The organism is Pseudomonas sp. SBT1-2, from assembly GCF_028640875.1.
In the GTDB taxonomy this organism is placed as follows: Bacteria; Pseudomonadota; Gammaproteobacteria; order Pseudomonadales; family Pseudomonadaceae; genus Aquipseudomonas; species Aquipseudomonas chlororaphis_I.
This window is the reverse complement of record NZ_JAQZAA010000070.1, coordinates 1-113309: the sequence shown is the minus strand read 5'-3', so window position 1 is coordinate 113309 and position 113309 is coordinate 1. Positions and strand designations below refer to the sequence as shown.

102 protein-coding genes and 1 pseudogene (1 of these 103 running past the window's edge) are annotated in these 113309 nt (G+C 63.5%); 53 read left to right on the top strand and 50 right to left on the bottom strand.

All coding sequences use genetic code 11. The features are described 5' to 3' along the window. Positions 1 to 49: the final stretch of a LysR family transcriptional regulator gene (locus PVZ78_RS11975; protein WP_009048959.1), read on the top strand. The gene continues 815 nt to the left of window position 1, outside the view; the window shows 49 of its 864 coding nt (coding positions 816–864); its start codon lies beyond the left edge, outside the window; it ends in the stop codon at positions 47 to 49. A 184-nt stretch (positions 50 to 233) separates the two neighbouring features. On the opposite strand, the gene PVZ78_RS11970 is transcribed toward PVZ78_RS11975, so the two are convergent. The 9 genes from PVZ78_RS11970 to argH all read right to left on the bottom strand — a co-directional run bounded on the left by PVZ78_RS11970 (position 234) and on the right by argH (position 9598). Further along, positions 234 to 941, bottom strand: coding sequence for an HPP family protein (locus tag PVZ78_RS11970; RefSeq protein WP_016702913.1), 708 nt, complete (start codon positions 939 to 941; stop codon positions 234 to 236). A 156-nt stretch (positions 942 to 1097) separates the two neighbouring features. Further along, a complete protein-coding gene (locus tag PVZ78_RS11965) occupies positions 1098 to 2282 on the bottom strand; it encodes an MFS transporter (protein ID WP_273828730.1) in 1185 nt (394 codons plus the stop codon). Between the two features lie 43 nt (positions 2283 to 2325). Next, positions 2326 to 3678, bottom strand: coding sequence for an MmgE/PrpD family protein (locus tag PVZ78_RS11960; protein WP_009048962.1), 1353 nt, complete (start codon positions 3676 to 3678; stop codon positions 2326 to 2328). Beyond that, on the bottom strand, positions 3675 to 4562 hold the full coding sequence (locus tag PVZ78_RS11955) for a polysaccharide deacetylase family protein (RefSeq protein ID WP_028683928.1): 888 nt from the start codon (positions 4560 to 4562) through the stop codon (positions 3675 to 3677). The genes PVZ78_RS11960 and PVZ78_RS11955 overlap by 4 nt, the downstream gene beginning before the upstream one ends. Beyond that, entirely contained in the window at positions 4555 to 5403 is an 849-nt protein-coding gene (locus PVZ78_RS11950; protein ID WP_009048964.1) for a polysaccharide deacetylase family protein, read from the bottom strand. Before PVZ78_RS11950 ends, PVZ78_RS11955 begins: the two co-directional genes overlap by 8 nt. Before the next feature lie 111 nt (positions 5404 to 5514). Beyond that, positions 5515 to 6339, bottom strand: coding sequence for an ABC transporter substrate-binding protein (locus PVZ78_RS11945; protein WP_016702916.1), 825 nt, complete (start codon positions 6337 to 6339; stop codon positions 5515 to 5517). A gap of 53 nt (positions 6340 to 6392) precedes the next feature. Then, positions 6393 to 7157 carry an amino acid ABC transporter ATP-binding protein gene (locus PVZ78_RS11940; RefSeq protein WP_009043823.1) on the bottom strand — a complete coding sequence of 255 codons (765 nt, stop codon included), beginning with the start codon at positions 7155 to 7157 and terminating at the stop codon, positions 6393 to 6395. A gap of 21 nt (positions 7158 to 7178) precedes the next feature. After that, positions 7179 to 8057: an amino acid ABC transporter permease gene (locus PVZ78_RS11935; RefSeq protein ID WP_009048966.1), complete on the bottom strand. Its 879-nt coding sequence runs from the start codon at positions 8055 to 8057 to the stop codon at positions 7179 to 7181. A gap of 113 nt (positions 8058 to 8170) precedes the next feature. After that, on the bottom strand, positions 8171 to 9598 hold the full coding sequence (gene argH, locus PVZ78_RS11930) for an argininosuccinate lyase (protein ID WP_110177187.1): 1428 nt from the start codon (positions 9596 to 9598) through the stop codon (positions 8171 to 8173). A gap of 304 nt (positions 9599 to 9902) precedes the next feature. On the opposite strand from argH, the gene PVZ78_RS11925 reads away from it, so the two are divergent. Continuing rightward, the gene (locus PVZ78_RS11925; RefSeq protein ID WP_016702918.1) at positions 9903 to 10868 is read left to right on the top strand and encodes a LysR family transcriptional regulator; all 966 of its coding nucleotides are present in this window, start codon (positions 9903 to 9905) and stop codon (positions 10866 to 10868) included. Positions 10869 to 11244: 376 nt separating this feature from the next. Here PVZ78_RS11925 and PVZ78_RS11920 read toward each other — a convergent pair whose 3' ends face one another. From PVZ78_RS11920 to arnB, 10 genes are read right to left on the bottom strand one after another with little or no spacing between them, the layout of a single operon-like run. After that, positions 11245 to 11778: a GNAT family N-acetyltransferase gene (locus PVZ78_RS11920; protein ID WP_028683929.1), complete on the bottom strand. Its 534-nt coding sequence runs from the start codon at positions 11776 to 11778 to the stop codon at positions 11245 to 11247. Between the two features lie 42 nt (positions 11779 to 11820). After that, positions 11821 to 13440, bottom strand: coding sequence for an ArnT family glycosyltransferase (locus PVZ78_RS11915; RefSeq protein WP_273828729.1), 1620 nt, complete (start codon positions 13438 to 13440; stop codon positions 11821 to 11823). Further along, complete coding sequence (locus tag PVZ78_RS11910) at positions 13441 to 14814, bottom strand: UDP-glucose dehydrogenase family protein (RefSeq protein WP_028683931.1); 1374 nt, start codon at positions 14812 to 14814, stop codon at positions 13441 to 13443. It lies immediately after the preceding gene. Next, positions 14811 to 15224 (bottom strand): 4-amino-4-deoxy-L-arabinose-phosphoundecaprenol flippase subunit ArnF, encoded by a 414-nt coding sequence (arnF, locus tag PVZ78_RS11905; RefSeq protein ID WP_041983903.1) that lies wholly within the window; start codon positions 15222 to 15224, stop codon positions 14811 to 14813. Before arnF ends, PVZ78_RS11910 begins: the two co-directional genes overlap by 4 nt. Next, the gene (arnE, locus tag PVZ78_RS11900; RefSeq protein ID WP_016702924.1) at positions 15221 to 15565 is read right to left on the bottom strand and encodes a 4-amino-4-deoxy-L-arabinose-phosphoundecaprenol flippase subunit ArnE; all 345 of its coding nucleotides are present in this window, start codon (positions 15563 to 15565) and stop codon (positions 15221 to 15223) included. Before arnE ends, arnF begins: the two co-directional genes overlap by 4 nt. Then, complete coding sequence (gene arnT, locus PVZ78_RS11895; protein ID WP_273828728.1) at positions 15562 to 17208, bottom strand: lipid IV(A) 4-amino-4-deoxy-L-arabinosyltransferase; 1647 nt, start codon at positions 17206 to 17208, stop codon at positions 15562 to 15564. Before arnT ends, arnE begins: the two co-directional genes overlap by 4 nt. Continuing rightward, positions 17205 to 18089, bottom strand: coding sequence for a 4-deoxy-4-formamido-L-arabinose-phosphoundecaprenol deformylase (arnD, locus tag PVZ78_RS11890; protein ID WP_009048975.1), 885 nt, complete (start codon positions 18087 to 18089; stop codon positions 17205 to 17207). Before arnD ends, arnT begins: the two co-directional genes overlap by 4 nt. Further along, positions 18089 to 20095, bottom strand: a complete 2007-nt coding sequence (gene arnA / locus PVZ78_RS11885) for a bifunctional UDP-4-amino-4-deoxy-L-arabinose formyltransferase/UDP-glucuronic acid oxidase ArnA (RefSeq protein ID WP_273828727.1) — start codon at positions 20093 to 20095, stop codon at positions 18089 to 18091. The genes arnD and arnA overlap by 1 nt, the downstream gene beginning before the upstream one ends. Then, a complete protein-coding gene (gene arnC / locus PVZ78_RS11880; protein ID WP_009048977.1) occupies positions 20092 to 21111 on the bottom strand; it encodes an undecaprenyl-phosphate 4-deoxy-4-formamido-L-arabinose transferase in 1020 nt (339 codons plus the stop codon). The genes arnA and arnC overlap by 4 nt, the downstream gene beginning before the upstream one ends. After that, entirely contained in the window at positions 21108 to 22256 is a 1149-nt protein-coding gene (gene arnB, locus PVZ78_RS11875) for a UDP-4-amino-4-deoxy-L-arabinose aminotransferase (protein ID WP_009048978.1), read from the bottom strand. Before arnB ends, arnC begins: the two co-directional genes overlap by 4 nt. 778 nt (positions 22257 to 23034) lie before the next feature. On the opposite strand from arnB, the gene PVZ78_RS11870 reads away from it, so the two are divergent. Continuing rightward, positions 23035 to 23826 carry a substrate-binding periplasmic protein gene (locus PVZ78_RS11870; RefSeq protein ID WP_009048979.1) on the top strand — a complete coding sequence of 264 codons (792 nt, stop codon included), beginning with the start codon at positions 23035 to 23037 and terminating at the stop codon, positions 23824 to 23826. 56 nt (positions 23827 to 23882) lie between these two features. Here PVZ78_RS11870 and PVZ78_RS11865 read toward each other — a convergent pair whose 3' ends face one another. Further along, positions 23883 to 24929, bottom strand: coding sequence for a hypothetical protein (locus tag PVZ78_RS11865; RefSeq protein WP_009048980.1), 1047 nt, complete (start codon positions 24927 to 24929; stop codon positions 23883 to 23885). 334 nt (positions 24930 to 25263) lie between these two features. Between PVZ78_RS11865 and PVZ78_RS11860 the strand changes: the two genes are divergently transcribed. The 5 genes from PVZ78_RS11860 to PVZ78_RS11840 all read left to right on the top strand — a co-directional run bounded on the left by PVZ78_RS11860 (position 25264) and on the right by PVZ78_RS11840 (position 30029). Next, positions 25264 to 26187, top strand: coding sequence for an ABC transporter ATP-binding protein (locus PVZ78_RS11860; RefSeq protein ID WP_009048981.1), 924 nt, complete (start codon positions 25264 to 25266; stop codon positions 26185 to 26187). Beyond that, entirely contained in the window at positions 26184 to 26918 is a 735-nt protein-coding gene (locus tag PVZ78_RS11855) for an ABC transporter permease subunit (RefSeq protein WP_009048982.1), read from the top strand. The genes PVZ78_RS11860 and PVZ78_RS11855 overlap by 4 nt, the downstream gene beginning before the upstream one ends. A 10-nt stretch (positions 26919 to 26928) precedes the next feature. Further along, positions 26929 to 28815 carry a GldG family protein gene (locus PVZ78_RS11850; RefSeq protein WP_124303924.1) on the top strand — a complete coding sequence of 629 codons (1887 nt, stop codon included), beginning with the start codon at positions 26929 to 26931 and terminating at the stop codon, positions 28813 to 28815. Between the two features lie 106 nt (positions 28816 to 28921). After that, positions 28922 to 29446 (top strand): cupin domain-containing protein, encoded by a 525-nt coding sequence (locus PVZ78_RS11845; RefSeq protein WP_038632339.1) that lies wholly within the window; start codon positions 28922 to 28924, stop codon positions 29444 to 29446. 148 nt (positions 29447 to 29594) lie between these two features. Continuing rightward, positions 29595 to 30029 (top strand): nuclear transport factor 2 family protein, encoded by a 435-nt coding sequence (locus PVZ78_RS11840; RefSeq protein ID WP_009043842.1) that lies wholly within the window; start codon positions 29595 to 29597, stop codon positions 30027 to 30029. A 157-nt stretch (positions 30030 to 30186) separates the two neighbouring features. On the opposite strand, the gene ispG is transcribed toward PVZ78_RS11840, so the two are convergent. The 7 genes from ispG to idi all read right to left on the bottom strand — a co-directional run bounded on the left by ispG (position 30187) and on the right by idi (position 39291). Further along, on the bottom strand, positions 30187 to 31479 hold the full coding sequence (ispG, locus tag PVZ78_RS11835; RefSeq protein WP_041983889.1) for a flavodoxin-dependent (E)-4-hydroxy-3-methylbut-2-enyl-diphosphate synthase: 1293 nt from the start codon (positions 31477 to 31479) through the stop codon (positions 30187 to 30189). A gap of 25 nt (positions 31480 to 31504) precedes the next feature. Continuing rightward, positions 31505 to 32434, bottom strand: coding sequence for a 4-hydroxy-3-methylbut-2-enyl diphosphate reductase (gene ispH, locus PVZ78_RS11830; RefSeq protein WP_041983887.1), 930 nt, complete (start codon positions 32432 to 32434; stop codon positions 31505 to 31507). 99 nt (positions 32435 to 32533) lie between these two features. Further along, entirely contained in the window at positions 32534 to 33568 is a 1035-nt protein-coding gene (locus PVZ78_RS11825; protein WP_273828726.1) for a Rieske 2Fe-2S domain-containing protein, read from the bottom strand. Positions 33569 to 33689: 121 nt separating this feature from the next. Then, positions 33690 to 34865: a terpene synthase family protein gene (locus tag PVZ78_RS11820; RefSeq protein WP_273828725.1), complete on the bottom strand. Its 1176-nt coding sequence runs from the start codon at positions 34863 to 34865 to the stop codon at positions 33690 to 33692. A gap of 45 nt (positions 34866 to 34910) precedes the next feature. Continuing rightward, a complete protein-coding gene (locus tag PVZ78_RS11815; protein WP_273828724.1) occupies positions 34911 to 35867 on the bottom strand; it encodes an SAM-dependent methyltransferase in 957 nt (318 codons plus the stop codon). 25 nt (positions 35868 to 35892) lie between these two features. Beyond that, positions 35893 to 37818, bottom strand: coding sequence for a 1-deoxy-D-xylulose-5-phosphate synthase (gene dxs, locus PVZ78_RS11810; RefSeq protein WP_273828723.1), 1926 nt, complete (start codon positions 37816 to 37818; stop codon positions 35893 to 35895). Positions 37819 to 37875: 57 nt separating this feature from the next. Further along, entirely contained in the window at positions 37876 to 39291 is a 1416-nt protein-coding gene (gene idi, locus PVZ78_RS11805; RefSeq protein ID WP_016702938.1) for an isopentenyl-diphosphate Delta-isomerase, read from the bottom strand. Positions 39292 to 39786: 495 nt separating this feature from the next. On the opposite strand from idi, the gene ispC reads away from it, so the two are divergent. From ispC to PVZ78_RS11765, 8 genes are all read left to right on the top strand, one after another. Beyond that, positions 39787 to 41034 carry a 1-deoxy-D-xylulose-5-phosphate reductoisomerase gene (gene ispC / locus PVZ78_RS11800; protein ID WP_009048993.1) on the top strand — a complete coding sequence of 416 codons (1248 nt, stop codon included), beginning with the start codon at positions 39787 to 39789 and terminating at the stop codon, positions 41032 to 41034. A 238-nt stretch (positions 41035 to 41272) separates the two neighbouring features. Next, a complete protein-coding gene (locus tag PVZ78_RS11795; protein ID WP_009048994.1) occupies positions 41273 to 41941 on the top strand; it encodes a GntR family transcriptional regulator in 669 nt (222 codons plus the stop codon). A gap of 80 nt (positions 41942 to 42021) precedes the next feature. Beyond that, positions 42022 to 42846, top strand: coding sequence for an ABC transporter substrate-binding protein (locus PVZ78_RS11790; RefSeq protein ID WP_273828722.1), 825 nt, complete (start codon positions 42022 to 42024; stop codon positions 42844 to 42846). A gap of 11 nt (positions 42847 to 42857) precedes the next feature. Further along, positions 42858 to 43625 (top strand): amino acid ABC transporter permease, encoded by a 768-nt coding sequence (locus PVZ78_RS11785; RefSeq protein ID WP_028683948.1) that lies wholly within the window; start codon positions 42858 to 42860, stop codon positions 43623 to 43625. 2 nt (positions 43626 to 43627) lie between these two features. Further along, the gene (locus PVZ78_RS11780) at positions 43628 to 44407 is read left to right on the top strand and encodes an amino acid ABC transporter ATP-binding protein (protein ID WP_009048997.1); all 780 of its coding nucleotides are present in this window, start codon (positions 43628 to 43630) and stop codon (positions 44405 to 44407) included. Positions 44408 to 44439: 32 nt separating this feature from the next. Beyond that, positions 44440 to 46050 (top strand): gamma-glutamyltransferase family protein, encoded by a 1611-nt coding sequence (locus PVZ78_RS11775; RefSeq protein ID WP_009048998.1) that lies wholly within the window; start codon positions 44440 to 44442, stop codon positions 46048 to 46050. Between the two features lie 124 nt (positions 46051 to 46174). Next, positions 46175 to 46996 (top strand): polyphosphate kinase 2, encoded by an 822-nt coding sequence (gene ppk2, locus PVZ78_RS11770; protein ID WP_009048999.1) that lies wholly within the window; start codon positions 46175 to 46177, stop codon positions 46994 to 46996. A gap of 48 nt (positions 46997 to 47044) precedes the next feature. After that, complete coding sequence (locus PVZ78_RS11765; RefSeq protein WP_273828721.1) at positions 47045 to 48829, top strand: SulP family inorganic anion transporter; 1785 nt, start codon at positions 47045 to 47047, stop codon at positions 48827 to 48829. 86 nt (positions 48830 to 48915) lie between these two features. Here the strand turns inward: PVZ78_RS11765 and PVZ78_RS11760 are convergent, their stop codons facing one another. Then, positions 48916 to 49575 (bottom strand): O-methyltransferase, encoded by a 660-nt coding sequence (locus tag PVZ78_RS11760; protein WP_273828720.1) that lies wholly within the window; start codon positions 49573 to 49575, stop codon positions 48916 to 48918. Between the two features lie 129 nt (positions 49576 to 49704). Between PVZ78_RS11760 and PVZ78_RS11755 the strand changes: the two genes are divergently transcribed. Next, on the top strand, positions 49705 to 50343 hold the full coding sequence (locus PVZ78_RS11755) for a TetR family transcriptional regulator (protein ID WP_150085918.1): 639 nt from the start codon (positions 49705 to 49707) through the stop codon (positions 50341 to 50343). A gap of 86 nt (positions 50344 to 50429) precedes the next feature. On the opposite strand, the gene PVZ78_RS11750 is transcribed toward PVZ78_RS11755, so the two are convergent. Further along, the gene (locus PVZ78_RS11750) at positions 50430 to 51362 is read right to left on the bottom strand and encodes a universal stress protein (protein WP_009049003.1); all 933 of its coding nucleotides are present in this window, start codon (positions 51360 to 51362) and stop codon (positions 50430 to 50432) included. Positions 51363 to 51626: 264 nt separating this feature from the next. Between PVZ78_RS11750 and PVZ78_RS11745 the strand changes: the two genes are divergently transcribed. The 4 genes from PVZ78_RS11745 (at position 51627) to PVZ78_RS11730 (ending at position 55289) form a co-directional block, all read left to right on the top strand. After that, positions 51627 to 52700, top strand: coding sequence for an NAD(P)-dependent alcohol dehydrogenase (locus PVZ78_RS11745; protein ID WP_273828719.1), 1074 nt, complete (start codon positions 51627 to 51629; stop codon positions 52698 to 52700). 41 nt (positions 52701 to 52741) lie between these two features. After that, the gene (locus PVZ78_RS11740) at positions 52742 to 52984 is read left to right on the top strand and encodes a hypothetical protein (RefSeq protein ID WP_016702961.1); all 243 of its coding nucleotides are present in this window, start codon (positions 52742 to 52744) and stop codon (positions 52982 to 52984) included. Positions 52985 to 53026: 42 nt separating this feature from the next. Beyond that, positions 53027 to 54265: an MgtC/SapB family protein gene (locus tag PVZ78_RS11735; RefSeq protein ID WP_016702962.1), complete on the top strand. Its 1239-nt coding sequence runs from the start codon at positions 53027 to 53029 to the stop codon at positions 54263 to 54265. 106 nt (positions 54266 to 54371) lie between these two features. Further along, a complete protein-coding gene (locus PVZ78_RS11730; RefSeq protein ID WP_103331816.1) occupies positions 54372 to 55289 on the top strand; it encodes a universal stress protein in 918 nt (305 codons plus the stop codon). A 55-nt stretch (positions 55290 to 55344) separates the two neighbouring features. On the opposite strand, the gene PVZ78_RS11725 is transcribed toward PVZ78_RS11730, so the two are convergent. Next, a complete protein-coding gene (locus PVZ78_RS11725) occupies positions 55345 to 55908 on the bottom strand; it encodes a GNAT family N-acetyltransferase (RefSeq protein WP_009049007.1) in 564 nt (187 codons plus the stop codon). Positions 55909 to 56136: 228 nt separating this feature from the next. Between PVZ78_RS11725 and PVZ78_RS11720 the strand changes: the two genes are divergently transcribed. After that, positions 56137 to 57033, top strand: coding sequence for a universal stress protein (locus PVZ78_RS11720; RefSeq protein WP_273828718.1), 897 nt, complete (start codon positions 56137 to 56139; stop codon positions 57031 to 57033). A 12-nt stretch (positions 57034 to 57045) separates the two neighbouring features. On the opposite strand, the gene PVZ78_RS11715 is transcribed toward PVZ78_RS11720, so the two are convergent. Together PVZ78_RS11715 and fnr are read right to left on the bottom strand one after the other, a co-directional pair. Continuing rightward, positions 57046 to 58029, bottom strand: a complete 984-nt coding sequence (locus PVZ78_RS11715) for a zinc-dependent alcohol dehydrogenase family protein (protein ID WP_028683962.1) — start codon at positions 58027 to 58029, stop codon at positions 57046 to 57048. Positions 58030 to 58053: 24 nt separating this feature from the next. Next, entirely contained in the window at positions 58054 to 58800 is a 747-nt protein-coding gene (gene fnr, locus PVZ78_RS11710; protein ID WP_009049010.1) for a fumarate/nitrate reduction transcriptional regulator Fnr, read from the bottom strand. Positions 58801 to 59133: 333 nt separating this feature from the next. Between fnr and PVZ78_RS11705 the strand changes: the two genes are divergently transcribed. From PVZ78_RS11705 to PVZ78_RS31805, 10 genes are all read left to right on the top strand, one after another. Continuing rightward, a complete protein-coding gene (locus PVZ78_RS11705) occupies positions 59134 to 60024 on the top strand; it encodes a universal stress protein (protein WP_257373785.1) in 891 nt (296 codons plus the stop codon). 153 nt (positions 60025 to 60177) lie between these two features. Next, complete coding sequence (locus PVZ78_RS11700; protein WP_009049012.1) at positions 60178 to 61098, top strand: universal stress protein; 921 nt, start codon at positions 60178 to 60180, stop codon at positions 61096 to 61098. Positions 61099 to 61208: 110 nt separating this feature from the next. After that, the gene (locus tag PVZ78_RS11695) at positions 61209 to 61889 is read left to right on the top strand and encodes a thermostable hemolysin (protein WP_009049013.1); all 681 of its coding nucleotides are present in this window, start codon (positions 61209 to 61211) and stop codon (positions 61887 to 61889) included. Then, the gene (locus tag PVZ78_RS11690) at positions 61879 to 63360 is read left to right on the top strand and encodes an AMP-binding protein (RefSeq protein WP_273828717.1); all 1482 of its coding nucleotides are present in this window, start codon (positions 61879 to 61881) and stop codon (positions 63358 to 63360) included. The genes PVZ78_RS11695 and PVZ78_RS11690 overlap by 11 nt, the downstream gene beginning before the upstream one ends. Beyond that, on the top strand, positions 63357 to 64031 hold the full coding sequence (locus PVZ78_RS11685) for a TenA family transcriptional regulator (RefSeq protein ID WP_273828716.1): 675 nt from the start codon (positions 63357 to 63359) through the stop codon (positions 64029 to 64031). Before PVZ78_RS11690 ends, PVZ78_RS11685 begins: the two co-directional genes overlap by 4 nt. Next, positions 64018 to 64827: an SDR family oxidoreductase gene (locus tag PVZ78_RS11680; RefSeq protein ID WP_273828715.1), complete on the top strand. Its 810-nt coding sequence runs from the start codon at positions 64018 to 64020 to the stop codon at positions 64825 to 64827. The genes PVZ78_RS11685 and PVZ78_RS11680 overlap by 14 nt, the downstream gene beginning before the upstream one ends. Further along, positions 64824 to 65468, top strand: a complete 645-nt coding sequence (locus PVZ78_RS11675; RefSeq protein ID WP_038632401.1) for a tetratricopeptide repeat protein — start codon at positions 64824 to 64826, stop codon at positions 65466 to 65468. The genes PVZ78_RS11680 and PVZ78_RS11675 overlap by 4 nt, the downstream gene beginning before the upstream one ends. Before the next feature lie 11 nt (positions 65469 to 65479). Then, positions 65480 to 66142: a response regulator gene (locus tag PVZ78_RS11670; RefSeq protein WP_009049018.1), complete on the top strand. Its 663-nt coding sequence runs from the start codon at positions 65480 to 65482 to the stop codon at positions 66140 to 66142. After that, the gene (locus PVZ78_RS11665) at positions 66139 to 67506 is read left to right on the top strand and encodes a sensor histidine kinase (RefSeq protein ID WP_038632403.1); all 1368 of its coding nucleotides are present in this window, start codon (positions 66139 to 66141) and stop codon (positions 67504 to 67506) included. Before PVZ78_RS11670 ends, PVZ78_RS11665 begins: the two co-directional genes overlap by 4 nt. 119 nt (positions 67507 to 67625) lie before the next feature. Next, entirely contained in the window at positions 67626 to 67835 is a 210-nt protein-coding gene (locus tag PVZ78_RS31805) for a hypothetical protein (protein WP_443218356.1), read from the top strand. Here the strand turns inward: PVZ78_RS31805 and PVZ78_RS31800 are convergent. From PVZ78_RS31800 to PVZ78_RS11630, 7 genes and pseudogenes are all read right to left on the bottom strand, one after another. Next, positions 67746 to 67988: pseudogene (locus PVZ78_RS31800) on the bottom strand (DUF2933 domain-containing protein); the annotation flags it as partial. The gene PVZ78_RS31805 and the pseudogene PVZ78_RS31800 sit on opposite strands and share 90 nt — an antisense overlap. Next, a complete protein-coding gene (locus PVZ78_RS11655; RefSeq protein WP_273828713.1) occupies positions 67985 to 70168 on the bottom strand; it encodes a heavy metal translocating P-type ATPase in 2184 nt (727 codons plus the stop codon). The gene PVZ78_RS11655 and the pseudogene PVZ78_RS31800, both read right to left, overlap by 4 nt. A gap of 25 nt (positions 70169 to 70193) precedes the next feature. Further along, positions 70194 to 70463, bottom strand: a complete 270-nt coding sequence (locus PVZ78_RS11650; RefSeq protein ID WP_009049021.1) for a DUF5676 family membrane protein — start codon at positions 70461 to 70463, stop codon at positions 70194 to 70196. Continuing rightward, on the bottom strand, positions 70460 to 71140 hold the full coding sequence (locus PVZ78_RS11645) for a methyltransferase family protein (RefSeq protein WP_009049022.1): 681 nt from the start codon (positions 71138 to 71140) through the stop codon (positions 70460 to 70462). Before PVZ78_RS11645 ends, PVZ78_RS11650 begins: the two co-directional genes overlap by 4 nt. Positions 71141 to 71294: 154 nt before the next feature. Beyond that, complete coding sequence (locus tag PVZ78_RS11640) at positions 71295 to 71702, bottom strand: hypothetical protein (RefSeq protein ID WP_028683977.1); 408 nt, start codon at positions 71700 to 71702, stop codon at positions 71295 to 71297. A gap of 106 nt (positions 71703 to 71808) precedes the next feature. Further along, positions 71809 to 72204: a hypothetical protein gene (locus PVZ78_RS11635; RefSeq protein WP_028683978.1), complete on the bottom strand. Its 396-nt coding sequence runs from the start codon at positions 72202 to 72204 to the stop codon at positions 71809 to 71811. 176 nt (positions 72205 to 72380) lie between these two features. Beyond that, positions 72381 to 73304, bottom strand: coding sequence for a LysR family transcriptional regulator (locus tag PVZ78_RS11630; protein WP_009049025.1), 924 nt, complete (start codon positions 73302 to 73304; stop codon positions 72381 to 72383). A gap of 110 nt (positions 73305 to 73414) precedes the next feature. Here PVZ78_RS11630 and PVZ78_RS11625 point away from each other — a divergent pair, with 110 nt between their 5' ends. Beyond that, entirely contained in the window at positions 73415 to 74167 is a 753-nt protein-coding gene (locus tag PVZ78_RS11625) for a 3-oxoacyl-ACP reductase family protein (protein WP_009049026.1), read from the top strand. A 10-nt stretch (positions 74168 to 74177) separates the two neighbouring features. Further along, positions 74178 to 74771: an NADPH-dependent F420 reductase gene (locus PVZ78_RS11620; RefSeq protein WP_016702995.1), complete on the top strand. Its 594-nt coding sequence runs from the start codon at positions 74178 to 74180 to the stop codon at positions 74769 to 74771. Between the two features lie 26 nt (positions 74772 to 74797). On the opposite strand, the gene PVZ78_RS11615 is transcribed toward PVZ78_RS11620, so the two are convergent. The 8 genes from PVZ78_RS11615 to qhpR form a co-directional block, all read right to left on the bottom strand. Next, positions 74798 to 75820 carry an XdhC family protein gene (locus tag PVZ78_RS11615; protein ID WP_273828712.1) on the bottom strand — a complete coding sequence of 341 codons (1023 nt, stop codon included), beginning with the start codon at positions 75818 to 75820 and terminating at the stop codon, positions 74798 to 74800. Between the two features lie 79 nt (positions 75821 to 75899). Next, entirely contained in the window at positions 75900 to 77252 is a 1353-nt protein-coding gene (locus tag PVZ78_RS11610) for a c-type cytochrome (protein WP_273828711.1), read from the bottom strand. Positions 77253 to 77267: 15 nt separating this feature from the next. Next, positions 77268 to 79517 (bottom strand): xanthine dehydrogenase family protein molybdopterin-binding subunit, encoded by a 2250-nt coding sequence (locus tag PVZ78_RS11605; protein ID WP_273828710.1) that lies wholly within the window; start codon positions 79515 to 79517, stop codon positions 77268 to 77270. Beyond that, entirely contained in the window at positions 79517 to 79984 is a 468-nt protein-coding gene (locus PVZ78_RS11600) for a (2Fe-2S)-binding protein (RefSeq protein WP_009049030.1), read from the bottom strand. Before PVZ78_RS11600 ends, PVZ78_RS11605 begins: the two co-directional genes overlap by 1 nt. Before the next feature lie 494 nt (positions 79985 to 80478). Further along, positions 80479 to 80748 (bottom strand): hypothetical protein, encoded by a 270-nt coding sequence (locus tag PVZ78_RS11595; RefSeq protein ID WP_009049031.1) that lies wholly within the window; start codon positions 80746 to 80748, stop codon positions 80479 to 80481. 432 nt (positions 80749 to 81180) lie between these two features. Then, positions 81181 to 81903, bottom strand: coding sequence for an SDR family oxidoreductase (locus tag PVZ78_RS11590; RefSeq protein ID WP_016702999.1), 723 nt, complete (start codon positions 81901 to 81903; stop codon positions 81181 to 81183). Between the two features lie 227 nt (positions 81904 to 82130). Continuing rightward, a complete protein-coding gene (locus PVZ78_RS11585; RefSeq protein WP_016703000.1) occupies positions 82131 to 83192 on the bottom strand; it encodes an AraC family transcriptional regulator in 1062 nt (353 codons plus the stop codon). Positions 83193 to 83204: 12 nt separating this feature from the next. Next, positions 83205 to 84209, bottom strand: coding sequence for an AraC-like transcriptional regulator QhpR (gene qhpR / locus PVZ78_RS11580; RefSeq protein ID WP_009049034.1), 1005 nt, complete (start codon positions 84207 to 84209; stop codon positions 83205 to 83207). Between the two features lie 217 nt (positions 84210 to 84426). On the opposite strand from qhpR, the gene PVZ78_RS11575 reads away from it, so the two are divergent. Then, a complete protein-coding gene (locus PVZ78_RS11575; protein ID WP_016703002.1) occupies positions 84427 to 84573 on the top strand; it encodes a hypothetical protein in 147 nt (48 codons plus the stop codon). Between the two features lie 10 nt (positions 84574 to 84583). Here PVZ78_RS11575 and PVZ78_RS11570 read toward each other — a convergent pair whose 3' ends face one another. Beyond that, positions 84584 to 85186: a TetR/AcrR family transcriptional regulator gene (locus PVZ78_RS11570; RefSeq protein ID WP_009049035.1), complete on the bottom strand. Its 603-nt coding sequence runs from the start codon at positions 85184 to 85186 to the stop codon at positions 84584 to 84586. 156 nt (positions 85187 to 85342) lie between these two features. On the opposite strand from PVZ78_RS11570, the gene PVZ78_RS11565 reads away from it, so the two are divergent. From PVZ78_RS11565 to PVZ78_RS11555, 3 genes are read left to right on the top strand one after another with little or no spacing between them, the layout of a single operon-like run. Continuing rightward, positions 85343 to 86500, top strand: a complete 1158-nt coding sequence (locus PVZ78_RS11565) for a MexC family multidrug efflux RND transporter periplasmic adaptor subunit (RefSeq protein WP_273828709.1) — start codon at positions 85343 to 85345, stop codon at positions 86498 to 86500. A 27-nt stretch (positions 86501 to 86527) separates the two neighbouring features. After that, positions 86528 to 89659, top strand: coding sequence for an efflux RND transporter permease subunit (locus PVZ78_RS11560; protein WP_273828708.1), 3132 nt, complete (start codon positions 86528 to 86530; stop codon positions 89657 to 89659). A gap of 4 nt (positions 89660 to 89663) precedes the next feature. After that, on the top strand, positions 89664 to 91088 hold the full coding sequence (locus PVZ78_RS11555) for an efflux transporter outer membrane subunit (RefSeq protein ID WP_009049038.1): 1425 nt from the start codon (positions 89664 to 89666) through the stop codon (positions 91086 to 91088). A 151-nt stretch (positions 91089 to 91239) separates the two neighbouring features. Here PVZ78_RS11555 and PVZ78_RS11550 read toward each other — a convergent pair whose 3' ends face one another. Beyond that, a complete protein-coding gene (locus tag PVZ78_RS11550; protein ID WP_009049039.1) occupies positions 91240 to 91812 on the bottom strand; it encodes a TetR/AcrR family transcriptional regulator in 573 nt (190 codons plus the stop codon). A gap of 339 nt (positions 91813 to 92151) precedes the next feature. Between PVZ78_RS11550 and PVZ78_RS11545 the strand changes: the two genes are divergently transcribed. The 3 genes from PVZ78_RS11545 (at position 92152) to PVZ78_RS11535 (ending at position 95480) form a co-directional block, all read left to right on the top strand. Then, positions 92152 to 92325, top strand: a complete 174-nt coding sequence (locus tag PVZ78_RS11545) for a hypothetical protein (RefSeq protein WP_016703004.1) — start codon at positions 92152 to 92154, stop codon at positions 92323 to 92325. 102 nt (positions 92326 to 92427) lie between these two features. Beyond that, positions 92428 to 94539 carry a 3-hydroxyacyl-CoA dehydrogenase NAD-binding domain-containing protein gene (locus PVZ78_RS11540; RefSeq protein WP_273828707.1) on the top strand — a complete coding sequence of 704 codons (2112 nt, stop codon included), beginning with the start codon at positions 92428 to 92430 and terminating at the stop codon, positions 94537 to 94539. A 158-nt stretch (positions 94540 to 94697) separates the two neighbouring features. Next, the gene (locus PVZ78_RS11535) at positions 94698 to 95480 is read left to right on the top strand and encodes an SDR family NAD(P)-dependent oxidoreductase (RefSeq protein WP_009049041.1); all 783 of its coding nucleotides are present in this window, start codon (positions 94698 to 94700) and stop codon (positions 95478 to 95480) included. Positions 95481 to 95506: 26 nt separating this feature from the next. Here the strand turns inward: PVZ78_RS11535 and PVZ78_RS11530 are convergent, their stop codons facing one another. Further along, positions 95507 to 96088 carry a TetR/AcrR family transcriptional regulator gene (locus tag PVZ78_RS11530; protein WP_028683984.1) on the bottom strand — a complete coding sequence of 194 codons (582 nt, stop codon included), beginning with the start codon at positions 96086 to 96088 and terminating at the stop codon, positions 95507 to 95509. A 419-nt stretch (positions 96089 to 96507) separates the two neighbouring features. Here PVZ78_RS11530 and PVZ78_RS11525 point away from each other — a divergent pair, with 419 nt between their 5' ends. The 12 genes from PVZ78_RS11525 to PVZ78_RS11470 all read left to right on the top strand — a co-directional run. Next, the gene (locus PVZ78_RS11525; protein WP_273828706.1) at positions 96508 to 97932 is read left to right on the top strand and encodes a DUF1329 domain-containing protein; all 1425 of its coding nucleotides are present in this window, start codon (positions 96508 to 96510) and stop codon (positions 97930 to 97932) included. Positions 97933 to 97954: 22 nt separating this feature from the next. Further along, positions 97955 to 99601: a DUF1302 domain-containing protein gene (locus PVZ78_RS11520; RefSeq protein ID WP_330981753.1), complete on the top strand. Its 1647-nt coding sequence runs from the start codon at positions 97955 to 97957 to the stop codon at positions 99599 to 99601. 8 nt (positions 99602 to 99609) lie between these two features. Continuing rightward, entirely contained in the window at positions 99610 to 102024 is a 2415-nt protein-coding gene (locus tag PVZ78_RS11515; protein WP_009049045.1) for an efflux RND transporter permease subunit, read from the top strand. Positions 102025 to 102034: 10 nt separating this feature from the next. Beyond that, positions 102035 to 103027 carry a WD40/YVTN/BNR-like repeat-containing protein gene (locus tag PVZ78_RS11510; protein WP_016703010.1) on the top strand — a complete coding sequence of 331 codons (993 nt, stop codon included), beginning with the start codon at positions 102035 to 102037 and terminating at the stop codon, positions 103025 to 103027. A 432-nt stretch (positions 103028 to 103459) separates the two neighbouring features. Beyond that, the gene (locus PVZ78_RS11505; RefSeq protein ID WP_009049047.1) at positions 103460 to 104743 is read left to right on the top strand and encodes an acyl-CoA dehydrogenase family protein; all 1284 of its coding nucleotides are present in this window, start codon (positions 103460 to 103462) and stop codon (positions 104741 to 104743) included. Positions 104744 to 104798: 55 nt separating this feature from the next. Next, the gene (locus PVZ78_RS11500) at positions 104799 to 105932 is read left to right on the top strand and encodes a saccharopine dehydrogenase family protein (protein ID WP_009049048.1); all 1134 of its coding nucleotides are present in this window, start codon (positions 104799 to 104801) and stop codon (positions 105930 to 105932) included. A 10-nt stretch (positions 105933 to 105942) separates the two neighbouring features. After that, positions 105943 to 107502 (top strand): AMP-binding protein, encoded by a 1560-nt coding sequence (locus PVZ78_RS11495; RefSeq protein WP_009049049.1) that lies wholly within the window; start codon positions 105943 to 105945, stop codon positions 107500 to 107502. Positions 107503 to 107519: 17 nt separating this feature from the next. Beyond that, complete coding sequence (locus tag PVZ78_RS11490; RefSeq protein ID WP_273828705.1) at positions 107520 to 108758, top strand: thiolase family protein; 1239 nt, start codon at positions 107520 to 107522, stop codon at positions 108756 to 108758. A gap of 11 nt (positions 108759 to 108769) precedes the next feature. Continuing rightward, entirely contained in the window at positions 108770 to 110140 is a 1371-nt protein-coding gene (locus PVZ78_RS11485; protein ID WP_009049051.1) for an NAD(P)/FAD-dependent oxidoreductase, read from the top strand. Between the two features lie 226 nt (positions 110141 to 110366). Beyond that, positions 110367 to 111863: a flavin monoamine oxidase family protein gene (locus PVZ78_RS11480; protein ID WP_009049052.1), complete on the top strand. Its 1497-nt coding sequence runs from the start codon at positions 110367 to 110369 to the stop codon at positions 111861 to 111863. A gap of 9 nt (positions 111864 to 111872) precedes the next feature. After that, positions 111873 to 112523, top strand: coding sequence for a c-type cytochrome (locus PVZ78_RS11475; RefSeq protein WP_016703011.1), 651 nt, complete (start codon positions 111873 to 111875; stop codon positions 112521 to 112523). A gap of 43 nt (positions 112524 to 112566) precedes the next feature. Then, positions 112567 to 113309, top strand: a 743-nt coding sequence (locus tag PVZ78_RS11470; protein ID WP_273828731.1) for a hypothetical protein, incomplete at its 3' end; no start/stop codon positions are given.

Genomic DNA, 113309 nt, shown 5'->3' with positions numbered 1-113309 from the left:
CATCGCCAGCGACACCGACTGGTCGCAGCGTTGGGATCCGATGATCTGACTTAAAAAACGCGGCGTCTGGTTTTACGACTGCTTCGCCCGAACGCGGACCGGGCCGATCGCAGCCTTCGGCAGCGGCTACAGGGACCGCGGTGTTTGTGTAGCCGCTGCCGAGCCTGCGAGGCTGCGATCGGCAACGCAGTTGCCGTAAAACCTGAGTCCGCGATCTGTCCGGATAACCCCGATCACACCCGCGACGCCAACACCTCGCCAATACTGCGCCGGCGCGCATGGGCTTCGCTGGCATGGATCAGCTGTTCCAGGTCTTGCGGGGTGACGTCGAAGAACTCCTGCATCTCATCCAGCGCCAGCTTGAGGTCGGCGGCGGTGATGGCCAGGGCATCGGTGGATGGCTGCTCGGCGGGCAGCCTGGTGGCGGATTCACTCTGGCCCTTGGGGTAGCGGATGCGGGTCAGGTTGTTGTAGGCCAGGGCGCTGAGCAACAGGCACAGGGCCGCCAGCATTACCGGGCCGAGGGCCAGCCAGTCGAGGGCGATGGTCGCCGGGTCGGCCAGCACCATCGTCAGGGCCACCGCGCCGGCCGGCGGGTGCAGGCAACGCAGCCAGCACATCAGCACCAGGGACATGCCGGCGGCCAGGCAGGCGCTGCCCAGGGTACGCCCGAGCACATGGGATACCAGCAACGCCAGGACCGCGGCGCACAGGTAGCCGCCGAGGATCGACCAGGGTTGCGCCAGCGCCCCGGACGACACCGCGAACAGCAGCACCGCCGAAGCCCCCAGCGGGCCGATCAGGTGCAGCGCCACCTCCATGCCGAACACCCGGCTGCATAGCCAGACACTGAACAGCGTGCCCAAGGCCATGCCGAGCGCGGCGCGGCTCCATTCCGAGGGGCGGGTATTGATGGCGGCGGGTTTCCAGCGAGCAAGCATGACGAAGCGATCCAATTCCGGTTCAGCGGGCAAAAAGAAGGGCTTGTCTGGATTACCAGAAAGCCCTGAAGCGTTCCAACAGTTGGGGGAGGAACCGGCACAGTGTGCCGATCAATCGAAGCGCCTACAAATTCATAATAATGCTGTTTAAGTGCACTATTTTTGCACTGTCGCGGCCTGCGCCACCCGCCGTCCGCTGATGAAACACAGCAGCCCGCCGAGGGCGGCCAAGGCGCTCAGGGCATAGAACATGGTCGGTGCCGGGGTGTGCACCAGCAGGTAGCCGCAGATCACCGGGCTCAAGGCGCCGCCCAGCGCCGCGAGGTTCTGCGCGCCGTAATAGCTGCCGCGCAATGCCTCGGGGGCCAGGGTGTCGATGAACAGGAATTCCGCCGGGTAGATGATCATCTCGCCGAGGGTGAAGACGAACATCGCCAGGCACCAGCCCAGCAGGCTGTCGGCCAGGCTGAAGCCGATCAGGCCGAGGATGAACAGGCTGGTGCCGACGGCGATCCAGTGGCGCAATTGTTCGCGCTTGAGGAAGCGGCCGATCTGGTACTGCAGCAGGATCACGCTGATGGCGTTGCAGGCCAGCAGGGCGGCCATGGTGTCGAGGGCGCTTTTCGCGTCTTCGGTGACCAGCAGGTACTGCGACAGGTACAGGGTGAAACGCCCGTGGACGATGGTGCTGAGCAGGCAGCCGCAGGTGAACATGATCAGCGTGCGGTCGTTTTTCAGGGTCACCAGGGTATTGAGGAAACTCTGCGGCTTGCTCAGCGAGGGCAGGCCCGGCGTCGGTGGAATGCCGCGCATCAGCAGGGTGCTGAGAAAGGCGATGGCGCCAGCGATCAGGAACGGCGCCAGCGGCAGTTGCCCGGCGATCACCACGCCGAGCATGGGGCCGGTGGCGTAGCCGATATTGGTCAGGGTGTAGCGCAGGGAGAACACCTTGGCCCGCTGACTCACCGGCAGGTTTTCGCTGATGATCGCCTTGGAACCGATCAGGAACAGCGCCGAGGCGGTTTCGGTGATCACCAGGATCGCGGTGGTCAGGTAGAGGTTGTGGGCGAAGGTCAGCAGCACAAAACCGATGCCGCTGGAGAGCATGGTCAGGATCAGCAGCCGGCGCTTGTCCAGGCGATCGAGGATGTAGCCGCCATAGAGCGCAAGCAAGGTGGCGATGAACACTGCGATCCCCAGCAGCAGGCCGACGTCCTGCTGGTCGAGGCTGAGTTTTTCGCTGAGGAACAGGGTGAGCAAGGGGCTGGTGATGGCGCGACTGACGACAATGGTCAGCGAGCAGATCATCAGGCGGCGGATAACCAGCGAATAAGTGGCCACGGTGGTGCACGAGTCCTTGTTGTCTGAGTGGGCTATGGGAGGCCTATGGTTGGAGCCAGCGGTCCAGCACGGCGACGGATTCCATATCCGCCAGCCGCCACAACTGTTGCAGCAATTCGCCGGCCCGTTCGGCGGGCAGCACCCGGGTCGCCAGGCTGAGAAACTTTTCTTGCAGCGCCAGATCGCCGAGCGGGTTGCCCGGCGCGCCCAACGGCACCTCGACGCACAGGCTGGCCTGGCGCCCGTCACGGGTACGCAGGGTGACCACGGGCTCACCATCCTCTGACAGTTGTGGATCCACTTCAAGGCGGATCCGTGCCATGGCGCTGGCGATCCGCGGTGTTTCGCGGCACGGGCGATCATAGGCATCCAGCCCGGCATGGCCATGCACCAGGCGCGCCGCGAGGGCGTAGGGCAGGCTCATCTGCGCGGCGGCCAGGGAGTCGATGGCGCGGCTGCCGCACATGCCGTCGAGGAAGGCGCAGAGGGACACCTGAATGTCTTCCACCTGATCTGCCGTCACCTGCAGTTGTTCGAGCAACAGGCCCAGGGCATCGATGGCCGAGTGGGTGCCCCGGCAGGAGGCATAAGGCTTGATCGAGCAGCGTGCGAGCTTCCACACCTGGCCCAGGTTTTCGTCCAGGGCCTGGGGGATCGCATCGCTGCCGGCCAGGGTCTTGAGGAAGCCGCCCCAGACCTCCTCGAACAGCTGGCCCGGCCCGGTCACGCCTTGCCGGGCCAGCCGCGCGGCCAGCAGACCGCCTTCGGCCGCCCGGCCGCTGTGCAGTTTCTTGCTGTGCGAACCGTCGTGAATAAAGGCCCAGAGCCCGCCGCTGAAGCTGCCGGCCAGGCCCAGGGCCGAGCCCATCTGCCGGGCATCGAGGCCGAGCACCCGGCCGCAGGCGACGGCCGCGCCGAACACCCCGCAGGTGGCAGTGGAATGCCAGCCGGCACCGTTGTGGGCGGAATAACCGCCGCAGGCTTCCAGCACCCGGCGCCCGACTTCGTAACCCATGACCACCGCGGTGAGCAGTTCGCGGCCGCTGAGTGTGGTGCCCCGCAGGCCGACGGCGGCCATCACCGCCGGCAGCACCACCGCCCCGGAATGGTCGCAGCCGCCGGTGTCGTCCAGCTCCAGGGCATGGGCGGCGATGCCGTTGAGCAAGGCCGCCTGGGTGGCGCTGGTGCTCAGGTCGGTGCCCCATACCCGACTGGGGCCAGCTTCGTCGCCGAGGGCCTGTCGCGCCGCCGCGGCGACTTCGCTGTGCGCCCCGGCCAGCGCGGCACCGAAGGTGTCGAGGATATGCCGGGTGGCCTGGGCCACCAGGGCCGGGGGCAGGTCTTCGAAACGGCTGTCGACGCAGAATTGCGCCAGGCGTTGCAAACGATCGGTCATGGCAGGTAGGCCCGATAGTGACGTTCATAAATCGCCGCGGGGTGATCCTCCGCCAGCGGTTGCGCGCGTTCCGCCCACCACTGGGCGATTTCGCCGGCGCGGGCGATCCACGCATCCTCGTGCCGCTGGATGCCCTGCAACAGCTCGCGCAGCAGGCCGATGCGCCCTGGGGTGGCGATGATCTCCGGGTGCAGACGCAGCACGTAGAGCAGGCCGAAGCGGTGGAAGCCGGCGAAGTCCAGCTGCAGGTTGCCCAGGGTGTGGCTGTAGGAGGCGATTCGCGATTGCCCCGGCGGTACCGCCGGGCTGAGGTTGAAGGCGAAGTAGGGTTCGTCTTCCAGCTCGTAGTGCAGGGGCAGCTCTATCACTTGCGGCCGGGTCGGGTGGGGGAAGGGCAGGTCATCGCCGCGCCAGGACGACGACCAGCGAATGCCTTGCCCATGCAGCGCCTCGACGAACCCCGGGGCCCAGTTGCCGGCCGGAATGCGAAAGCCCCTGGGGCGCTGGCCGGTGAGGTCGGCCAGGGCCTGGCAACCGCGTTGCAGTTCCAGCTGCTGTTCGGCCAGGCTCAAGCGGTCGTAGTTGGCGTGGTGATAACCGGCGCAGGCGATTTCATGCCCGGCGGCCTGGATCGCCCGTACATGCCCGGGGTTTTCCTCGGCCACGATCCCCGGAACGAACCAGGTGGCCGGCACCCGCAATTCGTCGAGCAGCGCCAGCAGGCGTTCGACGCCGCGCTGGCTGCCATAGCGCCAGACCGACAGGGTCTTGTCGCGCCCGGCCACTTCCGGGGCCTGGGTGAGGATGCCGTGGATGTCGTTGTAGTCGACGGTCACCGCCACGGCGCAGCGGTAGCCCTGGGGCCAGGCCTGGGGTTCAGCCATGGTGATGCTCCTTGAGCCACCAGCGGGCGACGTCGCGGCAGGTGGCGAACCACACGTCCTGGCGCTGGCGCATATGTTCGAACAGGCGCTCCAGCAGCAGGATGCGCCCGGGCTTGCCGGTGATCTTGGGGTGGAACAGGGTGGTCAGGCACAGCCCTTCGTCCATGGCGCCGTCGTACTCGCGGCGCCAGTTGTCCAGGGTCAGCTCGTAGCTGGCGGTGCGGTCCAGGCCCGCAGGGAAATCGGGGGCGCGGGTGTAGGCGATGGAGGCGTAGTCGTCCATCTCCCAGCGTCCGGGGATCTCCACCAGCGGCGTGGCATGGCCCGGGACCCGGACCAGGTACGGGCGGTCGTCGCCGCGCATGCTGCTGGAGTAAGTGACGCCGGCTTCCACCAGCATGGCCGGGGTTTCGGCCCGCCAGTCGCCGGACGGGGTACGGAAACCTTCGGCGCGGATATTCAGGTGCTTCCAGAACACCTCGCGGGATTTGGCCATGACCGCCTTCTGCTGCTCCAGCGGCAGCGCATAGAAGGACTCATGCCGGTAGCCGTGGTAGGCCACCTCGTGCCCGCGCTCGACGATTGCCTGGCATTGCCTGGGCCAGTTCTCCACCACCCAGGCCGGGACGAAGAAGGTGGTCGGGATCCGGAAGGCATCGAGCAGGTCGAGCAAGCGCGGCAGGGCCCGATAGGGGCCGTAGCCGCCGAAGCCGAAGTATTCCGGCTTGCGCCAGATCGAGCCGTCGAGCATGGCGTCGCCGGTCGGCCCGTCGAGGTCGAAGGCCAGGGCCAGGCACGCCTGGTGCCCGTCCGGCCAGGTGGGTTGGGGTGAGGAGGACATCGATAGCGCTCCAGTCATTGGGGCGGGCAGGTTTGCCCGTCATCCGCTGAGCAACGGCCACCTCCCGCGGACACGAATGGGCTCGCGCCCGCGGGGGGATTGCTCGGGTGGTTATTTACCGGCGTTGAGGGTCACGGTCTTGATCGCGCCCAGCTCCAGGTCCCATTTCTTCAGGATGGCCTGGTAGCTGCCGTCGTCGACCATGCTTTGCAGCGCGGTCTTCAGGGCTTCGGCCAGCTCGGGCTTCTTGTTGCTCACGCCCAGGCCGGTGAACTGCTCGGAGATCGGCAGGCCCAGGGTCTTGTAGGTGTCCTTTTCCTGGGTCTTGAGGTACGGCAGGGTCTCGCTGCCTTGCATGGCCGCGTCGATGCGGCTCTGGCGCAGTTGGGCGCGGGCGTCGGCCGAACCTTCGGCGCCGATCACCACCACCGCCGGCTTGCCGTGGGCTTCGCAGTTGGCCTTGCTCCAGGTGGCGATTTCCGTCGGGAAGGTGGTGCGACGGCTGGTGCCGACTTTCTTCCCGCACAGGTCGGTGGGTTCGTTGATCGCGGTGTTTTTCTGCAGGGTGTAGAACTGCGGCCCGCTGGTGAAGTAGTCGACGAAGGTCACGCTCTTCTGCCGCTCGGCGGTGTCGGTCATGCCCGACAGCACCGCGTCCACGCGGTCGGTGGTCAGGGCGTTGATCATTTGCTCGAAGCCGGTTTCCTGCCAGGCGATCTTCACCCCCAGGCGCTCGGCCAGGGCGTTGCCCAGGTCGTAGTCGAGGCCGGTGAGCTGGTTGGTGGCCGGGTCCTTGAAGTCCATCGGCGGGTAGTTGGGCATGATCGCTACGACGATCTCGCCCTTGGCCTTGAGGCTGGCGGGCAGCTCGGCGGCGAAGGTCAAGCTGCTGGCCATCAGGCTTGCGAGTACTGCTGGAATGACGAAGTTCTTCATGGTCGTTCTCTTATGAGTGTTGTGAGGTCCGCTCCGGGTTTGCGAGCTCGGGCCTAGGTTCGAACGGCAGAAATGAAGCTTTGGGTGCGCGGGTTTTGTGGGCTTATTAGTATTTCTTCGGGGCTTCCAGCCTCCACGATCTGGCCGCCGTCCATGAACACCATGCGGTTGGAAACCTCCCGGGCGAAGCCCAGTTCATGGGTGACGACGATCATGGTCATGCCGGTCTGCGCCAGGTCGCGCATCACCGACAGCACCTCACCGACCAGTTCCGGGTCGAGTGCCGAAGTGGGTTCATCGAACAGCATCAGCTTGGGCCGCATGGCCAGGGCGCGGGCGATCGCCACCCGCTGCTGCTGGCCGCCGGACAGCTCGATCGGGTAGCTGTTGCGCTTGTCGGCCAGGCCTACCCGGGCCAGCAGCTCCAGGGCTTCCTCGTGGGATTCCTTGGGCGAGCGCTTGAGCACCTGGCACGGGCCTTCGACGATGTTTTGCAGCACGGTCATGTGCGGGAACAGGTTGAAGCGCTGGAACACCATGCCGGTGGCCAGGCGCTGGCGGGCGATCTGCGATTCGTTGAGCTCGTGCAGCTTGTTGCCGACGATGCGGTAGCCCACCAGCTCGCCGTCGACCCACAGGCCGCCCTTGTCGATCTTCTCCAGCTGGTTGACGCAGCGCAGCAGGGTGCTCTTGCCCGAGCCGGACGGGCCGATGATGCACAGCACTTCGCCTTGCTCGACCTCGATGTTGACGTCCTTGAGGGCGTGGTAGTTGTCGTAGTACTTGTTCAGGCCCACAGCCTTGACGATGTTTCTCATGATCGGATTCTCCAGGGCTGCTTACGAGCGCTTGCCGGCGCCACGGGCGAAACGGCGTTCCAGGCGGCTTTGACCAAAGGACAGGACAGTGACGGCGGCCAGGTACCAGATGCCGGCGACGATCAGCAGCTCCATCACCCGGGCGTTGGCGTAATAGATGTTCTGGGCGTTGTAGAGCAGTTCCGAGTACTGGATCACGCTGGCCAGGGAGGTCATCTTGACCATGCCGATGAACTCGTTGCCCACCGGCGGGATGATGATGCGCATGGCCTGGGGCAGGATGATCCGGCGCAAGGCCTGCAGGCGCGGCATGCCGATCGACTTGGCGGCCTCGTACTGGCCGGTGTCCACCGACAGCAGGCCGGCGCGCACCACTTCGGCGGTGTAGGCGCCCTGGTTGATGCTCAGGCCGAGCAGGGCGGCCACGAACGGCGTCATCAGGCTCACGGTGTCCAGCTCGAACACCCCGGGAATGCCGATGGTGGGGAAGATCAGCGCCAGGTTGAACCACAGCAGCAGCTGCAGGATCAGCGGCGTACCGCGGAACAGCCAGGTGTAGGTCACGGCCACGTAGCGCAGGATCGGGTTGGCCGACATGCGCATGATCGCGGTGATGACCCCGAACACGATGCCCAGGGCCATGGCCAGGATCGCCATGACCAGGGTGTTGAGCAGGCCGAACAGGATCGCCCGGGACGTGAGGAACTGGCCGATGTACGACCATTCGATCTTGCCTTCGGCGAAGGCCCGGACCAGGCCGACGAGGGCGATGACGATCACCGTGGCGAAGAAGATCCGTCCGTAGTAGCGCCGCGGCACATGTTCGTACTGGGTGATATCGAACTGGTTTTCGGCTTGTTTGCGCTCGGCGAGGAGGCGCTCTGCCTGGGTCTGGCTCATGGTGTTTCTCCCAACGCAGGCGGATGGCGCCTGCGGTCTGTCGGTCATCATCCCGGCGGAGCGAGCGGGCGGCATCGACGCCGGCTCGCTCCCGCGGGACTGCGTTCAAGGTTTCAGAGACGGAAACCGTCGTACTGCGCGGCCCATTGCCGCTGCGCCGCCAGGGCGGTTTTCAGTCGGGCGATCTGCGTGCGTACCTGTTCCGGCGCGGTGCCGCCCCAACCGCTGCGGGCGGCGATGGCGGCTTCCAGGGTCAGGCTGTCGCGCACCTGCGGGGTCAGGCGCGCATCGATCTCGGCCAGCAGGGCCGGGGACGCTTCCCAGAGTTCGAGGTCGTGTTTTTCGCAGGCCTGGACCAGCGCGCCGGTGATTTCGTGGGCTTCCTTGAATGGCACCCCGCGCACCGCCAGCCAGTCGGCGACTTCGGTGGCCAGGGTGAAACCCAGTGGCGCCTGGCGCCGCAGTTCCTCGACGTTGACGGTCATGGTCGCGACCATCCCGGCCATGGCCGGCAGTACCAGCAGCAGGGTGTCGACGCTGTCGAGCACGCCGTTCTTGTCTTCGCTCAGGTCGCGGTTGTAGGACAGCGGCAACGACTTGAGGGTCGACAGCAGCCCGGTGAGGTTGCCGATCAGCCGGCCGGCCTTGCCCCGCGCCAGCTCGGCGATATCGGGGTTTTTCTTCTGCGGCATGATCGAGCTGCCGGTGGCGTAGGCGTCGTCCAGGGCCACCCAGCGGAACTGCCGCGACGACCACAGGCAGAACTCTTCGGCCAGGCGCGAGATGTTGATCCCGAGCATGCTGGCGACGAACAGGAACTCGGCCACGTGGTCACGGCTGGCCACCGCGTCGATGGAGTTCTCACAGACGCCGGCGTAACCCATTTCCCTCGCCGACTGCTGCGGCTGGCGGGCGATGGCCGAGCCGGCCATGGCCGCCGCGCCCAATGGCGACAGGGCGGTGCGGGCATCCCAGTCCACCAGCCGCTGCACGTCGCGCAGCATCGACTGGGCATGGGCCAGCAGGTGATGGGCGAAGACGATCGGTTGGGCCTGCTGCAGGTGGGTGAAGCCCGGGCAGATGCTGTCCACATGCTGTTCGGCCTGTTCCACCAGCGCCTGTTGCAGGTCCAGCACCTGCACCGCCAGGGTGCGGACATGGTCGCGCAGGAACAGGCGCAGGTCGTTGGCGGTCTGGTCGTTGCGCGAGCGGCCGGCGCGCAGCTTGCCGCCGAGGGCGCCGAGACGCTCGGTGAGCAGGCGCTCGATGAAGGTGTGCACGTCTTCGTCGTCCAGGGTCGGGCTCACCCGGCCGGCGCGGAAGTCTTCGCCAATGCGTTCCAGGGCCTCGAGCATGGTGCGGGTTTCCTGCTCGTCCAGCAGGCCGGCGCGTTGCAGTTCCCGGGCATGGGCCTTGGAGCCGGCGAGGTCGTAAGGGGTCAGGCGGAAGTAGCGCTCGGGGCAACGCGACAGGGCGGCCAGGGCCTCGGACGGGCCGCTTTTGAAACGGGCGCCCCAGAGGCGATCGGTAGGCTGGTTCATTGTTTTTTCCTCGTCGATAACGCGAATTGAATTCGGTACAGCCGACCGGAAGGACACTCCGACAACCCGCGAAAGGGCATCGGAAAGTCTTCGGGTCAGGCAGGTTTCAAGAGGGCAGTAGCAAGTGGCGAGAACTGATCGAAGTGTCAGTTTTTAATTGCATTGAATCAGCGAGTTGCAGCGGGTCCAGGGAATACTTTGATGGTTGCCAAGCCTTGTTTTCTGTGTTCATTATTATTTGTCGGCTGTGTTTTTGTTGTGCAGCAAAGCCTGTTGAATATGCCGCCCGAGGTCAATAAGCATTATGGAAACCCCACTTTCCAATTCTGGAAACCCACCGATTAAAACCGCCCACAGAGCACCGCTGGCACTCAGCGGACTGGACTTCAAACTGCTCAAGGTGTTCAAGGCGGTGGTCGAGGCGGGCGGCTTCAGCGCTGCGCAAAACGAGCTGAACGTGGGCCTTGCGGCCATCAGCAAGCAGATCTCCGACCTCGAGATCCGCATCGGCATGCGCCTGTGCACCCGGGGCCGGGAGGGCTTTTGCCTGACCGAGGAAGGCAGCCTGGTGTACCAGGCCTCGATTGATCTGTTTGCCTCGGTGGACAACTTTCGTGATCGGCTTAGTTGCGCGCAGAATGAAATAATCGGCGATCTTGGAGTGGGGGTGATTGATAACACGATTACCGATGTTAATTCTCCGTTAGTTGCTGCCTTGCGGCGCATCAATATTGAATCTCCGAAAGTAAGGTTCAGGCTGTATGCTTCACAGCTGGATGAAGTTGAACGGGGGGTGGTGGAAGGACGCTTAGTTGCCGGAATAGTGCCGGTTTATCAAAAGCGTGAAGAGTTCGACTACTTCAAGTTATATGACGAAGAGTCCGCGGCTTATTGCGCCGAAGGGCATCCGTTGTTCAGCGTGGCCGATAGCGCAATCGACGCCGAGACGCTCAAGCAGCATGAATTCATCAACCACCGCTACGCGATCCATCAGGAGAAGAGCCACTTCGCCGCGTACGACAGCTTTTCGGCGGCGGCCTCCCAGGTGGAGGCCGTGGCCATACTGATCAAGACCGGGCGTTTCCTCGGGTTTCTGCCCCGGCACTATGCCGCGGCGCTGGTGGAGCGCGGCGAAATGCGCGCGCTGCTTCCAGACCGGGTCCACTACAGCACGCCTTTCAGCCTGATCCTGCGGCACAACACGGTACGCAGCCCTTTGGTGAAGGCTTTCGCCCAGGCGCTGGGAGTGGATCTCAAGAGTAATGGCTGACACTACCCAAGTTCTCGGAGCGGGCTTGTCGGGGATTAAGGGGCTGTTGCTGAAGTCGCTGTGGAAAGTACAGCGGTCGATCAGGCGAGGCGCCTGAAACGGGTGGCCGATATATCCTGCGTAATGGCATTTTCAACCCAGGACTACTGTCTTTTAGATTCCCGCGCGGTTATCCGCATGAAGTAACCGGTGAGTACAAGACATGCCATTGGCGGTCCCGCCCGCAAGCCACTTTAAATAACGCGGAGTGGCAGCCTTAGATGCCTGGAAACACCCCCGAACACCCCTCTATAGGAACGAAGCGTGCCCGCGATAAAGCCGGCACATTCAACATCGATATGGCCTGCCAGACCGCCACCGCGAGCAAGCTTCGCTCCTACGATGGGCTTGGTTTCGCAGGCAATGTCAGGCGCATGGCGCAGCGCCGGGCCGCTGGCAGGCCGTGGCGAACTTCCTCGGCCAGCACCTGTTGCAGGCGCGGCCCCAGTTGGTCGGCGTCCAGGGTGACGAAACCACAGCGCTGGTAGAAGGGTTCATTCCACGGCAATTGGCGAAAGGTGCTCAGGGTCAGGGCGGCGAAACCCTGCTGGCGCGCCTGTTCGCGCACCGTCTCCAGCAGGTGGCGGCCAATGCCGCGTCCCTGGGCGCTACTGGCGACCGAGATTTCCCAGATATGCAGCGCATCGGCGCAGGCTTCGGCGTCGAGGAAGGCGCACACCTCTCGATCGAGCACGGCGACCCACACCCGCTGCTGGCGGATATGAGCCAGGTGATGCATAGCATCGGGCACCTCGGCGTCGGCCAGCCAGGCCAGTTCGGGGGCGCGGCGAAACAGCGCGGCGGCGCTGCGTTCGATGGCGGGGAGCAGAAGGGCATCGGCCTCGGTGGCCAGGCGGATTTGCAGGGTCATGGGGCGCGAGTGTAAGGAGCCAGGGCGCGGTGGGGCAACCGTTCAGGGTTGGGGGGTGGCCGGCAGGTGCAGCATGACGAAGTCGTTCTTGTCGAAGCGCCCGCTGAGCACCGGTACCAGTCGCGCCAGGGGCGTGGCCTTGAGCGTCGCCAGGTCACTTTGATCCATGATCACCCAGGCTGGGCCGGGGATGGCGGCAAGGGCCTCGGGGCGTTCGGTGAACAGTGGCTGCAGGTCCTGGTCGAGGTGGACCATGAACTTGATGGCCTTGGCGTCCTTGCCCATATGGTGCAGCACCACCGGGGCCGGGTCCTGCTCGATCAGCGTCCAGGCGGCCAGGGTGAAGGTGCGGGTGTCGTAGAGCTGGCGGGCCAGCGGCTCGAACCCAAGGATATAGGCACTCCAGACGGCCAGCACGGCGCCCAGGGCCAGGCCGCCAATCCGCCAGCGCGGCATGCGCAACAGGCCCAGCGCCGCCAGTTGAAAAACGCCGAGCAACACCAGCAGAGGGGTCAAGCCGGCCAAGGGTTCGGCAAAGCGCCGCTGCGCCACCAGCAACGCCGCTATCAGCAATCCGGGTGTCAACAGCCACAGGCCCTGGATACCCCGACGCAGCCAGGCCAGGCCGCGACCCTGGATATCGTGGAAGGGATAAGCCGCGACGATCGCCAGCATGGGCAACATCGGTAGCAGGTAGCGGGCTTTTTTCGCCTGGGGAATCGACAGGCCGATCAACACCAGCAGGGCCGCGGCGCTGCACAGCACCAGCAGCCTGCGCGCGCGGTCCTGCTGTTCGCGGGGGCCGAGCCACACTGCCAGCCAGGTCAGGATCGCCAGCGGGTAGGCCAGGGCATAGTTGCCCAGGGAGCTGCTGAAGTAATAGAACGGGCCGCTGCTGCCTTCGCTGCCATCCATGCGCCCGGTGAACTGCATGCGGATCACCTCCTGCATGAAGGCCGGGCCGCCGCTCAGTCGGGCCAGCCCCAGCAACAGCGCCACGCACGCCAGCAGCAGGAGCAGGGCGCAGCCACCGAAGATGAACATCCGCCGCCACTGGCCTTCGAGCAGGTAATAGCTGCACAGCATGCCGCAGGGAATCACCAGGCCGATCGGCCCACGAATGGCGAACCCCGCGACCAGCAACGCGAGGATCAGCCACAGGCGGCGCGGCGCGGCGAAATGATCGTGGGCATACCCCAGGTAGAACACCGCCAGGGCGATGGCCGCGAGCATCAGGTCGAGGGAGACGGCGCGGGTTTCGCTGATGAAGGTGCTGCTGAGCAACAGCAGGGCGATGCTGGTCAAGGCCCAGGTTTTTGAACTGGGCGCCAGCAGGCGGTACATGAGGTTGACGATCAGCGCCCCGGCGATGGCCGTGGGTAGCCAGGCCGCGAGGGTCGTGACCCGGCCCGAGGCCAGGGCGAACAGGTCGATCAGCAGGGTCGAGGCGCTGGAGTAGTCAGCGTAGGGTTGGCCGTAGGTGGTGGGAAAGAAGCCCGGTCCATGGCGCAGCATTTCCTTGGCGAACAGCACGAAGCGCGAATCGAAGCCGATCACCGTCACTTGCCCGGCGCCGGCGCAGAACAGCAGCAGGGCCAGCAGCCCCAGCCCCCAGGCTTGCCAATGCAGGGTGCTGGAAGGCGTGCTGCCGACCCTGGGCATTCAGGCCTTGGCCCTGGCGTCGGCCCATTGCCGGTGAGGAATCGGCAGCTGGCGCGACTCGCCGCGACCGATCGGGAAGTAGGTGAAGCCGCCACGGGCCAGGCGCTCGGCGTCGTACAGGTTGCGCCCGTCGAAGATCACCGGGGCCTTGAGGCGCTGTTGCAGCAGCTGGAAGTCCGGCGCCTTGAACTGCTGCCACTCGGTGCAGATGATCAGCGCGTCGGCGTCGTTGAGCACCGATTCCGGGGTGCCCATCAGCATCAGCTTCGGCTCGTCGGGGTACAGGCGCTGGGTTTCCTGCATGGCTTCCGGGTCGAAGGCGCGCACATTGGCGCCGGCGGCCCACAGCGACTCCAGCAGCACCCGGCTGGGGGCATCGCGCATGTCGTCGGTGTTGGGCTTGAAGGCCAGGCCCCAGAGGGCGAAGGTCTTGCCTTTCAGGTCGCCCTGGTAGAAGGCGTTAATGCGCTCGAACAGCTTGTGTTTCTGCCGTTCATTGATGGCTTCCACCGCTTGCAAAAGGTCGCTGGAGCAATGGGCCTGCTCGGCGCTGTGGATCAGCGCGCGCATGTCCTTGGGGAAACACGAGCCGCCATAACCGCAGCCCGGGTAGATGAAGTGGTAGCCGATGCGCGAGTCGGCGCCGATCCCCAGGCGCACCGATTCGATGTCGGCCCCCAGGTGTTCGGCCAGCTCGGCGATCTGGTTGATGAAGCTGATCTTGGTCGCCAGCATGCAGTTGGCGGCGTACTTGGTCAGCTCGGCGCTGCGCAGGTCCATGAACATGATGCGGTCATGGTTGCGGTTGAACGGTGAGTACAGGTCGCGCATCACGTCGCGGACTTCTTCGCGCTCGCAACCGACGATGATCCGGTCCGGGCGGCGGCAATCGGAAACCGCCGAGCCTTCCTTGAGGAATTCCGGGTTGGAGACGATATCGAACTGCAGGGCGCGCCCGTCCAGGGCCTTTTCGATATGGGCTTTCAAGGTGTCGCCGGTACCCACCGGCACCGTGGATTTCTCCACCAGGATTACCGGCTGCTCACGGTGCCGGGCCACGGCGTCACCCACCGACAGCACATAACGCAGGTCGGCCGAGCCATCCTCGCTGGACGGCGTGCCGACCGCGATAAACAGCACCTGGCCATGTTGCACCGCGAGCTTTTCGTCGCTGGTGAAGCTCAGGCGTTTGCTTTCCAGGTTGTCGCGCACCAGGCTCGACAGCCCGGGCTCGAAGATACTGACGTGCCCCTGTTGCAGCTGCTGGACCTTGTGCTCGTCAATGTCCATGCAGATGACATCGTGGCCGACTTCGGCCAGCACGGCAGCCTGTACGAGGCCGACGTAACCACTTCCAAATACGCTGATTTTCATGGGGTATTCCTGGGACTTGTCGCGGGAGCAGGTCGTGAGTTGATGGTAATGACGCCGAGGATGACCAGGGCCACCCCCAGGGTTTTCGAGAGACTGAACGGCTCGTTGAACAGCGGCAGCGCGGCGGCCAGCAAGTAGACCAGGGCGTAGCTGATGCTCAGCAGGGAATAGGCCCGGCCCAGCGGCAGGTCGCGCAGCGCCGCCAGCCAGCAGAGCATCGACAGGACATAGGCGAGGATTGCCGCCAGCACCACGCCCAGCGCCAGCAGGTCGACCTGGCCACTGGACAGCGCCGCCAGCCAGTCCGCCGGCGCCGGCAGGCGGGTCATGCTCCAGCGCATGCCCAACTGCGCGGCGCTGACCAGCAGCACGCTGCCCATGGCGAAGGTGAAGCCCAGAGCCCGGCTCATGCGTGGCGACTCAACAGCAGTACGCCAGCGAGCACCAGCGCCACGCCCAGCCAGTGGCGGCGGTCGATGGCTTCATGGAAGACGAAGCGGGCGATCAGGGTGATCAGCACGAAGTTCAGGCTGAGCATCGGGTAGGCAATGCCGACCTCGACCCGTTGCAGCACCAGCAGCCACACCAGCAAGCCCAGGCCAAGGCTGGCCAGGGCCAGCCACAGCCAGGGCGAGCGCAGTTTGTCGAGCGCGCCCGAAGGCTGGCCGCGCCAGCTTTCCACGGCGAACTTCTGGGCGATCTGGCCCAGGCAGGTCAGCAGGCAGGCGACGAGCAGCAGCAACAGGCTCATGGTTGGCTCTGAGGGAAGATCAGGATCACGAGATTGCCCTGGTCATAACGTTTGAAATCCTGCGGCAACAGATCGATTTCGTAGTGTTCGTCGCCATTGATACGCATCACCACGGCCACCTGGCCCAGCTTGCGGGCCGCAGGCATCCATTCGCCGACCTTGCGCAGGTCGATGTAACGATGCTGGGTGTCAGGATAGGCCAGGCCATATTTCACTTCGCCTGTCGTGTTGTACAAGGCGATATCCGGGCGCTTGAGGCGCCAGGCCAGGGCCGAGGCGGCGCCCAGGTCGTTGCTCACCAGGGTGTGGCTCCGGGCGAGTTCCTCGGCGTGATCGATGATGAATTGATCCGGCATCTTGTTGTAGACCACCGAGTTCGGCAGGCCGGCGGGCAGCAGGGCGATGAACAGCCAGCTGCCAAGGGCCGGCGCGGCCCACAGGTGCAGCGGGCGGAAGGCCGGCAGCAGGTTGCTCATGTTCCAGCCAAGCAGGGCCAGGAACACCAGCACCAGATGCCCGGGCTCGTTGCTGTACAGCGGCTTCTTCAGCTGGAAATACACCAGCGCCAACAGCAGCAACAGGCCCAGCACCAGGTTGAGCACCGCGTTGAGGCGGATGATCCGGGTCTGCCCGGCGTGCAGCCGGTCGCTCAGGCTATTGCCCATCAGCAGCGCCAGCGGCAGCAGGCACGGCAGGATATAGGCCGGCAGCTTGCCCTTGCTCAGGCTGAAGAACGCCAGCGGCAGGATCAGCCACAGCAGCAGGAAACCGATGCTCGCCTGGCGCCGGGCCTGCCAGGCCTGCTTCAAGGCGCCCGGCAGCACCAGGACCCAGGGCATGCTGAACGCCACCAGCAGCGGCAGGTAGTACCACCATGGCGAAGCGTGTTGGGCGTCTTCCCCGGCAAAACGACGGATGTGTTCATGCCAGAAAAAGAAGCGCCAGTAGTCCGCTTCCTGGGCATGCACCGCCAGGGCCCACGGCAGGCTGACGACAATCGCCACCAGCACCGCTACGCCGCCGTAGATGAACAGCTCGCGCAGGCGTTTCTGCCAGGCCATGTAGGGCAGGGCGATCAGCACCGGCAGCAGCCAGGCGAGGAAACCCTTGGTCATGAAGCCCATGCCACAGGCGAAGCCCAGGCCGGCCCAGGCCAGCAGGCGGCCGCGCAGCGTCTGGTTGTCCAGGGCGAACCACAGGGCCACCAGGCTCAGGTTGACCCAGAAGGTGAACTGCGGGTCGAGGTTGGCATAACCACCGGCGCCGACCACCACGCAGAAGCTCATGTACAGCAGGGCGCAGACCAGGCTCTTGCGCGGGTCGTTCCACAGCCGCCTGGCCAGCAGGTAGGTGAGCAGCACGCTGAGGCCCATGCTCAGGGCCGAAGCCACGCGCACGCCGAACAGGTTCTGGCCGAACACCGCCTGGCCGAGGGCGATCATCCAGTAGCCGGCGGCCGGCTTCTCGAAATAACGGATGCCCATGAAATGCGGCGATGCCCAGTGGCCGGTCAGGAGCATTTCCTGGCTGATCTGCGCATAGCGGGTTTCATCGGGAATCCACAAACCGTGGGTGGCCATTGGCAGCAGGTAGAACAGGCCGAAGGCAAGCAGTAGAAGAGGCAGGGCCCAGCGTCTGGTCATGCGCCTTGTACCCCCAGCCAGCCTTCGCGGCCTTCGAGGGCGCCACGAATGACCTGCCCCTGGGGCAGGCTCTGCAAGGACGTGGGCAATAGGTTGCCCAGGGTATTGAAATGAATGTCGCGCTGGCGGGCTTGCGCCAGTAGCTGACGAAAATCGTTGGCCATCAGAATCCCTTCGACTTCGGCGTGAATGGTGTAGACGTTGAGCCTCTCAGGGCTGAACCGGTCCAGGATGAATGTGTTGAAGTCGTGGGCCACGACGGTCGGCCCGACCACTTCGTCGAAGGTCGGCAGGTCGACCGGAATCTGCGGGGCGCCCAGGCCGCCATCCGCCAGCCGTGGCTGGAAGATCGAGGTGCCGCGGCAGTCGCTGTTGTAGCGAAAGCCGAAGCCCTGCTTGGCTGCGATCACCGCCTCGTCGGCGCGCCAGCCGGCGGCCGCCGAACAGTCGATGCGCTGGCCGAGAATGTCATTGAGGGTGTCGACGCCCTGGCGGATCTGCTCGATCAGCTGCGCCTGGTTCCAGCGCCCGGCATTGGCCTGCCAGCCGTGGTGATCCCAGGCGTGCAGGCCGACTTCATGACCGGCGTCCCGGGCCTGACGCATCAGGTGTCCGAGGTCGCGGCCAATCGGTTTGCCCGGCCAGGCGGTGCCCGCCAGCAGGATGTCCCAGCCATACAGGCCGGCGGCGTTGGAGCGCAGCATCTTCCACAGAAATTGCGGACGGATCAGGCGCCACAGGTGGCGCCCCATGTTGTCCGGGCCGACGCTGAAGAAGAAGGTGGCCTTGATCCCGGCCTCGTCGAGCAGTTCCAGCAACCGCGGCACCCCCTCACGGGTGCCGCGATAGGTGTCGACATCGATTCGCAGACCTGCCTGCATCAGCATGCTTCTTCTTTAGAGGACTCCGCGATTTCGAGCATGGCTTCGCGCAGGAAGAAGTCCAGCGTGTTGCCGATGGTTTGCTTCATCTCGACGGTCGGTTCCCAGTTCAACAGGCGCTTGGCGTTGGCGATGCTTGGTTTGCGGTGTTCCACGTCCTGGTAGCCGGCGCCGTAGAACGACTTGCTCTCGACGTCGCGGAAACCGGCGAACGGCGGGAAGTTGCCACGCAGCGGGTGGGCTTCGAACTGACGCAGCAGCTCCTCGCCCAACTGGCGGATGCTGGCTTCGTTGTCCGGGTTGCCGATGTTGATGATCTGGCCGTTGCACCCATCGTTTTCGTTGTCGACGATGCGCGCCAGGGCCTCGATGCCGTCGGCGATGTCGGTGAAGCAGCGTTTCTGCTCTCCACCGTCGAACAGGCGGATCGGCGTGCCTTCCACCAGGTTGAGGATCAGCTGGGTGATGGCCCGGGAGCTGCCGATGCGCGCCGAGTCCAGGCGGTCCAGGCGCGGGCCCATCCAGTTGAACGGACGGAACAGGGTGAAGTTCAGGCCCTTGCTGCCGTAGGCCCAGATCACCCGGTCCAGCAACTGCTTGGACACCGAGTAGATCCAGCGCTGCTTGTTGATCGGGCCGACGATCAGGTTGGAGGTGTCTTCGTCGAAGTTCTGGTCCTGGCACATGCCGTAGACCTCGGAGGTCGACGGGAAGATCACGCGCTTGTTGTATTTGACGCAGTAGCGGACCAGCTTGAGGTTCTCTTCGAAGTCCAGCTCGAACACGCGCAGCGGGTTGCGGGTGTATTCGATCGGGGTGGCGATGGCCACCAGCGGCAGGACCACGTCGCACTTCTTGATGTGGTACTCGATCCACTCGGAGTGAATGCTGATGTCGCCTTCGACGAAGTGGAAGTGCGGATGGCTGCGCAGGCGCTCGATGGCGTCGGAGCCGATATCCAGGCCGTAGACTTCGTACTTGTCGTCACGCAGCAGGCGCTCGGACAGGTGGTTGCCGATAAAACCGTTGACGCCGAGGATCAGCACCCGGGTGCGTCGCGGCGCACGGCCGGATTCGGCGCCGCGCAGCAGCGAGCCATCCACCAGGCCCAGTTCGTTGGCCAGTTGCGGACCGCTCAGATACAGACCGTTGTCGTTACGCTGGCCGGCGTTGATCAGCAGCGAATCCTGGCCACAGGCGATGCGCAGCGGGTCGACGCTGATCACCCGGCCCGGGGCCTGGCCTTCGTTGCCCTTGACCACTTCGGCGCTCCAGACGATCAGCTTGTGCTCGCCCACGGCGCAGAACGCGCCCGGGTAAGGCTTGGTCACGGCGCGCACCAGGTTGAACAGTTGCTCGGCCGGTTTGCTCCACAGCAACTTGCCGTCGGCCGCGGTGCGGCGACCGAAGTAGCTGGCCCTGGATTCGTCCTGGGCGGTTTCGCTGACCTTGCCTTGCGCCAGGGCGGGCAGGGTGTCGCGCAGCAGGCTGGTGGCGGCGTCGCGCAGCTTGCCGTGCAGGCTTAGCGCGGTATCGCTGCGCTCGATGGCCACCCGCTGCCGGGCAATGATCGCCCCGGCGTCGGCGCGCTTGACCATGCGGTGCAGGGTCACGCCGGTTTCGCTTTCGCCGTTGACCAGCACCCAGTTGGCCGGCGCGCGGCCACGGTAGCTCGGCAGCAGCGAACCGTGCAGGTTGAACGCGCCTTTGCTGGCGGTGGCCAGCAGCGCTTCGCTGAGCAGGTTGCGATAGTAGAAGGAGAAGATGTAGTCAGGCTTCAGCTTGGCGATGCGCTCGATCCACAGCGGGTGGTTGGCGTCTTCCGGGGCATGCACCGGGATGCCCTTGAGCGAGCACAACTGGGCCACGGAGCCGTAGAAGGTGTTTTCCTGCGGATCGTCGGCATGGGTGAAGACCGCGCCGATTTCATAGCCTGCATTGAGCAGGGCTTCGATGCCTGCGCAGCCGATATCGTGATAGGCGAAGACAACAGCTTTATGACTCATGGCGAAACCTGATCGGAGAGAGTGGAAGTTAGACCGTCGACCGTGACAGCGGGAGCAGGGGCGGCAGGCTGGCTGCGCAGAACTTTTTCAATGAAGAAGCGCGGGCGGGCGCGCACATCGCTGTACATGCGGCCCAGGTATTCGCCCAGCAGGCCCATGCCGATGAACTGGCCACCGGTGAACACGAACAGGATGGCGAACAGCACGAACATACCGTCGCCGGCCCATTCGGCGCCGAACACCAGGCGCAGGAAAATCAGCAGCAGGGCGAACAGCACGCCGAGGCCGGCCATGCTGAAACCGATAATGCTCAGCAAGCGCAGCGGCGTGGTGGTCATGCAGGTGATCAGGTCGAACATCAGGTTGATCAGGCGCATCGGGCTGTACTTGGAATCGCCGTGTTCACGCTCGGCGTGGTTCACCAGCACCTCGGTGGTGTGGCGGGCGAAGCTGTTGGCCAGGATCGGGATGAAGGTGCTGCGTTCGCGGCAGGCGAGCATGGCGTCGACCACGCTGCGGCGGTAGGCGCGCAGCATGCAGCCGTAGTCGTTCATGGCCACGCCGGTGGAGCGTTGCACGGCCAGGTTGATCAGCTTCGACGGCCAGCGGCGCCAGGCGGAATCCTGGCGGTTGTTGCGCACCGTGCCGACCACGTCGTAGCCCAGCTCGGCCTGGGCCACCAGGCGCGGGATTTCTTCCGGCGGGTTCTGCAGGTCGGCGTCCAGGGTGATGACCACGTCGCCGCGGCACTGCTCGAAGCCGGCCATGATCGCCGCATGCTGGCCGTAGTTGCGGTTGAGGATCACCGCCACCACCGGGCTGCCTTCGCGGCTGGCGGCGTCCTCGAGGATCTGCGCTGATTCGTCGCGGCTGCCGTCATCGACCAGGACGATCTCGAAATCGTGCTTGAGCTGGCGGCAGGCCGCTTCAGTGCGGCGCAGCAGTTCGGGCAGGCTCTGTTCTTCGTTGTAGACCGGAATGACGATCGACACGAACTGGATTGGATAAGGTTTCAAAGGTTTCGGTCCAGACAGGTTTTGATGGCGCCGACGACCCGCTCGACATCGTCGAGGGTCATGTCGGGGAACAGCGGAATCGAGCACAGGCGTGCCGAGTTCCATTCGGTGTTGGGTAGCCGCACATCCGGGAAGCGCTGGCGGTAATAGCTGTGCAGGTGAGTGGCGACGAAGTGGATGCCGCTGCCGATGTTCTGCTCCTGCAAGGCCTTCATGAAGCCGTCGCGATCGATGCCGCAACGCTCGGCGTCGATGCGCAGGATGAACAGGTGCCAGGCATGTTGCTGCGGATACGTCGGCAGGTGCAGCGGTTGCACCGGCAGGTCGCGCAGTTGCTCAAGGTAGGCGTTGGCCAGGACTTCGCGCCGGCGATTGATCGCGTCCAGGCGCTGCAACTGCACCAGGGCGATGGCGGCATTGATATCCGCCAGGTTGTATTTGAAGCCGGGTTCGATCACCTCGGCCTGGGGCTTGCGCCCGTGGGTCAGGCGGTCATAGGCGTCGACCCCCAGGCCATGGAACTTGAGCATGCGCACCCGGTTGGCCAGGGCCTCGTCATCGCTGACGAACATCGCGCCTTCGGCGCAGGTCATGTTCTTGATCGCATGGAAGGAAAAGATCGCCGTGCCCCGGGCGCCGATGGGCCGGCCACGGTAGGTGGTGCCGGCGGCGTGGGCGGCGTCCTCGATCACCGCGATCCCGTGTTTTTCGGCCAGGGCGTACAGCGGGTCGAGGTCGAAGGCGGCACCGGCGTAATGCACCGGGATGATCGCCTTGGTCCGTGGGGTGATCGCGGCTTCAACCGTGGCGGCGTCGGTCATCAGGGTGTGCGGGTCGACATCGACGAAGACCGGCGTCGCCCCCAGCAGGCAGATCATGTTGGCGGTGGAAACCCAGGTCTGCGAGGGGGTGATCACCTCGTCGCCGGGGCCGATGCCCAGGGCCAGCAAGGTGATGTGCATGCCGCCGGTGGCCGACGACAGCGCCACCGCGTGCTTGCAGCCGACCCGCGCGGCGAATTGCTGCTCGAGCTCCTGGTTTTTCGGTCCGGTGGTGATCCAGCCGGAACGTAGAACCTGCTCGACCGCGGCGACCTCTTCATCGCCAATACTCGGGCGCGAGAAAGGAAGGAAAACCTGGCTCATTGAGACCTCGGGGAAAAAGGATTTCAGCAATCGAAAGAAGAAAAAGCGCCTGTGCTACAGCGGGGGGCATTCAAAAAAGGCGTTTTTGGTTCGGTCATTGAAGCGCGTCCATAAGTGAGGTCGGTGTGGTCATCCATGCCTGATTGCAGTAAAGACCATGCAAGGTAAAAGTAAAGCCATATCAATGTGTTAGCTTTTGTTTCGATTAGATGACCGGGCTGACTCCCAGCGCCCCTGAATGGATTCAGGTTAAGCGGAAAAATGTGAAACGAACATGAAAAAAAGGCCAACGGCGCGTTTATCTTTCACCTAGACAGCCGGTGTTCAGACTTCGCCACTCGTTGACCGGGAAAACCCCGGTTACAGCAATCCCAACGGTGTTTTTTACGCTGATGACGCAGGTGAAAGTCGCTTGGCCGAGAGACGTTTTTTGCCTTTGCAGGCGCCACTGTTTTCAAACACCACCTGAACTAAGGAGCATCCGTTTGCCCACCAGCGATCCGTGGACGCTCTATCTGGCTGCCTTGACACCTTCGGGGCGCTCGACCATGGCGACCGATACGACCTGTGATAAAGCCATAGCGTTCCCGTCATATACTCCGTCGGGCTTGTAGCGGCGCTCGATCGTTTGCCTGAAGTCAAAAAACAGGGGGAAAAACCGACGCTATCGCTGTCCGAATCGGCAGAAGCAGGGCACGGACAACGACACTGCTCTACCATTCACCCCCTGACCACCAACCACTCGATATCGGATAAAAGCCAACAAGAGGCTCGTTGTGTGATTGACAGAACATCAGCCAAAGGCATCTCTCTTTTCAGCTTATTGCTACTGCCGCTATTCCTGGGAACGGTTCCTGTGCTTGAGGCACACGAATCTCTCGAGTTCCTTATTCCGGACGCGCCGCCCCTGACCATGGCCAATCAGGGTGATCGTCACGGCATAGTCGGCGACATTGTCTTGCAGGCGCTGAAAAACAGTGGGTATGCCAGTGAACCCAGAACCCTGCCGTGGGCGCGGGCGCAGAAATACGCCATCGAAAAGGACAACATCCTGATCGCGCCGCTCAGCCGCACACCCGAGCGGGAACATCGCTACACCTGGATCGCCCCGATCATGCAGATGGACCGGGCATTTTTCAGCCTCGAGCATAAAGTGGCGAACTTCGAAGAAGCCCGGCGACGTTTCAAGGCCATCGCCGTGGGGCTGGGCAGCGCCCAGGAAGAAATCCTGCGTAGCAAAGGCTTCGCCCCGGAACAGATCTATGCCATCAAGATCGGCGAGAACCCCGCGCAATTGCTGTTGAAGGGCAGGGTGGACGCCTGGTTCAACGGGGTCCAGGAAAGCCGCTATATCTGGAGGCGCGTCTCCAGCCGGCCGCTGTTGATGAGCCCGCCCATGGTCGGCCATGAGCTTTACCTCGCCTGTTCCAAAGTGTGCGACGTCGAGGTCGTGACCCATGTCGCGAAAGCCATAGAAACGATGCGTCGTGACGGTTATATCGAGAAAGTCAAAGGCCGTTATCTAAATAACGATCCGATGGAAAAGTCGACAAAGTCAGGCAGCTTGTAATTGAGTGGTCCACCAATTCTGGCAATAACGAAGTTTGCCTGGCAGCCAGGGTAGATTTATTCGGACAGCACATCCTCATTGACTCGAATGATCTCATTGAGGTTTTTCAGGGTGTTGTTGAAGTGGTCCTTGGCATGGTTGAGCTTCTTGAATTGCTGCGCCAGTTCCCTGGTCTTTTGCTGCAGTGCTTCTTCACGTTTATCCAGTTCGCACTGACGCTCTTCTTGTTGAGCGCGTAGTGCGCTGTCGGCTTGCCGATCCTGATCAAGTTGCCGTTGCCATTGTTGTAACTGTTCTTCCTTCTGTTCGAACAGGCGCTCTTTCTCCTGCAGTTGGGACTCCCTGGAGTTCAAGGTCTGTTGTTGTGTCTGGCTGTGCTGTTTCTGCTGCTTGAGGCGGTCGGCGATGCTGGAGAATTCCATCAGGCTGGCCTCGACATCCTGCAGGAACTGCTCGGGGTCGGTGCCCGGGAAAGGCCAATCGTCATCCTGGAGGCCGCCCGGGTTCTGCTGCTCGGCCGGCATCGGCAGGGGGCCGGCGTCGGAGTAGCGAATTTCGGCCGCAGGCGCCTCTGGCCGGGGGCTTTCCGCGTCGCAGCCATCGGCCGTCTCGGTGGATTCGTGGTGTTTCTGTTCTTCAGCGCTGTCGTCCAGCTGTTCGTCGAGCTGTGCCAGGGCGGCGTCGAGTTGCTGGTCGTCGATGACGGTGGGTGAATGTTCGACCGCCGGGCCAAATTGAGCCGAAGCCTGGAAGCTCAGCAGCCTGGCGACCCATTCCTTCTTGGTGCTCAAGAGTCGATGGTGCGCCGCGGCGGCGGCAGGCAACTGTTGTTTGTTCAGGTCCAGCAGATGGTAGGGCACATCGCTTTCACGGCGTTCGCCAGTGGCGGCTTCGCGCAGGATCTGGCCGAACACGCGCATCGCCAGTTGTCCGTCTTCTTCCGAGTCCAGGGCGCCCAGGCAGTAATTGCCCCCTTCGTTGAATAACAAGGCGATATAGACGCGCAGATTATCCTCATCAATGCTTTCGTTCAGGCTATAGGCGAGAAAGTTTCGACCTGCTTCTGGAACAGAAAAACTGCAGAGCAAAGCCGCTGTCAGCATTTGCTGCTCTTTGTTTTCGATGAAGATAGTGCGTAAGAGCATATGTCACCCAGTAAACTCAAGTAAAAATATGAGCGGTAGGATACTAGGAAATAATGTCGGTTGGCGTTAAGAGCAATACTTCGAATGCGTAAGATAAATCTTATATTTCTATTGAATGGTCTTATTCATATGGCCTTATCCCCTCATTAAAAATATCAACGTGTATTGTATTGCGCCCATTCCGGCACAACACAGCTATTGATCCTGTTGCAACTACTCAATCTCAACCCCCGCTGAATATGAATGGCCTTTAGCTGTTCACCTCAGACTTCTCTTGCTGAACCTGGAAGCCATGATTGAAATATCCAAACTAACCAAGTCTTTTTCCGGACAGGTCGCGGTCGACGACCTGTCCTGTCATATCGGCCCGGGAGAAGTTCTGGGGATTCTTGGGCCAAACGGTGCAGGTAAATCCACCACGATGAAAATGCTCACCGGCTTTCTGGCGCCGACCTCCGGCACCGCGAGCATCATGGGCTTCGACATCCGCACCCAGACCCGTCACGCCCAGCAGCAGATGGGTTACCTGCCGGAAGGCGCGCCCAGCTACAGCGACATGGCGGTACAGGGGTTTCTCGAGTTCATTGCCAGTGTTCGCGGCTATCGCGGCGCGCAGAAGCGCGAACGGGTGGACCGGGTGATCGACCTGCTGGAACTGGGCGACGTCCGCCGCCAGACCATCGAGACCCTGTCCAAGGGCTTCACCCGCCGGGTCGGCCTGGGCCAGGCGATCCTCCACGATCCGCGGGTGCTGATTCTCGACGAACCCACCGACGGGCTCGACCCGAACCAGAAGCAACTGGTTCGCCAACTGATCCAGGATCTGGGCCAGGACAAGATCGTGATCATCTCGACCCACATTCTCGAGGAAGTATCGGCCGTCTGTAACCGCGCCCTGATCATCAGCAATGGCCGCTTGCTGGCCGACAGCACGCCGTACGAGCTGGAACGCAGTTCGCGCTATCGCCAGGCGGTGACCTTGCAGGCCGACGAGCCGCTGGACCTGCTGGCCCTGGTGGTATTGCCGGGCGTGGCGGGCGTTGAGGAGAACGCGGCCGAGGGCAGCCTGACGCTGCTGGCGCGGCCTGGCGAAGTGATTTTCCCGCAGGTCAACGCGCTGGTGACGGCGCGTGGCTGGAAGATGAAGCGCCTGGAACTGGAGCAGGGCCGTCTCGATGAGGTGTTCCAGACCCTGACCCGGGGAGAATCGGCATGAGACAGTTACCAGTGATTTTCAAGCGCGAGCTGGGCAGTTATTTCGCCACGCCGCTGGCCTTCGTGTTCATCGAGATCTTCCTGGTGCTCTCGGGCGTCTTCACCTTCTACCTGGGCAGTTTCTACGAGCGCAACCAGGCGGACCTGGCGCCGTTCTTCGACGTCCATCCCTGGCTTTATCTGTTCCTGCTGCCGGCCCTGGCCATGCGCCTGTGGTCGGAGGAGCGCAAGTCCGGCAGCATCGAATTGCTGATGACCCTGCCGGTGAGCTGTTTCGAAGCGGTGGTCGGCAAGTTCCTCGCCGCCTGGGTCGTCGCCGGCCTCACCCTGCTGCTGACCCTGCCCATGGTGCTGACCGTGAATTACCTGGGCAACCCGGACAACGGCGTGATCCTGACCGGCTATCTGGGCAGTTGGTTGCTCGCCGGCACCTACCTGGCGATCGGCTCCTGCATGTCGGCCATGGCCAAGAGCCAGGTGATCGCCCTGATCCTCGCCTTCACGGTGTGTTTCCTGTTCGTTGCCTGCGGTTTCTCCCTGGTGCTGGATGCCATCAATCCGTGGGCGCCGCAATGGCTGTTGGACTTGCTGGCCTCGCTGAGCCTGCTGACGCATTTCGGCGCGATCAGCAAAGGGCTGATCGACCTGCGCGATCCGCTGTATTTCCTCAGCGTGATCGTCGCCTGGCTGATGGCCACGGTGGTGACGGTCAACCTGAAGAAAGCCGAGTGAGGACGATTCGATGAAACGCATGCTGTATTCCACTTCCGGCCTGTTGCTGATTGCCTTGCTGTTCCTGGCCTTCAATCTGGCGACCGGGTTGCTGCTCACCGGTGTCCGGCTCGACCTGACCCAGAACAAGCTCTACTCCATCAGCGCCGGCACCCGGCAGATTCTCGCGGAGCTGAAACAACCGCTCGACCTGTATTTCTACTTTTCCGACAGCGGCTCGAAGGAGCTGGTGCCGATGCGTGGCTATGCCCAGCGCGTCCAGGAACTGCTCAAGGTTTATGAGCGCGAGGCCGACGGCAAGATCCGCCTGCATGTCATCGACCCGCTGCCGTTTTCCGCGGACGAGGACAAGGCCAGCGAGTTCGGCCTGCAGGCCGTGCCGCTGGGGCAGGGCGGGGCGCCGGTGTATTTCGGCCTGGCCGGCACCGATGAGCAGAACAACGCCCAGACGATCGAGTTCTTTGCGCCGGACCAGGAGGAGTTTCTCGAGTACGACATCAGCCGCTTGCTGCAGGCCCTGGCCAACCCCAAGCGCCCGACCCTGGGCCTGCTGAGCAGCCTGCCGGCCAACGGTGGCTTCGATATCCGCACGCAGAGCAAGACCGAGCCGTGGATGCTGATCCAGGAGCTGCGCCGGGAGTTCGATCTGCAACAGCTCAAGCCCGATACCCAGGACATTCCGAAAGACCTCGACATCCTGATGCTGCTGCACCCGAAAAAACTCTCGCAGCCGACCCTGTACGCCATCGACCAGTTCGTGCTGCGCGGCGGCAAGCTGCTGGCCTTCGTCGATCCCTACAGCGAACAGGACTCCGGCGAGGAGTACTTCGGCATCCAGAGCAAGGACAAGTCGTCCAATCTCGAGCCATTGTTCAAGGCCTGGGGCATTCATATGCAGCCGGGCAAGGTCCTGGGGGACAACCTCTATGCCTTGATGGAGACTTCCGAGGAGGACGGGCGTCCGCTGCCGCGGCCGTTCACCCTGGGTGTGCCGCAAGCCGCGTTGAGCCAGCAGGACCCGAGTACCGCCGGGCTGAAGTTCATCGCCCTGAGCACCGTCGGCATCCTCGAACCGGTAGCCGGCGCCAGTACGCGCTTTACCCCGCTGATGTACAGCTCCGACTCGGCCAAGGCCTTCGAGGCGGACCGTTTCGACAAGCCCGCCGACCGCAAACAAATGTTGCGTGACCAGGAGCAGCCCAGCCAGCGCTACATCGTCGCTGCCCGAGTGCAGGGGCCGGTAAAGACCGCCTTTGCCGACGGCATCGAGGGGCGCAAGGACGGCCTCAAGGAAGCGCAGCAGGTCAACCTGGTGGTGGTGGCCGATACCGACCTGTTGAGCGACCGGATGTGGCTGGAGATGCAGGACATCAACGGGCGCCCGGCAACGCGGCCATGGGCCGACAACGCCTCCTTCGTGCTCAACACCCTGGACAACCTCGCGGGTTCGGATGCCCTGAACAACCTGCGCTCGCGCGGCCCCTACAGCCGTCCGTTCGTGGTGGTGGAGCAATTGCGCCGCCAGGCTGAAGACAGCTTCCGCGCCAAACGCTTCGCCCTTGAGGAAAGTCTCGAGGAAACCGAAGGCAAGCTGCAGCAGCTGCAGGGCTCGTCGGAAAAGGGCGAGAGCCTCAGCACCGAACAGCAGGCGACGGTGCGCCAGTTCCTGCAGGAGAAAACCCGCATTCGCAAGGAACTGCGCGAGGTGCAATACCAGTTGAACGCCGATATCGATGAGCTGGGCAGGACCTTGAAGATGCTCAACATCGCCGCGGTTCCGCTGCTGTTGAGCCTTGGCATGCTGCTGGTCTGGGCCGTACGTTACCTGCGCCGGACCAGGACCCTGTCGCGCAAGCCTGCACCGGCCGGCAAGGTAGCCGGCACGCGGCGGGCGTAAGTGACCAGGGCCCGACCTGCCATTCGTACGGCAGGTCGGGCCAGCCAAGGGCGCCAGGGCGAAGCGCTGCTACGCTGGGAGCAACTCCCTGACCTGCGATCCCGCCATGACTGACCCGCTCCCGCCCAAGCCTGCTTGCAGCACCCAACAATTGCTCAGCGCCCTCAACCTGGAACCGCACACGGAAGGCGGCTACTACCGCCGGACCTTCCAGACGGACCAGCGGCCGATGCTCGCCAGCGCGGGCGGGCAGCGTTACTTGATGAGCTCCATCTATTACCTGCTGACCGGGGATTCGCCCATCGGTCACTTTCATCTGAACCAGTCCGACATCCTGCATTACTTCCATCTCGGGGATGCCCTCGAATACTGCCTGGTGTTCCCGGACGGCCGCCTGCAAACCCGGGTGATGGGCAGCGATGTCCTGGCCGGCCAATGCTTGCAGTTGCACGTTCCCGGCGGCGTATGGAAGGCCTCGCGGCTGCTGCCCGGCGCGGCGGGTTATGGGCTGATCAGTGAGGCGGTATGTCCCGGGTTCGACTACGCGGACATGCAACTGGGCTGCAAGCATCGGCTCAGCGAACGCTTCCCGCAGCACGCCAGACTGTTCGAGCAACTCTGCCAGGCCTGAAGAGGCCGCCACGGGGATTGCTCATTGCGATCAGTCAAGTGTCACTTGCGATCATTGTTGCGCGCGGCGCCCGGCGCTTATGGTGGCTCGGTCATCGAAGCGAACCACAGCTCCCCAGTCCGACCCTTACCAGTGACAGGAGAACACCATGTCCGATCTGAAACTGCATCCCCAGGCTGCCGCCTCCCTGCAACGCTGGCACGCCATGCTTGCCCAGGGCGACCTGGGCGCCTTGCCTGAACTGCTGGATTCGAAAGTGGTATTCCGCTCGCCCATGGCCCATACGCCTTATCCGGGCGCGCCGGTGGTTTCGACCATCCTCAATACCGTGTTCAAGGTGTTCAGCGACTTCGCTTATCACCGCCAACTGGTCACCGCCGATGGCCTGAGCGTGGTGCTGGAGTTCAGCGCGCGGGTCGGCGAAAGGCAGATCAAGGGCATCGACCTGATCCGCTTCGACGAAGCCGGCAAGATCGTCGAATTCGAGGTGATGGTCCGTCCCATGAGCGGCCTGCAGGCCCTCGGAGAAGAAATGGCGCGCCGCCTGGCGCCCTATCTGGCGGCGAGCAAGGCGTCTGGCTGAGCAGCGAGCGAGAGCAGGGCGGCCATAGGCCAACGATCCGGGCGCCGTGACAGGCGCCCGTTTTTCGTGGGTTTCACAGGCCGTAGCTTTTCGGTTCCAGGCACCAGCAGCCGTTTGCCCTTGGTGTGGCGCTGGGCAGGTGATGTCGGTGGAGCCTTTAGCGCACCAGGATTTGCTGCTCTGCCGGGTCTTTCTGCAACAGGTGCTGCAACTGTTGGCGCGCCTGTTCCTGCCCGCCGTAACGGGCTTCGACATAGGCCTCGAGCAAGCGGGTGAAGTCGCTGGCGATCCCCGGCCCCTTGAGGGTCGTGACCCGTTCGCCATCCATGTACACCGGTGCCGAAGGATGCTCGCCGGCCCCTGGCAGGGAAATCCCGATATCCGCCAGCCGGCTTTCGCCCGGGCCGTTGACCACGCAGCCCATCACGGCCACGTGCATTTGCTCGACCCCGGCGAAACGGGTTTTCCAGACCGGCATCCGCGCTGCGAGGAACTGCTCGATCTGTTGCGCCAGTTCCTGGAAGAAGCTGCTGGTGGTGCGGCCGCAGCCGGGGCAGGCGACCACGGTCGGGGTGAAGGCCCGCAGCCCCATGACCTGGAGGATCTGCTGGGCCACCAGTACTTCGCGGGTACGCTCGCCGTTGGGCTCCGGGGTCAGGGAGATCCGCAGCGTATCGCCGATGCCTTCCTGCAGCAGCACCGCCAGGGCCGCCGTCGAAGCCACGATACCCTTGGAGCCCATGCCAGCCTCGGTCAGCCCCAGGTGCAGCGGAAAGTCGCAACGGGCGGCGAGATTGCGATAGACGGCAATCAGGTCCTGGACATGGCTGACCTTCGCCGACAGCACGATACGCTCCGCCGGCAAACCCACCTCGATGGCTCGCTGGGCGTTGTCCAGGGCCGAGACCACCAGGGCCTCGCGCATTACCGCATCAGCTTGCAGCGGCTCGGGCAACGCCGCATTGGCGTCCATCATGCGCGCCAGCAGGTCCGGGTCGAGGCTGCCCCAGTTGACGCCAATGCGCACCGGTTTGTCGTAACGACAGGCGACCTCGATCATGCTGCAGAACTGCTCGTCGCGCCGCGCGCCCTTGCCGACGTTACCGGGGTTGATCCGGTACTTGCCCAGGGCCTGGGCACACTCGGGGTAGGCCGCCAGCAAACGGTGGCCGTTGAAGTGAAAGTCGCCCACCAGGGGCACCTGGATATCGCGGCGGTCCAGCAATTCGCGAATACGCGCGACCTGGGCCGCCGCCTCATGCCCATTGACCGTGATGCGCACCAGTTCGGCGCCGGCCAGCGCCAGGGCTTCGACCTGCCGGGCCGTTGCCTGGGCATCGGCGGTGTCGGTGTTGGTCATGGCCTGGACCACGATCGGGCCGGCGCTGCCGAGGGTGACCGGGCCGACGGCAACCTGTCGGGTCTGGCGCCGGGCGAGGGGCGTGTTCATCGGTTCGACTCCTGTGGAGGGCGTCTCACTGGCGGGCGATCAGCCCGGCCGGCAGACGAAACTGGACCTGCTCTTCAGGCCCCGGCAGGCTCGTGATATCCAGCGGTGCGATGCGTGCCAGGGCCGCCAGCACATCCTCGATCATGGACTCCGGTGTCGAGGCTCCGGCGGTAATACCGACGGTCGGTCGCCGATCGAACCACTCGCGACGCAAGGCGCGGCCATCGGCAATCAGGTAGCTGGGAATGCCGCTTTCGCCGGCGATATCGCGCAGGGTCACGGAGTTGGCGCTCTTCTGGCTGCCGACCACCAGCACCAGGTCGACACAGGCACTCAAGGCCCGCACGGCGACCTGGCGGTTCTGTACCGCGTAACAGATATCCCGGGTGTCGGGGCCGACAATCTGCGGGTAGCGCCGACGGAGCGCTGCCACGACCTGACGGGTGTCGTCGACGCTCAAGGTGGTCTGGGTGATGTAGGCCAGTGGTGTATCGGCCGCAAACTCGAGCGCCTCGACCTGGGCCACTGTCAGCAAGACCGTCACCTGTGCCGGAATCTGCCCCAGGGTGCCGAGCACTTCCGGGTGCCCGGGCTCGCCGATAAGAATCAACCGATAGCCGCGGGCCGCGTACTGACGGCCCTGGTTGTGCACCTTGCTCACCAGCGGACAAGTGGCGTCCAGCACCCGCAAATGGCGTTGGCGGGCCTGGTCTTCGACGACCCTGGCCACGCCATGGGCGCTGAAAATGACCAGCGCATTCGCCGGTACTTCATCCAGTTCCTCGACGAACAGCGCACCCTTGCGCCGCAGGCTATCGACCACATGCTGGTTGTGCACGATCTCGTGGCGCACATACACCGGGGCACCCTGCAGCTCGAGTGCCTGCTCGACAGTCTCTACCGCCCGCACCACGCCTGCGCAGAAACCGCGGGGCTGGGCAAGGATGATTTTCATGGCGATCCCTCAGTCGGTTGTTGCCGCACAGTGTTGGTCTGGCGTGAAGACTTGCCGGGCGTTCATTCCACCCCATAGCCCTGGAAGCATTGAATGAGGTCACTCGGTCAATTTCGCAGAAATTTTTTGCGCAGTCTGTTCCGCTCCGCGGATATCTAACTGTGGTTCGACTTCGTGGGGATAAAACTGGGACGCCCAACGTCGGTACGCCATCAATGCGCCCTCGCCAGCGATCAGTTTCGGATCCGCCACATAGCGTCGGTTGTTCCAGATAGGAAAGTCGTCACTGACCACTCGCACGAACCAGAGGTGTGCAAGCTTGATCAGAAGGGCATACGCAGGCTTGCGCAGAATGGCCGGGAACCTGTCCAAGTATGCAACGCGAACGATATCGGACCAGCGGAATGTCCACTCCAAAGGGCGCGTCTGAGTGGCAAACCCTCGGGTCTTTACTTGCACCCCGAAGCGCGGCATTTGGCTTTTTACAAGTACGTATCCAAGGCCATGACTTGTAACGTGCATGTGTAACGGCACCCCGCGCCAGCGAGCACTTAGATTGAGCTCCATCTTGGAGCTGTCTGTCTGGTGGGACATGGCGACGTCCGTGAACCCATGGACCCAGGCAAAGTGCAGCATATCCGCGCTATTTTCGATCATGTCCTGGGCATACCCGGCCAGGTCGTAGCGGCTATAGGCGGGAAGGGAGAACCCGGTGGTGTCGAGCTCCGGTATTTCCCAGTCAGGCGGGTATCCGCCGCTACTGTTCCATACCAGTACTACGCCATTGGATTCACGTGCCTGCTTGTGGGGCAATTTTGCACAAGGCGGCTTTTGCCCGATTCCGGTGCGTATGCAATGGCCTTCGGGGTTGAATGCCAAGCCATGAAACGGGCAGACCAGATTCTCGCCTTCGACTTTGCCACCATGCCCAAGATGCGCTCCGAGATGTGGGCAATATGGATCGACGGTGCGCACCTGCCCCGATCGAGTGCGGTACACCACAAGCTCCTGGCCCATGAACGGCAACGCAAGAACGGCTCCCTGCTTGAGTTCATGGCTGAAACATATCGCGAACCAACCATTGGCATAGGGCAATGGCTGACGTGTGTCGACGCTGGATTGGCGCTGATTCATGTGCACTCCCAGGCTTTTCAGGCCGCATATCAACGGCTGCCAATCTGCAGAGGGCATGCATCTTCAGTCCTTGACTTGCCGATGCTCCAAGTTCTGCTCAGCCGTTGTTTGATCGATGTGTTCAGCCCCGCTGTTGCTTGTAGACATAGGGCACTTGACGGGCGTTGAACTCACGCCCAGCTTGTCTGGCCGCTGCAACATGATCATTGGGATGGAACTTTTTGACAGGTGCAGGACGAGCAGGGTCGTAGTCCCACCACCATTGAATCGACGGTATGGGAACCGGATCGAGGCTGTGATCATGTGACTGGTCGGTACTGTGGCCACCTTCGTAACAAGGCGTGGGGTCTCCGGGGCCCAGAATGCGATAGCGCTCATCCATTCGATGCCACTCGAGGACGCCTGTCTGATAATGAATCAGCGCTTCAATATATTGTTCGACCTCGGCAGAGGCGTCCTGAAGCAGTTGTTCGCGCAAGCGGACAAACAAACCGATAATCCGGTCGTGCATCACGTTGAACCATGCCAGTGCTTGCCGCTCGGTGTAGTTGAACTCCCTCCTTACGGCATCGATGAGGTTGTGTCCACGCTCGTCGAGGCTGGCGCGCATACTCTCTTTCGCGTAGGAAAAAAACTCGTTTTCCCATACCACGAGAGTGGCTGCCATTTCCGTCATCGCCACTATCCGGCGGTCAAGAAACTCTTCCTGGCTAATATCGATACCGGCAACAACATGGGTAAGGCTCGGAAAAACCATCCCGCCGCCGCCCGTCAGACGCATGAACGTAGACTCATTCAAGCCGGGCGAAAGGGACGCCGCCTTGATCATTTCGATCATGAAATAGCCTTTTTGGGCTTCAACCACACGATTCACCTGAATGGGAGTGGCGTGTTGCTCGAGGCGGATGCGCAGTTCTTGCATGGACAAGGCATAACGGTCATCCGGGGCGACGGGGAACTCCGGGCATTCCAATGCCCGGTTCATTCTTGCGAATGCGACGATCATGTCCTCCGGCTTCTTTGTAACCGGGCTTTCATCGCACCACTCATCGTCCCAGGCAAAGGCCCACGCCATCCAGTCGGATGCGATCTGAATCAATTCGTCAGTGCCTTTGGGGTAGGCCAGTGATGCCAATACTCCCCAGCCAGGCCGAATCATTCTCTGTCTCTGTTGATCGTCCCAATAGAGCTCCCAGTGTTGCAGCCAGTCTGCCGTGCATTGGTCGAACTGGTCGGCCTTGGGGTGCTGAATGTGAGAAAAAGGACAATAGATATCGGGCAGCGTAATAATTGCCATGGTGCTCTCCTGAAGTGTGAATGGCCCTGGGCCCTGAATAATGGTTCATCCTGGAAATGGCTTTTTCACGATCACGCTATAGGTCGAGACCTTGTTCTTGAGCAGCGCCACCGACCAGTTCTCCGCCAACACCCGCAGTTCCTCCAGCGCGCCCGTGACCCCATGGGGAAATAGCTCTTTGTTTTCGATGTTGGCCTTGGCGTCCATCAGCCAGCGGGCGACATCGATATTGGCCGGCAGGACCCGCATGTCATGGAGGGTGAAACCGCTCTGTTCGAGCACATCGCGAAAGTACCCCGGCGCCTTGCGGTGCTTGCAGGCCAGCCGGTCGACCTCGTCCGGGGTATCGGAGGTATAGGCTTGCGGCGGAGTGTTGTAGAGGTTGTCCGAGATGATCACGCTGCCGCCCTGGCGAACCCGGCCGGCAAGGGCGCGCATGGCGGTTTCGTACAGTTCGTCGGGGAAGTGCGAGATCACTCCGCGAATGATCACCAGGTCATAAGGCTCATCCGCATCGGGCAACAACTCGATGTCCTTGGCATTGCACAGGTAGAGATCGATCCGCTCCGACAGCCCTTGCTCGGCGTGAAACTTCGCGCAGCACTCCAGCTGGCGCCGGCTGACATTCACCCCGTCCAGGCGCTGGCATTCCGGGAAACGTTCGGCCAGGTACTTGAGGATGTAGCCCCAGCCACAGCCGATATCGAGAATGCGCCTGAGCGGCGGCCGATCGGGCTCTTCCAGGCCGGCCAGTTTCAGTTGTCGCTCGAAATAACGAATTCCCGATTCGTCGAGGCTGATTGGCGGCGTCGAGCGAGGATCGTCATAGACTCCGAACTGGAACAGGATGTAGTTGCCAATGGCCTTGCGCCAATCTTCGGGGCTGTCTCCGTAGGTATAAACGACCTTTTCCTGATAGGTATCGACACTGGAACCCTGGATGACGCGATACGGCAGACGGGTTTCATCGGCGATGGCTGGCTCTCTGGCTTGAATGCTCATGGCTGTCTCCTTGTGAAGATTCACTTCAGGCTCTGGCACGCAGCGAAAGCCTGTCCGTTGCGTGGTCACTGACCGGGTCTTGCAGACTGTGCTCGACGAGGAAAGCGTGGATCGATGCGCTGATGCCCTCGGCATCGAGGCCGCAGAGCCCGAGCAGTCTTTCCGGCGCGCCGTGCTCGATGAATTGATCGCCCAGGCCCAGTTGCAGCACGGGCCGCGAGAGCCCGGTGGTGGCCAGATACTCCAGGCAAGCCGAACCGGCACCGCCCATCACGCAACCTTCTTCCAGGGTGACCAACAGGTCGTGGTTGCACGCGAGCCGCTCGATCAGGGCGCCGTCGAGAGGCTTGATAAAGCGCATGTTGGCGACGCTGGCATCGAGGGTTTCGGCCGCACCCAGCGCGGGTAGCAGCATCGAACCGAAGGCCAGGATGGCGATGCGACAGCCCGACGACTGGCTGGAAATCCGCCGCATTTCGCCCTTGCCCAGTGCCAGCGGCGTCAGCTCGGAGCGGGCCGCGATCCCGCTGCCGACACCCCGTGGGTAGCGCACCGCGCAAGGACCGTCCTGGAGCAGGGCGGTATGCAGCATCTGCCGGCATTCGTTTTCGTCCGCCGGGGCCATCACCACCAGGTTCGGCACGCAGCGCAGGAAGGCGATGTCGAAGGCACCCATGTGGGTCGCACCATCGGCGCCGACGATGCCGGCGCGGTCGATGGCGAGCACCACGGGCAGGTTCTGGATCGCGATGTCATGGATCAGTTGGTCATAGGCCCGCTGCAGGAACGTCGAGTAGATCGCCACCACCGGTTTCAGCCCCTCGCTTGCCAGGCCGGCGGCGAAGGTCAGCGCGTGCTGTTCGGCAATCCCGACATCGAAGTAGCGCGCGGGGAATCGTTGCTCGAATTCCACCAGCCCCGAGCCTTCGCGCATCGCCGGGGTCACCGCGACGACCCGCGCATCCCGTTCTGCCTCATCGCAAAGCCAGCGGCCGAACACCTGGGTGTAGGTCGGCTGGCTGGCTGCGCCGGGCAGGATGCCTTGCACCGGGTTGAACCTGCCCGGGCCGTGATAGAGCACCGGGTCGGCGGCGGCCGGCGAGTAGCCGTGGCCCTTTTGCGTGACGATGTGCAGCAACTGGGGCCCGCGCAGGTCCTTGAGCGCTTGCAGCGCCGGTATCAGTTCGTCCAGGTTGTGACCGTCGATGGGGCCGCTGTAGTTGAAGCCCAAAGCTTCGAACAGCGTGGCCGAGGTCATCAGGCCCTTGACCTGGGCTTCGGCGCGATGGGCCAGCTCGCGCAGGACCGGTGCTTCCTGCAGCAAGTGCTTGATGCGTTCCTTGACCGCCACCGCACAGCGCTGGGCGGTGAGCTTGCCGAAATAGTGCCGCAGGGCGCCGACGGGGGGCGAAATCGACATGTCGTTGTCGTTGAGGATCACCAGCAGCGGCAGGTCCTGGTACAGGCCGGCGTTGTTCATCGCTTCGAATGCCATGCCACCGCTCAAGGCACCATCGCCGATCACCGCAATGCTGTGCCGTGGCTCGCGACTGTGGCGTGCCGCCAGCGCCATGCCCAGCGCGGCGGAAATCGAGGTGCTGGAATGGGCCGTGCCAAAGGCGTCGTATTCCGACTCCTGGCGCCTGGGGAAGCCGGAAATCCCGCCCAACTGACGGATGCCGGCCATGGCCTCGCGGCGTCCGGTAAGGATCTTGTGGGCATAGGACTGATGGCCGACATCCCAGACGATCCGGTCCCGTGGCGTGTCGAACACATAGTGCAGGGCGATACTCAACTCGACGGTGCCCAGGTTCGCGGCCAGGTGCCCACCCGTGCTCGAGACGCTATGCAGGATGAACGCCCGCAACTCATCCGCCAGGGGAGCGAGGGCCGCACTATGCAGGGCGCGCAGGTCGGCCGGGGTGTTTACCGTGTTCAGTAGCTCGAACATGCTGGGATTCCTTCCGTTGAGCCATGCCCACGTATTCCCGTGAGCGGGGAGAGCGAGTCAGTGCAAGCGGTTGATCACCAGGTCGGCCAGCTCGTGCAGCTGCTCCGCACGTTCAGCCAGCGGCTCGAGTGCCTGGTGCGCGCGCTCGTCCAGTTGCCTGACGAGTCGTCGCGAAGGCTCCAGGCCAAGGAGCGAAACGTAGTTGGGCTTGTGGTCCTGGGCATCCTTGCCGGCGGTCTTGCCCAGGGTCGCGGTGTCGGCCGTGGCATCGAGGATGTCGTCGACCACCTGGTACGCCAGGCCGATCGCGGCCGCGTAGCGATCCAGGGGCTCGAGGTCGAACGGCGCGCCCTCGGCACACAGGGCGCCCATGCGCAGCGCGGCCCGGATCAAGGCGCCGGTCTTCATCCGGTGCATCTGCTCGAGCCGGGTGAGGTCCAGCGCCTGACCGACACTGCCGATGTCGATCATCTGACCGCCGGCCATGCCCAGCGAACCGACCGCCATGGCCAGCTCACCCATCAGCAAAGCCTGACGCTCGGCCGCCACCGGCACACGGCGCAAGGTGATGAACGCCTGGGACTGCAAGGCATCGCCCACCAGAATCGCCGTGGCCTGATCGAACTGCACATGCACAGTGGCACGGCCATGGCGCAGCTCATCGTCGTCCATCGCGGGCAAGTCGTCATGGACCAGCGAGTAGACGTGCATCATTTCCAGCGCGGCCCCCACCATGTCCAGCGCCGCCGGGTTGGCTCCGGCGGCCAGGCCGGCAGCCTGGCACAACAGTGGGCGCATACGTTTACCACCCCCCAGCACGGCGTAACGCATGGCCTGGTGCAGGGCCGATGGCAAGGTTTCGGAGGAGGGCAATTGCTGCTCGAGCATGCGTTCGGTGCGCTCGACGATGGCGTGCCGCCACGCATCGAACAGGGCGCTTCGCGCCTGCTCTTGCCAGGCGCGCAAACCGATGATTCCGTGGCGTTCGAAGATCCGGCGAAACCAGATGCTGAAGGTCTGTGGCGCCTGGCTGAGGCGCTGGGATACTTGCGCCAGGCTCAGCCATTGCCAGGCGAGCGCTTCCTCGGGATTGGCGACCGGATCCTGCTGGCAGATGCCGGCGAACACATGGTCGTATTCATGCTCGATCAACTGGTTGGAAACCTGCTCATGGTAGAGCAGCTGGGAGACGAGCCGCAGCTCGCATTCAAGCCCCATTTCCTCGAACAGCCGGCGCCTGGCCGCTGCCTCGGTAGTCTCGCCGCGACGTGGATGGCCGCAGCAGGTATTGGTCCACAAACCCTGAGAGTGATACTTGCCCAGCGCCCGTTGCTGTAACAGCAAACGGCCCTGTCGATCGAAGATGAAAATCGAGAAAGCCCGGTGCAAGAGCCCTTGCTGATGGATATGCAGCTTTTCCGCAAACCCGGTCTGACAGTCGTCTTTATTGACCAGAATAAGTGTTTCTTCCATGAAACCTCCGATACAACTCCATAATTGTGCTGGCAATTTTTATTGCGTAAAGCGCATGACAACTATATCGGGACAAGACTTTGTCGAGATGAGACTTTTTATGCGATGTAACGTGAGTGCTCACATTAGGCAGTTTCCAAAGCGCTGCAAGAGTGCGCCCTATAATTTTTAATTTCAGGCTGCGATGGTTTTATTTCGAATGCTCGAGTCTGCTAGATGCCTACATTAATTAAATTTTTTGCTCGATAGAACAATTGGCAGCGCTTTGTAATTCGCTTATTTCGATTTATTCAGCGGCTGCACTGGCTAATGGATTTTGCCTTGCTAGCCTTGGCAAACCGGAAATCCGGGTGCCCTGCGCCGTTGCCAGCGAGGCAACATTCGAGTGCGGTTTTTTTACTGCCATTTTTTAAAGTGATCGTTTCATTGTTCTAAGTAAGTTGCTGTTTGTTCTGTAAGAACATGGATTAACTTTCTACTTCAGGACGATAAATCATGTCGCAGCGGCTGTTTGTTCTCGGCTCCACCGGGTCTATTGGCGACAATGTACTGGATGTCGTCGCGCGCAATCCGCAGACGGCCGTTATTCATGGCCTGACGGCACATCGCAACATAGGGAAACTCTATCGGCAGTGTTTGAAGTTTCGCCCGGCACTGGCGATTGTCAGTGAGCCGCACCACGCCATCGAACTTCAAGCCAACTTGCAGGCAGCCGGGCTGAATACCGAAGTTCAATGCGGGGCACAGGCCCTGTGTGCGGCAGCCTGTGCCGCCGACTGCGACACGGTGGTGGCCGCTATCGTCGGCGCAGCCGGATTGCCGCCCACTTTGAGTGCCGCGCGGGCCGGGAAAAAGATACTCCTGGCCAACAAGGAAGCCCTGGTCATGTCCGGTACGCTGTTCATGGAAGCCGCGGCGAATTCGGGGGCGACCATCCTGCCGCTGGACAGCGAACACAATGCCATTTTCCAGTGCCTGCACGGCGCACAACGGGCTTCCGGAGACGTGCAGCGACTGATCCTTACCGCGTCTGGAGGGCCGTTCAGGAATCGCCCGTTACAGACACTGGACCAGGTCACCCCGGACGAAGCCTGCGCCCATCCGAACTGGCGCATGGGGCGCAAGATTTCCGTCGACTCGGCGACCATGATGAACAAGGGCCTGGAGCTTATCGAGGCGCGCTGGCTGTTCGATATTCCTGCTGAACGCATCGAGACGTTGATACACCCGCAAAGCATCGTTCACTCGATGGTGGTCTATCGCGACCAGTCGGTGCTGGCGCAACTGGGCAGTCCGGACATGCGCATACCGATTGCCCATGCGCTGGCCTACCCCCAGCGCATCGATTCTGGCGCCGAACCGCTCGACCTGGTGAAAGTCGCCACGCTGACCTTCGAAGCACCCGACCTGGCGCGGTTTCCGTGTCTGGCCCTGGCCCTTGAAGTCATCCGTGAAGGCGGGGCGATGAGCACCGTGCTCAATGCCGCGAATGAGGTGGCTGTGGAGGCCTTTCTCACCCACCGTATCCGCTTCACCGATATCGCCCGGGTCGTTGATGAGGTCCTGCAAAAAATACCCGGTGCAGCAGTGACCAGCTTCGACGAGGTAATGGACATCGATCAACACTCCAGGCGTATCGGGAGCGCGGTCGTGCAGCGTGTTTGCCGGATGCCGCACTCAAGTCCCAGCCTCTATGCCGCGTCCAGCGCGGCGGCGGTGAGTTTCCTGCAAGGAGGCCGTTAGAACCTCGGGTGACTCGCCTGCAGCCGGTGTTACCGCCAGCACCTGTTCTGCGCACCATGAGCCCCGTCCTGGGGCGTTTTTACTCGCTGTCGTGATCAGCAATTTTCTTCGCCAGCTTTCCTGAATAACCAAAAACCAACCGAATCAAGCACCTGCACAACGCGGCGGGTCCTTGGCACGCAATGTGCTGTTTTGGCTATATAGATAATTGGATACAAAAATACAAAAGGTGCCGCCGATGAAATTCGCCCCAGCCTATACCGAGCGCCAGCCCGTGACCGCGGAGGAGGAGGCCTACAACTTTCTATTGGAAGCGATCTGCAAAGGGCGCTTCCGCACTGGCGAGCGGTTGATTGCCGAGGACATCGCCAGCGAAATCAACATGAGCCGGATGCCGGTGCGCGAAGCCTTCCGGCGCCTGGATGCCGATGGCCTGGTGACCTTGCGGCCCAATCGCGGGGCCATTGTCCGTGGCTTGAACATCGATGAAATGCGCGAAGTCTTCGAAATGCGCAGCGCCCTCGAAGGCCTGGCGATCCGCGTGGCGGTGGGCAAGATCACCGAGCGCCATTTCAGCCATCTGGAGCGCCTGCTCGATGAGATGGACGACTACCGCGAAGACGGCGCCGAGTGGGTCAGCCGCCATCGCGCCTTTCATGAATACCTGTGCAGCCTGAGCGAACGCCCACGGCTGATGCGGCAGATCTCGGCGCTGTATTCGGTGATCGAGCCGCACATGCGCCTGTGGCTGCAACACGCCGACAAGCCCCGCAGCGCCCGTGACGAACACGCCTCGATCATTGCCGCGCTGCGTTCCGGCGACCCGGACAAGGCGGCGCAGGTGGTGTGCGAGCACATCGAAGGCACCATCCCGCGGCTGATCCAGTTCCTGGAGGCCCATCAGTAGCCACGCACGTTTCGCCGGGCGCTTCACGCTTGTCGTGAGCGTCAGCCCCCCTTGCTACCCGACATGACTGGAGTAATGCCATGCACAAGCCTTGCGCGTCAGCTGCCGTTCTTACCTTGAGTCTATGTTTCCTGAATCTAGGTTGTTCCCAATGGGCGCAAGCCGCCCCCGAGTTGCCGGAGCGCTTGAGCAAGAGCGAGAAGATCGTCTACTGCTCCGGCATGGACTCGCCGCCGCTGGTGTCCTTCGACACGCAACAGAAACCGGTCGGGCTGCAAGTGGACATGGGCGAGGCGATTGCCCAGCGCCTGGGGGGCAAGCAAGTCGAGTGGCGCATCTCGCCTTTTGCCGGGCTGATCCCGGCACTGCTGGCGCAGCAATGCGACATGATCGTCGACCAGTTGTTCGACAAGCCCGAGCGCCGGGAAGTGATCGACATCGTCAATTTCATGTACTCCAGCCAGTCGATCGTGGTGCCCAAGGGCAACCCGAAAGCGGTGAACAGCCTGGAGGACCTGTCCGGGCTCAAGGTGGCGGTGAGCAACGGTTCGACCATCCGCCTCCTGCTCGGCGCCGAGAATGACAAGCTAGTGGCGGCCGGCAAGCCACCGATGAAACTGGTGGTGTACAACGTCGACGCCGATGCCTTCCAGGCGCTGCGCATCAACCAGGTGGACGCTTTCGGCACCACGGTGGAATCCGCCGGGCACTATCAGCAACTGGCCCCGGACCTGTTCCAGTCGGCGGTGCCGGCGTTCAACCGGATCCTCACTGGCTTCGGCGTGCGTAAGCAGGACCCGCAACTGAGCGCGGCGCTGGGCAAGGTCCTGCAGGACATGCGCGCCGACGGCAGCTACGCCGCGTTGCTGGATAAATGGCATGTCGGCAGCGACAAACTGGACTGAGGGCAGGCTCGATGAACTTCAATTGGGACGTGTTCTGGCAGTACCTGTTGCTGCCCAGCGATGTCTACCTGACGGGGCTCGGGCTGACCTGCCTGATCAGCGTGTCGGCCATGCTCCTGGGCTGTGTGCTGGGGTTGCTGGCGGCGCTGATGAAGCTGTCGCGCAACCCGCTGTTGCAGTACCCGGTGCGCTTCTATGTGTGGCTGATGCGCGGCACGCCGCTGCTGGTGCAGATCGTGTTCCTGTACACGGCGCTGGCGGCCGGGGGGATTTTCCGCTTCGAGGACCTGGACCTGGGCTGGTTCGTGGTGCCGGGCAATATCCAGGCGGCGATCATCGCCCTGGGCCTCAACGAAGGCGCGTACATGGCCGAGATCATCCGCGCCGGCATCGGTGCGGTGGATAAAGGGCAGTACGAGGCCGGACGCTCCCTGGGCATGACCTTTCCCAAGCTGATGCGGCGCATCGTGCTGCCCCAGGCGTTCCGGGTGATAGTCCCGCCACTGGGCAACGAGTTCAACGTGATGCTGAAGAACACCACCCTGGTCAGCGTCATCGGCGTGCAAGAGCTGTTGCTCAGTACCCAGATGGTGACCTCGGCGACCTTCCGGGTGTTCGAGCTGTACCTGGTGGTTGCTATCTACTTCCTGGCGTTGACCACGCTCTGGGGCTTTTTCCAGCGTTGGCTGGAGAGCCGTTTCGGCCAGTCCGAGCGGCCGGCGCCGGCGGCCAGCCGCCTGTTCGGGCGTAACACCATGAAGCTGCTGAGGGGGCGTTGAGCATGGCGCACATGAGTGAAGAACTGGTCATCGAAGCCCTGGATATTCATAAGTCCTTCGGCGACCTGGAGATCCTCAAGGGCATCTCCCTGCAAGTCCGGCGCGGCGAAGTGGTGGTGCTGATCGGCGCCTCCGGCTCGGGCAAGACCACCTTTATCCGTTGCATCAATCTGCTGGAAGACATCCAGGCCGGGCAGATCCGCGTCGCCGGCCAGCCCATGGGCTACCGCACGCGGGCCAATGGCAGCCTGGTGCGCGACTCGGAGCGCAACATCGCCCGCCAGCGCCGGGACATCGGCATGGTGTTCCAGCGTTTCAACCTGTTCCCGCACATGACCGCCCTGGAAAACATCATCGAGGCACCGGTCCACGTGCTCGGCGTGCCGCGCGCCGCCGCGGAGCAACAGGCGCGGGCACTGCTCAAGCGTGTGGGGCTGGCGGAGAAGGCCGGCCACTATCCTTCAATGTTGTCTGGCGGCCAGCAACAGCGGGTGGCGATCGCCCGGGCGCTGGCGATGAAACCCCAGGCGATGCTGTTCGACGAGCCGACCAGCGCCCTCGACCCGGAGACGGTGGGCGAAGTGCTGCAAGTGATGAAGGAACTGGCGGAGGAGGGCATGACCATGGTGGTGGTCACCCACGAAATGGGCTTTGCCCGCGAAGTGGCCGACCGGGTGGTGGTGCTCGACCAGGGCGAGCTGATCGAGCAGGGCCCGCCCGAGCAGATCTTCAGCCAGCCCCGCCACGCCCGGACCCGGGCCTTTCTCAGCCGGGTGTTGTGAACCCGAATCCTCAATCTTGTGTGAGTCTTGCCATGTTCAAATTTTCTGCCCACGAGTATCCCTACGCCTCCCAGCGGCAAAGCGTGTTCGCCAAGCGCGGCATGGTCGCGGCGTCCCAGCCATTGGCCGCCGAGGCCGGCATTGAAATCATGCGCCGCGGTGGCAACGCCATCGACGCCGCGATCGCCACGGCGGCGGCCTTGACCGTGGTCGAGCCCACCGGCTGCGGCATCGGTGGCGACGCCTTTGCCCTGGTCTGGACCCAGAACAAACTGCATGGCCTGAATGCCAACGGCGTGGCCCCCCAGGCCCTGAGCATCGAGGCGGTGAAAGCCGCCGGCCATGAACAGATGCCGTTGCACGGCTGGACGCCAGTGACGGTGCCGGGTTGCCCGTCAGCCTGGGCCGAGCTGTCCAAGCGTTTCGGCCGTCTGCCATTCGCCGACTTGCTGCAGCCCGCCATCAGCCTGGCGCACGACGGTTTCCCGGTGTCGCCGGTGGTTGCCCTGCAATGGCAAAGCGCGCTGGAGAACTTCACCCCGAGCCGCAACACCGTGCTCGACAGCTGGTTCGACACCTATCTGATCGACGGCCGGGCACCCCGGGCCGGGGAGATGTTTCGCAACCCCGCGCAAGCCCGGACCCTGGCGGAACTGGCCGCCAGCGGCTGCGAAAGTTTCTACCGGGGTGCCCTGGCGCAACGCCTGGACCAGCACTCGCGGGCCACCGGCGGTTACCTGCGCGCCAGCGACCTGCAGGATTACCGCGCGCAGTGGGTCGAGCCGATCAAGGTCAACTATCGCGGCGTGGACGTCTGGGAGATTCCGCCGAGCGGCCAGGGCCTGGTGGTGCTGATGACCCTGAAGATTCTCGAAGGCTTCGACTTCGATCACCGCGACAGCCAGCAGACCTGGCACCGCCAGCTCGAGGCGATGAAGCTGGCCTACAGCGACGGTCTGCACTACATCACTGACCCCGCGCATATGCGGGTCGCGGTGGAGGATTTGCTCAGCGACCGCTATGCGGCCCGGCGCCGGGCGCAGATCGGCGAACAGGCGCAGGCCCCGCAGCCGGGCGACCCGCACGCCAGCGGCACGGTCTACCTGGCCAGCGCCGATGCCGAGGGCAACATGGTGTCGTTTATCCAGAGCAACTATCACGGCTTCGGTTCGGGCGTGGTGCTGCCCGACAGCGGCATCGCCCTGCAGAACCGCGGCGAAGAGTTCAGTCTCGATCCTGCGCACGCCAACTGCCTGGCGCCCGGCAAGAAGACCTTCCACACCATCATCCCGGGTTTCCTCAGCAAGGGCGGTGTGCCAATGGGGCCGTTTGGCGTGATGGGCGGCTACATGCAGCCCCAGGGGCATGTGCAGATGGTCATGAACCTGGTGGATTTCGGCCTCAACCCGCAGGCGGCCCTGGATGCGCCGCGCTGGCAATGGCTGGGCGGGCTGCAGGTGGGGATCGAACAGAACGCCTCGCGGGACATGAGCGCCGCCCTGGCGCGGCGCGGGCACGAGGTGCAGGTGGCCTGCGACCTGACCAGCTACGGGCGCGGGCAGATCATCCTGCGCGACCCGCAAAGCGGCGTGCTGTGCGGCGGCACCGAACCGCGCACGGATGCCCATATCGCGGTGTTTTGAGCCTGGGACGAGCGGGCGGGGCGCTGGTCCTCGCCGCGCTCCCGGCCGGCCTGGGCAGCCCTGTGGATGGCGGATCATCGACTAGACTCACGCGATCTATAACGTCTGGCACGAGGTTCCGGTCATGGCAAAAAACAACAAGGGCGCCACCAAGGGCACTGCCGTTGAGCACGCGAAGCTGAGCAAAAAAGACTATGAGGACGAGTTGCGGCGGCTGCATGTCGAGCTGGTCAAGCTGCAGGAATGGGTGCGCGAAAAGGGCATCAAGATCTGCATCGTCTTCGAAGGGCGCGACGGCGCCGGCAAGGGCGGCACCATCAAGGCCCTGACCGAACGCCTGAGCCCGCGGGTGTTCCGGGTGGTGGCGCTGCCGGCGCCGACCGACCGCGAGAAAAGCCAGATGTACCTGCAACGCTACCTGCCGCACCTGCCCGCCGCGGGCGAAGTGGTGATCTTCGACCGCAGCTGGTACAACCGCGCGGGCGTCGAGCGGGTGATGGGCTTTTGCAGCGAAGAGCAGGCGGTCGCCTTCCTCAAGGCGGTGCCGCTGGTGGAGCGGGCGATCGTCGATTCGGGCGTGATCCTGCTCAAGTACTGGCTGGAAGTCAGCCCGGAAGAACAGACCCGCCGCCTCGAAGCGCGGATCAAGGATGGCCGCAAGATCTGGAAGCTGACGCCCATGGACGTCAAGTCATACAGCCGCTGGTATGACTACTCCCGCGCCCGCGACGAGATGTTCAAGGCCACCGACACCGAACATGGGCCCTGGCTGGTGGCCGACTCCAACGACAAGCGCCGCGCGCGCCTGAATATCATCTCCGACCTGCTCAGCCGCATTCCCTACAAGGAAGTGCCACGAGAGAAAGTGGTGTTGCCCAAACGCCAGAAGCCGGGCGGCTATCGGGCGTCGGACCATCCGCTGCGGCGGGTTCCACAGAAGTTCTGACTGGCGCCTCCAGGCACATCCGCACCGCACACAAAGGACCAGCGTTCCATGAACCACTCGGGTTCTCCACCGCCCGTCCCGGAGCCCGGCCGGATTGCCCGCCGGGATGCCGGCGCCGGGCACAACCGCTGGAGCCGCTGGCTGCCCGGGCTGCGCATGCTGCAGGACTATCGGATGGCCTGGTTGCGCCACGACTTCGAAGCCGGGCTGGTGCTGACCACGGTGCTGGTGCCTGTCGGCATCGCCTACGCGGTGGCGTCGGGCCTGCCCGGCATCTATGGCCTCTACGCGACCATAGTTTCGTTGCTCGCCTATGCGCTGTTCGGGCCCAGCCGGATCCTGGTGCTGGGGCCGGATTCGTCGCTGGCCGCGGTGATTCTCGCTGTGGTCCTGCCATTGTCCGGCGGCGACCCGCAGCGCGCGGTGGCCCTGGCGGGGATGATGGCCATCGTGGCCGGGGCGGTGTGCGTCCTGGCCGGCATTGCGCGCCTGGGGTTTGTCACTGAATTGCTGTCCAAGCCGATCCGCTACGGCTACATGAACGGCATCGCGCTGACGGTGTTGATCAGCCAGTTGCCGAAGTTCTTCGGCTTTTCGGTCGAGGCCGACGGGCCGCTGAGCAACCTGTGGGCCATCGTCACCGCGATACTGGAGAGCAAGACCAACTGGACCGCCTGCCTGGTCGGCGCCGCGACCCTGGGGGTGATCCTGCTGTTCAAGGACAGCAAGCGCGTGCCGGGGATCCTGATCGCCGTCACCGCGGCGACAGTCGCCGTCGCCGCGCTGGACCTGGCGGCAAACTCCGGCGTGTCGGTCCTCGGCAAGTTGCCACAAGGCCTGCCGGCGTTCGCCATCCCCTGGATCACCCGCGCCGATATCGGCCCGGTGCTGATCGGCGGTTGCGCGGTGGCCCTGGTTTCGTTCGCCGATACCAGCGTGCTTTCGCGGGTCTACGCGGCGCGGACCCACAGCTATGTCGATCCGAACCAGGAGATGGTCGGGCTTGGCGTCGCCAACCTGGCGGCCGGATTGTTCCAGGGTTTTGCCATCAGCAGCAGTTCCTCGCGCACCCCCGTGGCCGAGGCCGCCGGCGCCAGGACCCAGTTGACCGGGGTCGTCGGCGCGCTGGCCGTGGCCTTGCTGCTGGTGCTGGCGCCGGACCTGCTGGAGGACCTGCCCATCAGCGCCCTGGCCGCGGTGGTGATCGCATCGGCCATCGGCCTGATCGAAATCCGCGACCTGCGGCGGATTTACCGCATCCAGCGCTGGGAGTGCTGGCTCTCCATCGTTTGCACCGTCGGCGTGGCCGTGCTGGGCGCGATCGAAGGCATCGGCCTGGCCATCGTGATTGCCGTCATCGAGTTCCTGTGGGATGGGTGGCGCCCTTACTCGGCGGTCCTGGGACGGGCGGAAGGGATCAAGGGCTATCACGACATCACGCGTTATCCCGATGCGCGCCTGATCCCCGGCGTGGTGCTGTTTCGCTGGGATGCACCGTTGTTCTTCGCCAACGCCGAGCTGTTCCACGACCGGGTGCTGGACGCCGTGGCGGCCTCGCCGACACCGGTGCGCTGGCTGGTGGTGGCGGCGGAACCGGTGACCAGCGTCGACGTGACGTCCGCCGACATGCTGGCGGAGCTGGACGACACCCTGCACCAGGCCGGCATCAAGCTGTGCGTGGCGCAGATGAAAGACCCGGTCAAGGACAAGCTCAAGCGGTTCGGCCTGTTCGCACGGTTTGGCGAAGCGGCGTTCTTCCCGACCATAGGCGATGCCGTCGACAGCTACCTCGCGCTGTATCCGTCGGAGGAGGAAGGGCGCGAGGATCGCTGAGCGGCAGGGTCGAGGTTCAAGGGCATGGCAAGGTCGCAGGTGATCAGCCCCCGGCCCTGCTCAGGACCTCGTCTTCCAGGGGCGACTCAGCCGAGCCGCATCGACAGTTCCACGTCGTCGCTGAAGGGCACGGACAGATAGCCGCTGCCGGGCGAACGGACCCGGGCCAGGTAGTCCGGGCAGTAGTCCGTGTTGTCGGCGACGATCAGCGCGCCCGGGCGCAGGCGGCTTTCGACCAGGGCCAGGATATCGGCATACAGCGCCTTGGCGCCGTCGAGCAGGAGCAGGTCGATGGATTCCGGAAGGTCGACCGCCAGGGTCTTCAGCGCGTCGCCCTCGCGGATCTCCACCAGGTCAGCCAGGCCGCCTTCGAGCAGGTGCTGGCGCGCCCGTTGTACCTTGGACGCCTCGAACTCGCTGCCGATCAGGCGGCCGCCGCCGTTGTCGCGGAGGGCCGCGGCCAGGTGCAGGGTCGAAATGCCGAACGAGGTGCCGAATTCGACAATGTGCCGGGCCCGGGTGCTGCGCGCCAGCATGTACAGCAGCCCGCCGGTGTCGCGTGAAACCGGCAGCCAGAGGTCTTTCAGGCGGCCATAGAAATCCAGGTATTCGGTCTTGCTGTGCATCAGGCGCTCGCGTTCTTCGCGGGAGATGTCGGCGACGGCCGGGCTGGTTGCCGTATGGGCCTGGTCGAACAGGCGATTGAGCAAGGGCGCGAGCGGGGAAGTAGTCAGTGTGCTGGTCATGGGGGTATCCCTTCCAAAATTGACGCCTGGCGGCGCGTGGCTAAAATGCGATCAATTCGTCGCATTTAGAGGATATGAGCAAGTGACCCCACCCGCTATTCGCATTGGCTCCGGCCCCGTGGGGCCGTCATGAGCAATCGCCGGACCCCGCAGGTTTCCTCGCGAAAAGCCCCTAAACAGGCGCGCTCGACGGAGCTGGTCGCGGCGATCCTGGAAGCCGCTACTCAGGTTTTGGCCAGGGAAGGCGCGCAGCGTTTCACCACCGCGCGGGTGGCCGAGAAGGCCGGCGTCAGCATCGGTTCGCTGTACCAATACTTCCCGAACAAGGCGGCGATCCTGTTCCGGTTGCAAAGCGATGAGTGGCAACAGACCACGCAGATGCTGCGCAGCATCCTCGAAGACCTTGGCAAAGCCCCGCTGGAACGGTTGCGCGTGCTGGTCCGGGTGTTTATCCAGTCCGAGTGCGAGGAAGCCAGGATGCGCGTGGCGCTCAACGACGCCGCGCCGCTGTATCGCCACGCCCCCGAAGCGCAGGCCGTGAAGGCGCAAGGAGAGAGGATCTTCCAGGCTTTCATGGAAGAGGCGCTGCCCGACGCACCGCAGGCAACCCGCGCCCTGGCTGCCGACTTGATCACCACCACGCTCAGCAGCGTAGGCAAGGAGTTTTCAGAAAGCCCGCGCAGCGCCGCAGAGATCCAGACCTACGCCGACGCCATGGCAGACATGTTCTGCGCCTACCTCACGCAATTGGCGCGCGGTGCTGGCTGACCGGTAAAGGCCGCGAGGTTGCCGGGCGCCCCGGGCGGCGTTCGATGCCGGCCAGGCGCGCGGGGCAGGCCTTCTGAAAAGGCGCTTTATCCAGCCGTCAGCACCTCGGGCGAAACCACCCATACGCTGCAAGGCATCTTGTACAGCAACTGCTCTGTCGTGCTGCCGATCAGGCGCCCCAGGCCGCCACGATGACCGACCCTGCCCATGACAATCACGTCGACGCCATAGGCGTCTGCGTAGCTGGTCAGGACCTTGGCCGGGTTGCCCATGATCATGTGCTGGCGTTCCGCTGGAATGCCGTTGCGTTCGGCCAGTTCGTTGAAGGCGGCGCCCTGTGCGTCGAACAGGGTCTTGACTTTGCTGGACGAGAAAAACGTCGAGCTCTGGTCGAAGTTGAATTCGTCCGCGTCGATGGAAGACAGGTCATGGGCATAGATCACGTCGAGTTCGGCGTTACAGGCGCTGGCCAGTTTCGAGGCTTCATGCAGTATCCGGTCGTTGAAGTCCTGGTACTGACCATCGCGATGGAACGGGTCGACCGCCGCGACGATCTTGCGTGGCAACGCATGCTGTAGATGGCTGACAAAATGCAGGGGCACCGGGCACTCGCGCAGCAGGTGGATATCCAGGGGGGTGAAGAACACCCGCGACAGCCGCGATTGATGCTCCAGGGCCTTGATCAGCAGGGCCATGGGCTGTTCCTTGAGGTGTGTCAGGATTTCCTGCAGCGGGTTTTGCACCCACACCACTTCAGTGGTGACGGTGACACCCAGTTTGCGCATCGGGCGGGCCTGCTCTTCAAGCCATTGACGATGGCGCTCGACGTAGCCCAGGCGCATCTGCTCCAGGGCCTGTTCGTTGACCAGGCTGGCCGTGGCCAGACCCTCCAGGTAGTCGAAGGCGACGATGTGCAGGGCTGCATCTTCGGCCCTGGCCAGCGCGGCGGCCCGATCGAAGGCCGGACTGTTCTCCATCAGTGGCGAGGCGACCAGCATGAAACGTGCTTGCTCGGACATGACAAATCTCCCGTGGGTAGTTGCAGGTATCGGCAACGATGCGTCTTCGGTCGTGAAACCTTGCCCCAATCCTGCCTCTGGCCGGTGGCGCGCGCTTGATCTGTATCAACCCGTCCGGTCGTGGAGCAGGCCGGCAGACGTGTGGTTGGGCGCAAAGGGCTCCATCGATGAATTGTTGATCATGATCAACCCCAGGGCCTTCCTTCCGGCGCAGCCTGAACGTCTTGCTGGACTCTAGAGCGGGCACCGGACCGGAGAATCGTCATGGCCACCATGAAAGCGGCAATTTTCGTTGAAAAGAACCGGATCGTGCTCGATGAAAAGCCGATCCCCGAAGTGGGCCCGCTGGAGGCCCTGGTGCGTATCACCACGACGACGATCTGCGGCACCGACGTGCACATCCTGCGTGGCGAGTACCCGGTGGCCAAGGGCCTGACCATCGGTCATGAACCGGTGGGCATCATCGAGCGGCTGGGCTCGCAGGTGCGCGGTTTTACCGAGGGGCAGCGGGTGATTGCCGGGGCCATCACGCCCAGCGGGCAAAGCTATGCCTGCTTGTGCGGCTGCGCTTCCCAGGACGGCCCGGACACCCGTCATGGCTTTCGCGCCATCGGTGGCTGGAAGTTCGGCAACATCATCGACGGTTGCCAGGCCGAGTACGTATTGGTACCGGATGCCCTGGCCAACTTGTGCCCGATCCCCGACGGCCTCAGCGACGAACAGGTGCTGATGTGCCCGGATATCATGTCCACCGGGTTTTCCGGGGCCGAACGTGGCGAGGTCAATATCGGCGACACCGTCGCGGTATTCGCCCTGGGCCCGATCGGCCTCTGCGCGGTGGCCGGTGCGCGGCTCAAAGGCGCCAGCCAGATCATCGGCGTGGATGCCGTGGCCGAGCGCATGACGGTGGCCAAACGCTTGGGGGCGACCCAGGTGGTCAACTTCAGGGACTGCAACGTGGTCGAGCAGATCATGGCGCTCATCGATGGCCGTGGCGTCGACGTGGCCATCGAAGCCCTGGGCACCCAGGGCACCTTTGAGTCCGCCTTGCGCGTGCTGCGGCCCGGCGGGCGGTTGTCCAGCCTCGGCGTGTATTCCAGCGACCTGCACATCCCGCTCGACGCCTTCGCCGCCGGGCTGGGCGACTACAGCATCGTCAGCACCCTGTGCCCCGGCGGCAAGGAACGCATGCGTCGCTTGATGGCAGTGGTGCAAAGCGGCGGGGTCGACCTGTCGCCGCTGGTGACCCACCGCTTCAGGCTCGACGATATCGAAGCCGCCTATGAGCTGTTCGCTCACCAGCGGGACGGGGTCATGAAGGTCGCGATTACCCCGTGATACCGGGGCGGTTGACGTTCGTGCTTGAGCGGAGGTGATCGATGATCATCGACATTACAGAAAAACCGGCAGGCCACGGCTGGGTGGTGCACATGGATGCCCTGGAAGTGGACTTCGACAGCCTGGAAGCCGCAACGGCCTTCGTCGGTCAACTCAGGGCGCGCATCGATGCGCCGCATGCCTGGCCGGCCAGCCCTGGCCAGACGAGGGATGCCCCTCGGGCCGCCGGCAACCGATCCGCCCCGACGACCAGCAAGGGAGCCTGCCCAGGCCTGGTGAAGTGACCCTCGTGGCCAGGGCTGCAGGTTCATCCGGATGGAGGTTCTATGAGTGCGACCCTTGGCCTGGAGGGCGCGGCGGCTGCGCTGGGCATCGGCCTGCTTATCGGCCTGGAGCGCGAGCGGCACAAGGGGCGAGGAGACAGCCGTGCCTGTGCCGGGTTGCGCACATTCGCCATTACCGCGCTGCTGGGGTACGTGGCCATGCAGGTCGGTGGTGGCCTGCTGCTGGGGATCATGGCGATCTGCCTGGCCATGCTGGTCACCGTGGCATATTGGCGAAGCCTGGGCAGCGACCCGGGCGTGACCAGCGAAGTGGCGTTGCTCACGGTACTGGCGCTGGGGGCGATGTGCGGTACGGCACCGGAACTGGCGATTGCCATTGGCGTGGTGATGGGCGGGCTGCTGGCCTATCGACAAAAGTTGCATCACTTCGCCCGCAGCCAACTGAGCGAAGCGGAAATGCGCGACGGCCTGGTACTGCTGATCGCCGCGCTGGTAGTGTTGCCGCTGGCGCCGGATCGTTACATCGGGCCTTATGCCGCGATCAATTTGCGCACCATCTGCACCCTGACCGTGTTGCTGATGGCCGTGGGCGCGATAGGCCATATCGCCGTCCGTAACCTGGGCACGCGTTACGGTTATGCGATCAGTGCCATCGCCTCGGGGTTCGCTTCCAGCACGGTGACCATCGCCGCCATGGGGCATATCGCTGCCAAGGAACCGGACAGCATCAAGGTCCTGGGCGCGGCGGCGTTGCTCTCCAACCTGGCCACCCTGACCCAGGTGGGCCTGATCCTCGGCGCGGTCGATACCGGTCTGCTGGGGCCTATGTGGGGGCCGCTGTTCGCCGGTGCGGCCGCCACGGCATTGTATGGCCTGTGCCTGATGTTTCCCGCACCCGCCCAGGGCACCCGCCAGCCGATCAAGGTCGGCGGCGCGTTCAACCTCAAGCTGGCGTTGCTCGTCACGCTGGCCATGACCGCTATTACTTTCCTGTCGTCGGTGATGTTGAGCCACTTTGGCGAAGTAGGGGTGATGGTCACGGCGACCCTCAGCGGTTTCGCCGACGCCCATTCCTCGACGGCGTCGATAGCCTCCCTGGCCAAATCCGGCCAGTTGCCGTTCCAGGCCATCGCCACGCCGGTGCTGATCGTGGTCAGCAGCAATTCCCTGAGCAAATGCCTGGTGGCCTGGGTCAGCGGCGGGCACCGCTTCGCCGCTTATGTCATTCCCGGCCAGGTACTGCTGACGTTGGCGATGTGGGCCGGTATCTGGTTGTACTGAAGCCTGTCGCTTCGGGTAGCTGACAAAGATCAAGTCACCCGGTCCTGAAACCTTCAATCTGCAATTCCAGCCAGGGTTTTTAGACGACCGCGTGCCGAGGTGCCTTATGTCACAGACTCAGCGTTTACTGCTCATTGCCCCGCCAGCCATGAACCGGACGCCAGCGTTCGACCGCGCCGCGGCGCTGGCTCGGGCGATGCAATTGCCCTTGCATATCGTGGCCTTCGATTATCTGCAGGCGCTGGCGGTGGCCGGCCTGTTCGCGCCCGAACAGATCGCCCAGGCCCGGGACGGGTACCTGCAAAACCATCGGCAATGGCTTGACGAGCAAGCTCGCTCGATGAGCGAACAGGGCATCGAGGTCACCAGCGAAGTGGTCTGGGTGCACCGTCCGTTCGAAGAAATCCTGCACTTGGTCAATGAGATGCCCCTGGCCCTGATCGTCAAGGATGCCGAAGAAGAGCCGGCCTTGAAGCGCGTGTTCTTCACCCCGCTGGATTGGCAGCTGCTACGGGATTGTCCGGTGCCGGTGCACCTGGTGACCAATGCCTTCAACCCGCGGCCACGCAATGTGCTGGCCATCGTCGATGTGCTGCGCAGCGACGAGCAGGACAAGGTGTTCAACGACCAGATTATCGACGCCGCGGCGAAGCTGGCCGGGCAGTGTGCCGCCGGACTCGAGCTGGTGCATGTGTATGACTGGGCCGCGGTGTATGCCCAGGACATGGGGGTTGGCGTGCTGCCGTTGAGCACCGGGATCTACGAAGTGTTGGGCGAGGCGCAATTCGAGGCATTCGCGGCACTGGCCGAACGCCATGGCGTACCGCCGGAGCGCCGCCACTTCATCGAGGGTACGCCGCTGTCGTGCATCTGCGACTTCGCGATTGCCCACCGCACTGACGTCATTGTCCTGGGAACCGTGCAGCACAAGGGATTGAAAAAACTCTTGGGCAGCACCGCCGAGCAACTTTTGCATCGGACACCTTGCAGTGTGCTGGCAATAAAACCGGACAAGAGGCTGTAATCGAGGGTGAGTCGCCCCTGGCGGACCGCTGGCCGGCACGCCAAGGGCGGCGGTTTTACAGATGGAGGCGATGGATGACCTGGCGGCTGTCGTCGGGATCGTGACTGCGTTCGAAACCCAGGGCCTTGGCCAGGTCGCGCATGGGCGCATTGCTGGCGGCGTCGATCGAATACATCTGGCGAAAGCCGTTCTGGCGGGCCGCCTTGATCAGGTGCTCCATCAACAAGGTGCCCAGGCCCAGCTGCGTCCATTCGTCGGCGACGGTCACCGCGCATTCGCATTCGTGCTCGCCCGTGGCGGCGTAGCGGCTGATGCCGATCTCTATCAGTTGTCCGTTATCGTGAGCCAGCGCGACGTAGGCCATGCGCTGCTTGCCGTCGGTGTTCATCAACTGATCGAGCAAGGCGCCACTGGGGTCGCTGATCTGGGCAAGAAAGCGCATGTGCCTGGATTCGGGAGACAGGCGCTTGATAAAGGCGTACTCCCGCTCGCGGTCCTTTTCCGCCAGAGGCCGGATCAGCACATGACGGCCGTCCCTCAGCGCTTCGATCCAGTGTTCTCCGGGGACCGCGGCGTAGACGCCGGCGGCCCGTTCGTTGTGGTCTTTGACAGTGAGCATGATGGGGTTCTCCATACGGCCGCAGGGGCGTGTGCGGCAGGGCGCACACGCGGTTTGTTCGGTTTTATTTACCCTGCTGACAGCACGCGGATCTGATCTGGATCAGACACAGGCGACAGGCCTCGTTCATTGATCGGCACCTGATGTAAATCAAGCCGCGCATCGGGGGACAAGGCGCACTCTTGGCGCATGCCGGCCTGTTCGACCGGTGCCTGAGCGAGGTGTGTGATGGGGCATTACCAACATTTGCTGCTGATCGCCGATCCAACCCTGCATCAGTCGCCTGCCTCGCTGCGGGCGGTTGCGCTGGCCAAGGCCAGCGGGGCTGCGCTGCATGTACGCGCCTTCGCCGAGCCAGCGCCGGTCGTGCGCTTGTGGGAAGAGAAGATCGACGAGGCGGGTTATCAGCGTTATATGCGGCGCCATCGCCGCTGGGTGGCCGAAGAGACCCAGCGGCTCGGCGACCTGGGGCTGGAGGCGACCGTCGACGTGCTGTTCACCACCCATTCGCTGCTGGACATCCTGAAGACGGTCGAGGAGCTCGGCCCCGACCTGCTGATCAAGGACGCCAGCCTGGAACCGCTGCTCAAGCGGGTGTTCATCACGCCGCTCGATTGTCATTTGCTGCGTAAGTGCCCGGTCCCCGTGCACCTGGTCAATCAGGCCCGCTACGGGTTGCCGCACCGGGTCGTGGCGGCGGTGGATCCATTCGATCCATCGACACAGATCAGCGGCCTGAACGACACCATCATCCAGACGGCCAATGCCCTGGCCCTGCAATGCGATGCGCCACTGCACCTGCTGTATGCCTATGACCTGTCGCCGGCGTTCAATGGCGATGCACCGCTGGTCAGCGGTAGCTGGGGCATGGACGTCGTCGAAGAGCTGCGTGAGTCCCTGCACCAGGCGTTTGTCACCCTGGCGGAGCGCTACGCCATCCCGCCGGAGCGCCGGCACTTCGTCCCGGGCCCGCCGGTGCCGGCGATCGGTGACTTCGTCGAGCAGTACCTGGCCGATGTGGTGGTGATGGGGACTGTGCATCGGCTGGGGATCGACCGCTTGATCGGCAGCAATACCGAGCGGGCGCTGTATTCGGTGCCGGGCAGTATCCTGGCGGTCAGGTGAACGGCTCGGGCGTCACGGGGTGAGCACGATCGCACCGTTGAACTGACCGGCCCGCAGATGCTCCAGTGCCTGGTTGGCATCGTCCAGGGCGAAGCAGGTGACGTCGCAGTGAACCGGGGTGTGCTGCAATTCTGCGAAGAACGCGATGCCGTCTTCGCGGGTCAGGTTGGCCACCGAGCGCACGCTGCGTTCGCCCCAGAGCAGTCGATAAGGGAATGCCGGGATGTCGCTCATGTGGATGCCGGCGCAGACCACGCAGCCGCCCTTGGCCGTGACGGCCAGCGCCAGCGGCACCAGCGGGCCGACGGGGGCGAAGATCAGGCTGGCGTCGAGCGGGTGCGGCGGGGGCTGGTCCGAGGGGCCGGCCCAGCTGGCCCCCAGCGACCGGGCATAGTCCTGGCCCGCGTGGTCATCGGGTCGGGTGAAGGCATACACCTGCTGCCCACGCCCCAGCGCCACCTGGATCGCCAGGTGCGCTGCCGCGCCGAAACCGTAGAGGCCCAGGTGCCGTGCGTTGCCAGCCATGCGCAAGGCGCGAAAACCGATCAGCCCGGCACACAGCAACGGTGCGGCCTGGGTGGCCGAGAGCGCTTCGGGAAGCGGCAGGCAGAAACGGGCGTCGGCGAGGGTGTAGTCGGCGTAGCCGCCGTCCAGGTGACAGCCGGTAAATTGCGCCTGGTCGCACAGGTTTTCCCGGCCCGTGCGGCAGAACTCGCATTCGCCGCAGGTCCAGCCGAGCCAGGGCACGCCCACCCGCTGGCCGATCCAGTCCGGCGCGACGTCGGCACCCACCGCGGTCACCTGGCCAACGATTTCGTGGCCCGGCACCCGTGGCAGCACGGCCTGGGGCAACTCGCCATCGACCAGGTGCAGGTCGGTGCGGCAGACGCCGCAGGCCAGGACTTTGATCAGCAGTTGCTGGGGACCGGGTGTCGGGACCGGGCGTTCTTCCCGGCGCAGCGGCTCGCCGGGGATATGCAGGACCATGGCGCGCATGACGGTTTTCCACGCTTCCAGGGATCAGCGCGGGGCTGAACGGTGGCAACCTGCGACCAATTGCTTGAGCCCCTCCATGTTCAGGACCTTGACTTCCCGGCCGGAAATTTCCACCAGCCCCTGGTCCCGCAGGTGCGCGATGCCCCGGCAGATGGTTTCCAGCCTCAGCCCCAGGTAGGAGCCGATCTCCTCGCGGCGCATCTTCAGGATGAAGTCCCTGGACGAGTAGCCACGCTGGCTCAGGCGTTGCGACAGGTTCAGCAGGAAGGCCGCCAGGCGTTCGTCGGAGTTCATGTTGCCCAGCATCATCAGCATGTCGTGATCGCGCACGATCTCGCGGCTGAGGATCCGGTTCAGGTTGTGCTGCAGCGACGGCAGCTCCAGGGCGAGTTTTTCCAGGTGGGCAAAATGGATAGGGCAGACTTCGCTGTCTTCGAGGGCCAGCGCGTTACAGGTGTGCATGTCGCTGCTGATGGCGTCCAGGCCAAGCATTTCGCCCGGCATCTGGAAGCCGGTGACCTGCTCGCGCCCATCGAGTGAAAGCACGCTGGTCTTGAACGAGCCGATACGCACGGCATACAGCGAGCGCAATGGATCGCCGGCGCGATAGAGGGCGGCGCCTTTCCTGACCTTGAACCGTTGCACGATCAGGGTGTCCAGGCGCTCGATTTCGTGCCCGGTCAGGCCAAGCGGCAGGCACAGCTCCAGGACGCTGCAGTTGGCACAGGCAGTCTTGAGATGATGGTTCGGGTGCGTCCGGGCGTCCGGCATGCCATGAGACCCCTCTATCGGTTGCTAAAGCATAGTCTCTGAGTCTTGCCAGGGCGGGCCGTCCGGCTGATGGCAAAAAGCAGACGACGAGTGGGGGAAAACAAGCGCTCCCTCATCGAGCACTGGCAGGACACGCCAGGGGCAGGTGGCCGAGGTCTATCTGCGCGGGGGCGCTTTTTGACGCCTCGCGCGGGGATCTGACATAGATCAGAACCCTGGAGGCGCGCAAGGAGGAGCCTGGGGTAATACTGATGGCGATTCCGCGAAGGCAGCAACGGCTGCCTTCATCAACGGATACCTGACATCGCAGCCCCACCTGTCTGGAGGTCGATCATGAGCCAGTACCAACGGTTGTTGCTGATCATCAACCCGACGCAACGCCATTCCCATGCCATCGCTCACGCCGCAGCCCTGGCCCGGGCCAGCGGTGCGAGCCTGCATATCGCGGCCTTGATGAGGTCGCTGGACACTCTGTGGTTGCTTGAAGAGGGTGACCGCAAACAGGCCCGGGAAAGTTATTTGCAGGACCATCGCGACTGGCTCAAGGCTCAGGTAGAAGACCTGCATGGCCAGGGGCTGGCCGTGACGATGGAGGTGGCATGGGCCGACGACATGCAGCAAGACATCCTCGACCATGTCGTGGAAATGCAGCCCGACCTGTTGATCAAGCAGATAGAGCATGAGCCGCGGCTCAAGCGCGCGTTCTTCACCCCGCTGGACTGGCACTTGCTGCGCCATTGCCCGATACCGGTGTATCTGATTGGCGGCAATGGCGGCGTCTTGCCGCGCAACGTCGTGGCCGCGGTCGAAGTGTCGGATACCAAGTCGGCGGACAACGAACTCAATGACCGGATCATCCATGAGGCTTCCAGCCTCGCCTTGCAGTGCGATGCCGAGCTGCACCTGCTGTACGCCTGCGATATCTCCGCGGCCTTTCTGGAGAATATCGGCGGCGCCGGACTGACCTTGGCGGACCTTACCCGGGAGCTGCGCAAGGATCTGGAAAAATCCTTCCTTGAATTGGCCGAGCGCTTTGGCGTGCCGGCTGACTGTCGACACTTCATCAGGGGGCAACCCGTCTCGGTGTTGAGCGAGTTTGCCCACGCCCAGGAGGTGGATGTGATCGTGATGGGCAGGAACCAGTCGCGCGGGCTGGCCAAGCTAGTGGGCAGCACGATCGAACATATCCTGTACCAGGCGCCTTGCAGCGTTCTGGCGGTCTAGGGGAGGGCGCCAGGGCAGGCGCTGCAGGGCGCGGTCCTGGCCAAGATCAGATACCCCGCATCGCCGATGCCCCATCGGCGGTTGTACGAAGGCTCCGGCAGGAAACCGGGCTTGCAGCAGCGCAGGTGAAGCATTACCAGGACGAGGTGTGCGATGTTGAATATTCAACGTTTATTGCTCATTGCCCCTACCGAGATGACCCGCACCCCGGCGTTCGAGCGGGCGCAGGCGCTGGCCAGCGCTACCGGCGCGATGTTGCACATTGTCGCGTTCGATTACGTCAACGCACTGGCGGTGGCCGGCCTGTTCGACCACGACGCCATGAGCCAGGCCCGGGAAGGTTACCTGCAGGTGCACCGTCACTGGCTCGAGCAGCAGGCACGCTTTCAACGCTGCGAGGGCTTGCGGGTGAGCACTGAAGTGGTCTGGGCCAGGTTGAGCCCGGCCCACGTGCTTGAGTACGTGAGCGACTTCCACCCGGACCTGGTGATCAAGGATATGCAGCCTGTGCCGGCACTCGACCGGGTGTTCCATCGGCCTCTGGACTGGCTGCTGCTGCGTGACTGTCCCGCTCCCTTGCACCTGGTCACCCACGCGGAAAACCCCAGGCCGTTGAAGATCCTCGCCGCCATCGACCTGTCCCACCTGGAGGCCCTGACCCAGGGGCTCAATGCCCGGATCCTCGACCTGGCCGTGACGCTGGCCACTTCCTGCAGGGCGACCTTGCACCTGCTCAATGTCAGCAACTGGTCGGTGGTAGGCGACGCGTTGACGAGTGTGCCGACCTCGAGCCTGGACGACAGCCTGCGGGATGCGGTCAACGATGCCCAGCAAGAGGCCTTCGATCTGCTCGCCGAGCGTTATGGGGTCGAGCAGAAACACCGACATCAGCTGGCCGGCATTCCCCATCAGGTGATCGGCCATTTCGCCCGCAGGAACGCGTTCGACATGGTCGTGCTGGGCACGGTCTACCGTCACGGCGTCGAGGTTTTCGTCGGCAGTACCGCCGAGAGCCTGCTGCACCATCCTCCCTGCAGCCTGATGCTGGTCAAGCCGCCCGCCGGGGCTGGCTGAAAGCGTCTGTCGTCAGCGATGGCTTCTGCCGGATCGTTTCGCCACCTTCAGATTCCGTTAAGAAACACCACCGATACTCCTCCCGAACTTGACCAGGGAGGCATCCATCCATGCCCGATCACGACTGGCACATCCCTCTGCCTCTGCACTTCGGCCAAGCCGAAGCGCCGCCGATGTGCCTTGCCAGGGCCTTGCCGGGCGAGCCTCAGCGTCCGCTCCTCGAAGCCTTTATCCAGCGCCGTTTCCGCAAGGCCCACGGTGCCGACATCCGTCATTTCATGCCGCAGCTGTTTGGCATGCGCAACAACGCATCGGGTGAACTCTGTGCCGTGGCCGGCGTGCGCCTGGCAAGCCACGAGCAACTGTTCCTGGAGCGCTATCTGGACGATCCGATCGAGCCGCTGATCAGCGCAGCAGCCGATCGCGCCGTGGACCGGGCAGGCATCGTCGAGGTCGGCAACCTGGCCGCCAGCGATACGGGCAGTGCACGGCTGAGCATCATCGCCATGACCTACCTGCTGGCCATGGGGGACCTGGAATGGGTGGCGTTCACCGGCAACATCGGGCTGGTGAACAGCTTTCATCGCCTGGGCCTGAAACCCGTGACCCTCTGTGCCGCCGACCCACAGCGGCTGGGCGATGAGCGACACAGCTGGGGCAGCTATTACGAGAGCAAGCCTTGGGTGCACGTTGGCAACATTCGCGCCGGTTTCATTCATCTACGCAACATCGGGATGTTCGATCGCCTCGGGTTGCCGTCGTCTTTTGCAGAGGTCAGCCATGTCGCCTGAAAGGGAGCGCTTCAAGCAGGTTCTGCGTGACCATGCCGAGCACAGGCCCAATGCCATTGCCTTGTGGGGCGATCACCTGAAGCTGGACTACGCCACGCTGTACGCACAAGTGATGCAGCGCCAGCAGCGTTTGCGCGACGAAGGCGCCAAGGTGGTTGCCCTGGCCCTGGACAATGGCGTCGAAGCCATGCTCTGGGACCTGGCCGTGCTGTTCGAAGGCCTGACGTGCGTGCTATTGCCGCCGTTCTTCAGCCCGGCCCAGCGCGCCCATTGCCTGGAACAGAGCCAGGCAGGCTGGGTGATTGCCGAACCGGAACTGGACGCCGAGCTGGAAACGGCCGGCTACAAGCAGGCCGCAACCTTCTGGCGTCGCACCTTCAGTGGCCCGGGCCGGATGTTCGAAGGCACCGCCAAACTGACCTTCACCTCGGGCACCACCGGCACCCCCAAAGGCGTGTGCCTGAGCGCCGAGAGCATTCTACGGGTGGCTCGCGAGCTGGATCAGGCCAGCAAACCGGCGGATCCGCAGCACCACCTTGCGCTTCTGCCGCTGGCGATCCTGTTGGAAAACCTCGGCTGTTATGCCGCCTTGTATGCCGGCGTGACCCTGAGCCTGCCCAGCCAGAAAACCCTGGGCATCCAGGGCGCCAGTGGCGTTGATGTGCCGCGCCTGCTCGGTTGCCTGGCCAGCCGTGCGCCCCAGAGCCTGATCCTGGTGCCGCAGCTGTTGCAGGTGCTGGTCGGCGCCGCCGAACACAAAGCCTTCAATCCCGGCACGCTGCGTTTTGCCGCGGTGGGCGGGGCACGGGTTTCTGCAGCGCTGCTGCAGCGTGCGCAACGCGTCGGCCTGCCGGTCTATGAAGGTTATGGCCTGTCCGAATGCGCATCGGTGGTCTGCCTTAACCGGCCGGAGGCGAACCGCCCCGGCAGTGTCGGCCAGCCGCTGCCCCATGTGCAGGTCCGCCTGGGCGAAGACGGCGAAGTGCTGATCAAGGGGGCGACCTTGCTCGGCTACCTGGGTGAACCGCCGCACACCGATCAATGGTGGCCCAGCGGCGATCTCGGCGAGTTCGACCCCGATGGCTTTCTTTACCTCAAGGGGCGCAAGAAGCATCAGTTCGTCACCAGTTTCGGCCGCAACGTGAACCCGGAATGGGTCGAGGCCGAATTGACCCAGCGCCGCCATATCGCCCAGGCGTTCGTCTATGGCGAAGCCATGCCGCGCAACCATGCGCTGCTCTGGCCCCATCGCCCGGACTGCACCGACGATGAACTGGCCGCCGCCGTGACCGAGGCCAACGAGGCCTTGCCCGATTACGCCCAGGTCCACCACTGGGCCCGGCTGGATCAACCATTCACCTTTGCCAATGGCCTGCTGACCGCCAATGGCCGGCCGCGTCGCGACGCCATCGTCGAGCGTTACCGGGCGCAACTGACCGAATCCCTACCTTGCGAGGAATCCGCATCATGAGTTTTTTTGACCGCCTGCAAGAAGCTACCCACCAGGAACGTAACGAGCTGTTCAACCTGCCGATCATTCTCGACGCCCTGCAGGGCCAGGTCAGCCTGGAAAGCTACCGGGCCTTCCTGGCGCAGGCCTATTACCACGTGCGTCACACCGTGCCCTTGATGATGGCCTGCGGTGCACGCCTGCCGCTGCGCCTGGAGTGGCTGCGCAAAGCGGTGTGCGAGTACATCGAGGATGAATACGGCCATGAACAATGGGTGCTCGATGACATCGAGGCCTGCGGCGGCGACAGGGACGAGGTGCGCAACGGTCGTCCCTCCTTGCCAATCGAATTGATGGTCAGCTTTCTCTACGACCTGATCGCCCGGGACAATCCGGTGGGGCTGTTCGGCATGGTCAATGTGCTCGAGGGCACTAGCATTGCCCTGGCCACCCATGCCGCTGGCAGCATTCGCCAGCGCCTGGGCTTGCCGGAAACGGCCTTCAGCTACCTCAGCTCCCATGGCTCGCTGGATGTCGAGCACATGCAGACTTACCGCCGGCTGATGAACACCCTCGATGATCCGGCCGACCAGGCTGCGGTCATTCATGCGTCCAAGGTGGTCTACAGGCTTTACACCGACATGTTCCGCGGCTTGCCCCGCGGCGGGGAGGCGCTGCATGCGCCTGTCTGACGCTCGCGTAGTACTCACCGGGGCCAGCGGCGGCATTGGCCTGGCGATTGCCGGCGCCCTGTGCGCCAGTGGCGCCAAGGTCCTGGCGGTGGCGCGCCGGCGCGCGCCCCTGGAGCCTTTGCTCGCCCGTTATCCCGACCAGTTGTGCTGGGTGGCGGCGGACCTGACCTTCCTCGCCGACCGGCGCAAAGTGCTGACTGCCGCGCAGGCCATGGGCGGCATCAACCTGCTGATCAATGCCGCCGGGGTCAATCACTTCGCCATGCTCGAACAGCTCGATGACAGCGACATCAATGCGATGCTGGCGGTGAACATCGGTGCGCCGGTCTGCCTGACCAAGACCTTGCTGCCACTGCTCAAGCAAGCCGAGAGCGCGATGGTGGTGAACGTCGGCTCGACCTACGGTTCCATCGGCTACCCCGGTTATGCCGTTTACTGCGCCACCAAGTTTGCCTTGCGCGGGTTTTCCGAAGCCCTGCGCCGGGAGCTGGCAGACACCCGGGTCGGTGTTCTGTATGTCGCGCCACGTGCTACCCACACCAGCATGAACAGCCCGGCGGCCCAGGCCTTGAATGACGCCCTCAAGTCCAATGTCGACGATCCGCAGACCGTCGCCTCGGCCGTGATCCACGCCATCGCCGGTGACCGCCGTGACCTGTACCTGGGCTGGCCGGAGCGCTTTTTCATGCGCCTCAACAGCCTGCTGCCCAATCTGGTGGACCGCGGCCTGCGCAAGCAGCTGCCGTTGATCCGTCGCCTGAGCCAGAAACCTGATAACGAGCATCTCAAACCATGAAAAAACTCATCATTGGTCTGCTGCTGGGGGCCTTGGGCCAGAGCGTCTGGGCGCTGGAGCCCGCTGACCAGCAACGCCTGAACGGTATCCAGCAACGCTGGGCACAGATTCAATACGAACTCCCGGAAGAGCAGCGCAGCGCCGCGTTCGAACAACTGGCCAGCCAAGCCTCCGCGTTCACCCAGGAGCGTCAATCGCTGGCCGAAGCCTGGATCTGGTCCGGCATCGTCACCAGCAGCTGGGCCGGCGCCCAGGGCGGTCTCGGCGCGCTGAGCAAGGCCAAGGCGGCGAAGGGCTACCTGGAAAAAGCCATGACCCTGGACCCCCAGGCCCTGCAAGGCTCGGCCTACACGAGCCTGGCCGCACTGTACGACCGGGTGCCGGGCTGGCCCATCGGCTTCGGTGACGCGGAAAAAGCCGAACAGTTACTCAAGCAGGCCTTGCAGGTGAACCCGAACGGCATCGACAGTCTGTACTTCTGGGGCGATCATCTCTACCGTCAAAAACGCTACGGCGAAGCCCGGGACGCGCTGCAAAAGGCCTTGCGGGCAGCCCCGAGGCCCGGCCGGGAAACCGCCGACGCCGGGCGCCGCAAGGAAATCGAGGCACTGCTGGTGGACGTGAACAAGAAACTCAACTGACAGGAGTCCGTGTGCGCTTACTACTGATTGAGGATGACGTGGCCCTCGGCGAGGGGATCCAGCATGCCCTGGAACGCGAGGGCTACACCGTCGACTGGCTGCAGGATGGGAGCAGCGCCTTGCATTCGCTGCTCAGCGAAACCTTTGACCTGGCCGTGCTCGACCTCGGCCTGCCGCGCATGGACGGCCTGGATGTGCTGCGGCGCCTGCGTGACAGTGGCTGCAACCTCCCGGTGCTGATCCTCACCGCCCGGGATGCCACGGAAGACCGTATCGCCGGGCTCGACGCCGGGGCCGACGACTACCTGATCAAGCCCTTCGACCTGGCCGAACTCAAGGCGCGCCTGCGCGCCTTGCTGCGGCGCAGCGCCGGCCGTGCCCAGATGCTGATCGAGCATGCAGGCATCAGCCTGAACCCCGGGACCCAGCAAGTCAGCTATCTGGGCGAGCCGGTGGCCCTGACCCCCAAGGAATACCAACTGCTCCACGAACTGTTGTCGCCGCCTGGCCGCGTGATCACCCGCGACCACCTGATGCAGTTGCTCTACGGCTGGAGCGAGGAGGCGGAAAGCAACACCCTGGAAGTGCATATCCACCACCTGCGCAAGAAGTTCTCCAGCCATCTGATCCGGACCGTCCGGGGCGTCGGTTACCTGGTGGAAGGGCGCCCATGACCTCCATCAGGCGTCGTACCCTGAGGTTGATCCTCGGGCTGTTGTTCCTTGGCCTGCTGATCATGACCGTGCTCAATCTGCACGACAGCAATCATGAAATAGACGAGGTCTACGACGCCCAGCTGGCGCAGAACGCTCGCCTGCTGCAAGGGATCATGCGCATGCCGATGGCCAGCAAGGAGCACGCCGAGCTGTATCAGGCGTTCAACCAGGCGCTGGGCCAGGCAGCCCCCAAAGTCGATGGCCACCCCTATGAAAGCAAGATCGCGTTCCAGGTCTGGAACGCCCAGGGCGAGCTGTTGGTCCACACCTTGAGCGCGCCGGCCTTTGCCGCGGCGTCGGCCGCGCCCGGCTTCAGTGACGTGACCGATCCAAGTAGCCATAAATGGCGGGCATTCACCCTGGATGACACGCAATACGGCCTGAAGATATGGGTCGGTGAGCGGGACGATGTGCGTGCCGACCTGGTGGATCGGATTGTTCGTCACACCGTTGTCCCTAATCTGCTTGGCGCCCTGATGCTCGCCGCGGTGATCTGGCTGGCAATCGGCTGGGGCTTGAAACCGCTGGAGGATATGGCGGCGACGCTGCGCGCGAGGCATCCCGGCTCTCTCGAACCGTTGCAGTTGATGCCACTGCCCACCGAGCTTGAGCCCATGCAGGCGGCACTCAACCGGGTGCTGGCACAGATCCAGGAAGTCATGGGCCGTGAACGGCGTTTTATCGCTGACGCCGCCCATGAAATGCGCACGCCATTGGCGGTGCTCAGGGTGCATGCGCAGAACCTGATGGAGGAGGGGAGCGAGGAGGATCGCCGTGAATCGCTCGAGCATTTGATTGCCGGCGTGGACCGCACCACCCGGCTGGTCAATCAGTTGCTGACGATGGCTCGTATCGAGCCGCAAACGGACACTCAGGCGGCCCCCAGCATCGATCTGGCGGCGACGGTTCGCGACAGCCTGGTCCAGCTGACGCCCTGGTTGTTGGACCAGGGGCTCGAACTGGCTTTCGATGTCGACGAAGACATCGGCCGGGTCAGGGTCAACGCGGCCGCCATCGATATCGCCCTGAACAACCTGGTGACCAACGCGGCAAACTTTTCGCCACCCCACGGGCTGATCAGGGTGCGACTGGCGAAGCAACAGGATCACTACGAACTGTCCGTCGAAGACCAGGGGCCGGGAATCGATGAGGCTGAACGCGAGCGGCTCTTCGAACGTTTCTATAGCCGCGGAAACGCTCAGGGAGCAGGGTTGGGGCTGACTATCGTGCAGGCCATCGCAGCGCGCCTGGGCGGGCAGATCAGGCTGGAGAATAGCCACGCTGGCGGGCTGCGGGCGACGTTGGAGATTCGTCGCTTTTAATGCAGCCAGGGCCCACGACGCCAACCGAAGCTCGATGAGCTTCGTTGCATTGCGCAGGTACGACGAATCCGTCATGCAGGGCGGTCGGGATACTTCCTGTTGCCATCGGGTAGGCCCGTATGTTCCTGGTCATTGCCAGCGTCGCCGGGGTGATGGCCACAGCCACTGTCATGTTCAGCCCTGTCAGCGTGTCCATGTCTGCCATGCCCACGATGCATGAAGACATGCATCAGGGGGCAGGCCAGGAGCAGCAGGAATGGCAGATACGGCACGACATGGGCCCTGTGCTCGGTGAACAGGAAATAACCGACGATGGCAAGGAAGCCTAAAAAGTACCCGTTGATACCTCTTGCGCGATGCTGGGGCACGTTATGTTGATTCATGACAGCACTCCTGAGGGAGCTGGAGGGATGGTTCTGACGCAAGACCTCTGGACCCACACCACTCACCAGGAGGCAGATTGCAAGAACTTCGCGCTTCATGATCCGGGCTCCTGGCTCAAGCCAATACGGGCACGTTTGAGCAGCGCGGAGTTGGCAATCACCGACAACGAGCTGAGTGCCATGGCGGCGGCAGCGATGATGGGATTGAGCAGGCCAAAGGCTGCGATGGGAATGCCGACGCTGTTGTAGATGAACGCCCAGAACAGGTTCTGTTTAATCTTGACCATGGTCGCGCGCGACAGCTTGATCGCCGTGACCACGTCACGCACATCGTTCTTGAGCAAGATGATGCCGCCGGTTTCCTTGGCGACATCCGAACCCGAGCCGATGGCGATGCCGATGTCGGCGGTGGCCAGGGCCGGCGCATCGTTGACACCATCGCCAACCATGGCCACGACCTGCCCATCGCTTTGCAATTGACGGATCACGGCGGCCTTGTCATCCGGCAAGACCTCGGCGATCACCCGCCCGATGCCGACCTGGCGCGCGACCGCTTCGGCGGTACGGTGGTTATCGCCACTCAGTAGCACGACCTTGATGCCGCTTGCCTGCAATGCCGCAACGGCTTCAGCCGCTTCGGGCTTGATGGTATCGGCCACGGCAATCACCCCGAGCAGGCGTTCATCGGCACCGACCAGCATGGAGGTCTTGCCATCGGCTTCCAGGCGGATGAGGTGCTCTTCGGCCGCTTCGGTCGAAATGCCTTGGCGGGCGCACAATCGCCGGTTGCCCAGCCAGATGTGTTGATTGTCGACACGGCCTTCGATGCCGTGGCCGGCGATCCCCTGGATGCCGGTGGCTTGCGGCAAGCGGATGCCACGATGCCGGGCGGCGCGCACTATCGCTGCGCCGAGTGGATGTTCCGAACCGGACTCCACGGCGGCGGCGAGCATCAAGACCTCGTTTTCCTGTGCGGTCCCCAGCGTGATGACTTCGGTTACATTCGGTTCGCCTCGGGTAATGGTGCCGGTTTTGTCGAACACCACCGTCCGCAGTTTTTCTGCCCGCTCCAAGACTTCGCCGCCGCGGATAAGGATGCCGTTATCGGCCCCCTTGCCCACACCGACCATTAATGCGGCCGGCGTCGCCACGCCCAGCGCGCAGGGGCAGGAAATGATCAGAACCGCGATAAAGGCCAATAATCCCTGGGCAAAGTTTCCCGCAAGGGACCAGCCGATCAGGGCCAGCATCGCGACTGCCAGCACTGCGGGCACGAAGTAGGCGGTGACCTGATCGGCCAGCCGCTGGATCTGTGCCGTGCTGGCCTGCGCCTCCTCGACCATCTTGATAATCTGCGCCAGCGCGGTGTCGGCACCGATCCTGCTCGCCTTGAAACGCAATACCCCGCTGCCATTGAGCGTGCCTCCGATCAGCGGACTGCCCGGGTGCTTGTCGACGGGCATCGACTCGCCGGTCAGCATGGACTCATCCACCGTGGACTGGCCTTCACTCACGTCGCCATCGGTAGGGATTTTTTCGCCTGGCTTGACTATCAGCAACTCGCCGGCCATGACGCTCTCGGCAGGCAGGTCGACTTCTTGCCCGTCACGCATCACATGGGCGATCGCCGGTTTGAGATCGAGCAAGCGCCGTACCGCGGCAGAGGACTTCTTCTTGATGATCTCCTCCATGTACCTGCCCAGCAGCACGAAGGCGATGATGACCGCCGACACCTCGAAATAGACGTCGCGCTCGGCCACCTTGACTGGCAGCACGTCCGGGAAGAACAACACCACGACGCTGTAGAAATAGGCGACTGAGGTGCCGAGGGCGATCAGAAAATCCATGTTGATGTTACGGGTGCGAACGGCGTTCCACGCCCCCTTGTAGAAACTCCAGCCACCGATGAACTGCACCGGTGTGACCAGCAGGAATAGCCAGATGCCCCATGTGAACCAGGGGAGCGCCGGGATCGGCACCCACGTCAGCAGCGTGGCGCCCGCCGCCAGTGCAATGAAGGCGCCTGCACGCAGCAGCGCCAAGGCCAGAACCCCGGTCAGGGCGATAGTGACCCGGGTTTTCATCGCCTTCAGTTCACGTTCTGGCGACTCGAAGGTGCGCAGGCAGGTATCGCTGCAAAAGTAATAGCGGCGCCCGCCACGTTCTCGTGACAAGGCTGTGGTCTTGTCCACCATCATTCCGCAGATCGGATCCTTCGCCATGGTTTCTGACGCGAGCGCCTGCCGATGGTGGCTGTGCTGCATGTGCGACGGGTTCATCGCGGCCTCCTGCTCGAAGCGGTTATCAGGGCCGGCCATGGAGCTTGTTGGACAGCCACGCGAACACGGTGCCGACGATTGCGCCCCACGCACTCAAGACCAGCAGCGGCCCGACGAACGTCGTCACGCTGTAGTCCCGTGGCGCCTGGAGGCGAGCAAAGTCGAGGCCATGGAACAAGGCACTGAGAAAAGCGACACCCTGCGCCGGCCACAGCGCATAGAGCAGCGCACAAAGGGTGTAGGAAATGGCCATGGTCAGGGCCAGAGAAATGCCGGTTTTCCAGGGAGCGTTCATGACTGTTCTCCTGGGCCCGGAGGGGCACCAGTAGGGGGGCTGTGAGGGGTTGTCCAGGGCAGGAATGCCGGCGTCTGTTGCGAGTAAGTGCGGTAGGTATCGCCGAAATGCGCAAGCATCTCCTGTTCTTCCCGCTTCGCCAGCCTGGCGTAGACCACCAGGAGGATTGGAAACATCACCAGGGTGATCAAGGTAGGCCACTGCAACAGAAAGCCGAACATAATCAGCACGAAGCCGACGTACTGCGGGTGACGGATCCGCGCATAGGGCCCGTCGAGGGCCAGTTGCCCGGTACTTTGGGCCGTGTAGAGCACACGCCAGGCGGCCGCCAATAACCAGAAGCCGCCGGCGATCAGCAAGTTGCTGAGAATGTGGAATGGCCCCCAGTGCGGATTGACCTTCCAGCCCATGACCATTTCCAGCAAATGCCCGGCATCGTGCGAAAGGAAGTCGATGCCAGGGAAGTTGCGCGTGAGCCAGGGCATCAGCAGGTAGATCGTCAGCGGAAACCCGTACATTTCGCTAAACAGCGCCACCAGGAACGCCGAGAACATGCCAAAGGAGCGCCAATCGCGGTTCGTCCTGGGCCGGGTGAAGCTGAAGGCGAACAAGATGAACACTAATGAATTGATAATGACCAGCGACCAGAGGCCGTAGGCCGGTTCAGCATGATTCATGGTTGGCGCTCCTCACTTGCCAGGTGTGTTTGCCGTTCATGCCTTTACTGATGATCGCCGTGGCGTGGGGCATGAACAGCTGCACAAGTGGGCAGTCAGTGTCGGCTCGGCCAGTGACTTCGCCTTGCCGGATTCTTGGCGACACACATCAGGTTCATTTCTTCATTGGCATATCCATCATCGACGACTGTTGCTCCATCATCTGCATCATCATGTCCATCATGCCTTTGCCTGCGCCGTCCTTGGCTCCGGACATCCCCATGCACCCCATGGAGCTCTGCTCCTTGCTCATCATGGCCATGCCGTTCTTCAGCGCTTTCATGCCTTCCTGCAGGGCGGCCTGGCGCTCGGCAGGCGTTTTAGCCGCCGCGGCCTTGTCATGGGCAGCCTGCATTTTCTCCATCTGCTCGGTCATGGCGCCAGTCATGGCCGTTGGCGCCGGTGCCGTGCTCTGGATTGCTCCGCCTGGAGCATCGGCCGGGTGATGCGCGTCCTCGGCAGAGGCCATGAGTGCTCCGCCAGCCAAGACGGCAGCCAGGACGAATGTTGAATGTTTATGCATGATGAACTCCTGAGTTCGTGGGGGAATAAGCAGGAATGACAGAGGCACGAAAAGCGGCGCAGCAGAACGGAGCGACCCGTGCTCTGCCAGTTTGAAAACAGGGGGGCTAATCGTTGAAGCGGACGAAAGCCAGGCGGGCCGGTTCTTTCGGCGGGGCAGGGCGCTTCAGTGCAAGGGCGGCAAAGGAGAAATCCTTCACGGGATCGAGCACCAGTATGACTGCCGCAGTTAACAGCAAGAGGGCGGCCCACTGGAGGGCGTCCAATGCTGGATGCTGCAATGCAGGTTTTATCGCCGTGACAGTGTCCTCACAGCTTTGCAGACAACCACTGGCGTGGAGGGCATGATCATCCGCCACCTGCTGCTCGGCATAATGTGGCGCGGCTATCTCGTGATTCGGTTGCACCAGGCAACCCTGGATGGCCATCACGCCCATGGCTAACACCCACACCACGAGGGTGAGGTGCAACAGGCGTTGGCGATGACGGCGGAACCAGGACATGAAGTACAACCTCGACTGATGGTGTCGTATTGATTTCAGTCTAGCCAGCAAGGCAATGGAGAGTTTGATCAAAATCAAACTTCAGTAACAGGGTGTGCGCGATCGACCGAAGAATACCCGCGGTTTCTGAAGCGCGAGATTGCAGCGATCTGTGTTGAAGGCCAGTGCAGGCATATTCAGTTGGCATCGAAGCGCTTCGCCCATTGCTGCTCGCGGGCATGATTCACCAGCAGGTCTACGAAGACACGCGTCTTGGCCGGCAGCAGCTTCTGGCCAGCGAAGTACAGTGAGATAGGCCCCGCGTCGACATGCCAGCCCGGCAGTATCCGTTCAAGGGCGCCACTTTCCAGCGGGCCAAGCACATCGGGAATCGCCAGCAGCGCGACCCCCAATCCCATGAGAGCGCTCTGGCAAAGTGCTTGAGGGTCGTTGACCAACAACCGTGGGCGCAATTCCAGTGCCGCCCGCTGCTCCTTGGGGCCTTGAAGTGTCCAACTGCGGACCTTGCCGCTTTGTAGCGAGCGCATGGCCAGATGCTCGAGGTCATTCAACTGCTCAGGACGACGTACAAGAGGGTGCCTGGACAGGTAGTCCGGCGCGGCTACGAGAACCAGATGCGCCGGCGCCAGATCCCTGGCGACCACTCCGGGCGAAAGTTCGATCCCACCTCCGATGGCAACGTCAAATCCATCGGCGATAAGTTCCACCTGGCGATTGTCGAAGTGCCACTCAGGAACCACGGCCGGATATCGCTTCATGAACTGCGGCATCAACGGCAGCAGGTAGTCACGGCCAAAAGCGGGTGCCGCGGAAATACGCAGCACTCCAGCCGGTTCTCCGGCGTGACGGGTCACATCGGCAATCGCAGCCTGGACAGTCTCCAGCCCACCCTCGAGATTGCCGAGAAAGCGCTCCCCAGCCTCGGTCAGGGCCAGTCGGCGCGTACTGCGTTGAAACAGCCGTACCCCCAGGTTGGCCTCCAGTTGGGCGACATTCCTGCTCACTGCAGCGGGCGTGATACCCAGGCGCCGTGCGGCGGCAGAGAAACTGCCTGCCTCTGCGCTGCGAACAAAGGATTGCAGATTGGCCAGGGTCTCCATGATCGATACCTTCAAGTAAACGTTGAAAGTGATTCTAGCCACTCCCTACTACTTGATGAAAAAAGAAAAGCGTTTCATAGCCTCACCAACCACCACCTGAGGCTCACGCCATGAACCCTGCAATTCTTCCTCTCTCTGGCAAGATCGCCATCGTCACCGGCGGCTCACGCAGCATTGGGGCGGCCATTGCCAAACGCCTGGCCGCAGACGGCGCCTCTGTCGCCATCACTTACAACGCCTCGCCAGACCGTGCCGCGGCCCTGGTCGAGGAGATCGCCTCCGCCGGCGGTCGAGCTGTCGCGTTGGCTGCCGACGCTGGAAACCCCGAGGCTGTACGCGCAGCCGTGCAGCAAGTCGCCACGTTATTCGGCAAGGTCGATATCCTGGTCAACAACGCCGGTATCAGTGTCCTGGGGGCTCCTGAAGACATTGCTTTCGAAGACTTCCAGCGCATCCTTGCGGTGAATGTCACCGGTGTCTTTGTGGCCACCCAGGAGGCGCTCAAGCATATGGGGCAGGGTGGGCGGATCATTCATATCGGCAGCTCGATGGTGCAGTACGCCGCTTTCGCCACAGCCTGCGCCTACACCCTGACCAAGGGGGCCGTGGCGGGCTTCAGCCGAGGCCTGGTGCGAGACCTGGGACCACGCGGTATTACCGTGAATACCGTTCACCCCGGGCCGACCGATAGCGACATGAACCCCGCCGATGGTCCGGTGGCCGACTTCGTCCGTCCCAATATCGCCGTGGGACGTTACGGAGAAGGCCAGGACATCGCCAGCGCAGTGGCCTATCTGGCCAGCCCCGAGGCCAGTTTCGTCACGGGTGCCGAGTTGCTGATCGATGGCGGCTTTACCGCCTGAGGAGCCCGTCATGAGCATAAGCATCATTGGTGCCGGGGCCATTGGCAGTGCCATCGCCAGGTTACTGACGCAGGCCGGCCTGGAAGTCAGCATCGCCAATAGCCGTGGCCCCGAAAGCCTTGCGTCGTTGATCGCCGATCTGGGGCCCAAGGCTCGAGCCGTTACGACTGCACAAGCTGCCTTGGCAGACCTGGTCTTCCTGGCGGTGAACTGGTCGAAGATCCCATCGGCACTTGTTGGCCTGGGGCCATGGGAAGGACGGGTTGTGGTGGATACCAACAATCCGATTGAGGCGCCGCTGTTCACCCCCTTTGACCTGGGAGGCAAACCTTCGACCCAGGTCGTGGCGCACAGGCTGCCCGGGGCGCGTGTGGTCAAGGCATTCAACCATCTACCGCCGCATCTGCTGGCCACCCCGAACGCCGAAGGGGGCAAGCGCGTGTTGTTCATCTCTGGCGAGCATGCGGACGCCAAGCAACAGGTCATCGAGCTGATCAGGCAATTGGGGTTCCATGGCGTCGACTTGGGTGACTTGCAGCAAGGGCAACTGGCGCAGTTTCCCGGAGGGCCTTTGCCGGCGCTCAACCTGGTCAAACATGGCTAACGAGTAGGTTCAAGGAATCCCTGGGATCAGGCCACGGACGCCTCTTGCTCGCGGGCCTGCTTGGCGCTTGAAATGTCGACGGCGCGGGGCAGGGCGACGCCGTTCTTGGCGGCGAGGATCTCGGCCATGACGCTCACGGCGATCTCGGCGGGTGTCTTGCTGCCGATGTAGATCCCGATCGGGCCGTGCAGGCGCTGGAGCGAGGCTTGGCTCTCGCCGAAGTGTTCGATCAGGCGCTCGCGGCGCAGCTGGCTGTTGCGCCGCGAACCGATCGCGCCGATGTAGAAGGCCGGGCTGTGCAGTGCCTCGAGCAGGGCCAGGTCGTCGAGCTTGGGGTCATGGCTGACGGCGACGATGCAACTGCGCAGGTCCGGGGCGAAGGCCCGCACCACATCGTCCGGCATGCCGAGCAACTGCTCCACGCCCGCCACGTTCCAGCCGTCGATGTATTCGGGGCGGGGGTCGCAGACCGCGACCCGGAAGCCGTTGAACAACGCCATGGTCGCCAGGTATTCGGCCAGCGCGCCGGCCCCGATCAGCAGCAGGCGGTAGCCGGGACCCAGGGTGTTGACCATCTGCTGGCCATCGAAGAAGAACTGTTCCGGCGCCGTGCTGGTGGCCAGGGCCACCTGGCCGGTGCCCAGGTCCAGGCTGCGGCGCACCAGCTTGCCGGCGTTGAGCTGCGCCAGCAATTGTTCGAGGGCCGGCCTCGATGGGGTGAATTCGAGGATCAGTTCCAGGGTGCCGCCACAGGGCAGGCCAAAACGGTGGGCCTCATCGGCGCTGATGCCGTAGCGCACCACCTGCGGCGGACCGTCCGGCAGGGCGTTGCCACTGTAGGCGCTGGTGTAGCGGTGGATCAGGTCGTCCTCGATACAGCCTCCCGAGACGCTGCCGACCACCCGACCATCGCCGCGCAGGGCCATCATCGAACCCACGGGGCGGGGCGAGGAGCCCCAGGTGCGGGCCACGGTGGCGAGCAGGACGCGATGGCCGGCCTGGAGCCAGTCATGGGCGGTACTCAGGACCAGTAGATCGATGCTTTCCATGGGGGCCTCTGTTGTTCATGCAAGGGGCCGCTGGCAAACCCGGTCCTGGTGGAGAGGGATCGCCTGCAAGCCCCCGCTTTCAGCGCATGTGCAGGATGATCGGGCTGCTGCTGGCCGGGTCGGTATGCCCGCGCAGCTTGCCGACCGCTTGCGCATCGACCGCGCCACCCTGGTTGCCCCAGGTGCCGCGCACGAAGGTCAGGACCTCGGCGATTTCCCGGTCCGACAACTGCTCGCGAAAGGCCGGCATGCGGTAGGCATCCGGCACGCCGGCGGCGACCACGCGCTGCGAGCCGTTGAGGGTGATGTTGATCGCCGATGCATTCTCCTTGGCCAGGGCTGAAGTGGCTCCCGCCAAAGGTGGCATCCACTCGGCCTGGCCCTGGCCGTCCAGGCCATGGCAGGAGGCGCAGCGGGTCACGTAGGTGTGGGCTCCGGGGCTGTCCAGGCGGGTGGCGGCGGACACGGCCTGGTACTGCCAGGGGGTACCGTCGCGCTGCGGGTCGCCGGGCAGCGACTTGAGGTAGCGGGCAATCGCGGCCAGGTCTTCGTCGGCCATGAACTGGGTGGAGTTGTTGAACGCCTCGGTCATCGAGCCGTAGACCACCGCATGCTTGTTGCGCCCGGTCTTGAGGAACTGCACGATCTGCGGCTCGCTCCAGCGCCCCAAGCCGCTGTTGGCGTCCTGGCGCAGGCTCGGCGCGTACCAGCCGTCGAGCAGGGCGCCGGCGAGGAACGGCGCGCCGGACTCGTCCAGGGCCTTCTCGTTGAATGCCAGGCCACGCGGGGTGTGGCAGCTGCCGCAGTGGCCCGGCCCCTGGACGATGTAGGCACCGCGGTTCCACAGCGCGTCCTCGGCGGTCTTGGCCGCGTAGGGCGTGGTCGGGGCGAACAGGCCGTTCCACAGCGCGATGGGCCAGCGCATGTTGAGCGGCCAGGGAATATCGCTGGGAACGTTGGGTTGGCTGGCCGGTTGTACGCCTTTCATGAAGAACGCGTACAGCGCGCGCATGTCATCGTCGCTGAGCTTGACGTAGGACGGGTAGGGCATGGCCGGGTAGAGCCGCCGGCCGCCCGGTGCGACGCCCTGGCGCACGGCGCGGTCGAAGTCGGCCAGGCTGTAGGCGCCGATGCCGGCGTCCCGGTCGGGGGTGACGTTGGTGGCGTGGATGGCCCCCAGCGGCGTGGCCATCTCCAGGCCGCCGGCGAAGGGCGCCTTGCCCGGCAGGCTGTGGCAGGCCACGCAGTCGCTGACCCGGGCGACATATTCGCCGCGGCTCACCAGAGCGGGGTCGAAGCTGGCCGCCGCGGCCTGTTCCTGCTCGAAGGGCGAGGCGGGCTGGCGGGTCACATACCAGGCCAGCAGGCCTGCCGCGACCAGGCACGGCAAGGCCAGCCAGCCTGCGGTTCTTGCGAATCGGCGGTTATTCATGGGCAGTCCTTGTCGTTAGCTGAAGGTGTATCGGCTCAATGGCAGGCTACGGATGCGCTGGCCGGTCAGCCGCGCTACCGCGTTGGCCACCGCCGGCGCCACCGCGGGGAGCGGGGGCTCGCCGATGCCGCCCATCTTTTCGCCACTCTCGACAATCCGTACATGCACCCGCGCCATGCGTGAAGGCGGCAGGATCGGGTACAGGTCGTAGTTGCGCGCCCGTGGCTTGCCGTCGACGTAGACCGCTTCTTCCACCAACGCCTGGGACAACCCCAGGGCCACGGCGCCATTGACCTGGGCCTCGATGATCGCCGGGTTGACGATGCTGCCCGGGTCGATGGCCTGCCAGATGTCGTGGACCTTGACCTGGCCGCCTTCGATCGACACCTCGGCGATCACCGCCGTGTACGAGCCGAATGGCGAGGCCATGGCCACGCCGCGGGCGCGTCGAGTGCCGTCCTCGGCGGTGAACGGGCCACGCTTCCAGCCGCCGGACAGTTCGCCCACCGCCTGCAACAGCGTGGTCAGGCGCGGGTTGTCGCGCAGCAGGTGCTGGCGTAGCTCGTAGGGGTCGCGGCCGCCTTTGTCCGCCAGTTCGTCGAGGAAAGCTTCGTAGAAGAAGTCGTTGAGCGAGTTGCCCACCGAACGCCAGTAGCCGAGCATCACCGGTCCCTTGACGTAGATCTGCGCGATGCGCTTGTTGGCAATCGCGTAGGACTTGCCCGACAGACCTTCGAGGGCCGAGGGGTCGAGTTTTTCGCCCTGCTTGCCGGCGATGGCTTCGGTGGGGCCTTCGGTGGCGCTCACCGCTTCGATCGCCACCGGCAAGCCTTCGGCGTCCAGCGCGGCGCGGAACTTGACCACGGCGACCGGGCGCAGCGCATCGCGCACGAACTCTTCCTCGCGACTCCAGATCAGCTTGACCGGACGGCCGACGGCCTTGGCCAGGGCGATGGCCTGCGGGTAGGGATTGGCCGAGTCATAGAGGAAATGCCGGCCGAAAAAACCGCCCAGCAGCGGCGAGTGCAGGGTGATCTGCGAAGCAGAAAGGCCGGTGCGCCTGGCGATGTCGTCACGGAACATGTCCGGTGCCTGGTTGGGCAGCCAGACCTCCAGCGAGCCATCGGGGTTGTAGCGCGCCAGGGCCGAAGGCGGCTCCAGTTGGGCGTGGTTGAGGTACTGGTTGTGGTAGGTGGCCTCGACCCGGGTCTTGGCGCTGGCCAGGGCGGCGGCCACGTCGCCTTCGTTCTCGTCGTCGCGGGCCGGGCCTTGCTGGGCGGCGAGAAAATCGCGGAACGCATCGCTGGAAAAATCGGCGGGCATCGCCCGCACCTTCGAATCGGCCGCCGCTTCCAGCCAGTCGACCTGGATCGCTTCCACTGCGCGCTTGGCGTGCCACCAACGTTCGGCGACCACGGCCACCGCGCCGGGCAACTGGTGAACGGAGTGCACACCCTTCATGGCCTTGACCTGGGCCTCGTTGCGCAGGCTGCCCAAGGTCATGCCCAGGCGCGGCGCGTGCTGCACGGCGGCGTGGAGCATGCCGTCGACCTTCAGGTCGATGCTGTACAGCGCCTTGCCGGTGGATTTCTCGTAGGCATCGACGCGCCGCACCGGCTTGCCGATCCAGCGGAACTGGCTCGGGTCGCGCAGGGTGATGCTGGCCGGGTCGGGCACCGGCATATCCAGGGCACGACCGGCCAACTCGCCGTAGCCCAGGGAGCGACCGGAAGCGGCATGCAACACCCGGCCAGGCGCGGTGGACAGCTCGGCCACCGGGACGCCCAGCTGTTCGGCGCCGGCCTGCAGCAGCATGGCGCGGGCGAGGGCGCCCAGGCGGCGCATGGTCGGGTAGCTCATGCGCACCGACATGCTGCCGCCGGTGATGCGCAGACCGTTCTCCATCACCACGTAGGCTTCACCGGGCGGCGCGGCCTCGACCACAAAGGTGGCGGGATCGGCATCCAGCTCTTCACCGACGATCTGGGCCATGGCGGTGTGGGTGCCTTGTCCGCCTTCCATGAAGGGGCTGAGCAGGCGCACGGTGCCATCCGGGCGAATCTCGAGAAACGCCGGGACCTGGGTCCCGCGTTCCGCGGCGGTGGCCGTGGCGGCCAGGGCCCTGGCCGAGCCAAGTGGCAGGCCGAAACCGAGCACCAGCGCACCCACGGCGGTACCGGTCAGAAAGCGCCGGCGGGACAGGTTGACCGGCTCGTCCAGCGGTAGGTTCAGGAGGTCTTCAGCGGAGTCGATGGGCTTGTTCATCAGGCGCTTTCCTTCTTGGCAGGCTGTGCGGCCAGGTCATGCACGGCGGTACGGATGGCGTTGTAGGTGCCGCAGCGGCACAGGTTGACCATCGCCGCATCGATCTGCGCATCACTGGGCGCGGCGTTGTGCTTGAGCAGCGCGGTGGCCGCCATCACTTGCCCGGACTGGCAGTAGCCGCACTGCGCCACCTGATGTTCGACCCAGGCGGACACCACACGCTTGCCGACCTCGTCCGTTTCGATCGCCTCGATGGTGGTCACCTCGCGGCCGACCACCCCGGCCACCGGGGTGACGCAGGCGCGCACCACGTTGCCGTCCACCAGCACGGAGCAAGCGCCGCACTGGGCCAGGCCGCAGCCGTACTTGGTGCCGGTCAGGCCCAGGTCATCGCGGATCACCCACAGCAACGGCGTGTCGGCGTCGGCATCGACCTGATAGGTCTTCTGGTTGATTCGTAGTTCCATGGCTCACCTGCTGATCATCGGTTGGTGTGTCGTTGTTTTTTCTTCAGGGAGGCGCTACGAGGCGCCTCCTTGGTCAAGAAACGCGGGTAAAGGCGCGGGTACGCCAAGCCGCTGCCCCGTGCGCCGGGCTGGCCACAAGCACGTTGGAGTGGGCCGGCAGGCCCGGTGAGATAACGGGAAAATGCGAGGAGGTATCGAGAGTGTGTGCCAGGGGCAATGCCTGGCCGGCGCTGGCGTGGGTCATGGCGGCTGGCTCCTAGTGACCGGAACTCTAGCCCAGGGGCCAAGGGTTTCCTATCCGATACCCGGCAAGCTCAGAGGATCAGGCAAGTATTCCAGAGGATTGCGCAAAAGCTGGGGGGCTTGGCTGGCTGGAGTAACCGCACAGGGTAGGGGGATGGGGCAGTTGCTCAGGAGGAGGGCGAGGAGGGAGAGCGTCGCGATGAACCATCGGGCCGCGCAACCTGTGCGCGACCCGACGGGTTTGTCCCTGCTTAGATCCGGTGGATCTGGGTGATGTGCGGCTTGCCTTTGATAGGCGCGTAGATTTCCACTACCGCTTGCCAACTTTCCGACGAGCCAGGCAGCGTCGCTTTCGACTGATAGCGATAGTTCGTGCCGTTGACGACCTGGGTCGAAACCAGTTCAGGTGTGTACTGCACACCCACGAACCCGGCCAGGGCTTCTTTGAATACTTCCTGATCCTTTGGGGTCAGTTTGTGATAAGGAGTCCATCCGCCAACAAAGTTCTCTTGAGCCGACATACGATATATCTCCATATATAAGTTCCTACTCGTCTGGCTTTTCGGAGTCCGCCCCGTTTATTGAATGGTTTCCGGAATCCATTGTGCCGGGTGGTTTCCCGAGCGCTGTTCCTCGTGGAACAGGGCGTTTGGGAGAGCACCGGCACGTACTGCACACATCGCGCACTGCAGGCCAGCAAGTGGCGAGCGCGAATGTCGGGTCATGGAGGATGGGGTGGTAGTCGCCGGCTTCAGATCCTTGTCCCTGATAGAAACAGCCTTCGATGAACGATGACTGCCAGACCTCCATGTCTTGTCCGCAGCAGCTCTGCTTATGGGGCATGCCGCTGGATGGCCTTAAGCTATCAGGCATCGGCGGAAAGTCTGTGCGCATTTGGCTGTCCGAGCTGTAAGGCGTTGGCTATTGGCTACCAACGGCCACAGGCATTGTCGTTAGAACGTCGATTTGCCAATGGACGCTCCGCCATCGACAAACAATGTCTGGCCAGTGATAAAGCCGCTCTGTTCCGATAACAGGAAAGCGATGGCCGCCGCGATTTCATCCGGCTGACCGAGCCTGCCCATGGGAACGCTCGCCAGGTAACGTGCTTCACCGTCGCTGCCGAGCGGATTCCCGGCACGGAACAACTCGGTTTCCGTGGGGCCTGGAGCAACGGCGTTGACGGTGATCCCGCTGGTTGCCAGCTCCAATGCCCAGGAGCGCGTGAAGCTGACCAGCGCGGCTTTTGCCGCGGCATAGGCGGTGCGGTGCGGGATCCCCAGGATGGTCAGGCTGGAGATATTGACGATCCTTCCCCAGCCTCGATTGCGCATCCCCGGCAGCAAGGCTTGCGTTGCCTGCAAGGCGCTATGCAGGTTGATCCGCATGACTTCATCAAAATCGTCGAGCTGTACATCGCCCAATGCCTGCGGGCGCACCAGGCCAACGTTATTGATCAAGCCATCGAAGGCATAACGTGAAACCAGGCCCGCCAGCGTTTTTTCGGTCTGCTCCCGGTCGCCCAGATCGAGGGCAACAAGGGTGCCGGGAAAGTCTGGATCGTCGCTGTTGCGAGCGATGCCGACCACATGGTGGCCCGCTTGGGACAATTGGTTCGCAAGCGCACGGCCGATGCCTTTGCTGGCTCCGGTGATAAGGAAAGTACGAGTTTTCATTGCGATGCTCCAAACACCCGGCAACATCCGGGATTGGGGGAGGGGACAGGTTCATAACCAGGATGTGGTATTCGCGATGGCTGCAGTCAATGCAATACGAGGCGATTCAGGTCGGGTCCAGAAATAATCAGGAGAGCCGTTGTCGCCCCTGCCTGGATACTCTAGTGAGGCGCGCCGTGACGATAAACCACCCCTGGTGGAATTCATCTGGACTTAAAAAGCAATATTCACGGTCGGCTTTGCCGATCATTCAACCGGCTCTGAAGCAGAAATGGTTGTCTGCGTAACCCCAACTGCTTCTGGCATTCCAGCGGGGACATGCCGAACCAGCGATTGAATGCTCGGGAAAAGGTGCTGACGTCGGCGTAGCCGAGCAGTTGCGCCACGTGGGTCATGCTGATCGAGGGGATTTTCAGGTAGTTGTGCACCATTCCCTGGCGGGTCTCATCCAGCAGTCGCTGGAAGGAGGTGCCTTCCTGCGCCAGGCGGCGCTGCAGTGTGCGTGGGTTTATCGCCATGCAGTCGGCAACCCGCTCGATCGTGGCCCGACCGCTGGGCAACAGGTTGCGCAGCAATTGCCTGACGTAGCCCGGCATTTCGTCCGCGGCCAGGCGCTCCATGCCGCTCAGATGTTCAGCCATCAGTTGGTGCAGGGTTTCATCGGCAAGACTCAGTGGCAGCGCCAGCACCGAGGCGTCGAACAGCAGCCCGGTGTGGGCCGCGGCGAACGTCGGCGTAATACCCAGCGCCCGCCGATAGGCCGACTCATTGCCAAGGGGAGGGTGGCGAAGCAGCACCGCCTTGGGTTGCCAGTCTCCGCCTGCCAAGGTGCGCATCAGTCGCAGGCCGACACCACAGGCCAGCTCTTCTGCCTGGGGCAGCCCGGGAACGGCCTGTTCACCGGCCCGATAGCTGAGGAGTGCCATGCCGTCGACGACATCCAGGCCGATTTGCGCCGCGCCGTTGTAAAACCCGTAGTGGGTCCGCAGTTCGAACAGCGCATCACCGACGGTCCTGGTGTTGTGGATCAGGTAGAAAATATCGCCAAAGACATCGATCCCCTGGTAGAGCCCATACTCCAGGCCGAACAACGCGTTGCTGGAGCTCTGCTGGCAGAGCTCCAGCAACTCGCAGTAGCGACGGAAGGACAAGATATCTTCCGGACGGCGCAGGGATGCCGGCGGCAGGGAAGCGCAGCGCAACATATGGGTCGGATCCAGACCCTGACGGGCAGCGAATTTGTCGAAACCCGCAAGGCTGAGTGCGCGAATGAAAGGATTGATCGTCATGTTCCGCCACTTCTATTGCCGATGAGGGGGTTGCAAACGCTGCTTCCACTTTTGCGGGCTCATGCCGTTCCAGCGGTGGAAGGCCCGGGAGAAGGCGCTCAGGTCCGCGTAGCCGAGCAGGCTGGCCAGCTGCGTCAGGCTGATCGACGAGTCGCAGATATAGCGCGTGGCCATTGCCTGGCGCGTCTTGTCCAGCAGCTCCTGAAAGCCAGTGCCTTGGGCCTGAAGATAGCGCTGCAGGGTACGCGGGCTGATCATCATGTACTCGGCGACCTGGCGTATCGTCACCTGGCCGCCGGCAAGCCGGCTGCGCAACAGTTTCTGCACGTAGGACGGCAGCTCCTGCAGCGTCACCCGGGCCAGCTCGTCGATATGCTGCTGGACCAGTTGCTGGCATCTGGCATCCGTCGGGCCCAGCGGGGTCGCCAGCAGCGACTCATCGAATACCCAGGCATTGACCGGGCTGTCGAAGCGCGGAAGCACACCCAGCAGGGCCCGGTAGGCTCCGCGGTCCGCGGCGGCAGCATGGCGCAACATCAAGGCCCGCGGTTTCCAGGCGTGCCCCAGCAAGTCATGCAGCAAGTGCGCGGCCACGCCCATGGCCAGCTCCACGGTCTGCCGCACCGAGGTCAGATCGCCGTCGGTGATGTCGTACAACAGCAGGGCACTGCCGGCCTGTCGTTCGAGACGCACTTCCGCACCATCGCTATGGACATGGAAATAACGGGTCAGCAGCGTCAGCGCTTCCCCCAGGTTGCCGGTGCTGCGCATTGCGTACAGCAGCGGCCCTAGCCCTTGCGGCCCTTGGCGCAGGCCGAACTGCAGACCGAACAGGGGATTGTTCGCACGCTGTGCGCACAGCTCGATCAAGGCATTGAACTGCACGCCGGAAAGCTGCCCGGGTAACGGGTCTGCGGGCAGCTTGACCTCAGCCAGGGCCTGGGACGGATCGAGCCCCAGGCTGCTGACAAACTCAGTGAACCCAAGCAGGGCGGTGCCTCGGACAGTAGACGTCATCTCAAGCCCTCGAGTGAGCCATGGGGCGTGGCCAGGCGCGCGGCTGCCGGCCTGACACCCGCCTGTTGCCAGAGCGCCCGAGCCGAGTCGCGTCTGGCAGGATTTGCACAATAACTGGCGCGATCTGCAAAGCTTTTACCCCTGCCGGCGACCAGACTCGAATCACCAATAACAAAAGACCTGCGTTCAGCCCGAGGCTGGATGATGGAGGTATTCGATGCGCCGGTTCCTGTCCGCTTTCCTGGTTGTCGCCCTGATCTCGGGCGCCGTCTATTTTCAGTTTCAGCCTTCGAACAAGACGATTCACCATCAACCCAAGCACCCTCCGGTTGCCAGCATCAGCGAAGCGCTCGGCCATTTCTGAGGGCGCGCACTCACACCCAAAGAGCCGTTTCCGGCGTGGGCGAACGCTCGTTCGACACGCCGGGACACAGGGCTCCATGCAAAAACATCTGCTCCAGTGTGCGGGCTGAATTGGCATTGGCCGCGCGCCCGCGTTGTTCGGCATCGACCATGCCGTAGATCAGGGTGATGAACAGTTCGCTGAAGATCGCCGCGGTAATGTCGATACGAAACACGCCTTTTTGCTGGCCGCGCAGGAAAAACGCGTCCAGCGCTTCGATGTAAGGCCGCCAGCGCGCGTCGCCGCGTTCGAAGTCGAGGAAGTCGGGGCGGTATTGCACCATCAGGAACGCCAGCAGCTCACGATGGGCCAGGTGTTCTCTGATCAAGCGGCGCAGTGCCTCCAGCGGCTCGGCGTGCTGCAACCCGGCGCTCTTGATGATCCGCTCGAGCGTGCCCTCGGCGTACGCCTCCAACTGGTGTTCCAGGTTTTCCCGTGTGCCGCAGTAGCGATGCAGTGTCGCCTTGCTTACCCCTGCCAATTGCGCCAGCTCCTTCATGGTGGCGCGCGGTCGATTGACCACCGCCAAGGTCAGCGTCTTGAGCAGATGTTCATCATGGGAAGTCGGGGTCATCACCAAGCCTCGGATGGATTTTCCGGATGGGCACCTGTGCAGGTCACTATCCAGGTTTCTGAAATATGACAAATATTACCCATATGAGACATTGTTGACTCATTGGGATTTAGAAAGTAGCATTCGAGTCGTTTTCAATCAAGCCTCGGGTGATTTATGGGCAATTTGCGTGCAATAGGGATGGCAGGCTCGTTGGCAGCAGCCATTGCGCTGGCCGGATGCGGTCCGGCGAATGAACAAGAGAGCGTGGCCGAAGTGGCGCGTCCGGTAGACGTGGTAGCGGCGGTGACCGAACCCCTGGCCCTGATCTCGGAGCTGCCGGGCAGGGTCGAGCCCATGCGTGTGGCGGAAGTGCGTGCACGGGTGGCGGGGATCGTCATGAAAAAACGTTTCGAGGAGGGGGCTGATGTAAAGGCCGGCGACCTGCTGTTCCAGATCGATCCGGCGCCGCTCAAGGCGGCGGTATCGCGGGCCGAAGGCGAGCTGGCGCGTGCCCAGTCCGCAGTGCAGGAGGCGCAGGCGCGAGTCAAGCGCTACGAACCGCTGGTGAAGATCGAGGCGGTCAGCCAGCAGGACTTCGACAGTGCCACCGCCGACCTGCGCAGTGCCCAGGCCGCGACCCGTTCGGCCCAGGCCGATCTGGAAAGCGCCCGGCTGAACCTGGGTTATGCCTCGGTCACCGCGCCGATTTCCGGCCGTGTCGGCCGCGCCCTGGTAACCGAAGGCGCTCTGGTCGGCCAGGGTGATGCCACGCTGATGGCGCGGGTTCAGCAGCTCGACCCGGTGTATGTCGATTTCACTCAGTCGGCGGCGGATGCGCTGCGCCTGCGGGAATTGCTCAAGGACGGAAAACTCTCCGGCGACGACAACAAGGTGCTGTCGATCCGCGTTGAAGGCACGCCTTTCGAGCGCCAGGGCTCACTGCTGTTCACCGATGTGGCCGTGGATCGCGGCACCGGGCAGATTGTCCTGCGCGGCAAATTCGACAACGCCGACGGCACTCTGCTGCCGGGCATGTACGTGCGGGTGAGCACACCCCAGGGAACGGATAACCAGGCGATCCTCGTGCCGCAGCGCGCGGTGCAACGCACCAGCGATGGCAGCGCCCAGGTGCTGGTGGTCGGCGCGGACGAGCGGGTCGAGGCGCGCGCGGTGCGCACCGGCACCATGCAGGGTTCTCGCTGGCAGATCAGTGAAGGGTTGAAGGCGGGGGACCAGGTCATTGTCGGTGGTCTGGCCGGCCTGCAACCGGGTGCCAAGGTCACGCCTAGCCAGTCGCAGGCCCAGGCTCAGTTGCCTGAGTCGAAACAGTAAGGCCGAGTTCGCCGCGAGGATTTTCCGATGTCTCAATTCTTCATCAAGCGCCCGAACTTCGCCTGGGTCGTGGCGCTGTTCATTTCACTGGCGGGCCTGCTGGTCATTTCCAAGCTGCCGGTGGCGCAGTACCCCAGCGTCGCGCCGCCGCAGATCACCATCACTGCCACCTATCCCGGCGCCTCGGCGAAGGTGTTGGTGGACTCGGTCACCACCGTGCTCGAGGAGTCGCTCAACGGTGCCAAGGGCCTGCTCTACTTCGAGTCGACCAACAACTCCAACGGCGTGGCCGAGATCGTGGTCACGTTCCAGCCCGGGACCGACCCGGACCTGGCCCAGGTGGACGTGCAAAACCGCCTGAAGAAGGCCGAGGCGCGCATGCCGCAAACCGTGCTGACCCAGGGCTTGCAGGTCGAGCAGTCCAGTGCCGGCTTCCTGCTGATCTACGCCCTCAGCTACAAGGAAGATGTGGAGCGTAGCGATACCACGGCGCTGGGTGACTACGCCGCGCGCAACATCAACAACGAGCTGCGGCGCCTGCCGGGCGTCGGCAAGTTGCAGTTCTTCTCCTCCGAAGCGGCGATGCGCGTCTGGATCGACCCACAGAAACTGGTGGGCTACGGGCTGTCCATCGACGACGTGAGCAATGCCATTCGTGGCCAGAACGTCCAGGTGCCGGCCGGTGCCTTCGGTGCCGCTCCGGGCAGCTCCCAGCAGGAGCTGACCGCGACGCTGGCGGTCAAGGGGACCCTGGACAATCCGGATGAGTTCGGCCAGATCGTGCTGCGCGCCAACGAAGACGGCTCCCTGCTGAAGCTGGCCGATGTCGCGCGCCTGGAAGTCGGCAAGGAGAGCTACAACCTTTCCTCGCGCCTGAACGGCAAGCCGACCGTGGGCGGCGCGATCCAGCTGTCGCCTGGCGCCAACGCCATCGAGACCGCCACCCTGGTGAAGGCGCGCCTCGCCGAGCTGTCGGCATTCTTCCCCGACGACATGGAGTATTCCGTACCCTACGACACCTCGCGCTTCGTCGACGTGGCCATCGAGAAGGTGATCCACACCCTGATCGAGGCGATGGTCCTGGTGTTCCTGGTGATGTTCCTGTTCCTGCAGAACGTGCGCTATACGCTGATTCCATCGATCGTGGTGCCGGTGTGCCTGCTGGGTACGCTGCTGGTGATGTACCTGCTGGGCTTCTCGGTGAACATGATGACCATGTTCGGCATGGTCCTGGCCATCGGTATCCTGGTGGACGACGCCATCGTGGTGGTGGAGAACGTCGAACGGATCATGGCGGAAGAGGGGCTCTCTCCGGCCGAGGCCACGATCAAGGCGATGCAGCAGGTCTCCGGGGCCATCATCGGCATTACCCTGGTGCTGTCGGCGGTGTTCCTGCCGCTGGCGTTCATGGCCGGTTCGGTGGGTGTCATCTACCAGCAGTTTTCGGTATCGCTGTCGGTATCGATCCTGTTCTCCGGTTTCCTTGCCCTGACCTTCACCCCGGCGCTGTGCGCCACGCTGCTCAAGCCGATTCCCGAGGGGCACCACGAGAAGCGCGGCTTCTTCGGCGCCTTCAACCGGGGTTTCGCCCGCGCCACCGAACGCTACTCGTTCCTGAACACGAAGCTGGTGGCGCGCACCTCGCGCTTCATGCTGGTGTACGTCGGCATCATCGCCGTACTCGGCTATTTCTACCTGCGCCTGCCGGAAGCCTTCGTGCCTTCGGAAGACCTGGGCTACATGGTGGTCGACGTGCAACTGCCGCCCGGCGCAGCCCGCTCCCGTACCGACACCACCGGTGAAGAACTCGAGCGTTTCCTCAAGTCCCGCGAGGCGGTGGCCTCGGTGTTCCTGGTCTCGGGCTTCAGCTTCTCCGGCCAGGGTGACAACGCTGCGCTGGCCTTCCCGACCTTCAAGGACTGGTCGCAACGCAGTGCGCAACAGTCGGCCGAGGCGGAAATCGCGGCGGTCAACGAACATTTCGCAATGCCTGGCGATGGCTCCATCATGGCCGTGTCGCCACCGCCCATCGATGGCCTGGGCAACTCCGGCGGTTTCGCGCTGCGCTTGATGGATCGCGGCGGCCTTGGCCGCGAGGCGTTGCTGCAAGCCCGGGATACGCTGCTCAGCCAGGTCTATGGCAACCCCAAGTTCCTCTACGCGATGATGGAAGGCCTGGCCGAGGCGCCACAGCTGCGCCTGGTGATCGACCGCGAGAAGGCACGCACCCTGGGTGTGAACTTCGAGACCATCAGCGGCACGCTGTCCTCGGCTTTCGGCTCGGACGTGATCAATGACTTCACCAACGCCGGGCGTCAGCAGCGCGTGGTGATCCAGGCCGAGCAGGGCGCACGGATGACTCCGGAGAGCGTGCTCAAGCTGTATGTGCCCAACGCCAAGGGCGACCTGGTACCGCTCAGCGCCTTCGTGACCATGAAGTGGGAGGAGGGGCCGGTCCAACTGGTGCGCTACAACGGCTATCCGTCGATCCGCATCGTTGGCGACGCCGGGCCCGGTTTCAGTACCGGCCAGGCCATGGAAGAAATCGAGCGCCTGGCCTCGCAGTTGCCGGCCGGTATCGGCTACGAATGGACCGGCCTGTCCTATCAGGAGAAGGTTTCCAGCGGCCAGGCGACGCAACTGTTCGCCCTCGCCATCCTGGTGGTGTTCCTGTTGCTGGTGGCTCTTTACGAGAGCTGGGCGATCCCCCTGACGGTGATGCTGATCGTACCGATCGGCGCGATCGGCTCGGTGCTCGCGGTCATGGTGGTCGGCCTGCCCAACGATGTGTACTTCAAGGTCGGCCTGATCACCATCATCGGCCTGGCGGCGAAGAACGCGATCCTCATCGTCGAGTTCGCCAAGGAACTGTGGGAGCAGGGCTACAGCCTGCGCGACGCGGCGATCGAGGCGGCCCGCCTGCGTTTCCGGCCGATCATCATGACCTCCATGGCCTTCATTCTCGGCGTGGTGCCCCTGGCGCTGGCCACCGGTGCCGGCGCGGCCAGTCAGCGCGCGATCGGTACCGGGGTGATCGGCGGCATGCTCAGCGCGACCTTGCTGGGTGTGCTCTTCGTACCGATCTGCTTTGTCTGGGTGCTGTCAATGCTGCGCAGCAAACCGGCCCCCATCGAACAACCGGCCCTGGCCCAGGAGTGACTCCATGCGTATCTCAGCCTTTTCTACGCTTCTGATCGCCATGGCGCTGGGCGGGTGCTCGCTGGCGCCCACCTATGAACGTCCTGTCGCGCCGGTGGCCGACAGTTGGAGCGGCCAGGCCCATCAGCGGGGCAGTGCAGTCAACGAGATGGTCTGGCAAACCTTTATCGTCGACCCCGACCTGCGCCGCCTGGTCACGACCGCGCTGGACAACAACCGCTCGCTGCGCCAGACGCTGCTGGACATCGAGCAGGCCCGGGCGCAGTACCGGATCCAGCGTGCCGACCGGGTGCCGGGGCTGAACGCGGGTGCTTCGGGCAATCGCCAGAGAGTACCGGCCGACCTGTCCAACAACGGCAGGTCGGGCGTAGTCAGCAGCTATCAGGTGGGCTTGTCGCTGCCTGAATACGAGCTGGACCTGTTCGGTCGGGTGAAGAGCCTCAGCGATGCCGCGTTGCAGGAATACCTTGCCACCGAAGAAGCCGCGCGTGCTGCGCAGATCGCCCTGATCGCCGAGGTCAGCCAGGCTTACCTGATTCATGATGGCGCCCTGCGCCGCCTGGACCTGACGCAACAGACCCTGGCCAGCCGCGAGTATTCTTTCGCCCTGATCAGCCAGCGTCGCTCGGCCGGTACCGCGACCGCGCTGGACTACCAGGAGGCCTTGGGCCTGGTGGAGCAGTCCCGCGCCGAAGAGGAAAGCAATCAACGGCAGAAGCAGCAGGCGTTCAACGCGCTGGTTCTGCTGCTCGGCACCGCGGACGCCGCAAAGTCGATACCTCAAGGTGTGCGCAAGGAACCGATGCTGGTCCAGGACATCGCGCCGGGCACCCCCTCGGCGCTGATCGAGCGGCGCCCGGACATCCTCGCCGCCGAGCATCGCCTGCAGGCGCGTAACGCCGATATCGGCGCGGCGCGCGCGGCGTTCTTCCCGCGCATCAGCCTGACCGGCAGCTTCGGCACCTCCAGCGCACAGATGTCCGGTCTGTTCGATGGCGGTTCGCGCTCCTGGAGCTTCGTGCCGAACCTGTCCCTGCCGTTGTTCGACGCCGGTCGCAATAGTGCCGGCCTGAGCCTCGCCGAAGCCCGCAAGGACTCCGCCGTGGCGGCGTACGAAGGCACTATCCAGACGGCGTTTCGCGAAGTGGCGGACGCCCTGGCGGCCACCGATACCCTGCGTCGGGAAGAGGCGGCCCGGCGCGCCCTGGCCGACACCAGCAGCGAGTCGCTGAAGCTGGCCAAGGCCCGGTATGAAGGGGGCGTGGACAGTCACCTGCGTTATCTGGACGCCCAGCGCAGCAGCTTCGTCAACGAGACGCTGTTCATCGAAGCCAGCACTCAGCGGCAGATTGCCCTGGTCGACCTGTTCCGCTCCCTGGGCGGGGGCTGGCCGTCTGCACGACACCAGGCCGAGCAGGCCAGCAGATAAGGGTCGGCAATAACTTTCCTGGGTTGGCGCATCCAACCGAGCTTTAGCCCCGTGGACCTACAGGTCGCGGGGCTTTTTTTGGCCTGCGCCATGGCTGGAGAATGCGGCAGTAGAGCGGGGCAGCGATGTCGATTGATAAGCCTGGAGCAGGCTACTTGGGGCTCACAGCCGCGGCTGCGCCATGCAGGAACATCTGTTCCAGTACGTTGGCTGAATTGGCGCTGGCCGCGCGGCCGCGGCGTTCGGCATCGATCATGCCGAAGACCATGGTCAGGAACAGTTCGCTGAAGACCGCAGCGGTGATGTCGATGCGAAAGGCGCCCGCTTGCTGGCCACGCAGGAAGAACGCATCCAGGGCATCGATGTAGGGTTGCAAGCCTGTAGCTTCACCATTTATGCCGAAGGTGTCGGGGCGATACTGGAACAGCAGGAATACCAGCATTTCGCGGTGCGCCGGGGCCAGGTGTTCGTTAATCAGGCCACGCAGTGCTTCCTGAGGTTCATCCTGCTGCAGATTGGTGGCAGCGATGATCCGGTTGAGCACCGTATCGCCGTGGCTTTCCAGGATCTGCACCAGATTGTCGCGAGTGCCGCAGAAGCGGTGCAGGGTGGCCTTGCTCACCCCGGCGGATTCAGCCAGTTCCTTGAGCGTCGCCCGAGGGTGGTCGACAATGGCCAGCGCCAGCGCCTTGATGAGTCGTTCGTCTTGAGGGGTCAGGGACATCAGTCGGTCTCGGATCAAATTTCAATGGCTGGTATTGTGCAGGAAAAGCTCATTGCTTCAACGAAAAGCGATGAAGATACTTCATCTGAGACATTATTTCCTCAGGCAATCCATGAGGAAATCTCTCTTCTCGTTCCCGTACCCGTCACCGCGCACTGACCTCCAGGGCGCGGTTTCGCCGCGGCTGGACAATCGCCATGGTCAGGTTTTTTGAGCGTCATGATCTGCATATTCTGTGGCGTGATCTGCAAAGCTTTTGCCTGTACCAGCCCCCAGAATCGAAACCCTCAATAACAAAAGACACTGCATTTGGCCCCGGCCGAATGACGGAGGTTTTCGATGCGCCCATTCCTTTTTTCCTGCCTGGCCGTGACGCTGGTTTCACTCGCCGTCTACTCCATTCACTCGTTTTACTCGCTGGCTTCCTTTGGCTCTGTGGCTTCGGGGGCCGCCGCCAGCTCCCCGCAGAATTATCCCGTTGCCAGCATCGGCGAAGTCTTCAGGAACTTTTGACGACCAGGGCCCCATGAGCCCACGAGCGCATGCGCGGCGACAGCCCCGATGAAATGCACAACACCCGTTCGCAGTCCTGGTAATGCCAATTAAGGATCTCCCATGTGCGACCTGATCCACTTCCGTCTCGAAGGCAGCCTGGCCTTGATCGGCCTGTCCCGTCCGCCGGTCAATGCACTCAGCCAACCGCTGCGCGCCGCCATCATTGAGGCGTGCGAGCGCGCGGCGGCTGACATCAGGGTGCAGGCCATCATTCTTTATGGCGAGCATGGCCTGTTCAGTGCCGGTGCCGACATCGGCGAATTCGGCACCGAGGCCTGTTTTGCCGAGCCGGACCTGCCCAGCACCCTGGTCCGCCTGACCGAAATCCCCAAGCCCCTGGTTGCCGCCATGGGCAAGCTGGCGCTGGGCGGCGCCCTGGAGCTGGCCCTGGCCTGCGGATACCGGATGGGGGAGCCGGGCACCCGGGTCGGCCTGTCGGAAATCAACCTGGGCCTGCTGCCCGGGGCGGGCGGGACCCAGCGCCTGCCCAGGCTGATCGGTGCCGAGTCGGCGCTGAACCTGATTCTTTCGGGTGAACAGATAGACGCCGAACGCGCCCGCATGCTGGGTATCCTCGACCGCATCGCCAGCAGCGCCGAGCAGTTGCTCGATGAGGCATGCGCTTATGCCAACGAGTTGATCGAGTGCGGTGCACCGGCGCGCCCGGCGGAGGCCTGGCCGAAGCCGGCCGAGGACCTGCCGGACGATTTTCTCGCGCGCTACCGCGCCGAGCACGAACCTCGCTGGAAAAGCCGCCTGGCCCCGCGCCTGGTGCTCTCGGCGCTGGAGGCCGCCTGCCTGTTGCCACTGGAAGAGGGGCTCGCCCGCGAGTTGGCGCTGTTCAAGCAGGCCGAAGCGTCCCGCCAGTCGAAGGCTCTACGCCATGTGTTCTTCGCTGAGCGCGAGGCCGGGCGCGTTCCAGGTATCGGGTCGGACATTACCCCGCGCAAGCTGGACAAGGTCGCGGTCATCGGCGCCGGCCCCCTGGGTGCCGGCATTGCCATGAGCTTTGCCGACGTCGGTATCCCCGTGGCCTTGCTGGAGCCCGAAGGTGGCGCGCTGGATCGCGGCCTGATGCAGATCCGCAAACTCTACCAGGCCAGCGTCAAGCACGGAAAAATGAGCGCCGCACAGCTGCAGCAACGCATGGACCTGCTGTTCGGCACCCTTGACTACGAAGATCTGGCCGACGCCGACCTGGTTATCGAAGCGCTGTGCGAAAAGCCGGACGTCAAGCGGCAGGTGTTCCTCAGCCTGGAACAGGTCTGCAAGCCAGGCGCGATTCTCGCAACCGGCACGTCGTCGCTGGATATCGATGCCATCGCGGCGAGCCTCGGTCGTCCGCAGGATGTGATCGGCCTGCATTTTTTCAGCCCGGCCAATGTCATGCGCCTGGTGGAAGTCGTGCGCGGCAAGGCCACCGCGCCAGAGGTGCTGGCCAGCGCCATGCAGATCGCCAAGCGGATCGGCAAGCTGCCGGTGATCTCCGGCGCCGGCCAGGGTGCTATCGGCGAGCGCATGCTCGAGCCCTATGCACGCGAAGCCCATCGCCTGGTACTGGAAGGCGCAACGCCGGCGCAGGTCGATAGCGTACTCACAGGCCTCGACCTGAATATGGGAGTGTTCAGCATGCTGGACCTGGCCGGCATCGACGTGAGCTTCCTGACGCGCGACGCCAATCGCGCCGCCACGGCCCATGATCAGAGCTACTGCTGCATCGCGCAGGAACTGTGCGCCCTGGGACGCTACGGGCAGAAGACCGGGCGGGGTTTCTACCTCTACGAGGGCCAGAACCGCCAGGAAGACTACGAGGTAACCGCGCTGGCAGAACAGCTTGCCGGTGAGCTTGACGTTCCCCGGCGCGCGATCGAAGACCTGGAAATACATGATCGCTGCCTGTTCATGCTGATCAACGAGGGCATCCAGCTACTGGACGAGGGTATCGCCCTGCGGGCCAGCGACATCGATCTGGTGTGGATCAACGGCTACGGTTTTCCCGCCCATCTTGGCGGCCCGCTGCATTACGCCGAGCAACTGGGGCTGGACCAGGTGCTTTGCGGCATCCTCCACTATCGCCAGGCTCTCGGTGAGTACGGCCAGATGTGGTTCCGCCCGGCGGCGCTGCTAGAGCGCCTGGTCGCCGCTGGCAAGACCCGCATCGAACGAATCTGAAGATTCCCCCTTTCTCCGGGGGAGGGCGAGGCCTGGGGGCGACCACGCATCAACCTCAGCCTGGCCCGATCCCGAAGAAAGAGGGTCCAACCTGCCTGCACAACACCCTGTGCATTGTCCGCGCAAGACGTGCCGCCATTCTTTATCGAGGTGTACCGATGAGTCACGATTTCGCCCAGAACTTTTCCCTCGCCGACCGGACCGTGCTGATCACCGGCGCGTCGAGCGGCATCGGTGCGCACCTGGCGCGGATTGCCGCTCGCGCCGGTGCCCGCGTGGTACTGGCGGCGCGGCGCCTCGATCGGCTCGAGCAAGTGGCCAGGGATGTCGAGTGGGAGTGCGCCCAGGTGCTGTCGGTCGCTCTCGACGTCACCGATCGGGCCAGCGTCGAGGCGGCTTTCGACGCTGCCGAGGCGCGTTTCGGAGTGGTCGATGTGGTGCTCAACAACGCTGGCATCGGTAACGGCCAGCGCCCGCTGGAGATCAGCGAAGAGGAGTGGCGCGCCATGCTGGCGACCAACCTGGACGGCGTCTGGCGGGTGGCCCAGGTCGCCGCGCAACGGCTGGCCAAGGCCGGGCGTGGTGGCAGCATCGTCAACATCGCGTCGATACTCGGGCTGCGCGTCGGCACTGGCTACAGCCATTACTGCGCTGCCAAGGCCGGCGTGGTGCAACTGACCAAGTCACTGGCGCTGGAGCTCGCGCGCTACCGGATCCGGGTCAACGCCATTGCTCCGGGCTACTTCAAGACCGAGATGAATGCCGCGTTCTTCGAGAGTGACAAGGCCAAGAGCTACATCCGTGACCTGATTCCCATGCGCCGCCTGGGCCAGCTTCATGAGCTGGAGGGACCGTTCCTGCTGCTCGCCAGCGATGCCGGTGGGTTCATGACCGGGAGCGTACTGGCCGTGGATGGAGGCCATCTGGTCAGCAGCATTTGATAGGCCTGTTGATGTTCGAACAGGACTCAGTGACTGGCCACCAACAGTGCCAGCGCCTTGCAGGCTGTCTCGGTTTCGCTCTCCAGGCGCGCCAGGTCGTCATGGGCGGACCAGGCAATGATCAGGCCATCGACCAGGTGAATGAGCAGGCGGCTTGCGGCCTGTAGAAAGGGCTTTTCGAGCTGCGCCCCCATGGCGCGCTCCAGGGCCTGCTCCGTTGCTTCTATAGCAACCGAGTAGATCTTGTTCGCCAGCTCGGGATTGTTGCGCATCGCCCAGAAAAATAGCTCGGTTTGCGCCCTGGCCACGTCGGGGTGGCTGGTAAGCCAGGCAATCAATTGGCGAAGCACCTCGGCAGCCTTTTCCGCGGCCGTGGTACCCGTGGGTACGTGTTCCAGGGCTTGATGGGGCAGATCGAAAAGCGACTCATAGACCGCATAGAAGAGGTCGTCCTTGGTGTGGAACACGTAGTGCAGCGACGCCAGCGGGCAGCCGGCGGCAGCGGCGATGCGCCGCGTGGTTGCATTGGCGACCCCGTGTTCGGCAATGACCTTGACCGTCGCCTCGACGAAATCCTGCCTGCGTAATTCAGCACCCATTCTGGCCATGGATCAGCAATCTCCCCTAGTGCGCTCGCGCCGTACCTGCGGCTTTGGCGGTGTCAGTGCTGGCGGATGCTACAGCAAGCGCTCCGAGCGCGTCAGGGCCTGCGGAGCATCACAGTGATGTGTATGCCTGTTTGAACCAATTTAGGTAACAAGTGTTTCGTGAATTCCCATTCTGGTGCGATCCGACGAAACAAACCGCGGCAGGGCAGGACAGCATTTCGTCCGCCGAATCCATTGCCCGAACTTAAACACTTGATACAAAAAGAGAAATCCAAAGCCATGGAATCTTGGCATCAGGTTTGCCTCTTGATCAATGGACTTGGTCATTTGATCAAGTCAGTTGACTAGATTAGCCCAGGCAACGTGTTGCGGCTTTCCCGGAGCGCACGCTGCCGCTCGAGGCCCATGAGGATCTTCCAATGAAAGACGTGATTGAGTACCCGGGCGCCGGGATTTCCATCGGTGGTGGAACCAGGCAACTGATCCTGGCATTGGCCGTATCGGCTGTCATGTGCAGCGCTCAGGCAGCGGACAAGGATCCGGCGTCACTGGGCAGCAAGCTGACGCCCTTGGGCGGGGAGGTCGCGGCCAGCGCCGATGGGGTGATCCCGGCCTGGACGGCGCCGGGCCCGCAGGCGGTTGGCTGGAGCCATGGCCAGCCGCGGGGCCAACACTGGAAGTTCAAGGGCGACAAGCCACTCTTCAGCATCGATTCGAGCAATGTCGCGAAATACGCGAGCAAGCTCTCTCCTGGCCAGGTGGAACTGTTCAAGAAGATCCAGGGGTATCGCATGGACGTGTACCCGACCCGTCGCAGCTGCGGCGTACCGGATTTCGTCGCGGACAACACCAAGAAGAATGTCGGCTTCGCCAAGCTGGACGCCGATGGCCTGGCACTGCAGGAAGCCTACGTACCCGGCATTCCGTTCCCGTTCCCGAGCAACGGCGCCGAGGTGATGTGGAACATGAAGATGCGTTACCGGGGCGTTGGCTTTGAAATGTCCAAGACCGTTTCCGGCATCTCGCCACGCAAAGGCAGTGAGGACTGGCTGCGTACCTCGACCGACTGGTTCATGTATACGCCGTGGGGAGAAAAGGGCAGCGCGTTGTTCTCTTCGGTCGATCGCCTGGAAGTCGCCACCTACTTCTCCTACTACGATCCCGCCGCCCTTGCCGGGCAGGCCGGCGTGGTGACGACCAAGGCTGGCGAGCAGGCCAGCACCTTCTATTACTTCCCCGGTCAGCGCCGTGTGCGTCGCATGCCGGCCTATTCCTATGACGCGCCGCAAATCGGCCTGGACAACCAGTACACCATCGATGAGTCGAACGTGTTCTTCGGGCCGATGGATCGCTTCGACTGGAAGCTGGTCGGCAAGCAGGAGTTGCTGGTGCCTTACAACGCCTTCGGCCCCTACGACAACTTGGCGAAAATCGAGGATGTGGCCAAGCGTGATTACATCGCCCCCGAATCCCGCCGCTATGAATTGCATCGCGTCTGGGTGGTCGAGGCCACCGTGCGTCCGGGCATGCGCCACCAGGCACCGAAGCGCCTGTTCTATATCGATGAGGACAGCTGGAACGCCCTGATGGCAGTCGATTACGACAAGCAGGGGCAAATCTGGAAAGTCCGTGAAGGCTACACCATTCCTGTCTACGAGACCGGTACCTGCGACATGGAAGCCCAGGCGCAATACAACCTGGTCGACGGTCGCTACCTGTACGACATGACCTCCATAGGCGTGGGCAAGAACGACCACCGCTGGCTCACCGAAAGTACCGGCAACCCGCGACTCAAGCGTGACTTCTATACCTCCGACAATCTGCGCGCCACCAGCGAACGCTAACCGCGGCCTATCGAGAACTGACATGAAAAGAATAATTACCAAAGCCTCAGGTCTTGTCATTGCGTGTGCAACCCCTCTGGCGATGGGGTTCACGTTTGAAACCGAAAACATCCGGGGCTCGTTCGACTCCACCATCGCCATGGGCATGGGCCTGCGTACCGAGTCCCCAGGCTGCAACCTGATCACCAGTGGCGCCAGCGGACACCATCCGCCCAGCGGTTGCCTGTCGCCCAGCGCGGGCATCGGCGACCAGGGCAACATGAACTACGACAAGGGCGACCTGTTCACCAACTACCTCAAGGGCACCCATGAGCTGCTGCTGAAGTTCCCCGAGGACTACACCTTCATGGCGCGCGGCAGCTGGATCCGTGACTTCGCCGCGACCGACACCAGCGGTGCGTTGTCGGCCACCAGCCCGGAGAGCGTGGGCAGCGACGGCCTCACCAGCAGCGCCCGCGACGATCTCAGGTTCAAGGCCCGCCTGCTGGACCTGTGGGTGAGCAAGAGTTTCGATGTCGGCGAGCAGCACGTCCGGGCCAGGCTCGGCAACCAGGTGATCAACTGGGGCGAGAGCCTGTTTGCCGCCGGCGGCATCAACAACACCAACTCCTACGATGTCATGGCCCTGTCGCGGCCGGGCACCCAGCTCAAGGAAGCCTTGTTGCCAGCGCCGATGCTGAGCCTCGCTTCGGGTCTGGGGGCTGGCGTCAACATCGAGGCTTACTGGCAGTTCGGCTGGAACAAGAGCGAGATGCCGCCCGTGGGCAGCTACTGGTCCACCACCCATGCGCTGGGCGAGGGCAGGGGGGCTTATGGGTACGAGGAAAAGGACGCCCGCGACAGCGGCCAGTGGGGTATCTCGCTGCGCTGGCAGCCCCAGGACAGCGACCTGAACCTCGGCCTCTATGTGATGCGTTATCACGACAAGCTGCCGTCCCTGACCATGCAGGTGCTGGACCCGGACACCTTCGCCCTGGCGCAGAAGTGGGAGTACCCGGAAGACCGCATGCTCTATGGCATCAGCGCCAACATGCCGATCGGCGACTGGGCCGTGGGCACCGAGCTGTCGTACCGCCCCAAGGATGCGGTACCGCTCAACCCGGTGATTGATGCCTGCACCAGCAACGGTGGCAAATGCTGGAAGGATGAGAAGAAGTTCCAGTGGCACCTGACCGGCATCTACAGCCTGACCCCGTCCAACTCGCCGAGACTGCTCGACTTCACCGGAGCCAGCACCGGCACGCTGCTGACCGAACTGGTCGTCGTCAAATACCCGGGCTTGCATGACAACTACAACGGCGAACCGATCTCCGCCGGCTTGAACACCTGGCAGCTGGATCCGGCCACGGCGCCGACGGCCAAGGGCAACAAGACCTCTTCGGGGATAAGCCTCGACTTCAGCCTGACCTACGACAACACGCTGATCCCGGGCTGGCAGGTCACGCCGGGGGTGTTCTATTCGCAGTCGCTCAAGGGCCGCACGCCCAACCTGTCGGCGACCTTCACCGAGGATGCCAGCAGCATGAACCTGTACCTCAACTTCGTGCGCAACCCGGCGAGTTGGCAGGTTTCCTTCAACTACGCGAAGTTCTCGGGGGGCAAGACTCCCTACGACCAACTGTTGCGTGACCGCGACTACGTCGGTCTTGTGGTTTCCCGAACCCTGTGAGGCGTGCAGTGAACAGTTCCGTAAAGATGTCGGAGAAAAAGGTGCGTGGCGTGCTGCCACGCATCGAGCAGTGGTTGTTTACCCATCGTCTGCTGACGCTGGTGAGCCTGGGTGTCTTCACCCTGGCCATGGCCTGGTTCGCCGTGCAGTTGCGCATGGAGGCCGGCTTCGAAAAACAGCTGCCGATCGGTCACGAATACATCGAAACCTTCGAGGCCTATCGCAACGACCTGCTGGGGGCCAACCGCCTGACGGTGGTGGTCAAGGCACGCCAGGGCACGATCTGGAGCAAGGAGGGACTCAAGCGCCTGTACGACGTCACCCAGGCGCTGATCTTCCTGCCCAATGTCTCGCGCAGCAGCGTGCGCTCGTTGTGGACACCCAATGCCTTCGTCAACGAGATCACCGAAGAAGGTTTCCGTGCCGATCCGCTGGTGCCGGGCACGGTTACCCCGGAAAACCTCGATGAGGTGAGCATTGCGATGATCGCCGACTCAGCGGCCCAGGGCGGCTTCATCGGTACCCTGGTCGCCCGTGACCAGAGCAGCGCGATGATCACCGTCGACCTCAATGAGTTCGATGCCAACGGCGAGCATCTTGACTATGTGGCCTACAACCGGGTGCTGGAGCAGCAGATCCGCGAGAAATTCGAGGACGGCGACTTCGACATCCAGATCATCGGCTTCGCCAAGCAAATCGGCGATATCGCCGACGGGGCTTCGGCGGTACTGGAGTTCTGTCTGCTGGCTCTGCTGCTGACGGCGCTCGCGGTCTACTGGTACTGCCACTCGCTGCGCTTCACCCTGTTGGCCCTGGGCTGTTCGCTGGTGTCGCTGGTCTGGCAATTCGGCAGCCTGCGCCTGCTCGGTTACGGTCTTGACCCGCTGGCGGTGCTGGTGCCGTTCCTGGTATTCGCCATCGGCGTGTCCCATGGCGTGCAGCAGATCAACTTCATCGTCCGCGAAATCGCCTGCGGCAAGTCCATCGAGAGCGCGGCGCGTGCCAGCTTCCGCGGTTTGCTGATCCCTGGCACGCTGGCCCTGGTGACGGCGTTCGTGTCCTTCGTGACCCTGCTGCTCATCCCGATCCCGATGGTCCGCGAGCTGGCGATCACTGCGTCGCTTGGGGTGGCCTACAAGATCATCACCAACCTGGTGATGCTGCCGGTGGTGGCCTCGATGTTGCGGGTCGACGGCGGTTATGCCGCCGCCGAGGAGCTTTCCCGCCAGCGCCGGGCCCGCTGGTTGCGAGGCTTTGCCCGACTGGCCGAATGGCACAACGTGCGCTGGGTGTTGGGCATGGCCTTGCTGATCTTTCTCACGGCGGCCTGGCAGAGCCATGACCGGGTCGTCGGCTCCCTGCAGGCCGGGGCCCCGGAGTTACGCGAGGAAGCCCGCTTCAATCGCGACGCGGTGGCCATCGCCAGCAACTACGACATCGGCCTGGACTGGCTCAGCGTGGTCTTCGAGGTCGTTCCCGACACGTCCGGCGCAAGCCCGGCGGACGCCTGCGAAGACGTTGCCCTGGGCCAATATCAGGATCGTTTTGTCTGGGCCATGCAGGGCGTGCCCGGGGTGCTGTCAGTGACCTCGTTCTCCAACAGCATGCGCCAGTTCAACGAGGGCTATAACGAGGGCAATCCGAAAATGAACGCGGTGCCCATCGACCCGGCGAACTACTCATCGATGGCGGCCGAGGTGGCCCGTGTCCCCGGGATGATGCGCCCCGATTGCAGCATGACCGCCGTGCACCTGTTCCTGGCGGACCACAAGGCCACGACCATCCACCGGGTGATCGCCGCCGCCAAAGCGTTCCGTGCCGAGTTCAAGCAGCCTGGCGTGAGCGTGCGCCTGGCGTCCGGCAACGCCGGGGTGATTGCCGCGATCAACGAGGAAGTGGAGCGCAGCGAGCTGCCGATGATGCTGTACGTCTATGGCGCCATCGCTCTGCTGGTGTTTGTCGTCTACCGCGACTGGCGTGCGGTCCTGGTGTGCTGCCTGCCCCTGACCCTGGGCACCTTCATCGGCTACTGGTTCATGAAGGAGCTGCAGATCGGCCTGACCATCGCGACCTTGCCGGTGATGGTATTGGCCGTCGGCATCGGCGTGGATTACGCCTTCTACATCTACAACCGCCTGCAACTGCACCAGGCCCTCGGCCAGCCGATCACCAAGGCGGTCGAGCATGCGTTGCTGGAGGTCGGGGTAGCGACCATCTTCACTGCGATCACCCTGGCAGTGGGGGTGGCGACCTGGGCGTTTTCCGACCTCAAGTTCCAGGCCGACATGGGCAAGCTGCTGGCCTTCATGTTCCTGGTCAACATGGTCATGGCCATGACCGTGCTGCCAGCGTTCGCCGTCTGGCTCGAGCGGGTATTTCCGCGCCGGCGCCCCGTGCGCATGATCGGCGCCCTGGCGCACTGAGGAGAGCACTATGCGAAACCTGATTTGCCTCATGGCGACCCTGTTCGCCAGCGCGCTACCGCTGGCCACAGTGCAAGCCGCACCGGTACAGCCAGTACCGGCGACCCGGACAGCCAACGCCACGGCGGCCACCATGCTGGGTGCCAGCTGGGCCCAGGAACGCCTGGTCGCCGTTGGCGACCATGGCACGGTGTTGCTGTCCGACGACAAGGGCCACAGCTTTCATCAGGCGGCGGCCGTGCCGCTGTCCACGCCCCTGACCGGTGTCTCGTTCATCGACGCCAGGCAGGGATGGGCGGTCGGCCACTGGGGCGCGATCCTCGCCAGCACCGACGGCGGTGACAGCTGGCAGCTGCAGCGGCTGTCCAGCGCCGAGGATCGGCCGTTGTTTGCCGTGCATTTCTTCAATCCCAGGCAGGGCGTCGCCGTGGGCCTGTGGTCGCAGGTGCTGACCACCGACGACGGCGGCCTCAACTGGAGTGAGCAGAAGCTGCAGGCACCGCCTGGAGCGAGTCGCGCCGATCTGAACCTGATGGGGCTTTTCGCCGACCACCAGGGGCGCCTGTACGCCACCGCCGAGCGCGGCCAGGTGCTGCGCTCCGATGACCAGGGCAAGCACTGGCGCTACCTGGATAGCGGTTATGCCGGCACCCTCTGGACGGGAGCGGTGCTGGCCGATGGGTCGCTGCTGGTCGGCGGCCAGCGGGGCACGCTGCTGCAGGGCTCCGCGGACGGACTGAGCTGGAAACGCGTACCCCTGAAGAGCAAGAGCTCGGTAACCGGCATCGCGGTAGCGGGGCAGCAGGTCGTCGTGGTCGGCCTTGATGGGCTGATGGTGAGCAGCAGCGACGGCGGGCTGAACTTCCAGGAACAGCAGAGTGCCGAGGGTGTTTCGCTGACGGCTGCGCTGTTGAACGGCAACGGCTCGCCCATCCTGTTTTCGCGACGGGGTGTGGTGTCCATGCAAGGCCAGGAGGAGGGGACGATACACCCGAGTGAGTGAGTCCGCGGTACCTGTTCCAAGTGGACCGGCGCGGCGCTTCAGGCGTCGAGCCAGGTCCTGATCTTCGTCCTTTAAGGGGCCCGTGCAGTACTCCACTCCAGGCGTGGCCCCTTCTTTTTAAGCCTTGCCAGGTAGGGCTTTTCTGCCTGTGTCGACGAGGGCCCAGGCTCTTTTTCCGGTCTGCTTTCGCGGACATTTCGCGCTTGTAGATTGCCCGTTCATGCACCCGCGATTAATTTACGTAACACATGTTGCGTTAAATAAATCACCTTGTTAGAGTCGATCTCAAATAACAAGACGCAGGAGGTTGCACATGAAAGCTCGCATCACTGGATCGCGCTCGGGAGCACTTCCCGGCGGATCGCTCGGCTTCGATCGTCCCGGCGCGCGTCGCGCGGCGGCTCGCAACACGTTCTCGCTGGAGGTGCTCTGATGATCTCGCTCAAGCCCACCCTGACCTTGCCCGCTGCCGGGCTGTCCGGTTTCGAAACCCCGCTGAGCGAGGAAGAAGCTGCGATCCAGGCTTCCGTGCATCGTTTTGCCAAGGACGTCTTGCGGCCGCTGGGTCGCGAGCTCGATCGCATGAGTTCCGAGGAAGTCGTCGCCCCAGGCTCGCCTTACTATTCGTTGTTCGGCGAGTTCGCCAAGCTGGGACTCGACCCGGCACTGCTGGCGGAGCTGCCGCCGGAGATGGCGGTGCGGATCGAGTCGCTGATCGGCGAAGAACTCGGCTGGGGCGATGCCGGCCTGGCGGTTTCTCTCGGCTGCGCCGGCTTTCCGCTGCAGATGGCCGTCGCCGCCGGTAATACCGAACTGATAGAGCTTTGCCAGGGGCGGATCGGCTGCTGGATGGCCACCCAGCCCGATCGCGGCAGTGACAACCAACTCTTCGATATAGCGCGCGACTGGCCCGCGGGGCAGCAGGCCAATATCGGCAACCTGACCGCCAAGGTGGTCGGCGACGAGATCATCATCAACGGCCAGAGTTCGGCCTGGGTCTCCAACGGTGCGGTGGCGCAGGTGGCTTTCGGCTTGATGTGCGCCGATTACGGGGATGGTTTCTACGACCGTGACGGCTTGCCCCATGGCATTGCCGTCATCATCCCGCTGGATCTCAAAGGCGTGTCCAAGGGTAAGCCGTTGGACAAGATCGGTCAGCGCTCTCTGCCCCAGGGCGAGATCTATTTCGACAGCGTACGGGTGCCCCGGCGCTACGCCATCGCCGAGCGCGATGCTTATTACGGTGCCGTCAGCTCCTCCTGGTCCTATGCCGGTACGCACATGAGCCAGGTGTTCACCGGCGTCGCCCGGGCGGCCTTCGAATATGCGCTGCAGTACTGCCACGAGCGCCGGCAGGGCGGGCGGATGTTGATCGACCACCAGATGACCCGCCTGCGCCTCGGCGAAATGCTGCGCCGGGTCGAAATCGCCCGCGCAGTCGCCCGGCGTTCGCTGAGCTTCGCGCGCCTGTCACCGCAGACCCATCCTTACGCCACTGCCTCCGCCAAAGTCACGGTGACCGAAGAAGCGATGGCCGTGGTCGAGGAAGCCTTCCGCCTGTTCGGCGGTAACGGCACCACCCGTGAATACCCGATCGAGAAATTGTTGCGCGATACACAGTCCGCGCTGATCGAGGACGGCGAGAACCGTGTCCTGACCATGCGCCTGGGGCTGCTGGCCCAACAGCTCTACGCCGAAGGCTGGGCGAACAACTGATCCTGAAGGATCCCCCGGCAACACTCATCCAATAACAACAATGAGGAACACTCCAATGGCTAAATATCCTGTCGTTGTCTATGGCGCCAGTGGTTACACCGGCATGTTGATGATGGACTGGTTGATCGACCAGAACATTCCGTTTACCGCGGTCGCACGTAACGCCAGCCGTGCCCAGGAAATGATGGCGCAACGTGTCGTCGGACTGGAGTCGGCCACTTACGAAATCCTCGAGTGCCCGCACGAAGTCCAGGCTCTGAGCGCCGTGTTCAAGGGCGCGCGCGTGGTCTGCAACACGGTCGGTCCATTCGTCAATTTTGGGTTGACGGCCGTCGAGGCGGCGTTGAATGCCGGCTGCCACTACCTGGATCCGGCCGGCGAGCAGCAGCATATCCTTGCCCTGCGCGATCAGTTCGGCGAAAAATTCCGTCAGGCCGGGCTGCTGCTTTCTCCCTCTCTTGCCTATATGTACACCTTCGCTGAAATTGCCGCCGAACTGGCGCTGGAAACCCCGGGGGTCGACTCCCTGGAAACCGCGACCCTGACCCGCGGGCCTCGTGGCCGTGGCGCTGGTGTCACCGTGGGATCGACCGCCACGATTTTCGAGGGCTGCCGCCATGACTCCTTTTACCTGTGGGAGAAAGAGCTGGTCATGTACGCCCCCAATGCCAGCTTCAATGTCGTTTCGCCCGACCTCATGGAGTCGGTGTTCTGCCTGCCCTGGGGCGGCACTTCGCTGCCCGTGTACTTCGAGCGCGACGCACGCGTTCGCAGCTGCATGTCCTGTGTCGGTTTCTACGACAACCCGGTGATGAAAGTCGTCCATGGACTGAACGAGAAGTGGGACGCTGAATACAAACACTTGCCCAAGGAACAACAGGACGCCGTCATCCAGAGCCTGGTGAGTTCGACAACGCCGAGCATGCCCCCTCGTGAACGCGGCACCTTGCAGCGCACCGTGGACTTCGCCATCGGCCGCGGTCAGTTGACGGCGGTGCGTGCCACCGTGCACGGCATCACCCCCTACATCGCCACCGGCGCCCTGCATGCCGCGGCAGTGACCAAGCTGCTGGACAACGACACCGCCAAGGTCGGTTTTGCCTCGGCCTCGAAGGCTTTCGGCCATCGCTACCTGCTGGGTTTCCTCGAGCAGCGTGGCCTGGCCCGCGCAACCATCACCCAACTCTGAAGTGACAGACATGGCGATTATTGATTTCTTCGACCGTGGCTGGCGGATCAATCCGCAGGGCGCGGCTTATATCCAGGACGATCGGGTGTTTACGTTCACCGAAGTCCGCGATCGGTCATGCCGTATCGCCAACGCCCTGTTGGCCGAGGGTTTGCCCAAGGGCACCAAGGGGGCGATCTGGTCAACCAACGATGTGGTGGGCTGGACCTGCACGCTGGGACTCTGGCGCGCCAACCTGTGCTGGATTCCCGTCGGCGCGCGCAACAGCGCCGAAGAGAACCGCTACGTGCTCGATGCGTTCGACTGTGAGGTGTTGTTCTTCCAGAAGGAGTTTGCCGCGGTCATCGACTCGCTGCGCGCGAGCCTGCCGAAGATCAGGTTGTGGATCTGCCTCGACGGCGACCTGCCTGGCGCGACTTCTCTTTCGGCCTGGAGCGATGCCCAGCCGAGCAGCGTGCCCCAGGTCGACTATGACATGGACGACGTGGTGGCGATCTCGCCCACGGGGGGAACCACGGGGATGCCGAAGGGGGTGATGAACACCCATCGGAGCGTGCAGACGTTCTGTGCCCACTTCATGATCAACTTCCCTTATGAAGACGAGCATCGTCCCGTCAACCTGGCGGCGGCGCCGATGACCCATACCGCCGGCACGCTGTCCCTGCCGTGTTCCGCGCGGGGCGGCACCGTGGTGGTGATCACCAAGCCGGATCCGGCGCTGATGCTGGCGATGATTCCCAAGTACAAGGTCACCGAGACCTTCCTGCCGCCCACGGTCATCTATCGCCTGCTGGATGTGCCCGATCTGGCGCAGAAGGTCGATTTCAGCTCGCTGAAATACTTCCTCTACGGCGCGGCGCCGATGTCGGTGGAGAAGCTCAAGCAAGCGATCGAGACCTTCGGCCCGGTGATGGCGGGTGGCTACGGCCAGACCGAAGCGCCGGCATCGATTTCCAACCTGCCGCCGAGCGAGCACCTGCATGGCGGCCAGCTGGCGTCGGACGAGCGGCTGTCTTCGGTGGGGCGTCCCAATCCGCTGATCCGGGTCGAGATCATCGACGACGCGGGCAATATCCTGGCCCAGGGCGAAACCGGCGAGATCTGCGTGCGCGGCGACCTGGTGATGAAGGGGTACTACAAGGCCCCGGAAAAGACCGCCGAAACCATCATCGATGGCTGGCTGCACACCGGCGATATCGGCCACCTCGACGCCAATGGCTACCTGCACATCACCGATCGCAAGAAGGACATGATCATCTCGGGTGGCTTCAACGTCTATCCGAGCGAGGTCGAGCAGGTGCTCTGGGCCCACCCGGCGGTGCAGGACTGCGCGGTGATCGGCGTGCCGGACGAAACCTGGGGCGAGAGCGTCAAGGCGGTGGTCGAGTTAAGTTCAGGCCAAAGCGTCAGCGCCGAAGAACTGATCAGCCTGTGCAAGGCCAGGCTCGGTTCGGTCAAGGCTCCCAAGAGCGTGGATTTCATCGATGCGCTGCCACGGAGTCCGGTCGGCAAGGTATTGAAGAAGGATCTGCGTGCCCATTACTGGCAAAGCGTCGATCGTCAGATCTGAAGTCGAGGAGTTATCTGATGGAACCCATTTATATTGCCGGCATCGCCATGACCCAGTTCGGGCGGCATCCGGAGCGCAGCCTGCAGAACCTGGCCCTGGAAGCTCTGCAGGGCGCGCTGGCGGATGCCAACGCACAGCGTTCGGACATCGGCGCCGTTTTCTACGCCGGCATCACCAACGGCCCGTTGCAAGGCCAGTTTTCCATCCCGGGGCAGGTGGTATGCAGCAAGATCGGCATCGAAGGGGTGCCGGTCTATAACGTCGAGAACGCCTGCGCTTCTGGCAGTACCGCGGTGCACCTGGCGGTGCAGAGCCTGCGCGCCGGCGCCACCGATGTGGCGCTGGCGCTGGGCGTCGAAAAGATGAACGTGGCGGACAAGCTCAAGGCCCTGTCACTGTTCGAGACGGGCTGGGACGTTTCCACCGCCGAGGAGAACTACGAGATCCTGGTGAAAATGGGGGAGGGCATCGTCCCCCCGGCCGGGTCGGAGTCCGATCGTCCATACAGCAAGTTCATGGCCATCTATGCGGCCATGTGCCGTTGGCACATGAAGACTTACGGCACCACCCAGCGGCAGATCGCAGCGGTGTGCGCCAAGAACCACCAGCATTCGGTACACAACCCTTATTCCCAGTTCCGCAAGACCTTCAGCATCGAGGAGGTGCTGGCCGCGCCGCCCATCACGTATCCGATCACCTTGCCGATGTGCGCGCCGCTGTCCGACGGCGCGGCCGCCGCCATCCTCTGCACGGAGGCGGGCCTCAAGCGCATCGGTGCCGATCCCAAGCGCTGCGTGCGGATCGCCGCCAGCGTGATCCGCAGCTTCACCCTGCGGGACCTGAGCGAGCCGGAGAAGCATGTCAGCCTCCTTGCCGCCCGCCAGGCCTATGAGATCGCCGGCCTGGGGCCGCAGGACATGCACGTCGCCGAGGTGCATGACGCCTCGGCGATGGGCGAGATCATCCAGTCGGAAAACCTTGGACTGGCGCCCCAGGGGCAGGGTGGTGTGTGCGCCGAGCGCGGTGACTTCACCGTGGGCGGGCGGATCCCGATCAATCCCTCTGGCGGGCTGGAATCCAAGGGCCACCCACTGGGCGCCACGGGCATCGGCCAGTTGTATGAGCTGACTACCCAGTTGCGGGGCGAGGCGGGTGCGCGTCAGGTCGAGGGCGCGCGTCATGCAATCCAGGAAAACGGTGGCGGGCTTCTGGGTGTCGAGGAAGCTGCCGTCGCCATTCACATCTTGAGTCGATAGGAGAACAGTCCATGTCCACGACCCGTCGGGGCGATGAAATCAAGGCCACCTCTGGCCCGGGGCAGTTTCGCAGTCTCGGCGGGTGGATGGAGCGACCGGACGATCTGCAACCGGAACTGGAGGGTAATGTCAGCGCCGACGTCATCGTGGTCGGCGCCGGCTTCGCCGGCCTGTCCACCGCGCTGGAGCTTACCGCCCTTGGCGCCAGGGTGATCGTTCTCGAGCGAGAGTGCGCCGGTTTTGGCGCCAGTGGCCGTAATGCGGGTTATCTCGCCGGTAGCCTGGGGATCGAATTCGAGATGTTCCTCAAGCGCGTAGGTCATGAGAAGGCGAAGAAAGTCGTCGCCTTCTATGACGAGGGCGTTGCCTACGTGGAAAGAAGGCTGCGCGAACTCAGTATCGACTGCGACTACAACGCCTCCGGGATCATTCGGGCGGCGGTTCATCCCTCACAGGAAAAGAAGTTGCGCGAGAGCATGCAGATCGGTCTCGAGCTGGGCTCGTCCGCGTGCTTCCTCGACCAGGCCGAGATGCGCGCTCGTGGCATACCCCCGGCGTTTCTCTTTGGCTGCCTGCAGCGACACGGCGGTACGCTGGACCCCGGCAAGTACGTGATGGGACTGCGTCGCGCGGCGCTTCAGGCCGGTGTGAAGATTTATGAGAACACTGAGCTGCTGTCCTACAGCGAAGGCCCGATCATCCAGTGCAACACCGCGCGGGGCAGTGCCAGCGCCCCGCATCTGGTGCTCGCCACCAATGCCTATACACCGCAGCTTGGCCTGCTGCGCGACAAGGTGGTGCCGTTGCGGGTGTCGGCGATCGAGACCCAGCCGCTGTCCCCCGCGCAGCTGGCCTCGTTGGGCTGGCCAGGCCGCGAAGGTCTGGTGACGCCTCACTGGACCATGGAAAGTCATCGTCTGACCGCTCGCAATACGCTGGTTGTCACGACCAAGCGACTCAGCTATGTGTATGGATCCCAGACACCGAATGTGCCGGACAATGTTGCTTATCACGAACTGGCAACAGCACTCGAAGACCGCTTCCCGACCTTGCGCGGCCTGGGTATCCAGTCATGCTGGAGTGGCTACATCAGCCTTGCCTACGACGCACTGCCGGTAGTCGGTGAAACGGGAGAGCAGGGCAATATTCTCTACACCGCCGGGTGCTCCGGGCATGGCGTCGCCACCCAATCACTCATGGGCCACCTGCTGGCCGAGCGAATTGGCGGCATCGAGCATCCGTTGCTCGCGGCCCTGCGCCACAAGACCCCCTCGACGCTGCCCGAGCCGTTGCAGTGGTGCGCCGTCAACCTGGCGCTGGGCCTGGTGCACAGGATGGACGAGCACGTCAATCGCAAAGCACGCCGTGTTTCCAATCAGTAACTAACAGACTTGTCGATGTTCAAGATTCGACAGATGGCTGGACATATAACAACAACTTGATGCACTTGGCTGCGCACCCTGGTTTTTAAACTTGATGACTTCGCCCGTTGTGTTCTGGCGAACTGAAAGTTGCTGTCGGGTACAACGCCGCTGTCACTCTTCTATTGCCGAAATGACACTCATCAATGAGTGATTACTTTAATAAAAAACACGTGAGGCACCCTGTATGAACAAGAAGCCCACCCCTGACACTCCGCTCGATTTAAGACGAAGGCAACTGCTCAAGTTTGCCGGCGCCTCGGCAGCGGTAGGAAGCCTCGGCCTGAAAGCGGGGCTGGCAAATGCCGCTGAAGGGCCAGGAAAAACAGACTCCGCCACTGACAGGGGAGATGTTCTGGACGTCGTCATCATCGGCGCCGGGCTGGCCGGCCTGACCGCCGCCCGCGACCTGCAACAGGCAGGTTGCCGCTCATTCGTGGTCCTCGAGGCCAGGGATCGGGTAGGGGGCCGAACCCTCAATCACGACCTGGGCTCGGGTTATGTGTCCGAAGCCGGCGGCCAGTGGATCGGGCCTGGACAGACCGCCGTGGCGGACCTTGCCCGCGAACTGGAGGTGGGTACCTTCCCCACCTATTACGAGGGCAGCACGGTCATTCTTGGCGGCGACGGGCGGGTCGAGATCGACCTGAAGGGCACCTTCGGCACCGATGAGACGCTCGCGGCGAAGCTCAGCGAACTGTCACGCGACGTGCCTTGCGGCGCGCCCTGGAAATCTTCGAAGGTGGCCGAGCTGGACAAGCTTTCTGCAGGCGACTGGCTGTCCAGGCAGGCCATCAAGCCCGAGGACCGGGCAGGGTGGAATGCCAGCTTCCTCCTGACCTGCGGCGTGGCGCCGGCGAAGATGGGGTTCCTGCATTTCCTGTCGATGATCAACTCGGCCAACTGTGAGTACATGCAGCTCGACTCGATCAAGGACAGCGCCCAGGGCACCCGGCTTGTCGGTGGTTCGCAGATTCTCTGCATCAAGATGGCGCAGCAACTGGGTGACCGGCTGCGCTTGTCGTGCCCGGTCCGGCAGGTTTCCGACTGGGACCGCGAAGTCGTCCGGTTGCAAACGGACCAGGGGGAGATCCGTGCTCGCCGGGTGATCATGGCCATCCACCCCGCATTGTGCCATCAGCTCCGGTTCGATCCGCCGCTACCCGAAGAGCGCGCGGCGCTGCAACGTGCCTGGCCCGCCCACTCCCCGGCGCGCAAGACGTCCATGGTCTATTCCCGTCCGTTCTGGCGGGAAAAAGGCTTGAACGGGCATGTCATCCAGGCGGATGGCCCCGTCATCTGGGCTTACGACAACTCCCCGCCGGGGGGCGAAATCGGCGTGATCAATGCCTTCGTCACCAACGCCATGGTGTCCTCCGACCTGAAGGAAGCACAGCGCGTGCTGGCCCAGATTTACGCCAGGGCACTGGGCGACGAGGCATTGAAGCCGGTGTCGTATCACGAGCATGACTGGGGGCAAGCCGACCCCTGGACACTCACCTGCGTTTCCCCCATTCCACCTGGTTTCTGGAGTACCCATGGCGAGGCCCTGCGTCCTCCCTGCGGCAATCTCTTCTGGTCGGGTACGGAGACCGCCGATATCTGGGCGGGCTACATGGACGGGGCCGTGCGCTCGGGCCATCAGAGTGCCTTGCAGGTGCTCAATGCCCTGCGTCGGGCGTAGGAGGCGAAGATGAAAAGAAAGATTGTGCTGGGGATTATCGCAGTCGTTGCCGTCCTGCTGGGCCTGTATGGCCGGGATTTGCTCGACCTCTATCGTTTGCAGAACTACATCAGCGCCTCGACCGAGGCCTACGAGGCCGACGGAGGCCCATGGCCGCAACTGACCGACGTCTGTACCGGTTGCCATGGAACCAAAGGCAGCTCGCAACATCAGCGCTACCCCAGCCTCGCGGGGCAGCCGGCCCCATACCTGGCGGCGCAGTTGCACAACTTCGCCAGCGGGCAGCGGATCAACCCGAACATGGCGCCGCTGGCGATGACCCTGAGCCGGGAGGACATCGACCGACTGGCCAACTACTACGCCAAACAGCCTTTGAGCCGCGACTCGTCCTTTCAGCCCGACCCGGGCCTGCGGGACAAGGGGCAGAAACTGGTCGCCGCAGGCGGCTGCGTGGCCTGCCATGGCGAGCGCCTGATGGGCCGCGAACAGTTCCCGCGTCTTGCCGGGCAAGGGTCCGACTACCTCCGGGTGCAGCTCGATGCCTTCGCCGACGGCCGGCGAAAGGACCTGACCGGGGCAATGGGGGCCATTGCCGCGACCTTGTCAGCAGACGAGCGCAAGGCCATTGCCAGCTATCTCACAAGTTTGTCTGCGCAATAAAACAACGAATCGAACATCAATAAAAACATTGAGAGTATGTGTCATGGAACTCAGGAATATTGTTATATGCGCCGCTTGTTTCATATTGGTTTCGGCGGGACTGGTTTATGGGCTCAAGCTCCTGCGCAAGCGTAACTATCTGCTTGGCCTGGAATGGCTGGTCGTTGCGTTCTCGGCGACCAATGCTTTGCTGTACTTTTCATTGGGATCGGAAACGGCTTATTTGTTTTCGTATTTCTGTGATGCGTTTTCCAGGGGCGTCGGAATTCCAGTCATTACCATCATTGGCTTCATGGCGGTCACCCATGATTACAAACCGTCGGTCTTCAAGGATGTCATGCTGTTCGCGGGCGGTATGCTGGTCACCCTTGCTCTTGTCCTCTCTGCCAATGCCCTGGGCGGGTTCCTGGCGTATTTCTACGTCGTCATGTGGACTGTCTTCTCCCTCTACCTCGTTTACCTGGTCCTGCGTCTGCTGAGTGCCGGGGAACACATCCTGGCGCTGGGCCTGTTCCTCGGCATGCTGGCGGCGCAGACGATTGCCTGCATCTACGATTTCTACAAGATCCCGGGGGACGAGACCAACGTGCTGTTCAACTTCTATGTGCTGGCGTTGCTTAGCTGGGCCTGTCTGTTGGTCCTGATGTACTACGCCTATGGCGCCCTGGAGCGCACCAAGGAATCGATGCCGCTCCTGCACCTGTTCGTCGTGGGCGGTGAAGCGCTTGATCCGCGAGTCGGCCTGGGCGTGGGTCAGGCCCAGGCCGATCAGCGCCTTGCGGCTCA

Coding starts and splice junctions, on each gene's coding strand:
- PVZ78_RS11970 (WP_016702913.1), bottom strand. CDS start 941: ATGCTTGCTCGCTGGAAACCCGCCGCCATCAATACCCGCCCCTCGGAA.
- PVZ78_RS11960 (WP_009048962.1), bottom strand. CDS start 3,678: ATGACCGATCGTTTGCAACGCCTGGCGCAATTCTGCGTCGACAGCCGT.
- PVZ78_RS11955 (WP_028683928.1), bottom strand. CDS start 4,562: ATGGCTGAACCCCAGGCCTGGCCCCAGGGCTACCGCTGCGCCGTGGCG.
- PVZ78_RS11950 (WP_009048964.1), bottom strand. CDS start 5,403: ATGTCCTCCTCACCCCAACCCACCTGGCCGGACGGGCACCAGGCGTGC.
- PVZ78_RS11945 (WP_016702916.1), bottom strand. CDS start 6,339: ATGAAGAACTTCGTCATTCCAGCAGTACTCGCAAGCCTGATGGCCAGC.
- PVZ78_RS11940 (WP_009043823.1), bottom strand. CDS start 7,157: ATGAGAAACATCGTCAAGGCTGTGGGCCTGAACAAGTACTACGACAAC.
- PVZ78_RS11935 (WP_009048966.1), bottom strand. CDS start 8,057: ATGAGCCAGACCCAGGCAGAGCGCCTCCTCGCCGAGCGCAAACAAGCC.
- argH (WP_110177187.1), bottom strand. CDS start 9,598: ATGAACCAGCCTACCGATCGCCTCTGGGGCGCCCGTTTCAAAAGCGGC.
- PVZ78_RS11925 (WP_016702918.1), top strand. CDS start 9,903: ATGGAAACCCCACTTTCCAATTCTGGAAACCCACCGATTAAAACCGCC.
- PVZ78_RS11920 (WP_028683929.1), bottom strand. CDS start 11,778: ATGACCCTGCAAATCCGCCTGGCCACCGAGGCCGATGCCCTTCTGCTC.
- PVZ78_RS11915 (WP_273828729.1), bottom strand. CDS start 13,440: ATGCCCAGGGTCGGCAGCACGCCTTCCAGCACCCTGCATTGGCAAGCC.
- PVZ78_RS11910 (WP_028683931.1), bottom strand. CDS start 14,814: ATGAAAATCAGCGTATTTGGAAGTGGTTACGTCGGCCTCGTACAGGCT.
- arnF (WP_041983903.1), bottom strand. CDS start 15,224: ATGAGCCGGGCTCTGGGCTTCACCTTCGCCATGGGCAGCGTGCTGCTG.
- arnE (WP_016702924.1), bottom strand. CDS start 15,565: ATGAGCCTGTTGCTGCTGCTCGTCGCCTGCCTGCTGACCTGCCTGGGC.
- arnT (WP_273828728.1), bottom strand. CDS start 17,208: ATGACCAGACGCTGGGCCCTGCCTCTTCTACTGCTTGCCTTCGGCCTG.
- arnD (WP_009048975.1), bottom strand. CDS start 18,089: ATGCAGGCAGGTCTGCGAATCGATGTCGACACCTATCGCGGCACCCGT.
- arnA (WP_273828727.1), bottom strand. CDS start 20,095: ATGAGTCATAAAGCTGTTGTCTTCGCCTATCACGATATCGGCTGCGCA.
- arnB (WP_009048978.1), bottom strand. CDS start 22,256: ATGAGCCAGGTTTTCCTTCCTTTCTCGCGCCCGAGTATTGGCGATGAA.
- PVZ78_RS11865 (WP_009048980.1), bottom strand. CDS start 24,929: ATGCTGACAGCGGCTTTGCTCTGCAGTTTTTCTGTTCCAGAAGCAGGT.
- PVZ78_RS11860 (WP_009048981.1), top strand. CDS start 25,264: ATGATTGAAATATCCAAACTAACCAAGTCTTTTTCCGGACAGGTCGCG.
- PVZ78_RS11855 (WP_009048982.1), top strand. CDS start 26,184: ATGAGACAGTTACCAGTGATTTTCAAGCGCGAGCTGGGCAGTTATTTC.
- PVZ78_RS11850 (WP_124303924.1), top strand. CDS start 26,929: ATGAAACGCATGCTGTATTCCACTTCCGGCCTGTTGCTGATTGCCTTG.
- PVZ78_RS11845 (WP_038632339.1), top strand. CDS start 28,922: ATGACTGACCCGCTCCCGCCCAAGCCTGCTTGCAGCACCCAACAATTG.
- PVZ78_RS11840 (WP_009043842.1), top strand. CDS start 29,595: ATGTCCGATCTGAAACTGCATCCCCAGGCTGCCGCCTCCCTGCAACGC.
- ispG (WP_041983889.1), bottom strand. CDS start 31,479: ATGAACACGCCCCTCGCCCGGCGCCAGACCCGACAGGTTGCCGTCGGC.
- ispH (WP_041983887.1), bottom strand. CDS start 32,434: ATGAAAATCATCCTTGCCCAGCCCCGCGGTTTCTGCGCAGGCGTGGTG.
- PVZ78_RS11825 (WP_273828726.1), bottom strand. CDS start 33,568: ATGAATCAGCGCCAATCCAGCGTCGACACACGTCAGCCATTGCCCTAT.
- PVZ78_RS11820 (WP_273828725.1), bottom strand. CDS start 34,865: ATGGCAATTATTACGCTGCCCGATATCTATTGTCCTTTTTCTCACATT.
- PVZ78_RS11815 (WP_273828724.1), bottom strand. CDS start 35,867: ATGAGCATTCAAGCCAGAGAGCCAGCCATCGCCGATGAAACCCGTCTG.
- dxs (WP_273828723.1), bottom strand. CDS start 37,818: ATGTTCGAGCTACTGAACACGGTAAACACCCCGGCCGACCTGCGCGCC.
- idi (WP_016702938.1), bottom strand. CDS start 39,291: ATGGAAGAAACACTTATTCTGGTCAATAAAGACGACTGTCAGACCGGG.
- ispC (WP_009048993.1), top strand. CDS start 39,787: ATGTCGCAGCGGCTGTTTGTTCTCGGCTCCACCGGGTCTATTGGCGAC.
- PVZ78_RS11795 (WP_009048994.1), top strand. CDS start 41,273: ATGAAATTCGCCCCAGCCTATACCGAGCGCCAGCCCGTGACCGCGGAG.
- PVZ78_RS11790 (WP_273828722.1), top strand. CDS start 42,022: ATGCACAAGCCTTGCGCGTCAGCTGCCGTTCTTACCTTGAGTCTATGT.
- PVZ78_RS11785 (WP_028683948.1), top strand. CDS start 42,858: ATGAACTTCAATTGGGACGTGTTCTGGCAGTACCTGTTGCTGCCCAGC.
- PVZ78_RS11780 (WP_009048997.1), top strand. CDS start 43,628: ATGGCGCACATGAGTGAAGAACTGGTCATCGAAGCCCTGGATATTCAT.
- PVZ78_RS11775 (WP_009048998.1), top strand. CDS start 44,440: ATGTTCAAATTTTCTGCCCACGAGTATCCCTACGCCTCCCAGCGGCAA.
- ppk2 (WP_009048999.1), top strand. CDS start 46,175: ATGGCAAAAAACAACAAGGGCGCCACCAAGGGCACTGCCGTTGAGCAC.
- PVZ78_RS11765 (WP_273828721.1), top strand. CDS start 47,045: ATGAACCACTCGGGTTCTCCACCGCCCGTCCCGGAGCCCGGCCGGATT.
- PVZ78_RS11760 (WP_273828720.1), bottom strand. CDS start 49,575: ATGACCAGCACACTGACTACTTCCCCGCTCGCGCCCTTGCTCAATCGC.
- PVZ78_RS11755 (WP_150085918.1), top strand. CDS start 49,705: ATGAGCAATCGCCGGACCCCGCAGGTTTCCTCGCGAAAAGCCCCTAAA.
- PVZ78_RS11750 (WP_009049003.1), bottom strand. CDS start 51,362: ATGTCCGAGCAAGCACGTTTCATGCTGGTCGCCTCGCCACTGATGGAG.
- PVZ78_RS11745 (WP_273828719.1), top strand. CDS start 51,627: ATGGCCACCATGAAAGCGGCAATTTTCGTTGAAAAGAACCGGATCGTG.
- PVZ78_RS11740 (WP_016702961.1), top strand. CDS start 52,742: ATGATCATCGACATTACAGAAAAACCGGCAGGCCACGGCTGGGTGGTG.
- PVZ78_RS11735 (WP_016702962.1), top strand. CDS start 53,027: ATGAGTGCGACCCTTGGCCTGGAGGGCGCGGCGGCTGCGCTGGGCATC.
- PVZ78_RS11730 (WP_103331816.1), top strand. CDS start 54,372: ATGTCACAGACTCAGCGTTTACTGCTCATTGCCCCGCCAGCCATGAAC.
- PVZ78_RS11725 (WP_009049007.1), bottom strand. CDS start 55,908: ATGCTCACTGTCAAAGACCACAACGAACGGGCCGCCGGCGTCTACGCC.
- PVZ78_RS11720 (WP_273828718.1), top strand. CDS start 56,137: ATGGGGCATTACCAACATTTGCTGCTGATCGCCGATCCAACCCTGCAT.
- PVZ78_RS11715 (WP_028683962.1), bottom strand. CDS start 58,029: ATGCGCGCCATGGTCCTGCATATCCCCGGCGAGCCGCTGCGCCGGGAA.
- fnr (WP_009049010.1), bottom strand. CDS start 58,800: ATGCCGGACGCCCGGACGCACCCGAACCATCATCTCAAGACTGCCTGT.
- PVZ78_RS11705 (WP_257373785.1), top strand. CDS start 59,134: ATGAGCCAGTACCAACGGTTGTTGCTGATCATCAACCCGACGCAACGC.
- PVZ78_RS11700 (WP_009049012.1), top strand. CDS start 60,178: ATGTTGAATATTCAACGTTTATTGCTCATTGCCCCTACCGAGATGACC.
- PVZ78_RS11695 (WP_009049013.1), top strand. CDS start 61,209: ATGCCCGATCACGACTGGCACATCCCTCTGCCTCTGCACTTCGGCCAA.
- PVZ78_RS11690 (WP_273828717.1), top strand. CDS start 61,879: ATGTCGCCTGAAAGGGAGCGCTTCAAGCAGGTTCTGCGTGACCATGCC.
- PVZ78_RS11685 (WP_273828716.1), top strand. CDS start 63,357: ATGAGTTTTTTTGACCGCCTGCAAGAAGCTACCCACCAGGAACGTAAC.
- PVZ78_RS11680 (WP_273828715.1), top strand. CDS start 64,018: ATGCGCCTGTCTGACGCTCGCGTAGTACTCACCGGGGCCAGCGGCGGC.
- PVZ78_RS11675 (WP_038632401.1), top strand. CDS start 64,824: ATGAAAAAACTCATCATTGGTCTGCTGCTGGGGGCCTTGGGCCAGAGC.
- PVZ78_RS11665 (WP_038632403.1), top strand. CDS start 66,139: ATGACCTCCATCAGGCGTCGTACCCTGAGGTTGATCCTCGGGCTGTTG.
- PVZ78_RS31805 (WP_443218356.1), top strand. CDS start 67,626: ATGTTCCTGGTCATTGCCAGCGTCGCCGGGGTGATGGCCACAGCCACT.
- PVZ78_RS11655 (WP_273828713.1), bottom strand. CDS start 70,168: ATGAACCCGTCGCACATGCAGCACAGCCACCATCGGCAGGCGCTCGCG.
- PVZ78_RS11650 (WP_009049021.1), bottom strand. CDS start 70,463: ATGAACGCTCCCTGGAAAACCGGCATTTCTCTGGCCCTGACCATGGCC.
- PVZ78_RS11645 (WP_009049022.1), bottom strand. CDS start 71,140: ATGAATCATGCTGAACCGGCCTACGGCCTCTGGTCGCTGGTCATTATC.
- PVZ78_RS11640 (WP_028683977.1), bottom strand. CDS start 71,702: ATGCATAAACATTCAACATTCGTCCTGGCTGCCGTCTTGGCTGGCGGA.
- PVZ78_RS11635 (WP_028683978.1), bottom strand. CDS start 72,204: ATGTCCTGGTTCCGCCGTCATCGCCAACGCCTGTTGCACCTCACCCTC.
- PVZ78_RS11630 (WP_009049025.1), bottom strand. CDS start 73,304: ATGGAGACCCTGGCCAATCTGCAATCCTTTGTTCGCAGCGCAGAGGCA.
- PVZ78_RS11625 (WP_009049026.1), top strand. CDS start 73,415: ATGAACCCTGCAATTCTTCCTCTCTCTGGCAAGATCGCCATCGTCACC.
- PVZ78_RS11620 (WP_016702995.1), top strand. CDS start 74,178: ATGAGCATAAGCATCATTGGTGCCGGGGCCATTGGCAGTGCCATCGCC.
- PVZ78_RS11615 (WP_273828712.1), bottom strand. CDS start 75,820: ATGGAAAGCATCGATCTACTGGTCCTGAGTACCGCCCATGACTGGCTC.
- PVZ78_RS11610 (WP_273828711.1), bottom strand. CDS start 77,252: ATGAATAACCGCCGATTCGCAAGAACCGCAGGCTGGCTGGCCTTGCCG.
- PVZ78_RS11605 (WP_273828710.1), bottom strand. CDS start 79,517: ATGAACAAGCCCATCGACTCCGCTGAAGACCTCCTGAACCTACCGCTG.
- PVZ78_RS11600 (WP_009049030.1), bottom strand. CDS start 79,984: ATGGAACTACGAATCAACCAGAAGACCTATCAGGTCGATGCCGACGCC.
- PVZ78_RS11595 (WP_009049031.1), bottom strand. CDS start 80,748: ATGTCGGCTCAAGAGAACTTTGTTGGCGGATGGACTCCTTATCACAAA.
- PVZ78_RS11590 (WP_016702999.1), bottom strand. CDS start 81,903: ATGAAAACTCGTACTTTCCTTATCACCGGAGCCAGCAAAGGCATCGGC.
- PVZ78_RS11585 (WP_016703000.1), bottom strand. CDS start 83,192: ATGACGATCAATCCTTTCATTCGCGCACTCAGCCTTGCGGGTTTCGAC.
- qhpR (WP_009049034.1), bottom strand. CDS start 84,209: ATGACGTCTACTGTCCGAGGCACCGCCCTGCTTGGGTTCACTGAGTTT.
- PVZ78_RS11575 (WP_016703002.1), top strand. CDS start 84,427: ATGCGCCGGTTCCTGTCCGCTTTCCTGGTTGTCGCCCTGATCTCGGGC.
- PVZ78_RS11570 (WP_009049035.1), bottom strand. CDS start 85,186: ATGACCCCGACTTCCCATGATGAACATCTGCTCAAGACGCTGACCTTG.
- PVZ78_RS11565 (WP_273828709.1), top strand. CDS start 85,343: ATGGGCAATTTGCGTGCAATAGGGATGGCAGGCTCGTTGGCAGCAGCC.
- PVZ78_RS11560 (WP_273828708.1), top strand. CDS start 86,528: ATGTCTCAATTCTTCATCAAGCGCCCGAACTTCGCCTGGGTCGTGGCG.
- PVZ78_RS11555 (WP_009049038.1), top strand. CDS start 89,664: ATGCGTATCTCAGCCTTTTCTACGCTTCTGATCGCCATGGCGCTGGGC.
- PVZ78_RS11550 (WP_009049039.1), bottom strand. CDS start 91,812: ATGTCCCTGACCCCTCAAGACGAACGACTCATCAAGGCGCTGGCGCTG.
- PVZ78_RS11545 (WP_016703004.1), top strand. CDS start 92,152: ATGCGCCCATTCCTTTTTTCCTGCCTGGCCGTGACGCTGGTTTCACTC.
- PVZ78_RS11540 (WP_273828707.1), top strand. CDS start 92,428: ATGTGCGACCTGATCCACTTCCGTCTCGAAGGCAGCCTGGCCTTGATC.
- PVZ78_RS11535 (WP_009049041.1), top strand. CDS start 94,698: ATGAGTCACGATTTCGCCCAGAACTTTTCCCTCGCCGACCGGACCGTG.
- PVZ78_RS11530 (WP_028683984.1), bottom strand. CDS start 96,088: ATGGCCAGAATGGGTGCTGAATTACGCAGGCAGGATTTCGTCGAGGCG.
- PVZ78_RS11525 (WP_273828706.1), top strand. CDS start 96,508: ATGAAAGACGTGATTGAGTACCCGGGCGCCGGGATTTCCATCGGTGGT.
- PVZ78_RS11520 (WP_330981753.1), top strand. CDS start 97,955: ATGAAAAGAATAATTACCAAAGCCTCAGGTCTTGTCATTGCGTGTGCA.
- PVZ78_RS11510 (WP_016703010.1), top strand. CDS start 102,035: ATGCGAAACCTGATTTGCCTCATGGCGACCCTGTTCGCCAGCGCGCTA.
- PVZ78_RS11505 (WP_009049047.1), top strand. CDS start 103,460: ATGATCTCGCTCAAGCCCACCCTGACCTTGCCCGCTGCCGGGCTGTCC.
- PVZ78_RS11500 (WP_009049048.1), top strand. CDS start 104,799: ATGGCTAAATATCCTGTCGTTGTCTATGGCGCCAGTGGTTACACCGGC.
- PVZ78_RS11495 (WP_009049049.1), top strand. CDS start 105,943: ATGGCGATTATTGATTTCTTCGACCGTGGCTGGCGGATCAATCCGCAG.
- PVZ78_RS11490 (WP_273828705.1), top strand. CDS start 107,520: ATGGAACCCATTTATATTGCCGGCATCGCCATGACCCAGTTCGGGCGG.
- PVZ78_RS11485 (WP_009049051.1), top strand. CDS start 108,770: ATGTCCACGACCCGTCGGGGCGATGAAATCAAGGCCACCTCTGGCCCG.
- PVZ78_RS11480 (WP_009049052.1), top strand. CDS start 110,367: ATGAACAAGAAGCCCACCCCTGACACTCCGCTCGATTTAAGACGAAGG.
- PVZ78_RS11475 (WP_016703011.1), top strand. CDS start 111,873: ATGAAAAGAAAGATTGTGCTGGGGATTATCGCAGTCGTTGCCGTCCTG.